Genomic DNA, 115,343 nt, shown 5'->3' with positions numbered 1-115,343 from the left:
AATAATTTTTTCACCTATGCAAAATTTACTAAAGGGAGTGACCCTGAGGAAGTGGAAAATAAAATGACCGATTTTGCTGCAAAGTATGTCGGTCCTGAATTGGTGAAGTTTACTGGGCATGCTAATTACGAAGAGTATTTAGCAGAAGGAGGTCGGGCGCGTGGGTTTTCTGTAAGGGCCATGACGGACCTGCACTTATATTACCCTAGTCTCTCCTTAAGATCGGGCGGAAGTATAGATAATGTCTATATCTTTTCGGCAGTAGCTCTTTTCATTCTTGTTATCGCCTGCATAAACTTTATGAACCTCTCTACTGCCCGTTCAGCAATGAGATCGAAGGAAGTGGGTATGCGTAAAGTATTAGGCTCCTTGAAAGGGCAATTGATCAACCAGTTCTTAGTAGAATCAATGATGGTGAGTGTTCTGTCAATGATTCTAGCAATTGGTCTTGCTTCATTAACTCTGAATGGGTTTAACAGTCTGGCAAATAGGACTTTTGATTATCAGGATTTATTTGGCGGATCTGTGATGCTACAGTTGTTTGGCCTAGTGCTATTTGTTGGGCTCTTGGCTGGCTCATACCCGGCATTTGTACTCTCAAGCTTCAAGCCTATTAAGGCCCTCAAGGGAGAAGTTCAAAAAGGAGGAAAGGGAAGTGCTTTTCTAAGGCAAGGTCTAGTGGCATTTCAGTTTGCAATCTCCATATTCTTAATTATCAGTACAGTGGTTGTTTTTAAGCAATTGAACTTTCTAACAGATCAGAAGTTAGGCTTTGATGCAGAACAAGTACTAATTGTTAAGAATGCCGATGTCCTTGAGGACAAAGCTGAGGTGTTTAAGACTAACCTTTCGCAGATCCCGTCTATAGAGAACATGGCAATGTCCAGGGATTTTATTTCCGAGAGAGTATCTGACTGGTCCTATGAAACGGTAGAAGAGAACTCCCGGAATCACAGTTTCATCAATATGTTCGCAACCGATGATTTCTTGAATACCATGGGGTTAAACCTCATAGAAGGAAGAAACTTTACTAACACTCTTGTATCGGATACTGCTACGGTTTTGATCAATGAGGCTGCCAAAAAGTGGTTAGGATGGGATGAGGTGCTTGGGCGAAAAATTTCTAGGGGTGATGGTGAAGACTACACTATTGTCGGTGTTGTGAATGACTTCAATTTCACAAGCCTAAAAAATAAGATTGAGCCAATGGTCATTAGGGTAATGGGCGAAGATGGTAGGGTCGAATCGGACTGGTATGCAGGAAATTACGTTTACCTACGCGTGAATGGGAATTTTAGAGAAACTGTAAGTACTGTTGAAAGTCTATGGAAGTCCATTATCACTGATGAACCATTTGAATATGCCTATTTAGATGAAGCCTTTGCTGCTCTTTATGATGAAGAAGAGCGATTTGGAAAGCTGTTTACGACATCATCAGGTTTAGCGATAATAATTGCTTGTTTAGGTCTATTTGCTTTAGCTGCGTTTACCCTCGAAAGACGATTTAAAGAGATTGCAGTAAGAAAAGTACTTGGAGCGTCTATAAGTAGTATCACATTGATGATCCTTAAGGGCTTTACTATTTTGGTAGGTGCAGGGGCTTTAATAGCCATTCCTGTGGGTTATATAGTAATGGGAGATTGGTTGCAAGACTTTGCCTATCAGATAAGCCTGAATAATCCTTTAATCTGGATTTTACCGGCATTAATGGTGGCGACCATTGCCTGGCTAACAGTTGGTTTTTTGTCAGCTAAAACTGCTATGGCTAATCCGATAAAGGCGCTTAGAAGCGAGTAGTAGACTTTCCCTCAATCACAATTTATTCCCCTTGCCCCAATATGGTGTAAGGGGATTTTTTTTGTCTTTAGATTGAGTCATGATGAAAAAGACAGCCTATACAATTGTCCTAATGATGTGCTTAAGCATTGTTTATGCTCAGGATGTATTGACAAATACACGTTTCGAACAGCTCAAGCTGACAAATGGTAAAACTCTAAGGTATGCCATTCACTTGCCCGAGGACTATGATCCTTCAAAGTCATACCCCACTATTCTTGGTCCTGGAGATGGTGTAAAGGAAGACTCACCAAGCTATTACTGGCATGGTACTCCTTCAAAATATGGATGGATTATAGTAGAGAGTTTGGCTCATTTTGGGTCAAATGGGGTTAGTCAGACCAGGCAGCTCATGGATCATATTAATGCTAACTACAATGTGGAAGGTGATAAATTCCATATGGTGGGCTTTAGTGCCAATAGTGCCAGTTCTTTTAGTGTTGGTATTGCCTTGGCCGATCGCTTTCACAGTTTGGTTGGCGTTGCTGGCTTTCCTAGGAAGAATCCCTCTGGTGCCGATTTAGAAAGAGTAAAGGGTACTAAGTTTTATTTCATAGTAGGCGATAAGGATAGGTACTGGATGAATGCTTCCCAAAAGGTGCATAACTACCTCATGGAAAAAGGCATTGATTCAACAATTGAGATTATCAAGAATGGGCCTCATGTATTAAAACAAATAGATGGGCAACCTTTTATTGATTTGATGGAGCGGATGAGGGAATAGAAAATTGTAGTACATAGTTTCATGAGTTTTTGTAATTTCCAACTTAACCAAACCACACTTGACCATGGGAAGAGCAGAAAGGCGAGCAAATCGTCAAGCAAGAAAAGCGCAGAAGGCTAGATTGATTGCAGCAGTTAAGAATGCAATAGAAAATCATACCATCACTTTTAAGCCAGATGATGATGGCGCAGAACCACCTTTTGCGGATGTATTCAATCAAATATGGCCAATCCTCGATCCGGCTCTAAAGTTCACTGAAACCTACACCAATGATGTAACAGATGCAGTACTTGAGGAAGTATGGGCTGCTGGTAATGCAATTGCAACCGGAGGTGGTGATGCAGATACATCAGCTTTTCAAGCGAAATTTAACCAGGTATGGGATAAGATTAGCTTCTATCTAGAACTAGCACAAACTTTCACTAATGATCAAACCGATAAGGTCATTGATGAAGTCTTAGATATTGGCGATTGGATTGCTGGAGACGGTCAGTAATGCTTTTTAGAACTGTCTTGGAAACAAACTATACGTCACCCTGAGCCTGTCTAGGATAGACAGGCTCGTTTCAGGGTATGTAAGATATTTGCAAATCAATCATAAGCTGAAATACCCAGAAGTTTCGGGGCAGAATGACGAGCACTTTTCAAGACAGTTCTTTTATCTATTTTCCAGACTTCTTTGAAGAAGAGATCTCAAATGTTCTGTGCTTGAACCCCTGTTGATAAGAGGCCCAATAATGCGATCGCGATTATCTTTCCTGTTTTCATCATCATTGATTTTTAGTTTTAATTCGTTTCAATCAGTTTGAAGAGTTGGCATCCAGCATCTGGTACCTTATCATAAATCTGTAGTTTGGTACCGTTATCAGCACTGCAGCCACTCAGATCAAGGTACCTTCGGCTGAACCTGCCTTGAATGTAGTAGTACTCATCGTTGTATTTTTCTAGCCTGAACATCTTGTTCCAATCGTTGTAACCCACGTCATCTGTCTGAGCGATTACTCCACCATTCTCTTTGACAAAGCCTTGCACATCAATGTACATTCCCGTGTTTTTGCTTCGGATATAGTACCAAGCAGTGGTACCTTCCATTTCAGCGAACTGAAAGACAAATTGCTGATTAGCACCACCATGTTGATCCCAGAGATGTACTCTGTTACCTGCCTGATTAGATGGACCTTCAACGTCTAAGACCTTGCTTGAATGTTTTGGCTTAATGAAAAAGGTCTTGCCGGCTGGTGAAGCGGGGATGAGTTTAAACATTTGACTTCCAGCAACCTTGTTTTGCTCCCATTGAATGGCACTCGCCCCAAGTGCATGAGAGTCACCATTTATTCCAATGACTTTACCACTGTGTTTTGATTTCAGATAATAATACCCGTTACCTGCCTCTTCGAGCAGAAACTTTTGGTTTTCCCAACCAGACCGACTCCACTGTCCTAGATTGGCTCCATTGTCAGTAGATGGACCGAATACATCTAAATACAGGTCGCTCCATTCATTTCGGATGAAGTAAGAGCCATCTCCATCACCAGTATCTTCAAATATGAATTTATGGGTGCCATGAGCAGGGTTATCTGCTTGTACAATATCACCACCTGGCTCTTTAGAATTGTTCAAGACAGCAAAGTAGTGTCCACTATTTTTGATTTGAATATTGAAAGTATGGCCATGGTAATAGGCCGAAGTATTGGTGAAATTGATTTGGTCTTTGTCATCGACCGCACTGGAAACTAATATGAAACGCTGCGCTTCTCCACCATTCCAGTTCGTTTGAGTGATATTGCCGTCTTCATTGACAGTGAGATGAATGCTACTATGTTTAGACTTAAGATAAACAGTACCATCACCCACTTGCTCAACAATCCATCGTTGATTGTTATTACCATTGAATTGCCATTGATGAATATTTGCTCCGCTATTGGTAGAGGACCCTTCAATATCGAGATACTTTCTGCTTTGAACACCCTGAATAAAATAGGTGCCATCTCCGGCATCTTTGAAGATGAATTTTTGGTTATCGGCTCCTGTGAATTCCCATTGATGTAGATTTCCCCCATTGTCCTTCGAATAACCACTAATATCTAAAACACCTCCTGAGCCAACAGATTGAATGTAAAAAGCAACTCCATCATATGGCATACTTGAGTTGGTCCCCACGAGCCCAATTACATCTTTGACTGATATTGCTCGGTCGATAATGGCAGTTTTTCCTGCAGGGATATAGGCAGTCTGATAGGGAAGTGGAACTTGTTGCTGCGACCAGTTTCTGTAATCTACCCACAAGCCATTTCCAGTTGCATTCACAAATACATTTTCTCCGTTGCCGATTGTAAAAAGTTTATTGGCCTCAGGAACTTTGCTCTCTAGTGAGGTGGGCATCATTGCTGCCAATTGATCTATCTTACTATTAATGTCAGCCACTTGGGCTAACCGATCGTGACCTGTTAGAATTTTCGCCAGCACCTTGTATCTGCGTTTGACCTTCTCTTTGGCCGTTTCCTTATCCACAATGTCCTGCAACCTGCCAATCATTGCATCAAAGGCCTCGTCTCCATAGGCTGCACAGGCTGTTGCAGAATATAGTCTGGTAGGGTCGATACTCAAACCTACATTGCCGCCTATTGACTCAATGTTTTCAGCAGCTTCTATATAGAAGAAGAATTCATCTGAAAAGCCCGTGACGGTATTCATCATAATTGCTGCAATTGGTCGTAAGCTGGCATCTATATTCTGCAATCGTGGGTCATTTACAGCACTTTGCATTTTGTCCATAAAGGCTAGGCTTCCTTGTATGGTTTCTGGGATTCTACAGGCCATTTTGGAAAGTGCGACCTGAAAGCACTCAGCGCACTTTTCTGCTGCAGCTCCGGCATACTTTCCAGCCACTCCAGCCTCCGCAAAGGAGCCATTGGGAATCATTGCATCCAAACCTTCCTTCAAAGCCTGTTGCGTAGAAGCATTGCAGTTGAAATTTCGCGTGCTATTCAGAAGACCTGAGGAGAACCTATTGATATCGTTCACAAATTGAAGTGTGGCCGCTTCAATTTGACTATTGATTGCTCCATATGTGTTTTCAACCTGCATTGTGGCATTTTCAATGTCCTTGATCGCTTGGTTGAACCAGGCTTCTATTCCGGTTTGGGCCAGAACGTTTTGGCACAATAGGCAAACTAAAAGTGCGACAAGAGAAAAGGTTCTTCTAAGTTTCATTTTGATAGATTTTGATTGTGAAATTTTTCTAGTGTAATCGCCTGATCGAGGCTATTCTTTGGGATAGGGATTTCATATGTTCTGATCCCTCTGCTTCTTGAATATTGGTTGACTTCAAGTTGGAACATAATGACCTTTGGCTTTCTGTCGTGGTCAATTTGGACTGCCCTAAGTTGGTGCCATCTATTCCAATTCAGGTAGAGGGTGCCAAAAAGGAACCAATTGTTGCCAAACTGGGCTTCCGCTGCTTTTCTCAACCGTACTCTTTTTCTTTTATGCACAAGTGAAGCGATGATGAAGAATGGTGGAAACCAGGCGGCAGGGAACAGGAAGGTTAACTTGAAATAATCAAAGAATGCTTTAAAAGAGGCAAAATCATCTCCTCTGGTCTGTACAACTAATATGATGAAAAATAAGACTGGGAGAATTAGTGCAGACTGAATGGCCTGCTTCTTATCGGATTTGACCTGTTCTCTCAGGTAACTCTTGATATCTTCCGAGTCGAGCTTCCAGCTAGTGATTAGCTCAAGTTCTCCGCTGGCAATTTTTCGTTTTATTCTTTTGACGCTCATAATTGATAAGAGGAACTCTCCAAATATGATGCGAATCACTGCCTCAGCGGGCAATTGTGTACGTGAATAGATGAGAATGCTTCATGAATCAAAGTAATTTGTTCATGAATGAGAACTGACTACACTTCCTCCAATACGGTAGTTGAGGGTTTCGGCTCGTGAGCTTCTTCCATTGGAAGTGAAAAGCTTATAGAAGTACCATTGCCAGGTTTACTAGTAATGTTGATCGTACCTCCATGTGCTTCAATGAATTCTTTACAGAGCATCAGTCCCAGACCCGTACCTTTTTCTCCTTGGGTCCCAAGGGTGCTCTTGTTTTCGGAGAGGTCGAAGATTTTATCGAGTTTTTCTTCAGGAATACCGATTCCCGAATCGCAAACCTCAATAGTTAAATGGTTGTTTTCTACTCTATGGACTACTGTGATACATCCATCATGAGGAGTGAATTTGAGTGCATTTCCGATTAAATTTCTCAGCACGGTACTAAGCATATTTCGATCACCATAAACCCAAAGGTCCTTGTCGATCAGAATATTTAGTTCAACTCCTTTTGATTGGCTTGTTGAGGCATAGATATCAGCAATGTCCGAAATTAGCTGTGTCAAGTTGAGGGAATCTCCTTTGAATGCCAAGGTGCCTGTCTGCGATAAAGACCATTTGAGTAAGTTGTCAAGTAACGTGCTGACACCCTGTGCAGAATTATCGATAGAGGTTATAAGTTCTTGAAGTTTATCTTCACCGCCCTTTTGCAGAGTATATTCAATTAATTTCCCAATACCCTGAAAAGATGTAATTGGACCGCGTAAATCATGTGCTATTACTGCGAAGAACTGATCTTTGGTCTTATTTAAGGCGAGTAACTCGTCTTGAGAGTCGCTCAATTTTTTATTAATGCTGGTGACAAGTGCATTCCTTTCATCTGCTTCTCTTTTCCTTTTCCGGATCTGAAAAAATAGGAGAAAGCCTGAAATGGTGGCTATCAAGAAGAGAAGTGAGGTAATGACTAATATTGTATTTCGGTTTTTAGCGAGCTGTTCTCTTATCTGCAACTCTTGTATAGCAGCTTCTTTTTGATCTGTTTCATATTTTTCCCTCATTTCTACCATTTGTGCATTTCTTTCTGCGTTGAGGAGGCTATCGTAGAGTTTGTTATATAGTACAGCATAGCCAAAGGCCTTTTCATATTCCCCTCTCTGGCTATAGACCTCGCCTTGAGCTTCATATAGATTTAAAAGTTTGTTAGGCGCGTTTACTTGGATGGCAAGATCATAGGATTGCTGGAAGTGATAGTCAGCCTTCTGATGGTCACCAAGCACACTGTAACACCTGGCCAACACGCCATGAGAATCAATCATTCCCAAGAAGTCTTCAATTTTGGCCTCCAGAGCTATCCCCTCCAGTTGATATTTTAGTGCTTTCTTGAATTCATTTTGTTCAAAGTAAATGCTGGCAAGATTGCCAAGAGCATATGCTTCCAATAAGGTTTCATCTAGCTCCCGAGCCAACATCAACGCTTTGTTTAAGTACACAATCGCACTATCATATTCATCAATGAATGTGAGAGGTACTGCAACATTTTGAATCCCTTTTAGCAGCAGGAATTGATCGTTGTTGGCCCTTGCAAAATCTTGAGTTAGTTTGTAGTACTCAATTGCTTTTTCATAGTCTTCAGACATTAAATATATGCCAGCAATATTATTGATGGTGTTTCCATAGGCCTTTGGGTCCAACTTTGGATCAATGATGTCAAGGGCAAGAAATAGATGTTCCAGTCCTACTTCTAGATTGCCTAAATCACCCTGAGCGAGCCCTTTGATTAAGTTTGCACGTCCTAGAAGTTTCTGGTCATTTAATTTTTCAGCTAGAGAGTAAAGTACATCGCCCATGATGTCACAAGCCTCAAGTGAAATATTCAGAAAGTCGCTCGAGGTATTGAAGATCTTTTCAGTCAAAGAATCTTGCGGCTCGGCATTCATAAGTAATTCTCCTGCTATTTGAGGGAGATTATCTTTATTAGAAATTATGAATTCAGCATCCTTTATCCCTACATTCTCCTTTTCGAGGGCCTCAAGAAGTTCTTCTTGGAGGTCTACACTTGTACCTTGCCCGTAAGATAGTGAGGCGACAATTGAGATTGCCATAATTAATACAGAACGTAAGAGTTTGGACTGCACTAAGGGGAGGGGTAAGTTTTGAACTGAGGATTTCACCACTCTTAAAAGTTAATGCAACATTTGTAACCTTTTAATCAAATGTGTTTTGTATGTCTTACCCATTGATAATGTATGTTCACCAACTTCTATAGTCAAATCAGATTCGTCAATGCTATCAATTTTTGATGCATTGACGATATACCTTCTGTGAATTCTTACAAATGCTGAAGGAGCCAATTTTTCGGCCAAACTCGCAATGGAAGTCCTTAAATGATAATTACGACTAGAGGTAACGATGTCGCAGTAGCGTTCTTGTGCTACTTCTATCCATAACACATCTGCATAGTGCACTTTTTCCAATTTGCTTCCTGCTTTTACAAAAAATCCATCCGTAACTAACAGATCTTCCTTCCAACCACCAAACGGCTCATTCAATTCATCTTTTTCTTGGTCCTTGGCGAATTTGTAGACCGCCAATTCAATGGAAGCTTGAAGTGAGCCTTTTTCTACTGGTTTTACGAGATACGCATAAGGATTAGTGACTTGAGCTCTTTCGAGAGTTTTCTTGTCCTCCAGGGCAGAAGTGAAAATCACCGGAACGGGTGATGACGCAGTAATTTTTGCGGCAATTTCCACACCATCTTTGTTACCTTCTAACTCAATGTCGAGAAGAACAAGGTCTGGTTTGACGGCATGAAAGGTTCGTAGAAATTCGTCCGATTTGGCATAAATACCAACGTTTTCGTAGCCCATCTCATCGAGTAACATGTCCATTCGAGTCGCATGAATTGGATTGTCTTCAGCAACAAGGATTCTAATTTTAGTCATGCAAAATTGTGATGTATGACCAAAAATAACCTATAAGAAAGGGTTTTACAAGAGGTGTGTTTTGTGGTGCTTATGCTCTGGTATACTTACTTTCCTGCAGGTGGAGTTATCATAATGTGTGCCCTGTAAAGCCCTGGAAACATCACCCATGGGTGTCCGCCACCATTTGGTTTTTCTGGCAAACCTGTGGTTAGAGCAGTGGCCAGGGGTGTATAGATAACATACCTAAACGAACCGCCTTCCACTTTGCCTGTTTCAGTGTTATACTTAGCATCTTTTCCATAGTAAATCTGAAGCGTGGAACCATATCCTGGTTTTTGAAGTGTGCCGTCCATCATTTCTTTCTCACGGATGGCAAAGATTTCTCCTCTGTTTTTGCCTTCAGCTTTCAATGCTCTTCCACGTGCCATAAATGGCTCTACATCCTTGGGGTAGCATACAATCTCAAAGCCATCCTTATTGGGATCATCTGCTCGAACGACAAAGTTATTAGTCCCTTCGCGGAGCGTAATAAAGTTTCCATCATCATCGAAGCCATAAACATGCGCTCCATCTCGCGCTTCTACAGGTGCGGCTTGAACGGCCATTTTGATTTGGTCGGCCTTATTCTTTTGAGCGATGGATGGGGCAGAACAAAGTAGGGCAAGAGTTAGAATGTATAGCTTTTTCATAGGTTGATTTTTTGTAAATAAACGAATTAGTTGAAATAAGTTTTCATAGCTAGCGTCTATAGCTGTACCAAAGGTGTTTACGAAGGAATCCGAAGAGTGATGATCGACTACTTCTTTTTTCGTTTTGGGCTCAATAAATCTTTTGAGAATCGAGCAAAGTCTTTGAAGCCATCTTTTGTAAATACCGATTTGATAACCTGTCCTCTAGAAGTCGGGGAGGAAGTCTCCTGAGTACTATTAGGAACTGTTGAAACATCATCAGAAACAGTTTTTGACTCGGGTCGATAACCAACCAATTCATTGGACTTATCAAAACTGTCCTTGGCCTTATCTTTATAACCCAGTTTTTCCTCTACTAACCCTTTGTTATTTAAAGCAACGGCATCCTCAGGGTCTAGGGCTATGGCCTTCTCATAATCTTGTATCGCACCTTCCAAGTCACCAATCCTATCCTTGAAGAAAGCGCGTGAGGAGTAGCGGTAGGGGTTTTCAGGCTCCAATGTGAGAGCTTTCTCAAAAGCTTCTTTCGCAAGATTATTCTTATCATTTAAATGAAGTGAAACAGCATAATCTCCTATATATGAGGCATTTGAATCATCAATTTCTGTAAGTTTTTTAAAGTCCTTTAAGGAATCTTCAAGCCTTCCAAGCTTCGATAAGGCCCTTGCTCTATTGTAAAGGGCTTCTGCCTGATTTGAGTCTTTGGCGAGTGCCTCATTGAAAAAAGACACGCCCATTTCGAAGGCACCATTCCGACAAGATTCAATTCCTTTTTTGATTAATTCCGATGACATCAATATCCGTTTAATGCAAATATAAACAGCTTGTAAAAGTCTTAGTTCAATCACTCGAAAAATAGAAACGAGTGACTATATTTGATTCCAAGTCTATGAGTCTGCATCCCGATCAGGTATTAAGTGATTTGAAGGCCGGAAAGTACGCTCCGGTATATTTTCTACAGGGCGATGAATCGTTCTATATCGACCAAATTTCCGACTTTATTGAACAAAACTGTCTGCAAGAAGCCGAAAAAGGGTTCAACCAGACCATTATGTATGGTAAGGATGTAGTCATGAGTCAGGTCATTACCAATGCAAGACGTTTTCCTATGATGGCTGAACGTCAAGTGGTGATGGTAAAAGAGGCCAAGGATATTCAAGACATCGGCAAGGAGGAAGGCCAAAAACTGTTGATGGATTATCTTGACAATCCAGTGCCATCTACAGTTTTAGTTTTTGCCCATAAGCATAAGAAGGTAGATGGAAGGAAGCCGTTATCCAAGGCACTAGCCAAGAAGGCACTTCTTGTAAATACTGCTAAGCTTCGCGACTACGAATTGCCTAAGTGGATCGAGGCTTATGTTGCTGGTAAAGGATTAAGGATCAATTACCAGTCTGTACAGCTCTTGGCCGAATATATCGGCACCAACCTAGAGCGGTTGAGTAATGAAATCAGTAAGGTGGCGATCAACCTCAAGGATGGGGAAGAGATCAATGAAGCGCTAATTCAAAAGTATGTTGGCATTAACAAAGATTACAATGTCTTTGAGCTTCAAAAAGCGATATCCGAAAGAAATGTTCTCAAGGCAGGGAAGATTGTAAATTACTTTTCAGCCAACATTAGAGCACATTCTATAATCCCGATGATTGCACTGCTCTATGGTTACTATACCAAATTATTGAAAGTACATAGCGCCAAAGATAAGTCGGATAGTGGTTTGGCAAGGGCGATTGGAGTACCTCCTTTTGTTGTTAAAGAGTATAAAATGGCTGCATCTCATTATGCCATGACAAAAGTTATTCAGAACATTAAACATTTACACCAAGCCGATTTAAGATCAAAAGGAGTGAATGCGGGGGCAATGAAGGAAGAGGAGATATTAAAGGAATTAGTATTTAAATTAATGCATTGATGGACTTGGTCGACAAGCTGACAATAATCATTGCCAAAAGGAGTTTAGAGTTTAAGCGAGCAAATAAATATTGATGAGAAAGATAACTTTTTTACTCACTATCTCACTTTTTGCTCTCGGGTCATTAAATGCTCAAAATACGCTACATCAAAACAACGAAAACCGATATTATCGATTTGGTTTAGAGTTGCTTGATAAGCATAAATTTAGTGCTGCTCGAGAACAATTTGAGAGATACCTGAACGAAGGGAATGACGAAATCAAAAAGGCCGATGCAGAATACTATGTAGCCTACTGCGCCTTAAACTTAGAAAACCCTGATGGTACACAGCTCATTGCCGATTTTGTGGCAAAGCGGCCAAACCACCCCAAAGCAGCCAAAGCCTATTATAATTTAGGCGTCAATGCTTTCGAAGCTAGAGATTGGCAAACCGCCAATAAGTATCTGAAGCTGGCCAATGTCAATGTCCTTAATAATGAAGAAAGGTCTGAGACGAACTTCAAAATTGGCTATTCTGCTTTTAGCCTTAATAAAAAGGAGGAATCCATAGAATATTTTGACTTGGCAAAGGTCCAGAATAGTCCTTATTACGCTGATGCCAATTATTATTCAGGCTTCTTGGCTTACCTCGATAAAAACTATGACAAGGTTTTAGTCGATTTAAAGAGGGCAGAGGAAAGTGATAAATACAAGTTTCGGGTACCGATTATGATTACCAGTGCTTACTTCCAGCAAAGTCGATATGGTGAAGTGCTGGCTTATGCTGGTAATTTCAAAGACATCGCTACTGAGAGCCGGAGGATGGATTATCTGTATCAGATTTACCAATTGGCTGCAGAGTCGGCTTACAATCAAGAGCGTTTTGAAGAGTCCATCGAATTTTATGATTTGTATCGCCAAATAGCGGGGCAAAGCATTACTGATGAAACACTTTACAGAATTGCATACTCAAACTTTGTGTTGGGCAATGGTGACAAGGCTATTGAAGATTTCAAAAGAGTAGCCTTGAAAGAAGATACTGTGGCACAGTTAGCTTCCTACTATCTAGGCCAACTATATGTTGAGAATGAAAACTATCTCTTTGCTTCGTCTGCATTTGATAAAGCAAGTAAGCTTTCGTTTAACACGACTATTCAAGAAGAATCAGCTTTCAATTTTGCTAAAGTGAACTTCGAGGCTAAAAAATATTCTCAGGCCATCGTGTCATTGGATAGGTTTATCAAACAGTTTCCAGCCTCTTCGTACATTCCTGAGGCGAATAATCTCTTATCGGAAGCTTTCCTCAATACGAATGACTTTCAGCGAGCTATTGCTTTCATAGAAAGAATTGAGAACAAGACTGATCGTATAAAAGAGGCTTATCAGAAGGTTACTTTTTACAAAGGGACGGAGTATTACAATACAGGCAAGTACAAAACTGCCATCCAACTCTTCGATAAATCATTAACGTATCGATCGGACAAAGACCTAGAGACAGGAGCCTTGTTTTGGAAAGCAGAAGCTCAAGCCACTTCTCGATCTTATGCAGAAGCTATTAGGAGTTACCAGAAGGTGTTTGAGACAAGAAATAGAAATTCAGAGTACTACTTAAAAGCAAACTATGGCGTAGGGTATGTCTATTATAATACGCAAGACTATTCCAGAGCTCGTGTCTATCTAAAAAGGTATGTCGATGCACTCCAAAATGAACCGAACAGACTGAACTATGATGATGCTATTCTCAGGTTGGCAGACTGCTATTATGTAGATAAAGAATATGCCACAGCCATCTCATATTATCAAAGGGCTATCGACAACAACAATCCGAATGTAGACTATGCTTACTTCCAAAAAGGGGTGGTCAGAGATTTTCAGAATAAGAGTACAGAAGCAATTCAGGCACTTGATGTTGTGATCAACCGACACAGTCGTTCGAGGTATTATGATGATGCCATCTATAAGAAGGCACAAATTCAATTGGAAGCGAACTCGTATAGAGAATCGATCATAGGATTTACTCGGGTAATTGAAAAATTACAGCAAAGTCCTTTTATACCATATGCCTATGAAAGTAGAGCTTTGGCCTATTTCAATTTGAATGAATTGGATAAAGCTGAAGAAGACTACAAAACGATTCTAAATAACTATGTGACCAGTAAGGTGGCGAATAGTGCATTGCTTGGTTTGCAAAACACACTGAAGCTAAATAATAAAGTACTTGAGTTTGATCAGTACCTGGCTAAGTATCGAGGGGCCAATCCGGATAACCAGTCTTTGGAAACAATAGAACTGGAAGCAGCCAAGAACAAGTATTATGGTCAAGAGTATAGTGCGGCAATAGGGGCATTTGAAGATTATGAAAAGAACTATTCTGAAAGCCCGCTTCGTCATCAAGCCAAATTCTTTAGAGCAGAGAGCTATTTCAGATTAGAAGACGCTGACCGAGCATTGGAGCTCTATTATGAACTAGATCGAGAAGCTCAGATTAACGATATGGATGTGGTATTCCAACGAATAGGTCAATTGCAGCTTCAAGCTGGTGACTTTCAGGAGGCAGCGAATTACTTTTCTAAGTTAGAGTCTATAGCAAGGAGCAAACGTCAGGAAAACGATGCCTGGATAGGCCTTCTGGATGCGAATTTCAAGCTTGGCAATTATGCTCAAATGAGAACATATGCTAACAACATTCTAACCAAGGGCAATATTTCTCAAGACGCAACCAATCGAGCGCAGCTATACCTAGCAAAGGCAGCTTATAGTGAAGGCAATTTTGATGAAGCGATTGATCAATTGCTCACTACCATCAATGCTTCAAAAGATAAATATGGAGCAGAGGCACAGTACTTACTCGGTCAAATATTCTTCCAACAAAAGAGATATCAAGAATCTCTAAATACACTGTTTGAGTTTAGTGAGAGCTTTGCTGACTATGAAGACTGGTTAGGAAAGGCATTCCTCCTTGTGGCTGACAACTATATAGCCTTAGAAGAGCTATTTCAAGCAAAAGCTACAGTCAATTCAATCATTGAGAATTCACCAATCAAAGAGGTGGTAGATGAGGCCAGGGTCAAACTGACCCAAATCGAGAAGTTAGAAAAGGATCTTGAACAAGTAGCAGCTCAAGACACAACACAAAACAAGGGAGGGAACCAGTAATGAAAAGGTTTTTAGTCATTATCGCAGTATTCTCTCTTGTAGCCATGGATATGGTGGCTCAAGTTGGTACAACTGGTAGGTTGGAAGAAGAGGCCGAAATTGTCATTCGTAAGGACAGAAAAATTGTATTGCCGCCAGCAACAAGGAATTTTGAAAAAATACCTCAGTTGCCAGTGTCAGGTGCTGTGACCAAACAGCAATATCAGTTTAGAAGATTTCAATACAATTTGAGTCCATTGGAGCCTTCGTTTAGAACGGCTAATTATCGTTCAAGCCAACCGTCAATGGATTTCACGTCTAACTATGTAAGAGCGGGTTATGGAAACTATGGCACACCTTACTTCGAAGGATATATAGGGTCTCCAAAGAGCCAGGATTATATAGTCAACCTTTATGTCAGGCACTTGTCCTCTCAGAGAGGTCCAGTCTTTGACGAAAATTCGGCTAGCGGCAAAACAGAGGCAGCCGTTGGAGGTAAGTTTTTCAATGGTACCAATACGGTCTCTGGTAGTTTAAACTATACAGGTCAGAAGGTTCACTTCTTCGGATATAATCCTGTATTAGACTTGACCAGTGATGCTATTGAGCAAAAGTTCACCAGGTTTTCTGCCAATGTAGGTGTTCAGAAAACTGAGAGAGATGAACAAATGAATTATAGTTTTGAAACAGACTGGGTGTTTTTCAGAGATGCCTTGGAAGCCAAAGAGAACAAGTTCGACTTTGACGCTATGGCCGACTATCAGTTCTCAGAGCAGTTGAATTTTTCTATCGAAGGAATTGCAGTCCTTTCTAAGCGAACAGAGGGGACTGTTGAAGCAAATAGGAACTACCTTAGTTTACAGCCAAGGGTCAACTATGCAGGTGACAAGTTTGCACTAAAGGCTGGGATAAACTTTGCTGGGGACAATGATTCTGGTAATGGAATGTCGCTTTATCCAGTGGTGGAAGGGTCGGTTAATGTTGATGCCGGTTTAAGAGTTTACGCTGGTTATGAGGGTTTCTTGACCATGAATACTTTGGAATCATCCATAGAACAGAATCCGTTTTTAAGACCAGGTTTTGATCTACGAAATACAGAAACTGAGAGTAGCATCTATGGTGGAGTGGAGATTGACTTGTCTAAAGGTTTGAGGTTGAATGCCGGAGGTTCTTTAGCTTCTATGAATAACATTCAACTGTTTACTAATGCGGTTTCCGATTCATCAAGGTTTGATATTTTGTATGATCCTGGGACAGTCGATCGATTGAATATTTTCTCAGAAGTAAACTTTGAGCAATCAGGTCAGGTGAGGTCATCGTTAAGGTTTGACTTTTTCGATTATAAAATGAGCACTGCTGCTCCAAACCTAGAAGAAGCATGGCATTTGCCGACTTTCAAAGCCGCGTTTAATAACACGTTTTTCCCAATTGAAAACTTGACTGTCACAGCCGACCTATATTATATGGGAGGCCTTAATGCTTGGAATGGCGAAACAGCGCAGAAATTTGAACTAGATGATATTGTGGATTTAAATTTGGGTGGGAAATATGAGCTAAATCAACAATTTGGTGTATTTTTACAACTGAACAATCTATTCGGCAGCGAATACCAGAGATATCTTAACTATCCATCGCGAGGTATTCAATTTTTAGGCGGAATCTCAGTTTCATTCTAATTTACTGGTTACAGTACACCTCGTGTAGTTCATATATATTGTACATTATATATTCTAACGATCAACACTTAGCTTATGGCAGCAAAACAGACTAACGACTCTTCCGAAGAGAACGAAAAGCCCAAAAGGCCGGCTCGTAAGACGCCTGCAAAGAAGACTGCAGCTAAGAAGTCGACCACAACGACTAAAAAACCAGCAGCAAAAAAAGCCACTACTACAAAGACTACAGCCAAGAAAACAACTGCTAAAAGAGCAGCTTCTAAGAAACCTGTAGGACGAAAAACAACACCTAAGGCAAAGGAACCAATTGTCTCAGATGATGATCTTGGCTTAGATGATATCAGCCTAGAGGCAACAGAAGATAGTGTTGTCCCTGTGGTTGAAGAGCAAAAGAAGCAAGAAAAGCCAAAACCAAAGCCTCAGGCGAAGCCTAAAGCGGCACCAAAACCAAAGCCTGTAGCCGAAAGCCCAGCTCCAGTTAAAAAGGAGCCAGAAGTAGTGGCCAAGAAAGAAGAACCTAAGGTGGCTGATGAGCCTAAAAGAAAGAATAGTTCAGGGCCAATTTTAATTGTAGTTATCGTTTTAGCCCTGGCAGCCGCAGCCTACTATTTCTTGATATTCAAACCACAAGAAGAGCAAGAAATCCAAACGCCTGTTCAGGAAGAAACAGAACAACCAGTAGTAGAAGAGGAGACAGTAGAGCCGGAGCCACAGGTAGTAGAACAAACTCCCGATCCTGAACCTGAACCAACTGTATCCTTAACCACAATTTCAGAGCGTGGTGGTCGTTTTTACATTATTGTTGGAAGCTTCTATGATGAGGATTTGGCCATTGATAAAGGCAATGAAATAGTAGCCGCAGGAACTAATGCATACCTACTGAAACCGACAGGAGATAAAACCCTCCATAGAGTAGGAATAAATGTAGTTGATCAATTATCTGATGCCGCGAGTGCGATGGAGGATTTGAAATCAGAATACGGTGATAATATCTGGGTATTGAAATATTAAAATGACGTTGATTCAAAATTTAAGTGCTGCCGATACCACGAATGTTGGTGCAGGTGAAGATCAAGTATTGTTCTTTTTTGAGCTGATTTTAAAAGGAGGGTTCTGGCTAATACCCATTGCGGGTTTATCGATAGTGGCAATTTATATCTTCTTTGAGAGGTTAAGAAGCTTGAATAGGGCATCGAAAACTCCCTTTGAGTTTATGGAGAAGATTAAGGATTTGGTCGCCAATGGGGATGTAAATGGTGCTAAACTCCTATGTTCTCAGACTGATTCACCAATCGCTAAGATGATAGAAAAAGGAATCCATAGAATTGGTAGTCCTTTAAAGTCCATTGAAGCATCCATTGAGAATGTGGGAAAAATTGAAGTCTACAAGCTGGAAAAGAATCTCTCGCTATTGGCTACAACCGCTGGTGCTGCCCCAATGATTGGGTTCTTAGGGACCGTTTCGGGTATGATACAGGCATTTATTTCAATAGCGCAGGAGGAAGGGTCGGTAAGTCCTAAACTTCTATCTACAGGTATTTATGAGGCTATGATTACTACTGCAGCCGGATTGGTTGTTGGTATCATAGCTTATTTAGGATACAATTACTTGGTTTCTAAGGTGCAGAAGGCGATCCACTACATGGAATACACTTCGATTGATTTCATTGACTTACTTCAAGAACCTCAATAATGGATATTAAATCAAAACATAAGGTTGATTCAGCTTTTAGCATGTCGTCTATGACAGATATTGTATTTCTGTTATTGATATTCTTTATGCTGACTTCCTCCTTTATTACCCCATCTGGTTTACCCGTGGATTTGCCATCAGCAGCTGCTACTAGTATTTCTTTACAGAAGAATAGTGTTACGGTAGGCGAAGGCAATATCTTTTACGTAAATGATAAGGAAGTATCGCTAGGGAACTTGGAAAATGAGCTTTCGAAAGTCATTTCTGAGCCAGGTGGAACGGTTAGTCTTCACTTAGACAAAACCATAACGGCCGAAATTTTCGTAAAGGTAACTGGTATCATTGCCAAACTAGAGCAAAAGACAAACTTGGTGGCTAAAGCAGAGTAGTATGTCAGATCAGGAAAAGAAAGATAAAAAGTTCAGCATTATCATGACCAGCACGGTCCATGGGCTGATCATATTGCTTTTGGTTTTCCTTGTCGCATGGCGAGCACCAGATCCGCCAATCGAAGAATACGGCATTGAATTGAATTTTGGTTTCCAAGAGCAAGGCGGAGGTGATGTTGAAAGAGATACAGATGCACAGTTAGAAGAAACAGTGGAGGACACACCTCCTGATTCAGAGGTTGATACTGAACAAACTGAGACACAAACCGAAGAAGTTGATCCGGTTGAGGAAGTCGTTGAAGAGGTCGTTGAAGCTGAGCCTGAAGTGAAGGAAGAAGTTGTTCCTGCCAAGGTTGAAACAGAAGAGACTGTAGAAGAACCTCCAACCAAAGAGGTAATCGAAGACCCTATTACTACCAAAGAAGAATCTGAGGTGAAGGTTGAAGAAGCTACTCCTGTGAAGAAAGAAGAAGAGGTAGTCGAAAAACCACCAGTAGAAGAGAAAAAGGAAGAAGTCCAGCCTAAGCCTAAACCAAAACCTGTTGTGGATCAAAGAGCACTAATGGGAGGCAAGAAGAAGGAATCCGATTCTAAGGAGGCTGCTTCAAACAATCAAGGAACATACCCGGACAAGAAGGGTAATCAAGGAGACCCTGAAGGGAATAAGAAAACCGATGGAATTAATCCTGATGGGTCTGATATAGGTTCTGTAAGTTATAGTCTCGATGGCTGGAAGTGGGAGAGACCTCCTACCGAAAAAGACGATTCACAGATAGATGGTGTCATCCGTTTTGGAATTGATGTTGATGATCGCGGAAAGGTTTTGACAGTTTCTGTATTACCTGGAACTACAATCAGTGATAATACCATCGTGGAGTTCTATAAGAAACAGGTGCTCAAACTCAGCTTTATACAAACCGATGGTTCTAAAGCACCTGCTCCGATATCAAAAGGTGAAGTGACCTTTGTGATTAAGACGAATTAATTCGCCTTTCTAATCACACCAGCACCACTGATTCTACTTGTGATCTGAGGGTCACCCATGTATTTCACTACCCCAGCACCGGAAATGTCCACATTCAGTGATTCAGTGACGTTCGTTTGAACTTCACCCGATCCTGAAACGCTGACCGTTGTTGTAAGCGTTTCCAAGCCATAGGCTTCAATTTTGCCAGCACCAGAAATTCGAGTGCTCAATTCATTGGCTGTACCACATACAGTGATCACACCGGCTCCAGTTATTTCTAGTGTTAATTGCTCTACATTGAGACACCCCTCTGTGCTAATGGAACCAGCACCAGTGATGCTTAGCTTTTCATAATCAAGTGCTGAGACATATATTTCAAGTGTTCTGACATTTCTCAAATTATGATTGGTACTTATTCTCAAAGTAGAACCAATGACCTCTGTATCAATTACACTCAATAGATTTTCGTGAGTTTTGATCCTCAAGGATTCGCCTGGCGCATCAATGATATAGACCTTAGCAGGAACATTAACTGCGATTGATGAATAACCTGTAAACTCACGTTCCTCGTTTATGATCGAGCCATGAGCATCAATTGCATCATTATCGCAGGCTGTAATAAAAAGTACTGCAAACATTAAGCTTAAAAAAGTGATTTTCGTTTTCATGATTTTTTGTTTTTGACGTTGTTCAATACTATGACGCCTTACAATTCAAAGACACGTAAGCCCATCTAAAATTTGAAGTGCTAGATGTCAATAAATGCGTACTAACATTATCTTCGCAGCATGAACTACCAAGAGACGCTTGACTATCTCTTTCAAGCACTCCCAATGTATCAACGTGTAGGTAAGGCCGCTTTTAAGAAGGATCTGTCTAATACCATAGCGCTATGCGAACATCTAGGTAATCCGCAAAATGGTTTTAAGAGCATTCATGTCGCTGGAACCAACGGTAAGGGTAGTTCTTCCCATATGCTTGCATCAATACTTCAGGCTTCAGGCCTGAAAGTTGGGCTTTATACATCTCCACACCTGAAGAATTTTACGGAACGGATTAAGATCAATGGTCAGGAAATCTCACGCCTCTCGGTGATTGAGTTCGTAGAAAGTAATAAAGCAGTCATTGAGACAATCCAACCCTCGTTTTTTGAAATGACTGTGGCCATGGCCTTTGACCACTTTGCAAGAGAAAAAGTAGATATAGCGGTTATAGAAGTAGGATTAGGGGGGCGGTTAGACTCTACCAATATTATCACACCTGAAATCTGTCTGATTACCAATATTGGCTTCGACCATATGGAGATGCTTGGTGACACCTTGCCAGAAATAGCTCGGGAGAAGGCCGGGGTTATCAAGGAAGGCGTCCCTGTTGTAGTGAGTGAACTCAATACAGAGACTAAACCTGTTTTTGATTCAGTGGCAGCTTCTCGAAAAGCTCAAATATCTTATGCCGATAAAGATACTTCCTTAGAAACTGACTTGAAGGGCGGCTATCAGCAAATGAATGTCTCAGGAGTGCTTAAAGTGATTGAAGTACTTGGTGATTTGGGTTGGGATATTGAAGAACCAGCCATTAAGAAAGGCCTCTTGAATGTGGTCAGAAGTACAGGGCTGAAAGGTCGCTGGCAGACTATAGGAATAAATCCTTTAACTATCTGTGATACAGGTCATAATAAAGATGCATTTCAATACATAGTTGATCAATTGAATGATCAAAAATTTCGAGAGCTCCACATGGTTCTGGGCTTTGTCAATGACAAGAATATTGATGATTTGATCCACATGATTCCGAAGAATGCTCATTTGACTTTTTGCCAATCATCCGTTCCTCGTGCCATGCCATTGGAGGTTCTAAAATCAAAAGTGAATGCCTTAAACATCGAGGCCGAATTCATCAGAGATGTCAATGAAGCAATGACTCATGCTAGAAATAGAGCGGAAGAGAATGACTTGATATTTGTGGGAGGTAGTACATTTGTGGTGGCCGAAATAGATAATCTTTAATATGCCAAGAGCTAAGCTAAAACGCTTTGACGAGAATAAATTACTCCCGAATCTTTTGCAAGAGGGGAAGGAAGGCTTCAATGACCTTAAGGGAAACTGGAATGGGCTTCATTTCAAGAATGAGCTGCCTATTACAGTGGAAATGGGTTGTGGCAAGGGAGAGTACACGATCGGCCTGGCCAGAGTATTTGAAGATCGGAACTTCATTGGTGTCGATATAAAAGGAGACAGGCTTTGGACTGGAAGCAAGCAGGCAATCGATGAGAAGCTTGAGAATGTGGCGTTTCTTAGAACTTTAATCCACAATATTGAAGGCTTTTTCGCCCCTGGAGAAATTGATTCATTATGGATCACCTTTCCCGACCCAAGGCCAAAAGATCGTGATATAAAAAGGCGGCTTACGTCTCCACGCTTCTTGGATATGTATAAGAACCTGCTGAGTGATACCGGGTCCGTTTACTTCAAAACTGACAACACTGACCTTTTTGAGTATACAATTGAGACCTTAAATGAGCGTAAGGACATTCTTGACCTTAAGTATACATTTGATCTATATGCTTCCGAGTATGTAGATGACCACTACGGGATCAAAACCAATTTCGAGCAGAAGTACTTGGACTTGGGTGAGAAAATAAAATACCTGAAATTCAGGTTCGATAAATGAGCAATCAAGAACTTTTTGGAAAACAAGTAAACTGGCTAACGGCACTTTACTTCTTAGTATTTGGTGTCATACTAGTGCTTACGGCTCATGGTGATGTCGTACTTTGGTTAAATGAGCGCCATACACCTTTCTTCGATGCCTTTTTTAAATACTGGACCTATTTGGGTGACGGAGTCTTACTTGGAGTTCTTGGTCTTGGCCTTTTGCTTTCTAACTACTATCGTTTTTTGACATTCATGATAGCAGTAGCTCTACAGACCGTATTTGTGCATGTATTTAAGCAATGGCTTTCGGCAGGAGAGCCGCGTCCTAAGACATTCTTTGCGGATCAAATTGATACACTCAACTTTGTCGAGGGAGTGACGGTTCGAGGTTATGATAGCTTTCCTTCAGGTCATACGGCTTCTGGATTTGTACTGTTTTTCTTTTTGATACTACTTGTAAAGAACAAAGCATTGAAAACCCTATGCTTTGTGACGGCTGTACTGGTGGGGCTATCGCGAATCTACTTAATCCAGCATTTCGCTAGAGATGTCTATGTAGGAAGTCTTTTCGGTGTAATAGCGGTGGTGATCTCTGTATACTTGATGCGCAATCAGTCAGAAAAGACGAAGCTACAACGTGGTCTTCTAAAGCGATAAGCTATTGCCTTGATCGATCCCACATCATAAGAAGCGAAGTAGGGTTTTCGAACAGATCGCGTGCCTCAGACACATACTTGACGCCAGGGATCTGCTCAAGTTCTGTGCGATACTCAGTACGGGATATTATGTATCCCTTCTCATATTGGAGCATAGTCTTCTGGATATCGACTAAATCATTATATCGCGTAATCTCTCTCTCAAGCTCAAACACGAAAGCAGCATTAAGTCGCTTAAAGGAAATGACTTTGGCACTGGTATCCATTTGTGGTACTAGCTTTCTCACTGGATTTTCGGCATCTACTTTCGGGAAAATCAAGTAGAAAAAGAGTATGATCACGACAATCCAAGCGGAAACATTGACTCTTAATGCAGCCTCGATATTCTTTTTACCAAAGGCATAAAACAGAATGAGAATGCCTGCAATAGTTAGTACGATAAAGTAGTAGCTCAAATCAGTCAGGTGAGCTATCGTTTTGTCTCCCTTTAGACCGAAATATATACCAATAGGAAAGCCAATGAGAAGTACAGCATAGGCAATAAGACCAATTCTGTTCCCCAGCTTATCTAACCATGATGACTTAATTTGACTCACATAAACTCCTAAAATCACAGCCAGAACAGGATATGCCGGTACTGTATAGTTCGGAAGCTTAGTGCTAGACGTAGCGAAGAAGACTAAGATAATGGCCACAGCGAGGCCACAATAGAGTAAGGCATCATTCTTTCTTTGTTGAAAGGTGTGCTTCAGTGACTGAAATACAAAGGGAAGGAAAGTCAGCATCCCTAAAGCAAAGACAAAGGCAAAAGTCAATAAGAATAAACCCTCATGACCTTCCATAGCATCTGAATAGCGAGAGAAGTTATGCTTGAAAAAGAAATCATCCGTCCATGCACCATTGGTAGCTTTGTGCACCTGCCAATACCAAGGAAAGGCAACTAGCAACGAGACAATGATTCCTCCGAAAGGCTGAAGTCTCCAGATAGTCTTCCATTTAAAATCCCGATTAAAAATCAGGAAGGCTAAAGCGGTCAAACCCGGTAGGGCCAAAGCAATAGGGCCTTTTGTAAGTAGTCCACAGCCAATGGCAAAATAATAAGAAAGCAACTGCCATTTACTGTTGGTCTTATACGCCTCATAAAATGAGAAGAATGCCCATGTGGTAAAGAAGACCAGATATGGATCTGGCACAGACATATGAAATTGTAAGTTGAAGTGAATGGAGGCGATCAGCACCAATGCGCTATTTATGGCCGCCTTTTCGCTAAAGTTCTTCCTGACAAAGAGGAAGGTGATTAGTATGGTCAATACACCCATTATCGAAGAAAAGAATCGTGCTCCGAAGGCGTTGACTCCAAAGAGTTGATAACCTGCTGCCATAAAATAGTAATGCAGAGAAGGCTTATCGGTTCTTAATTCCCCATTGTAATAGGGTACCACATAATCTCCCGATTCGAACATGGCTCTGGCTGCTTCCGCGTTTTTTGCTTCGTCTAGGGCATAGACATCGAGCCCTCCAATATTGGCGAACGATACTGCAAATGCGAGTGCAAGAATTATAGCAAGGGGGAGATGCTTATTCATGAAAGGGCAAAGCTACACGAAATGCGCTTTATTAGGTATTTGAGGTAGAACTCTTTTACTTTGCAACTTCAAATTTTTGCTATGAAGCTATCCGTTGTTGTTACCGTTTACAACGAAGAAGATAATGTGATTCCACTCTGTGAAAAAGAGTACGAGGCCCTCGAAGGAATTGACTACGAATTGATTTTAGTTGATGATGGATCTACTGATAAAACAGTGGAAAACATTAAGTCCATTGCCAACGACCGCACCAAGCTCTTGATATTCAATAAGAATTATGGGCAAAGCACGGCTATGTCTGCCGGTATTGACGCTGCTCAAGGTGACTATATCGTCACGATGGATGGTGACTTACAGAACGATCCTGCCGACATTCCAAAGATGATGCAAAAGCTCGAAGAATCTGGAATGGATGTAGTAGCTGGTGTAAGGGCGAACAGAAAAGATGGCTTCGTCTTGCGAAAGTTCCCTAGTAAAATCGCCAACTGGATTATCAGAAATACTACAGATGTCCGCTTGAGTGACTACGGATGCTCATTAAGAATCTATAAGCAGGACATTGCTAAGAATTTGGGTTTATATGGTGAATTGCACCGTTTTATTCCCGTTTTGGCTAAGCTTCAAGGAGCGAAGATGACAGAGGTGGATGTTAACCACCATGCAAGGATTCATGGGGAATCAAAGTACGGAATCAACAGAACCTTCAAGGTGATGGCCGATTTGATTTTGATGATCTTCTTTCAGAAGTATTTAAGAAGACCAATGCACCTTTTCGGAGGCTTGGGAATCATCACTTTTGGTATTGGCTTTATGATCGACCTGTATCTTGTCATCTATAAGTTTGCTACGGGTGCCGATATCTGGGGAAGACCCTTGCTACTCTTGGGAAGCATTATGATTCTTGCAGGGATACAATTTGTGACCGTGGGAATTATTGTTGAGATCATGATGAGGACCTATTATGAGTCTCAAAACAAGACAGTCTATCGTTTGAAAGAAACCTACATTGGACAAGCAAAGGCTTAAACGTTGGGGTAAGCTTTTTAGCCAAGTTGTAATTGCAGCAATCGCAATCTACTTTGTACTGAACGAAATAGATGTAGATGAATTGAAGCGCAGTCTTTTAGGTGCTAAGATTGGTCCTTTGATCATAGCCTTTATGGCCTTCAATGCTTCTAAGCTGCTCAGTGCCTTCAGACTGAACTATTTCTTTAGAGCTCTAGGACTCAAACTCTCTGAAAACTTTAATCTCAAGCTCTACTATCTAGGAATGCTCTATAATCAATTCCTTCCCGGTGGTATTGGTGGCGATGGCTATAAGGTCTATCTGCTTAATAAGACTTATAAGTCACCCTTAAAAGGATTAATTGCAGCAACGCTCTTAGATAGGATCAGCGGTGTCGTTGCTTTGGGCTTCTTGGCTTTTGGCCTAGGTCTGCTGGGCTCGGCTAAAGATGCGATGGAAGGTTATGGGTTTTTGCTTTGGATAGGATTAGTCTTAGCATACCCTGCATACTATGTCTTGGTAAATGTTTTCTTCAAAACCTTTAAGAAAGTCAATCACATTACGAATCTGCAGGCCCTTGGTGTGCAGTCTTTGCAGCTTGTCTGCGCATTCTTTATTCTGAAAGCATTGCATATTGATAGTGGTTTTATTGACTACTTCACGCTCTTTTTAGTGTCTTCAGTATTGGCAGCATTACCGTTCTCTTTACCAGGAGGACTAGGTGTAAGAGAGTTGACATTTACTGTAGGACACGAACTCTTTGGTTTAAACGAAACAGCTGCTGTGGCACTAGCCTCGCTCTTTTTTCTAATCACGCTGTTAAGCTCTCTGTTGGGGGTTCTTTACCTGAAGATAGGTAAACACGCACCTAAGCCCGATGCCACAACGCCCATAGTATCAGAAACTCCTGAATGACTTATAGTCTTAACGCATTACTGAAACAGTAATACAGAGTAACTCATTAGTACAAGCTCTCAGATCAGTAAGTAAGAATAGTAGCGGTTCCCTTTCCCAGTTCGGTTACACTCACCATGTATATCTTGCTGTAGTCATCTTCCGACAGCTGTTTGAATTGGTCCGAACCTGTGAGAAGATTGGCTACAAGAGGGGTGGTATTGGAGTGACCTGAAATCACCACTGTCTTCCCCTTATATTTTTCCATTATGTCTTTAAGGAAATCAGCACTTCTTGGATCGTAAATCGTGATCTCAAGTCCTTTGGCATCTGCGATCGGTTGTACTGTGCTCTTCGTTCTTTTATACGGGGTAGAGTAAAGGGCCGCAATGTCAGCTTGTGTCAAGATTTCATTCAAAGCCTTCGCTCTCTTAATTCCTTCCTCTGACAAACTAGGATCACGGGGATCATCCTTGGATTTTTCGGCATGACGAACCAGAATAAAGGTGGTGACATCAGTTTGAGCATTTACATTAATGGATAATGCAGAGATAAAAAGTATAAGAGCAATTCGTTTCATATCAATAGTTTATGAAATCAAGGTAATCAGTAGTGACCGATTTTCGTATCGTGGGAGGGATATTTTATAGGAATGGCAAGAATGAACAGCTAGGCCATGTCATCAATCTCTAATAACTCCAGGATGTCGGCAAGCTCATCAAAGTCCTTGTATCCAGGCCTTATTTCGCTTCCGCCTTCCAGAACAATCCCTTTTGCAGTCGAAGATTTAAGTATGGAGTCGAGATTGTTGATATCAAACCCTTCAGTCAATAAAACGGGGAACTGATAATCTGAGGTTTGATCAGTCGATAGAAGAATGTGTGATAGGCTCTCATTTGAAAGTGTCCAAGCTTCGATCGCTTCATCAAGGCTTTTAGCTACAAAACTTACTTTCAAACCAGTCGATAGAGCTGATTCAATTTGACTCAGATTTTCAATTTGCAAGGCATCTAATGCATAGCCTTCAATTGCCTGCTTAATATCAGTTGATTCATTTGTGATTTCTCCTACAAACTCAACACCGGAAAGCCAGTCGGACATTTCCTTAAACTTTTCTGCATCAGTGTAATTGGAGTGATCGGCTTCGATATTAAAACCAAGTTCATTTACCTCCATACCAGCGCAATAGCGCGCATCACTGAGGTTGTTAATTCCATTTACACGTACAAAAGTTCTTAGAGCCATAATGATCAAATCGCTAATCGAACGCAAATTAAGGCAATAAAATCTATAATTGACAAGCGATATGAACGTGTTAGAAGAGATTCTCTGCCATGCCGTTAGGGTCTTTCATTAAATACATGTATTCATTACGTGACTGCCGACTGACGACATGCTAAGATTAGTGGAACAACGTTAACTATACATCACCTAAACCTGTTAATTTTACAGTAATGCGCTTTAGACTTGAATATCTTCTTTTATCCTTACTCGTGATCATCTCTTCATGCGGTAATACGAATGTTGAAGATGCCGAGCCACCTTTAGATCCGGACTTAGGAAAGTCTTTCTTTTTTCTAGCCCCCAATAAGTATCGCGAATACGATGTATACGAAATCCGATACCTGGCGGTAGACATTAGCGATACCCTTGAGTACCAACTTAGGGAAGAGGTGAGGGATGAGTTTACTGTCAATGGCATCGAATCAAGGCTGGTTCATAGATTAACACGAGACAATAGCAGTCAGCCTTGGCAGCTTGATTCAGTATGGTCGGCCAGAGTTGAGAGAGAGTGGGCTGTATCTGTAGAAAACAATCTCCCTTTACAAAAAATGGTCTTTCCTGTTGATACTACCCGTAGGTGGGATAGAAACCTTTTTAATAGCAGTGAGCCTGTAGTTCAAAAGTATCTGACATTCAATGAGCCATTCACTCAAGGCTTTAATACTTTCCTGAAAGCGACAGTTGTTGAGGTTAGTAATGAGCGAAGTCAAAACCCTGATGGTATTGATGTAACATTTAGAGATCTCAGAACTGAGGTTTATGCAGATAGTATCGGTTTGGTGAGAAAAGAGTATGAACAATTGAGGTTTTGTACAGTTGGACCGTGTGCTTTACAAGAAATTGTTCAATCGGGACGTTATTACAGAGAAGAACTCACGGCCCATGGCTTTTTAGATGACGCGGGTAACTAGCACCATATTCCTTTTACTATTTATATCCGCGACTAGCCTCGCTCAGGATCGATATATGGTCTTTTTTAAAGACAAAGCCAATAGTCCTTATTCAGTTACTAATCCTCAAGCATTTCTATCGCAAAGGTCACTCGCCAGAAGATTAAAAAACAATGTTCTGGTAAGCGAAGAAGACTTACCTGTCAATCAGTCCTACATTGATCAGGTGGCTGGCTTGGGAATCGAAACTTACTTCTCTACCAAATGGATGAATGGAGTGCTGGTTCAAATGCAGTCAAGTCAAGTGGGTGAAGTCGAATCACTTGACATAGTTGAGAGCGTGGAATATGTGGCACCCGGAGATATACTCACGCCAATTCCTTTTGGCAGAGCAAAGTTTACTGACAGCCCAATCGAACCATCTCGAATTGTTGAAAGGCAGTTTCAAATGCTCGAACTTGATTTAATGCACGAAGCTAATTTTATGGGAAATGGCGTAATGGTTGCTATTCTAGATGATGGCTTTCAAAACTACACCTCATTGCCTGCTTTTCAGCATGCTGTTCTAAGCAATAGGATATCGTATACGTTTGATTTTACGAGGAATCGGCCCGATGTCGATAACAGTTTCAACCATGGTTTGAGAGTGATGTCCTTGATTGCTGCTAACACTTTTGACATAATAGGTGGTGTACCGAACGCTGAGTACTTTTTGGCAGTAACAGAAGCACCAGGTGAATATAGAGTTGAAGAATACAACTGGCTCTTTGCGGCAGAAAAGGCGGATAGTGCTGGGGTAGACGTAATTAATACCTCTTTAGGTTATAATGATTCGTTTCAGGATGACAGTATGGATTATTCCGTAGCTGATATGGATGGCAATACTGCCGTTATTACCAGGGCTTCGAACATAGCGGCTTCTAAGGGTATTGTGCTGGTGACAAGTTCCGGTAATTCTGGCGATGATGCATGGAGGATTATCACTGCCCCTGCCGATAGTGAACATGTTTTAACGGTTGGTGCAGTAGATGCAGGAGGGACTCTGTCTGGCTTTAGTAGTGTCGGGCCAAGCGCTGATGCAAGGATAAAGCCTGATGTTGTAGCGCAAGGCGTAGGCACAAGACTGTTGACAAGTTCAGGAGCAATTGGTTTTCAAAATGGTACGTCCTTTTCGGCACCCTTAGTCACATGTTTGGCGGCAGGTCTTATAGAAGCATTTCCTGAAATGGCTGCTAGTGAGATTAGAGATATAATCAAACGGTCAGGTAATATGGCCGATGAGCCAAACAATCTCTTTGGCTACGGAATCCCCGGATTTATGAGAGCCTCAAGAATTGCTAATGAAGCCTTGATTCCAATAGAGAACGGTATCATAACCTATCCAAACCCAACGGATTTACCTTATTTCACCGTAGCCTTTGAGGAAGATCTTGTAGGTACCTCTATTAATGCTCAACTACTCACTAGTGAAGGCTCGGTGGTACGAGACTACAACTTTAGACCAAACTTGTTCTATAATAGGTTTCAAATTGATCTTACCGGTGTTACCAGTGGCTTACTGATTCTAAAGTTAGTAACACCTTCCGGTGTAGTCACCAAAAAGATCATCAAAGCACAATAGTTCATAAATCAATATTGGATTATATTTGAGCATGAATTCCCCAATTATTGCCCCATCTATACTTGCTGCTGATTTCGCTAATCTTCAACGTGACGTTGAAATGCTAAATGAAAGTCAGGCAGACTGGATTCATATAGATATTATGGACGGAGTTTTTGTGCCTAATATATCTTTTGGATTACCCGTATGTGATGCGATCAATGAACATGCAAAGAAGCCTTTGGATGTTCATCTAATGATTGAGAAGCCAGAAAAGTACCTGAAGGCTTTTAGAGACGCTGGTGCGGCCAATATCTCAGTGCATTATGAAGCTTGCGACCATTTACACAGAACGTTGCAAGAGATCAGGTCGATGGACTGTAGGGCAGGGGTTGCCATTAACCCTCATACGAATGTTCAGTTGTTAGAAGATACCATTTGTGATATCGATCTGGTCTGTATCATGTCTGTAAACCCTGGCTTTGGCGGGCAAAAGTTCATCGAAAACACTTACAAGAAAGTAAGGCAACTGAAGGAGATCATTGCTGAGAACAATGCACATACTCAAATAGAGATTGATGGTGGTGTTAACATCCATAATGCCCCAAAACTATTGGAGGCAGGTGCTGATATTCTTGTGGCAGGTAGCTTTGTCTTTAAGTCTGTAGACCCGATAGACACAATTCAAGAGTTAAAATCTATTTGATCTATACCTACTCCTTCTTGTCATCTCGGCAATAGAAGAGAACTAAGCATAAACAAAATCGGCATATACGCTGTCCTTTTCATCCTGAGTACATACTTGTGCTCAAGCCTTTTTATCCCGAATTTACTGAGAGGTCTCTATCGATACACATGTTCTTGTATGAATGGTCAAGATTCCTCGTGCCTCGGAATGACGTTCTAAATGGCTTTTCGTATATCCCTATCGTTTAGTCATCCTGACGATAGGAAGGATCTTAGCCGTCCCAAAAATGACTACATCTAGTTTTAGAAGTTCTTCGCTTCACCTTTCTGTCGATAGACAGACTCAGAGTGAAAAGAGGAGTACATACTTGTGCTCAAGCCTTCTTATCCCGAGTTTACCGAGGGACCTTTGGCGCTATGACGCACTTGTGTTAATAGTAAAGATTCCTCGTGCTTCGGAATGACGTCCTAAAATGATTTTTCGTATATCTCAATCGCTTAGTCATCCCGACATAGGAGGGATCTTAGCCATATAGAAAGTCCTGTTCAGTGTTAATGGTAAAGATTCTTCGTTACACCTGTCTGCCGCCAGGCAGGCTCAGAATGACGATCTAAAATGACTTGCCCCTTAACTGTATCTTCTAGTCATCCCGACATAAGAGGGGTCTTAACCACAATTTATGTTTTTGTGTTAATAGTAAAGATTCCTCGTGCTTCGGAATGACGTCCTAAAATGATTTTTCGTATATCTCAATCGCTTAGTCATCCCGACAAAGGAGGGATCTTATCCATATAGAAAGTTCTCTTCAGTGTTAATAGTAAAGATTCCTCGTGCTTCGGAATGAAGTTCTAAATGGCTTTTCGTATATCTCTATCGTTTAGTCATCCTGACGATAGGAAGGATCTAAGCATTCAATAATTCAGACAGTGCGGCTACTGTTTTCTTACTGTTACCAATAAAAATTTGACCATCAACAAGGAAAACTGGTCGTTTTAGAAATGTGTATTCCTCCAGTATATAGTCTCTAATTTCCTTCTCGGACAGGTCTCTTTCATTCAATCCAAGTGCTCTGTACTTTCTAGCCACTTTGCTAAACAAGCTTTCATAGTTTCCAGCAAGTCCGTGCATTTCGGATAGCTGATCATCGCTTATAGATTCTGTTTTAATGTCCTGTTTAATGAAGCCCTCTAGGTTGAGGCTGTTCATAATTCGCTTGCAAGTATCGCAGGTTGAGAGGTAGTAAACTTTACGCATGAATGAAGAATATTCGTCAAATTTTAATAATGTGTCCAAAAATATGAGCTTTATGTCAGAAATGGGGCGTTTTCATTTGTATGTTTTAGACAAATCCCTTTTTTTGTATCGCTGTTAAAAGCAACCAAACTACTAACTATATAAGAAGAGAGTTTAACTAGCTCTCTTATAAACTAAAAATTTAATTGAGATGATGAGATTAACGAAGGCCGTATTGGCAACACTGATGTTTGTGTTTGTGGGGGTAAATGCTGCAAGTGCACAAGACTTTACTGATGAGGATGTAAAGGATTATGCAGTAATACTAATGGCACAAAAATCGATTACTGATAAAATCAGCCCTTATGTAAATAGCTTGATTGAAAAGCAAGAGGGGATTGATGGTAATCGTTACGTGGAGTTGGACAAAGCAGCAAAAGGCAAGGCAGCGAACCTTCCTGCAGATGCAACTGACTTTGAAAAGCAATTCTACACTACTGTTCAAGGACAAGTAGACAAGAGAAAGAAAGCTGCTGGTACAGTGGTTAACAACCTTGCTAGATATAGCTTGGGTGTGAAAAAGTACAATGCAATTAAAAAAGCTTATAAAAGCGATAGCTCGATAAAAGCAAAAGTTGACGGGCTTATGGCCGGAATGTCAGCAGAATAGAACCTTAATCAACCTTAATATACTAATACGAAAGAGGCTGCTTTTAGCAGTCTTTTTTTTATGCCTTCCATAATAATTGGTTTAGTTTGCCTTTATAAAGAAAACATCTGCGCCTGTTGAAAAATAAGTCCTTTCTACTTCTGATCTTCCTCACCTTTACGTTGAGCCATCAAGCAGAAGCCCAACTGTTTAAAAGAAAGAAGAAAAAGACCAATGTTTCAGGCTTTGTTATTGAAGAAGCTCCTGACCTCGAGAAGCAGGAAAAACAACTTCAAAGACGACTTGTCAACCCTATCAGAAAAACGATCAACCGCTTTAATTTCAGTATCGAAAAGGGAGTCGGTTATTTCTCTTATCGCAACCCACTCACTGATGTTTCGGTCATTAGAGACCCTAGAGGTGATTTGCTATACATTGTTCCCCTGGACGAAGAACAGGGGCTTACAACGCCAATAAATGCCTTTGACAACTGGTTTACAGACCTTACACCAATAGGAATAGAAAGAATTGATGACGATAGTCATATCGTCAGGACTGATACATCGAGTTTCACTTATAATAACAATGGTCGAATCAATCCATTGACATTTCGTTTTTCATTGAGCCTGAAGAAGCTTGATAAAGGGCATTATGAACGTACTAAGGAGAAGATCTACCTCGATGACGATATGATCCGCATAGGAGGAGGGATTGGCTTTGGTTCTCTTAAATTTAGGAACCCTGCATCTACTCAAGATGTAAGCGACTTGCTTCGAGGGTATACACTGCCAGAGACTAAACTGTCTACCACCAAGCTGTTCGGCTCGTTGAGTTACAACCTTTATACACTGGGAGATTATTCTATTCATGCAGATGTACTCGGAGGGGTTTGGAAAGTAAAGGCTAAGCAAGTCAATAAGGAGGTTGTCAATTACGACCCCTTCTTTAATATAGGCGTGATGTTTCAGATGAAATTCTCTAAATATTTCAAAGGATATATCCGGCCATCATTTGAAATGAGGAGCTACACCGTCTCCAATGATTTGGTCAATATTCAACACAAATTTTCGGTCTTCAGCATTGACCTTGGTTTACTCTTTAAATACCCTATCTATCCGCGCAATAAATACAAGGCTGATCAAGTGCAAATGGAGCATATTTTCAACAACAAGATTTACCGCGGAAGACCCTTTTATCGCAAGCAAAACCCACGTTTTGGCCAAAATAGAATTAGACGAAAGCCAAACGGCTAAGCTTTCTCAGAGCCCAGAAAAAATAAGTCTTGAAATGATAATTAAAGGCGTCATTTCCGGCTCGTAAAACAGAATAATTTGGTATCTTGCTGCCTTATTAAAACCATACTTTTTGAAGTAGTTTATGGCAGAAGGAGATAAGGAAACAATCATCCCGATTAACATAGAAGATGAGATGCGAGGAGCATACATCGACTATTCAATGTCGGTGATCATTTCAAGAGCACTACCAGACGTTAGAGATGGCCTAAAGCCCGTGCACAGACGGGTATTATATGGCATGCTAGACCTCGGTGTTAACTGGAATAAGTCTTATAAAAAATCAGCAAGAATTGTAGGAGAAGTACTCGGTAAGTATCACCCACACGGTGACTCATCCGTGTACGACACCATGGTGCGTATGGCGCAGGAATGGTCCTTGAGATATCCTCTCGTGGACGGCCAGGGTAACTTTGGTTCTGTAGATGGTGACTCACCAGCTGCAATGCGTTATACAGAGGCGCGTCTACGTAGAATTGCAGAAGAATTACTTACGGATATCAACAAAGACACAGTTGACTTCCAATTCAACTTTGATGATTCCCTAAAAGAGCCTACCGTATTACCCGGCAAGTTGCCAAACTTGCTTTTAAATGGTAGTTCGGGTATTGCAGTTGGTATGGCCACGAACATGGCGCCACACAACCTTACTGAGGTTGTAAACGGTATTGTGGCTTATATCGACAATAATGAGATTGAAGTAGCTGAATTGATGCAGCACGTTACTGCACCGGATTTCCCTACTGGTGGAACCATCTACGGTTATACAGGCGTAAAAGCAGCGCTAGAGACGGGTAGAGGTAGAGTAGTACTCCGTGCAAAAGCGGATATAGAGACTACCAAGACTGGCCGTGAGCAAATCATTGTGACCGAAATACCTTATCAGGTAAATAAGGCCAGTATGATTGAAAAGACTGCTGGTTTAGTCAATGAAAAGAGAATTGAAGGTATTTCTGACATAAGAGATGAGTCAGATAGAACCGGAATGCGTATTGTCTATGAGCTCAAGAAAGACGCGATTGGCAATGTTGTATTGAATAATTTATTCAAGTATACGCAGCTGCAATCTTCTTTTAGTGTTAATAATGTAGCACTTGTAAAGGGAAGGCCTTATACACTGAACCTCAAGGATTTAATTAAGCACTTTGTTGAGCACAGACATGAGGTTGTTGTCAGGCGTACGGAGTACGAATTAAAAGAAGCTGAGAAGCGAGCTCATATTCTAGAAGGATACCTGATCGCCCTGGATAACCTGGATGCTGTTATTGATTTGATCAGAAGCTCAAGAGACCCTGAGATTGCGAAAGCAGGACTGATTGAGAAATTCAAGCTAAGCGAGATTCAGGCAAAAGCCATTTTGGAAATGCGTCTCCAGAGACTAACAGGTCTTGAAAGAGAGAAAATCCAAAAGGAATACGATGAGATCATGGAGTTGATCACCCGTTTGAAAGAAATTCTTGAGAAAGAAGAACTGAGAATGGAGATCATCAAAAACGAATTGATCGAAATCCAAGATCGTTATGGTGATGAGCGTAGAACGGATATTATCCATTCTGCCGAAGACTTCACCACTGAGGACATGATTCCTAATGAAGAGATGCTAATCACCATTTCTCATCAAGGATACGTCAAAAGAACATTACTCTCTGAGTACAGAACACAAGGTAGAGGTGGAGTAGGTTCAAAAGGAGCCGGCTCTAAGGATGATGACTTCACAGAGCACTTATTTGTGGGTATGACCCATAACTACCTATTGATCTTCACCGAATTTGGTAAGGTATACTGGAAGAAAGTGTGGGAACTGCCTGAAGGTGGAAAGACTTCCAAAGGACGTCCAGTTCAAAACTTGATTAACATTGAGCCAGGAGATAAAATCAGGGCGGTAATCAACGTAGCAGACCTTAAGGACGAAGATTACATCAATAACAACTATGTAGTGATGTGTACTGAAAGAGGTACTATCAAGAAGACTACATTAGAAGCATATTCTCGTCCTAGAACGAACGGAATCAATGCTATTACCATCAACGAAGGCGATCGTTTACTAGAAATTAAGCTTACAAATGGAGATAATCACATCATCATTGGTAAGCGATCTGGTAAGGTTGTACACTTCCACGAGACTCAGACGAGGGCCATGGGCCGAACGGCTGCAGGAGTGAGAGGAGTGACCCTTGAAGGCGAAGACGATCGGGTTGTTGGCATGGTATGTGTAGCTAGGGAAGATGCTAACCTGTTGGTCGTATCAGAAAAAGGATACGGCAAACGCTCTCCAATAGATGATTACCGAATTACCAAAAGAGGCGGTAAGGGTGTTAAAACCATTAACATTACCGAGAAAACTGGTAACTTAGTTGCAATTAAAGAGGTAATCGATACCGATGACTTAATGATTATTAACAAATCTGGAATCACAATCCGTATTTCGGTGGATGGTTTAAGAGTCATGGGACGAGCTACGCAGGGCGTTCGCGTCATTCGATTAAACGATGGAGATGCAATTTCTTCTGTCGAGAAAATTGAACAGATAGAGGGCGAGGAAGAAGAGGTTGTGACCTCTGAAAATGAGAATACTACAACTGAAGACTCTGCTGAGCCTTCGGATGAGAATAATAAAGAGGAATAATTAAGACTTAACTAGAATTACAATACTCATGAAAAAGTTATTTTTCACAGCGGCACTTTCACTTTTAGTGATGGGCGTATTTGCCCAGAAAAAAGTTATGAAAAGTGCAGAAAAGGCCTTTAAGAAAGGCTCTTACGAAGAAGCAGAGACGCTGGCTAAACAAGCTTCAGAAAATGCCGAAACAAGTGGCAACTCAAGTGTTTATTCATTACTTGGTAAAATTAGCCTTCAAAGATTTATTGATGGTGGTCTTGAAGACCTGGACCAAGCGCGTGAAAGTTTGAATAGGTTTAACAAAGCACTCGAAATTGCTGAGCCAAAGGCAAAAGAAGATATTTTGGAGCCTGCGCTTACTAACCCACTAGATGAGACTCAAGCGGTTGGTGGTCAACAAATAGGGTTACTAGAGTATTGGTTGGTGAGTGTAGCTAACAAAGCCTTAGGAGAGGAAGATTATGCTAAAGCATATCCATACCTGGATTTGGCTTACCAGATTACACCAAGTGTAGATCGTGCTTTCTTTACTGGTTATTCAGCTGATAATGTGGATAACGTAGAAAAGGCTGCAGAGTATTTCAAAATAGTAATCGCAGCAGAAGAAGCATATTCAAACAAGTCGTATGCTTATCAGAAGCTAATCCAGAATAGCATTGACGGTGAAAAGTATGACGATGCCCTTGAAGTAATCAGAAGTGCTCAAGACTCTTTTCCTGATGAAAAGCTTTACGGCAACTGGGAAGTAGAAGTACTGATCAAAGCTGAGAAGATGGGCGAGGCCATCACTAACCTTAAGAAGATTGTAGCCGATGGTGGAGCTGATAAAGTAACGTACTACACATTAGGTTTCCTTCAGTGGAACAACGAAGAGTTAGCTGATGCTGAAGTAAGTGCAATGAAAGCGCTAGAGTTAGATCCAGAATACCTAGATGCATTCTACGTAGGTGGTTCAGTAATTTTTAACCAAGGTGTAGAAATCATGAAAGAGGCGAGTATGAGCGTTGATGATGATGCCACATACGATGCGAAAAAGAAGGAAGCTCATGATAAGTTCAATAAAGCACTACCAATGTTCGAGAAGTTATTAGCGGCAGATCCGAATGACGTATATGCACTAAGACCTTTGAGTACTATCTATGACCAGCTAGGCATGGATGAAAAAAGAGATGCAACGTTAGACAAACTAGAGAAGCTGGAAGAAGGCGGTAACTAGTCAAAAGTATTAAGGGAGGAGAGATCTTCCCTTTCTTTATGATTACTCTATTTTACATAATATAAATTATGTAACTAATATAGTGAATTCCGCGCAATACGAAGCTTGCGGAGTATTTTACATAAAACCGTTATCTACACTTCAGTGAGATAACTGTTGGTTTTATGTCAAGCGGAATGAACGGTCTCCATTACTACATTCTAATTTCCGAAGCATCTAACTCATAATCAGTTCTAGCATCTTTAGTGCTATAACCACAGATTATATGTTAATGGAATTCAAGCTTACACACAGGTCATGTTATATAATGATGTTATGTCTGCGCTCGTGCCTGACTTGCCGACAAACAGCTCAAGCAGATTTCTCAGCACCCCTTAGCAACTCATATCTTCTCCAAATTCCTAGTCTCTATTTTCTTGTGTACGTCCTGTAGTACTGATTAAATCCGTACAGACGATTGTCAGGCGTTAGCATCGAAGCTTCGGGGTGCCTGTCACAACCTGTCTGCCGACAGGCAGGCACATGTGAGCCTGCGCTTTATTAGGCTGTGTGCTGAGCTGAGGCTCATTTCCAGGACGTCATTGTGAGCGTAGCGTGGCAATCTCCATATAGCTTTGTGGATCTGTCTTAATGATGCTCGCCCTGCAGGCCGGCCTTTCACTAAATTCATTCACTGGATGAAATCTTAACGTTCAATCCCACTCAAGCCACACGCTGCTGCTGAAGCTTTAGCGTAAGCGTCTAGGCTTCCCGATGAATCGGGACAAAGAGTTCAAGAAGACAAATCGACCTTAGGAGATTCGTGAGAGGTTGTGCGGCATGCCTTGTGGGTATGAACAATAATCGGCCAGCGCATCCCGAAGCCTCGGGACGGGCGCATCCCCGCGATTCCTTCATCCTACCCGCCTTACTAAACAGAACTTCTGTTTAACATAATATCAGGATGCCTGTGATTTAATATCACTGTACTCTGTCCAATCTATAAGTTCGATATTACCATCAGCTAAGACAATGAAACCTGGCGCACCTGCAAGCATTGGCGGGTTTTCAGGATCTTTGAATTCAAAGGTATAATCAAAATAATATCCCTTTTTGAGTTTTAATGATCCTTTTACGACCCAAGTTACACCCTCGATATCGGTATTTTTAGCATTCATTTCATCGACATGTTTCTGGGCAAATTCTTTAGCTTCTAATTCTTGCATACTATACTTCTTCCATGCTCTACTGATTTGTTTAGCCTTATTTTCTCATTTCCTTTTTTGACATGTCAGAATCGTAATGTTTTCCATCCTTATGAAAGCCCCAAACATTTGAAAGTTCTCTAATCTCTGAGATCGTTTCATCACCCAAATTGACTTGCTGCTTAGTTTTTCTACGGAATTTGCGGTTTGCATCTCTCTTGTCTTGTTTTTCAGAGATGGCAGTTGTAATACCCGTGATTGGAGTTTTCTTACTTGAGCGACTCATTTTATAATTTCTTTACTCGGCTCTCAATTGCTCCATTAAGCGACCCTCTGTAGTAATCAATCTCATAGCTATTAGCAATACACTCAAATGTTGTATCATGGAATACCATTATAAAATGTCTTTTATCCCTTAAAAAAGCTGTTTTACTATGGTGTGGATGAACTGAGTTCATCTCTTCATGTTTTGCGATCCAGGAGGAGTTATGCACTTCATGAACAGCATATGGACCAACTCCCCCACTGTATAATGGATGTCCCTCAATCGCTTCGTCATTTGGTGACCCGAAGTAATGAGCATAGCAGTGTTTGAACTCTACAATTCCTATTGGCTGGTCTTCTGAAGACATTGTCTGAATTCTTACAGAAGAACCATCCCACCCCTCGGGTGTATTTTGGAGATAATATATGACATACAATCCATTCTCTGATGCTAGTACCGTTGGCAACGGTGCACCAATATCTGATTGAGGAAAATTCTTCAACTCTTCTACCCTATCATTTCCTTTTAGTTCATACATATCATATTCAATTAATGCCAATCATGCCCGCAGAACCTACACTGCTTTGCTTGAGGTGTGCGAGCCAATTTCCTACATTTAGGGCAATTATTGATAAAAACTTTATCCCTCTCCTCTCTCAGAACTCTGTTCGATACTTGTTTCTTAAACTTGTCATACCCACCCTCTAACAGCTGCAAAGCTTCACTGTCTTTAGTCCCCCATTTTCGAAGCATCATTTCACCAAACTGCTCACTGGAATTTTCAGCTTTCAGAGTTGTAATGTGATGCTTATAAGCAGCATGCTCTTTGAGCGACAAAAGATGGTTATAATGAACGATGATATATTGATCTAGATCAGTCTCGGGAATATTATTCTTTAGTTCTCCTTCCATTGCTCGTTCTTTCCATTGATAACAATTCTTCCAACCATCTCTGGCATATTCCTTATCTCAGTCCAATATTCCTCTTGAACATCTTTATCTAAGTAAATGGGAGTTCTCTCGCCATACAGCCTATCGCTTCCATCTTTATGATACCCAGATATCCAATACTCTTCATTCGATTCTAAATCGAAGTAGTTGGATTTAGACCCCATTCCTCGGAGTGTCTGGAAAGTCTGACCCTTATAATGTATGGACTTACCTGTCTTTGAGAAATTAACCCGTCCAATCCTTGCTTCACCAGTTAGCCCCAGGCCTTTATACTCAATATACATTATGCGCGTCTTCATAGCTTTAGCTTTTGGGGCTCTTGTAAATTAGTAAATACCACTCATTGACAACGAAAATCTTCATTTTCCCTTACTCCCCCTTTATCAATGGCTGGTTCTGGGCTGTTAAGCACTATCGCTATTCACTGGGCGTAAATTATTCCCGCTATAAGGGCACCTATGATTTCAGTATCTATTTCTTTAAATATGAATTTGGCATTTCAAAGCTCCCTTATGTATAGGAGCTTTTTCTTGATTAAAATTAACTTTAACTAAATTCCATCTTACGGTTATCGATTTCTTGAAGTATTTCGCTAACAGTTTCTGCAAGTTCATTTCCCATTTTTAAGTATTCATTCGGTAAATCATCTTTCATCAGGGTCATTAAGGCATAGTATATGGGTTTCATCAAGTCCTTCAACTGATATTCTTCGTTATCAAGCAATTTCAAGACTGGGTAATGGAGTTCAAGTGAAATGAAATCAATAATCAAATCAGTGATATCTTCGATTTCATCCTCTAAATAATCTTTACTACTAACTAGATTCTCTAAATCTTTTAAAGCAGCTTCAAAATCATCATTCCACAAATTAATTCTAGAAGAGAATTCATAAATGAACATTTCATTAGGAAGTTCTTTTTTTCCCGTACTTATCAATTGAAGGGCAACATTCTTTTTGTCTTGTCTTTCTTCAACGAAGTAAAACATCGCTAGACAAGGACCTGCATAACTATCCCCTATTTCGATGGCTTTTTCGTAAAGTTTTTCTGCTTGTTTTTTCTTTGACTTTAACTTGGCGTATAGATGGGCCAGAGGGTGATAAGCTCTAGTATCATTAACTTCAATCGCCTTTTCATAAAAGTGTCTGGCTTTAGGTGGTTTCCTCAAGTGGTTTTTGTAAATTTTTCCGAGCTCGTAATAAGCATCATTGACACCTGACTCTAAGGCTGTCTCAAAGTATGATATGGCCTTCTCATAATCATTTTTTGAATAGGCAAATAGTACACCTAAATTAAAATATGGTTCACTTCCAGATTCAATTGATTTTAAATAATGGTCTTCGGCCTTATCTGGAAGATCAACTTGGTAGTGGTAAAAAGCACCAAGACAAAAGTTGGAATTGAGACGCCCATTATCAATCGAAAGTTTAAAAGATTCTTCTGCTTCTTTTAAATGTTTTTGCCCAACCTGGATATGGGCTAATTCATGGTAATACTCCCCCTTTTTTGAAGGAGCTAACTTTAAAAAATCATTTAAGCAGCTTTCTGCTTTTTTATAATCTTTATAATACCTGTGCAAGAGGTTTGCCTTTCTTATGTATGGTTCTTCAATAGAGGCGTCCAATTCGATGGCTTTTTGATAGTAATTAAATGCCACTTCCTTCGTCTCTGGATCATGATATATTCCACCTAAGAGAAGAAAATCAAATGCTGTAGCATTTTGTGCACTATCAATCGTCTGAATTATTTTTTCAACCGTATTGTAATCTTCGATTTCTAGATAAAAACTAACAAATGACTTATAATTTTCTCCATTAATCTCTACGTTTTTCAGCTTTTTTAAAGCCTGTGATTTTTCTCCAGACTTCAAAAGATTGATTGCCTCTTTTAATTTTTCAGCAGACAAATTGTATCGAGTTTTATCAAATTCTGTTGGGTACTGTAGCGAAATTGTCTCAATTAGTCTTTCCTTAACCTCAGAATTAACCTTACATGCCAAATAAGCCTCACCTATTAACAACGCTGAGTTTTTGTCATATCTAGTATCGGCTGAATTTAAGTCGTTGATGTGATCTCGTACCCGAGTTTCTAGTTCATCTTGATCACACCAAGATTCTAGAAACCTAACTAACCAAATGACTCTTTTTTGGTCATACTTCCTTCCGTACCTCATCAAGTACCATATGTTAAAAAACCTTTCTTTAAGCTGGTAAAGATGGTTTTTAGACCCCGTGCTTTTCTTTTGCACCACCTGATTTTTCTCCAATTGCCTGAGTTGTGATGATATTGTTTTACTCGGTAGTCTGGTTTTTTTCGTTAGCTCTTTGACAGCTATGCCGTCCCAATTCTTAGCCACGGCATCAACTATTTTTTGTTGTTGGGTAGGTAGGTCGTCCATTCGATGTTTGTAAAGAGGAGTAACAGAATCTAATACCATTTGCAGGTCTCTCAATGAGCTGCCATCCGTATTTTCCATGAAAACCTTGAACAAAAGAACCATTGTCCTAATAACTCCTCCAGTTAATCTTCGAAGAATTTCGATTCTTTCAGGTTTTTCCTCAATAATCTTTTCAATTAGCTTTTTTTCTCCATGAGATTCTCCCAATTTGATTAGTAGTCTTTTGGTCTCACTTTCATTTAAGCCTTTTAATTCTAAAATCTTAAAAAACTCAAAAAATGGTTCGGAATAGTTAAAAATACTCTCGAGAGTTACAGGAGTTCCAGCAATTAGTCGAATGTGCTTTTCAGTCATGAGGATTTCCCTCAATCGGCTCATCTCATGTTCATTAAACTTATTTAGTAAATCGCCAAAGTTGTCAATGAAAAGAACAATGCTTTGTTTCTTGTTGTCAAGACTTTTTGCTAATAGGTTATACATTCTCGGCTCTACCTCCGATTTATCTTCACCATGTCTTATCGAATAAACCTCTTTAGCCAGACTTTTGAAATCGAAATAGTCGTCCAAGATTTCTGATAGGCACTCCCACAGATCACTTAACTCACTGATAGAGTATTGCTCTTCACCTAAATTAATAGGGAGAAGCCGTATAGATAATTCAGGACTGTCTTCAATTTCATATTTTAGACGATATAACAGAGTCGTTTTACCAGCTCCTCTTTGGCCAACTAAAAGATAATGTTGTTCCGGGTGAAGGTTCTCTGATGAGCGAATATCTTTAATAATACGATTGAAGATATTTACTCTAACCACAAATTCGTCTACCAGAGTTTGTTTATCTTTTTCTGCAGGGTTGTATAAAGTAACTTGATTTCTAAACATATTTTTTCCACCACATTTTTAATATCGGAGAATTAAAACTGTAATCATTAGTATCACTTTGAAATAGATATCCATCGTAAATCAGATTATGGATTATCCTTCTACTTTCGTCTTCAACTTCATGTTTTGATGCAAGGTTGAAAACTTGCGATCTGATTATGCTGTCATTTTTTGATGCTAAATGCAGGATTTCTATCGCATAATTGTACTGATTGCCTTTGTATAGTTTCTTAAGTCGGCTTAGATAATGTTCGAAATAGTTATTATTTCTAAAATCTACTATTTCTAAGAAAGCCTTATCTATTATTTCTCTTGTGACCACATTAATATTTTGTTCATCACTGATGTCAAAAAGTTCTTTGACTAGTAATTGAATATGAAACGGTATAAGCCATACTACTTTCTGAAGTATGTAGTCCAACTCATCATCTCCAATAACTAGAGAGTCGGTTTCAATAAGTTTGTTGATTAACTCCTTGGCTTCTTTATCTATGAGAGGTGAAACTGTAATTGAATCAATGTCATTTACAAGTTCTGAAGCGCTTATGTTTTCAACCGTGGTATTTAAGGAAATTGAACCAGTATATACAAACTGAACTTTGGTTAGGAGAACTGGATCCTGTCGAAGTTCTCTTTTTGATTTCAATAAATTAAGTGCTTTCTCATTGCTTTCGTCTTCAATTAAATTGTTGATTGCATATGGAAATTCATCTATTAAAAGAACAAGTCTTTTATCTCCAAAATTCAGGCCTTTTAATAATAATTTCAATTCATTGTAGAAGTCTAGATCTACTCCTGAGTTAAGTTCTATTGATCCGTCTATAAGGCTGATGGCCTTTATTCTCTTCAAAAACGTATTTCCGCCATCTTTTATCTGTTTAAACATTTTGCCCGTTTTGGTGAGGGCTTCACTCTTGATGACGCTTTCATAGAGCTTTTTATAGAAATTGTTCTCAGAGGTTGTTGCCTCTACATCTACATAAACGAAAAAATGATCACTAGTCTGTTTAGTGTCTAATAGGTGCATTAGAATGGATGTCTTCCCCACTCTTCTAGGGGCAGCTAACTGCAGATGATTATCCGCGCCCAAGCTTCTTAATATTTTTTTGACTACCCTTTCTCTGGGGTAGAAGTCCGTGCCTCTAGCTGGGTGACCAATTACATTCTTCATTTAACAAAAATATTATAGCGAAAGTTAATGACAATAAATTATTTGTCAAAGTGTTTGACTATAAAAATTTTGTTATATATTTGTAAGCATAAAAAAGGCCAGAAGAGTCTCCTGGCCTGAATCGTACTGCAAGCAGCACTTAGTATTGAGAATCCTAAAGTACTTATTGCAGTTTACAATTCAAAGTTGAGGCCATAGGGGTGTCTTCACTCTAATATTCTGAAGACATTAAATTTTGAAAATTATGGCCATAGGCAGAACTGCAAGGACCGGTGAAAACTGTCCTGAAAGTGGTGTTTGGAAGGTTGTGGGTACTCCCACAACTACTGCTCCAATAGCAAGAGGAAATAGAATGCCTCCTTATGCTAACAGAGCGGTAACATGGAAGTTGATTCAACTTGCTTAAACACCTATGGAGATTGAGGGGAAGGGAGTTTCTCCTCAATCTCTTTTACTAATCACCCTCCCCCATATACCACACACATGTGCCAGCAAAGCATGTCACATAACCTGCCCGTCCGATCAGGCGGGGTGTGCCATCCAGCCCTACAAACTGGCTACTTTCTAAATTGATCTGCTAGATCAATTCTTAACGCTCGTCCCTCCTCCTGTTTGGCTAATTGGCCGGACGCTGCTTAGATTCCATGCCGTGAAGAAGATTGCCTTTGGCCACAACCAGCGAAACTTTAATATTTTTTTATACTGATACCTGATAAAGCAAGGCGGTAATAAAGAAGCTAAAAAGTGTCCACCCTATCAGCCCTTGGACTATACAGAGCCACTTTAACCTAAGACTCGCACCTTTGCTGGCTCTCAAGGTTATTTGTGCCATAACACTCATCATTAAAGCAGTTGAAAATCGAGCTATTATTGTCTTAAGTCTAGTGCTTTGAGAGTCGTTATTGAAGATTGAATAAACAACTGTAAAGAAGAGAATCGTTAAAAAACTCATCCAAACCACCTTGCCTGCACTTGTACCATAATTACTTACCAGGCCACTAAGCCTATTCACTTGATAATCTAAAAAGTCGGTAATTGAAAATTGCTCATTGAGTAATTGTCGGTCTTTTATCGAATACAATTTTTTAAGTTTTAGAAAAACTTCTTGTTTGGATTCTTTGTCACCACCCCGTTCGTAGTTGTCCAAGAGAAACTTGTAACTACTTATAAGAAAACTGAAAGCTTGATCATCTTTGACTTCGTCAAGATCACCAGTAATAAGCAGTTTGTCTTTGGCAATTTTCCAAGGACGAAGCATATCAATTACTCCTAAACCCGCTTCGAACTGACGATATGGAAGAATCAATCCATTCTTTTCAAATTCTACCTTGCTGAGGTCAACTGGTTTTAGAAACCTGTTTTGCGGCCATACCACTTTTTTAACTGCAGAAGCTCCAAATGAAGCTTCGTTTTCAAAAATACAGTTCTCGATAAACAAGTTGTCATTGAAAAACCTAAGGGCTGTAATGGTTGTTCCATTGCCTTTACTCTTCCTAAAAACAGTATTGCGGATGGTCACATCATTCAAGGGGGCATCTGGGCCGCCAAAAGACCCTGACAATTCATACTCAAAGCTTGATCTATATCGGGTATTAATTTCCAGGTCACTATCTGAGATATAGAATTTAATGATGTTTCTCAAACTATATTCTGCGACATGATATGCCTTAATAGAAAAGAATCTGACGTATGTCTGGCCATTCAAGTTAAAAGAAAATGACCCTAGGTCGAGATTGGTCAGCTGTACTACTTCCATGCTAGAAGGGCTTCTAGTTTTATTGACCGAAAGGTCATTTGAATTCCGAATTTCCAGAGATTTTAAAGCCAATCCATTGAGATGTATAGGGCCTCTACTGTTCTTAATGATAAGCGACTTACTACGAAAATCAATGTGTCCTTCCGGAGTCTTATTGACACGCTCATCGTTCACCTGCAGGATCAGATCTTCTATAGCACTCCTATCGTCATACCAAGGCTGAATATCACTGACAAATCTTTTATTATCGAAAATGACAACATTTCGATCAATCAGGGCACGAACCATGTCCACCATCGAAATGATTGAATCAGCCTGAAATGCACGCTCTTGTGCGATTAACTTTCTATACCCATCAGATCGTCTGACTGTCCTGAGGTCATTACTTTTCTCTGCTGCATCCAAATCGATGAATCCGTAATTAAAAGCCAATCTCAGGTAATCAAATGCTTTGTTGGAATCATTGGCCTTTGCCCACATGCGAGCAGCATTGAAAAAATCTAGCCCTTGTACCTGTTCTTCTCTGACCACTTGGTCAAAAATATTTGCTGCTTTATTGTACTCTTCATCAGCATATAGCGCCAACCCAACATTGACCAGAGAATCCTTTTTGTTCTGAGCTATGCTAAGGGAAGAAACAGTGAAAAGAATGCTCAAAAGCCATATAGTCCTCCATTTATTCATCAATATCAATTTATTCACCTTTTAATCAATGTATGAATTTTTTCAATGAGGGCCTCAGGCTTATAGGGTTTGGGTATGTAATCATCCATTCCCGCTTTATAACACCTGTCAACTTGATCTTTTAGCAGACTGGCGGTCATGGCAACGATAGGAATCTTAGCCCACTCATGGCTTGCTGAGCGTATGGTTCTTGTCGCCTCATAACCGTTCATTTCAGGCATTTGAACATCCATTAAAACAATATCGAAAGGCTGGCTTTCTATCGCTTCAACAGCCTCCTTTCCTGTATTTACAACTGTGTATTGCACTTTTGGGATAAACCATTCCAAATCATCACAAACTACCATCACATTGAATTCAACATCTTCGGCTATCAACACTCGAAGACCTGTAAGCGCTGCTCCCCTTTGCATGGCTTCGTCATAGACTAAAGGCATTTCAGACGCATTGGCTTCTGATTCACATGACAGATACGGCAGCTCAACATAGAAACTACTCCCCTCACCTTCCTTACTTTCAAACCACAGTTTACCATGTTGTAACTCAATAATTTGTTTACAAATACTGAGCCCCAAACCTGTCCCGCCATGTTTTCCCTTTTCAATATTGCTGCCTTGTGTAAAGGCGCCAAGCACATTGTCCGACTCGGTTGGGGGAATCCCTATACCCGTGTCTTTAACCGAAATAAGAAGCTTGTCATCTGACAGTGCTGCTTTCAATAAAACATAGCCTTGATTGGTGAATTTCAGCGCATTGCTTACAAGGTTGATTAACACTTGACTGAGTCTGGATGCATCGCCAAGAGCGCATTCAGGGAAATCTTGGCTAAGCTCAGCTGTTAGGAGTAGGTTTTTTTCTTGAGCCTTAGATTGGAAAAGCTCCAATACTTGATTAATTATATCTCCTGGCCTGATGTTATCTTGATCAATTTCAAGCTGACCTGCTTCAACTTTTGACATGTCTAAGACATCATTCAAGAGTACCAATAAATTGTCCGCACTGATCTTCATGGCATTAAGAAAAACCTGCTGATCTTCTCTAGGTACCTTTCGCAAAAGTGCATTGAGCATACCTGAAATAGCGTGCATTGGGGTGCGTATTTCATGGCTCATATTGGCCAAAAACTGCTCCTTATATTGTTCTGAAATTTCTGCCCGCTGTTTCTCTAGCGCTATTTGATGGTTTTGCCTTCGGATTTGCTTCAATTGCTTTAAGATCCAAATCAATAATATTACCAAAACCACGACTGCACATGCTGTGATAAGAATTACACGATTTCTGCCTGACAGCTTTTCATTGGCAAGTTCTTTTTGAAGCATCGCCTCTTCCCTTTCCTTTTCGATATTAATCCTACCAATTCTCAAGGCATCAGAATAACGGTTCTGTGCTTCCTGCAAGGCGTAGAATCTCTTTAAATGAAAATTAGTGCTCGCAGCATTTCCCAATGCTTCATAATTCTTAAGAAGGACATTATTCGCATTGAGCTCTTGCCTAGGCGCCATCACTTCTAATGCATAATTCAGTGCCAGTTTCCCATGATAAAGGCTTGAATCATAGTTTTTGCTTACATAAAAATGACTTGTAGCCAAAAGCCAATGTCGGTCTGACATAAGCAATGGCTCGGCTTTGTAAGCAATACTTCGATGCGCGAAGTAAAGCGTGGAATCCAATTGGTTATTTCTTAAGTAATGTCTGGCTAGAAAAGCTTGGGACAGGGTGCTGTGCCCTAATGAATTGTTTGTAATCAGTTTTTTGAAAAGTACCATAGCCTCTTCTTCCCTACCCAAAATTGAGTAGGTCTGCGCCTCATAATTACTGGCAAGGATGAGTGTAGAAGTGTCTTGACTAGCAAGGGCTGAACCCTTAGCCTTAAGAAAGTAACTGAGTGACTGTGAATATTCTTCTTGATCGCCATTCAACTTACCTAGTAGCAGATATAGTCTTGCAGACACCTCTGGGATCGCTTTGGCATTGGGCTGCTCATTAATAAGATCTTCTAAGCGGAGAGACAGATCATAGGCCTTAGCTTGATTACCAATAAGTGAGTAGTACTGTTCCGATAGACTTAACAAGATCCTCATCTGTTCGGAAGTATTTGACTGGTCACTAGCCACTCCAAGCCAATATTCCCAACGTTCAATTTGCTTCAATTGAGCCTCTTTCAATTGCAATTGCTCAAAGGTATATGCAGCTTCTTGGCCATACATACTCCATGTAGATAGCATCATAAAAGCGAAGAGCAGAAATGCTTTCATTAGACTTCGTCCTTATTAAACCATGCAATAAAATCTGACTTTCTTCGCCTTGAGATCGCTATTTCCTCACCGGTGGATAGCACAATGAATTCATTCTTTACTTTTGATATGTGTAGGCGATTGATAACGGTCGACTTGTGTATTCTAAAGAAGTCCTTATCTTCTAACAATTCTTCAAAATAGCTAAGTGTTTTCGCCACAAGTTCAGCTGAACCACCTACTAATTTGATTCTTGAATAATTGCGATCCCCTTCAATACAGATAATGTCTTTCAAAGGTTTGCAAAACTCTCCTTCTTGCACCTTTAGTATCAATAGCTGATCTTCCGCCTTGCGCTTGAGGTTGTTCACTAAATGACGTGCCTTATTAGAGGGCTCTTTTTCACCTTGTTCTTTAAACCGCCTGATGGCATTTCTGAGTTCTTCTAGGTCAATAGGTTTTAAAAGGTAGTCTAGTGCATTAAAGCGAATGGCTTTAATTGCATAATGGCCATAAGAGGTAATAAAAATAGTTTTAAAGTGGATATCATGAATGCTCGATAGCAGCTCAAAGCCTGTCATGTCAGTCATCTCCACATCGAGAAAAACCAAATCTGGTCGTTTATCTTCAATCTGCTTCAGACCATCACGACCATTCAGTGCTTGACCTATTACTTCGATTTCGTTAAAGAAACTGAGTTTATCACTCAACAGGTCTTGGATAAAAGGATCATCATCAATTATTAAACAGCTAATCTTAAAACTCATATACTAAACATGTTTGGCAATGACTTTATCAATCTCGAGATAAGACTGGTCTATTTTATCCAAAAGTTGCTCCAGCATAGCCTCCATTTCTTCTTGAGGGAAGCTGTCATACTCTAGCTCCAATCTATGTTTAAGGACAACGGCATCATTAACACCAAAAAATTCAAGTTGAGGACTCATTTTATGCAAGCACTGTCTAATCCCTTTTCGATCCTTTTCCTTTATCATTTGTCTCAGCTGACTCACCCTTTCAGGGATTAGCTCTTTAAACTGCCTTAGGTACTTCAATAGGGATGATTGATTACCTCGAGTTATCCTTTCTAAGTTGGTTAGATCAAGATTGAGCATATTTCTGGACACATCTTAATGATTACTTGTCGAAATATAATTGAATTTGACCGATTGCCCTGAACAGTCTATCCAACGGTAATTTCCTGATTACCTACCGTTTGATCATCCATTTGATCATCAATACTTCATACGATAATCAAGCTTAGCCTCTCATTTTCAGATACCTGATAATTGTGAAGGTATTGAACCAAAACATGTAATAACCAAATCTCAATAAAGATGAAAAAGACCAACCTGTATTATTTATTAGTTTTTTGCTTTATAATTTTTTCATGCGGATCTGAAGATGAAGACCCAACTCCACAGCCACAAACAAAATGTAGTGTCGAAAGTATTGTTTTTCCTGCAGAAGGTGCCTTTGGCCTCAACATACTAGGTACTGAAGGCCAAAACATTACTATTGATGCCGGAACTTCATTAAGCCTTTCTGCAACTCTGGCAGAGAGTTGCCAAAGGTTAAAAGTGACCATTGAGACACAGGGTAGCAGCATTACAGGCCTAGATTGGGACTTTGATGTATCTAGTGTCTCTAATTGGTTTTGGGATTTGGATCAAACGACAGGTATTCAAGAATGGACAAGTAGAGGAAATAACCTTGATGCCCATTTTAAGGCTTTCTTACCCGGCACTTATGATATCAAGGTTTATATCAATGGAAGCAGCACTCCTTCTAGCGAATTTACAGTAACAACAGAATACGAGAACGTAGACTTTTTGAATACTTTTTCCAGTGCGACATCCATGTTTAGAGAGGGGAATGACCTCTATGTATCAACAGATGAAGAGGTTCTGAAATTAGACATAAATGACCCATCGGAGGCTACAACTATCGTTTCAGGATTAAGCAACATATGGAAAGTGGTAAAACATGGAGACTATATTTACATAACTGAGCGCACGCAAATACCAGGTATTGATACAAAACTTTCAAGAGTAAATGTTACCGATGCCTCACCTTCTGTAGAATTCATGCTGGATGGTCTTACCATAGGCGGAATGGCCGCCCGCAATAACGTTTTATATTTAACCGATTTACGTAAAACTGATGTAGTCAGTATTGATCTTACTGCAAACTCATTTTCTATAGTGGACCTAGGTGTCTCAGGACTTGAAAGCCCGATAAATATGACTTTAGGTGGAGATGTATTGTATATATCAGAAGAGAGTTCAACAGCGAAAATTACCCAAATTGATCTAAGTCAAGGAACACCTCAGGTAAGCACATTAAAATCTGATTTATTCTTCCCGGATGAAATGCATGTAGCTGGGACTACTCTATATTATAGTACTGCAGGATCAATCTATAAACTCGACATATCTCAAGCCAATCCTCCAGCTGAACTAGTAAGAAAGTTAAGTACTATGACTTTCACTCAGGGCATTGACATTTACAACAACGAGTTATACTTTTTAGAAAGTCCATTGAATAGACTGGCGAAATTTGATCTTGATTAAAAACGAACAAGTGATCTTAATCTAATAGCCCCTAACGGGGCTTTTTTTTGTGTCGTTAGATTATTCTTCTCTCACCTCATTGCCTACGAATACCACACACATTTGCCATTCCCACTAGCTCACGCACAAGCCAAAAATGTCACACATATACGCCAGTAAAGCCATGCCTACATTTGATTTCCAGCTACACAATGTTTCGCTGGATTCAATCGGCAGACAGGCGTGTCACATAACCTGCCCGTCCGATCAGGCGGTGTGCGCCCCTAGCCCTACAGGCTGGCTACTTAATTCGGATATTCATCTGGACAGACCATCAAACTGAGGATATTAGATAACGGATATAGCGAATTCAATCCTACCTTTTTCTTCTCATAATTAGTGTTGTCTTTTCATCACAAAACTACCACCGACTTCAGCCGTATCTTTAGACGTTCCAACGATGTTATGACTATTAAGAAGTTTGCCTTCCCATTTATCCAATTTATAATCATCTATTTCTCCTTGAAGCAACTCATAATCCGTGCCTTCCAGTGAGACATTTATACCTGCCACTTTTCCTGTAAACTCTTCCTTAACTACGAATTTATTGACTTCCCCACCTGGAATATCCATCCAATCACTGATTTCTATATTACCAGACAACTCGTCACCTCTTTGATTCATTGTCACTTGCCCAGTGGTTCTTCCTCCTTCATATTCCTCTATTATTTGCCATTGCCCGTTTAAATCGAATGACGTTGAGCTTTCCTCTTTAATAAGTGTTTCTTTAATATTCTTCCATTCTAGACTCATATGATTTTGTAGTCTGTTAACTGCAAGAAAGTAAAAGAAAAGCCTTTTCGTTTCTATTAGCCAAAAGGTAAAGAGTAAGAAAATGCATTTGAAAAGTAGTGCTGCATAAATAATTATCAGCATCAAGTAGCCACTACTATCAGTATGAAAGTCTCTAATAAACATTTGCAAACCGGCATACCCATAAAGACAAATCAGCATCCACTGAGGTGCACTAATTAACTTGCTGTCGAAGCGTCCGATTAACTGAGCAATTGCCACAGCAGCTATCATCCCGCTTAAGATTGCAAAGGATAAATTTAGAATGGAGTGAGCTCCATTATTATTAAAATAATCTTGGACATATTGTTGATTTGTACTGACTGCAGGAGAATACATGAACCTGACAACAACTTCTATAACTGTTAGTATAATCAAACCATAGAGCCACCTATCTAAATTGTCATATTCCAGTTTCTTATCCCCTCCTATTCTAGCTTGTTTAGATAGCACAATAAAACAGTAGATTATCATCAAGGAGGCAGAGTTGTTGAATAAGTTTTCGAGTACGCCAAAGAAGTATTGTGTAAATTCAACTACTTTAGGGTTCGCTGATTTAAGCAGCAGGTGACTAATTAGAACGATAAAATATAGACCTAACCAAGACAACCAGATTTTGCGCCAATGTTTGAAATAGATAAATACATTGCTGTTCGCCCTAGAAAATTTTTCATCCAATTCTTTGCTGCTATCAGTTTTCAAAAACGATAGAGTCTTCGACTTATTAAATTGGTTAATCTCGATTACACTGTGAGTGATTCTTCTAGGTTTTCCCCAAAGTAGAACCACGCTAATAATTAAGAGATGGAGCACAAAATTCACAATGACGAATACATCATCATTCCAGGCTTTTGGTATATCCTCAGTTGCCTTAGAAATCTTCAGAATGGCTGTGATAAGTGTAGCAACTAAGGAAACAGCTCCTACCAAAAGAATAAGGAGTTTGTTGGTTCTACTGGTTTTTGTATTGAACCAATCCTTAAATGAATCCTTTTCCATGTTGATAAAATTGGGTGGTTATTGTTTTTAATTAAGTGTTTTAATAATAATTATCAGGCAAAAAGATTTGTATGGTTTTTATGATATATACTATATCTAATTGATGAATATAATATATATACTACTGATTATCAAGTGCTTGTGTTAGACATAACAATTTATCCAGTTGACGTTTGGAGCAACACCTTTCAAACCAACACCCTAAGCCTCCCAAGAATAACCTTAAACCTTAAACCTTGTGCTTTATTTCTTCAGGTCGATAGAAGCACAAACAAGACCACCGTACCTAAAATGACAGAAAACAAATGAATGCTATCAAGCATAGAAAATGGCTAAAATCAATTGCTTAAGCACCAAGGATAGAAAGAGGTATGGAAGAGACCCAAGAATGTATTACAATCCCGCTCTTAAGACTCACTTAATCCGAACGCCCTTCTTTCTATTTTCCTCTATTCTGTCTAGATTTTATCTCAAGTTCTGAGTAGATGCCCAAACTGTTCTGATATTCTTGATTCCAGTCTTTCACATCTGCGCAGAAGGCTCAAACGCCTCATCTGCTTGCAGGATGAAATTGCACGGCATATTGTTTTATGAGATTCTCTGGCTTTTAACTCAGTTTGTTTAGTGTTACCTATGCGGCTATAAAATCTTGCTTCGGACAGCTCAAGGAGCGACTCTGTGTGCAGGTATTCAGGGTATTTTGCCCATTCTGTTTTTGGAATTTTGACTTTAAGGTCAAGCAAGTATTTTCTACCTTTTTCATTAAGTTCTAATGCCTCTTCATCATATTGACTTTTTCCCTTAAATGCATATAAGTATGCCAAGGAATTTTCCAGGGATTCTATACAGTGGTCAATCTCAGTATAACCTTTAAGTCTTTTATACTTCGTATAAGCATTTCTAGCCAATGCTAAAACTTCTTCCCATTCATAAATGGGACCTTTATAACCCTTGGGTCTCTTTTTTTCTTTTCGATACTCATACCAAACAGAATAGGCGCTCAAAAACGCGCCATGATAAAAACGAGGGTCCTTAGGTCTATTGACCATATACTTAGATGCTATTTCTATGCTTTGCTTGTAATTTTCAAACCTTCTATAAGCCCAACAAGCAACATAATCGATTTCAATTTCATATGAATCCATCCTTTTCATATATTCCCTAGGTAGGTCAGCAAGGATGTTTTTTTGCTGTTTTACGTATCGCAATGTGTCATCCATAAGTGCTTGAGATTCAGTAGGATCAGCCTCAAGTATCAATGCTAAGATTGAATATATTAAAAGAGGCTCATGATAAACAGTTCTCCCTTTGCTGTCTGTTTTTCGAGCTTCCTTGACGTACGAAATGACCTCATCTTTTATATCCTTCCAATTTTTTCCCTCATCAAGAATCACCTTGACTATTGCATTTAAAAGGTCTTGAAATGGTTGCTTACTAAGATCATCTGGAAAACAAATTGGCAGAATTTGATTTTTTCCTTCTACAGGATCTAGTCCACCTTCTTGATACATCTCTGCTTTAGAAAAAAATTCAAGAATTTCTTGATAGCGGCTTAAAAAATGCATGATCTCGCCCTGATCGTGTTGTGCCCTTTTCTTGATTTGCTTTGTTTTTGCTCCTTTAAAAAACTCAATTAGCCTGGACGTCAGCGCTTTAGTGTCATTTCCAAAAAACCTCAAGCCCAGCATTTGATTATAAGCTGCCTGAAATTCATTTAAATCGTCTCCTGCTAGAACCCCCCAGTTCTCATAGTCTACTAGATATTTGTCAATTATGGCTCTGATATCTTTTGGCAAAAAATAATCGTTATAAGCATAACCATTCTCCGAAAGTGTCCTTTTGAGTGACTCAAGGCTATCTATAGTTTGATCAATTGCTATTTTCTTTCCTAGCTGCTTTATACTTAAGGTCAAGGCAAAAAGATGATTGGCGGATCTGTAATTGCAGCTTTTGCTCAAAACATAACTTTTGTTAAACAGACGCTCTGATTTTCTTTGAGTGGACAAATAGCAGAATCTTAGTTTCTCAAAACCAAGGTTGTTCAAAGCTTGGGTAATAACAATGGCATTAGAGTCGCGGATTGTGGCAAATCGTTTTTCTTTTGACTTTGCGACTTTATCAAATTGCTTATAAACATCTAATACAAGTTTATCTAAGTTCTTGACCCAGTCTTTATCTGTCCTTAATCGCTTGATGCTTTCTGTTACATCTGTCGAATCCATTTGTTCAAATTGAATATTGGATTGTGTAGCTAACCTGTAAAGAGCATTGTAGCCTTTATTCATTAGACCAATTTTAAATGATGCCAACCTGGGGTAATCATCATTTATCAATTGTTGAATATCTGTTTTCACATTGATCCCTGAAGTAATCTCTTCGATGTAGTTTAATATCTCTTGTTTTTTATCTAGACGCGATACGATTTCCTTCTTCAATTCCCATAACTCACTGTAGTATTCATCTATAATTACAGGGATAAAACAGTCGGGCCACCTAAAAAACAAATCATTAAGTGCGATTTGCTGGTACATCAAAGACTGGTGGGCCTTCTTGTCTGTAGAATTCAGGGAGTCTAGTCCCAAAGGATAACAAAAGTCTGTTATGTCAGCAGCATCCACCACAAAAATGACCTTGCCTCCTTTTTCAGTGAACCTTAAGTCTGCTATAATTTCATCTATATCTTGTGGTTCAAGACGCCCAAGCGAAACTCCCTTTATAGTATCAATCATTTCTCAGTATCATTAATGGGGTCAAACAGTAAATCCAAGTTGACTCTAGCCATCTCTTTTATTCTCGGTAAATACGTTTTTTGCAAAGCAGAAGCAGATACATTAAGCTCTTCTCGGGTCTTAACCCGATCATTTAAGGCAACGAGTTCGTAGTTTAACTCAAAGAGCGATATGTTAAAATTCTCCACGAGGGCTTCTACCTTAATGTCATCTTCGTAGTATTTCCAAAACAAACGCATTGTTTTAATCAAATCATCTTTTCCAATAGCTTGAACCAATTCGAGGTTAGTAAAAAAACCATAGTCAGTTTTCCATTCTGTATCTGGTTTAAGGCGAGCAACCTGATAGTTGAAATCAATTATTTCTGCTTCTTCAAATCCCAAGATCTCAGAAGCCAATGGGCTTACCACCTCTCTTTGTTTGTCGTAGAAAAGTTCATTAAGGATATCGATAAAAATACTTAAGGGGAGGTTGAGGAAGTAGGATATTATTTGTTCAGCCAAGTCATGTGGATGTCCAAATATTAGACTGTCAAAATTGTTAGAGTTACTTATAATGAACAGGTTTGAAAGAAAAGATTGAATATTTTTTTCAACCTCCTCTATACTCCTAACATTGGACAACTCCTTTTGTGGAAGTTTCTTTGAAATCTTTATGTTAGCATCAAAGTCAAAATATCTTCTTTTAAAGACTCCCACTCCAATTGAAGCAGGACTAATCAATGAAATATCTCTTAAAAAACGCCAACTAGCACTAAACTCAAAACCAATTGGATGTATCTCCTTTAGTAAAGGGGGGATTTGGCCGACTTTAGCTACCTTATATAGCCATAAAAGAAATATCTTGTAATCAATACTCTCTTTGACTCTTTTTGAGATGCTATTGAGTTTTTCCCAAAGTATATCCTCAGACAACAAACCTTTTTGCGACTTTACGAGTGAGAGAATAAGGCGGAATAGATTATGGTCATTGTTAAGCGTATCCAGATATATTTTCTGGGAAAACTTTTTCACATCTAATGAAGCAGCCGTTACTTCAATAGACTCTAAAATATCCACGATTTGAAGGCTCGAATCATTCTTGCAAATGGTCTGATGATACTCATATGAAAGATCTTGCTGATCAAGATCAATGTAAACAATACGTGTTTCACCATTCTTTATCCCTATGGGATAGTAGCTGTTCTCATTTATAATGTTGAGTTTGTAGTCTCCCGATTTGATATTAAGATCAATAACTTGACTTTGATCCAGTGGGAACTCTAGGCTTACATTGTCCTCTGAAGCTAATTCCAGGCTGATTTCTTTAGACCCAGAACTCTGATCGACTTGTGCCTGAAGCATTAATCGGAGAGAGCACTCGTTCTCAATTTCATTCGAAAAACTATTCAGCAGAAAAGCATTTTTTGAATATAGTTTTTCCTCTAGCGTTTCTGTCTGAGCGTACCGAAGGGCTCCTTCCCAATCCGATAGGTCTAGATCTTTTGAGAATGTATGTTTCCCCATTGTAAACGACACACAGTAAGCTCCTGGTTCTATGTCGGCTACTCCCTGCCCTCTTTGAGAATAAACTAGCTTGTCTGTTAAATCAAATATTGAAACAAGAATATTCTTATTGGATAATGGAAATTCTAGATTTATCATTCTTTTTAATTCTCGTAGAAATATCTTTTCAGCCTACTGCAGAACTTAACCCCTGTATGATCAATTCGAAAAACACCTGATTCCCACCTTCTATTCTTTAGGAATTTGAGTTTATAAATTAATCCCATAAGTTCTACTGTTTCTTCAGAATCAAGTATATCTATCTCTATATCTGCCTGTAGATTTAAATCGCCATTAACTATAACAACCTTGTCTACCTCCGTTTGGTATTCAGGCTTGATAGAAACTTTAAAAGGATAGGTCCTGTATTGGTGGTCTCTTGAAAAAAGAATACTGCCCTTGTCAATGAATTTTGGTGTTTGTGCTTCACCATAAAGAATTCTCATTTTTTCATCTACACCCACGTATAAGACTTCAGTTGACAATTCTTGAGAATGATCGAATTCGTCTAAGAACATCTCTAAAGCACGAGTGAAGCGGCCACGATGTCTTTTTAAGCTCTCATCGTAAAATTCAAGCGAAGCGGTGTTCTGACGAGTTCCTTTGGCTAAAAGCTTTTTCTTTAAATCAGCAATGTCCTCGTCTTCAAGAAATCGATTGGTTTTTAACGGAAAGTCTGAATGTCGGAAGTTGCCTAGCCGGTTGATTAGCCTACAGCAATCGACAATTACTACAATCTCTAAGAACCCCTTTGAATACTCGAAAAAATCAACAACCTCTTTAATTTTAATACTGGCAAAATTCTCATAGAAAAGATTAGCATCGCTAAAGACAATGAAGTCTTCATGTCCTTGGGAATAGCCGTGCCCTGCAAAATACAGGTACATTCTGCGGTAATTGACCTTTCCCCAGGCCATCGCATGTAACTTTCTGATAACGCGCTTAAATGCAGACATATCAGTGTTGGACACATCTGTAATCAAACTATGAATATCTACAGGGACTGGTCCTTTCTTGAGCCAATTAGAAATAGAATCAGCATCATGCACTGATCCTTGAAGGTTATCAATTTTTCCATCTTCATAGTTGTTCAAGCCTATGATTAGTGCTGCATCCCGAATCAATTTTCTATATCGTTCTTCTTAAACTTTAGTTTAATTGTAGTTCCAATGCCACCTTCAGCTGAGCCTATAAAAGAAATACCACCCTTTGCATTCATTGAAACCGACACCTCTACCTCACTCAAATCATATTGGTTAACTGATGATTTGACTTGAGACAGGACATCATTAAAAGATTCAGAAAATTTGGATAGGTTTTTTGAAACGACCTCTGCATCTATGATTTTTTGAACTCTCTTTTGGCTAGGGATGCTTGAGAATAAGCTTCTTTCTACTTGAACGGGTACTTCATCAAGTTCATCTGAAATGATCTCAATGGTGAAATGATCTCTCATGTAAGTTCTGATTTTTTGTAATCCATCATCTCCTTATTCAGTCATGTGACATAAGTATAAGGTTAATCATCCCGCCAATTTATTTAAAACTATAATTAACATAAATACCTACTTTTGGGTATTTTTCTATTTCTTGTTAATAGCAGGAAATTTGGTCTATCAGATTGATCTGCATGATTATTTGAACCAAAAACAATGAAATTCAGTGTCATATGGAGCCTTAGGCAAAGTGAGGTTATATACTGTAAGCACTAGCATTGGTTCCTTTATTTCCTATCAAGAAGTTTTGACTTTCCATTACTTTTCAAGCGAAGAGCCAATCAACCCTTCGGTACAAAGATGTAACAACCAATCATCTCCCCTTTAATGACCTACAACGACTGTCTATGGATGCAGGAGTTGCAGATTTAGATCAGGATGGCGATATGGATATCATAATCGCCAATGAGCACAGGCCTAATATCCTACTGATTAATGATGGCAACGGAAAATTCACCAACGAGAGCAAGCGTATTCCCCAGGTAAACCATGATAGTGAGGACATTGGCATTGCGGACTTTGATTTAGAAGGTGATCCTGACACCATCATCGTCAGTTAAGACGATCAGGTCAATGAACTGTATCTCAACAATGGTGATGGTACTTTCACAGATGCAGGCAGTCGAATTCCAGTTACTGGCACTTCTAACTCAGTCGTAATATTCGATATCAATCTTGACGGTGCACCTGATGTATTTATTGGCAACAATGTGCAGAACAATGTCCTCATCAATGATGGAAAGGTACAATTCAAGGATGAGACGATCGAGCGATTCGGAGAATATAATGATGTTACACAAGACCTCACTTTGGCCGATGTTGACAATGATGGAGATCAGGGCTTCTTGATAGGAAATAAAGGAACCAATCGAGTGCTGATCAATGATGGTAAAGGCTTTTTCAAGGACGAATCTGCCAAACGTCTATCTTATAGAAACAGTCCGAAAGAAACCCGAGAGGTAGATGTGGCTGATATTGATGGAGATGGTGATATGGATGTCCTTTATGGCAATGTTCAGGCTTTGTACGAGGAGCTGTTCGGCAGAACCGATTGCTCTTGAACGATGGAAAAGGCTTTTTCACCGATATCACTGAGACTCATCTACCCAATGATGATAACCGTTGCTTTCGTGTGGCCTTCCTGGATATTGACGATGACGGTAATGCAGATATCATGACCGGCAATACGAATGGTTCAAGATTTGGTGGCGAAACGCCATTTAATATATACCTCAATGACGGCAAGGGGAAGTTTAGTGATGCGACAGGGCCCTCCTTCCAGAAAGCATTAAAGGAAGAGGTTTCGATATTGATTTTGTAGACTTCAATGGCGATAGAATCAAGGATCTCTTCCTAAGCAACCGAGGTTCGCAAGACTTCTTGCTTTTTGGCCTTAAATAAGCTAACATCATCTAAGGTCAAATAAAACTGAACTCAAGAAGAGAACATTCTGCCACTCATAGAACCTACGTTCGCTGAGTTCAGGGTTTTTCCTAAATTCAGGTTCAACCTAAAACTAGTCTGATGAAGCAATTGACCTTCCTCCTTTCCTTTCTATTGATTTTCACAGTTAATTATGAGCTAAGGGCTCAAAGTCATAATCCAGTAGACCCTTCATTTTACCAAAGCTATCAATGGCGAAACATCGGTCCACAAAGAGGTGGTCGTTCGCTGGGAGCTTCAGGAAGCCCAGGTAGACCTGATGAATACTACTTTGGCGCTACAGGCGGGGGCTTATGGAAAACTACCGATGGTGGAAACAACTGGTTTCCAGTAACAGATGGTCAAATTACATCTTCGAGTATTGGTGCTGTAGCTGTTGCAGAAACCAACCCAGACATTGTCTATATCGGTGGTGGAGAAACTCAATTAAGAGGCAGTATCACTCAAGGTGACGGGGTTTATAAAACCACAGATGGCGGTAAAACCTGGAGACATCTGGGGCTCAAAGAAACGCAAGCTATTTCAAGAATCAGGGTCCATCCTACCAACCCTAACATCGTCTATGTAGCGGCTTTAGGGCACGTTTATGGCGACAATGAAGAAAGAGGTGTATTCCGCTCAAAGGATGGCGGAAATACCTGGCAAAAAGTATTGTATGTGGATGATAAAACTGGTGCTGCTGATCTTATCATCGATCGTAATAATCCAGAGGTTATATATGCTACTACCTGGCAGGTATATCGTAAAGCCTGGAAAATGTGGGGCGGTGGCCCCGGTTGTGGATTATGGAAGTCATTGGATGGTGGTGATACCTGGGTCGAGTTAACAGCAAACCCTGGTATGCCCGAAGGACCCATTGGTAAAATTGGTGTAACCGTATCTCCTGTTGATCCAAACCGTGTTTGGGCAGTAGTAGAAGCGAATGAAGGTGGTATTTTTCGCTCGGATGATGCTGGTTGGACTTGGGAGCGTGTCAATTCGGAACGCAAACTGAGACAAAGAGCCTTTTACTATTCTCGACTGGTAGCTGATCCTTTTGACAAAGATGTGGTCTATGGCTTGAACGTAGGCTTCTGGAAATCTACTGACGGTGGAAAGACATTTGATATAAGAATCAGACCTCCCCATGGTGACCATCACGACCTGTGGATTGACCCCAATGACCCTATGCGTATGATTTCGGCCAATGATGGTGGTGGAACTGTCAGTATCAATGGTGGCCAATCTTGGACCGATCAAAATTATATAACAACGCAATTTTACCATGTGATGACTACTAGTGATGTGCCGTATCATGTCGCTGGAGCGCAGCAGGATAATAGCACATTGGCTATGCCGAGTGAAGGCTGGGGGCATATGATGGCCCGTGGTATGGGAGCCTCTTGGGCATATGCTGTTGGTGGTGGAGAAAGTGGTTGGATTACACAAAGTCCAACAAATCCTGATGTATTCTATGCTGGTAGTCAGGGAGCACTTTTGACTAGGTATAATAGAAAGACAGGTCAGCGCAGGGATATACAGGTGTATCCACGCTTCTTTTCCGGGGAACCGTCAAGCGCATTACCAGAAAGATGGCAATGGACCTTCCCTATTATGTTCTCTCCTCTTGATGCCAATACAATGTATACCGTATCTCAGCATGTCTGGAAAACCACAAATGATGGCCAGAGCTGGGAAAAGATCAGTCCAGACCTCACATACGCAGACCCTGAGACTTTAGGACCTACTGGTGGTATCATAACAAAAGATATGAATGGGCCGGAGATCTACGCTACCGTATTTGCCTTAGCTCCCTCCAATCATGATGCGAATACGATTTGGGCAGGTTCTGATGATGGAAAGATTCATATCACCAGAAATGGAGGCAAAAGATGGACAGACATCACACCCAAAGACTTGCCTAAATATTCACGAATCAGCATCATTGATGAAAGCAAATTCAATCCTGGTACGTTATACCTTGCTGCTAACCGATATCAGGTAGACGATCGTGAACCTTATGTATTCAAAACCACGGATTACGGTAAAACCTGGGCAAAGATCATTGATGGCATTGAACCGGGACATTTTGCAAGAGCCATTCGTGAAGATTTACAAAAGCCAGGTCTATTGTATTTGGCAACAGAACATGGAGTCTATGTGTCTTTCAATGATGGGGCTAAATGGCAAAGTCTTCAGTTAAACTTACCTGACACACCCATTCGAGACCTAGTATTAAGGAATGATGATGTGGTCTTAGGTTCTCATGGGCGTGGCTTCTGGATTTTAGATGACATCCGCCCTTTTAGAGAGGCTGTCGAAATCAATCAAACCAACGAGGTAACACTGTTCAAGCCAGCTAACCCGATTCGTGGTATTTATAATGCTGCCATACAGTATTACCTGCCAGAGCAGACTGATTCCGTAACTATTGAGATACTTGATGATCAAGGTAATCTAATTCAATCCTATACCGGAAGAGAAGCACGAAGTAGAGGAAATGTCCCTACCACGTCCAAAGGTTTGAATTCTTTCAACTGGAATTTAAGGTACCCTGGCGCCACTACTTTTGAAGGCATGATTATTTGGAGTGCCCGACCACAAAGAGGTCCTATGGCTCCTATTGGTGAATATCAGGTGAGATTAAAGGCTAATGGAAAAACTCATAACTCAGAGTTTAGCATCGAAATGAATCCAAATTTGGAGGGCATAACCCCTGCAGATATTCAAGAGCAATTTGATCTCAGTAAACAGATTATGGCGAAAACTTCTGAAGCCAATGAGGCCGTTATTTTAATACGTAAGATCAGATCGCAAGCAGATAAATTATCGAGTCTGGATGATGCTCAATTGCAAAACGATCTGATGGCACTCATGGACAAGCTCAGCGTAATTGAATTGGATTTGTATCAGGTTCAAAACCAAAGCCCACAAGATCCTTTGAACTTCCCGATTAAACTGAATAATAGATTGGCTTCTTTAAGGAGAAGTGTGGAAAATGGCCAAGCCAAGCCTACTGATGGAGCTTATGTAGTTTTCGAGGAGTTATCAAAAGAACTGAAAGGTCATCTGGAAAAACTTGACGAGATACTGTCAAGCGATCTCGCAGCCATTAACACTAAACTAAAGACCAAGAATGTCAGAGAGATTAAAACTAAATAAGTGAGTTGATCATCATAAAAAAGCCCTTCTGAGATAGAAGGGCTTTTTTATTGATAATGGTTAATCCTGGTGCTGGCTTTCTGCTTGCTTTAATTCTTTATGATATTTCTTCATTCGAGACAGCGCAAGACTGTCAATACTTATCATACACAAGAGCATAGCAATTAATGTCATGCTGATCGCCCGCCAAATGGGTTTGTCAATAAAGACAATTAACAGTGCAGCAACGACTACAATCAGCGGTAAAACTTTCATGGCAATATTTTTGTACTCCCACATTGTCTTTTCTGTTCGTGCAATCTCTGCTTTTATGAAGGCCGAGGGGTTTACATTGTATTCAGTTTCAAAGTCGGAAAGCCTCTTCTTATTAGACATAGTAAAACTGATTCCGGCCATCAAGAGTAAACTTCCAGCGACTAGCGTAGGGTAAATAAACGCTCTGGCTACCTCGGTTTTTCCTAATTGCCAAAATCCAATGGTTGCAAGAATAAAGAGCACTCCAAAAAGAATAAAGAAGACAGATGAAAAAACCTCATCTTTCGCCCATTGCGTGGATGTTTTCAATATTTCCATGACATTCTTTTAGCGTACTTTTCCTTCGAGACCAAGACTCATTCATCCATCATTTTCTGAAGAGCGATTAATCGCTTCCTTACCATTATAAACAAGTCTTGTAGACCAAGGAATTGGGTTTCTTAAAGCAAAATGTGCCATACAGCCATTCTCTGCTTCGTTAAGAAGGTCTTTGATGTTTTCCTCTGGCTCAGGGCTATCAATGATTACGTGGGTTTCGACCATATCACATCGACCATTAGTCATATAGCCATGCTCCCGCATATGACCAAGGTTAGTAGCGAAAACGATACGTTGCTCCAACTTAAGGCTATCTACTTGAATCTTTCTAGCTGTAAGGATATCCGTTAGATGAGTCATTAGGCAGAACCCAATACCTGCAGAAAAGAAGGCCAATGGTGGTGGAGCTGTATCCTCTCCTACAGGTGGCTGCTCATCACAATACAGTTTCACAGGACTAAAGCCTGGAATATTGACAGAAACAACACCAGTTTTGCTTTGCATGTTACCAGCTTCTGCGCTCAAATTAACTTCAAAACGATAGGGTTCTGGATGACGCGCCTTAGCGAATTTGGTGGATTCATATTGTGTTTTAGCAGGCTGTTCTGAACTCAACTCACCTACATGATAAAATTTCTTCTCTGACATGTTGCTACTGTTTTATGCTCGCAAATATCCATGCTCCATTCTTCTAATCCAAGACAAGAATTAAAGAGTGTGATTGTTCAAAATCCATATGGATTGCCTCTCACACAGAGCTTCATGATTTATCACTATATTCATTAGTAGATTAAATAACACACCAAACCAGAACACACATGAAACAGTCAATACCATTCTATATGGTCTTTGCCCTTATAGCTAGTTTGCTTATAGCATGCTCAGGAAAATCAGATGTATCATATAAGACCGAAGAGACCGGTGCCAATCGAAACTTCCTGAGTCTTTCAGACATTCATTTCAATCCTTACTATGATACCACCCTACTTAAGCAATTGATAGCCAATCCAGCAAACAAATGGGAATCTATATTCGAAACATCCAAAGTGACAGGTTTTGGATACTATGGATGGCAAACGGATTGGACAAAGATAGATACCAACTGGAACCTATTTAAGAGCTCTCTAGATGAAATTGTAGCAGTGAATCCGAACCCAGACTTTATCACGATTAATGGAGATTTTCTTGGGCATGAGTTTGAACAAGTATTTGTTAAATATTATAAAAGTGATGAGGTGGCCATGCGTGATTTTATCACCAAGACAATTGATTTTGTCAGTAGCCAGATAGAAAAAAGGTTTCCTGGCACCCCAATATTTCCTACGCTGGGTAATAATGATGCATTTTGTGGAGACTATGAGATAAGAGATTCTGGGTCGTTTTTATCGCGCACAGCACCTATTTTCGCTCGTAACCTAAAAGGGCTCATTGATACTCAGGAATTCAATGAGAGTTACAAGAAAGGCGGCTATTACATTGCTGAAAATCCAAACAACCCGCGTCATAAGGTCATCTCACTTAATACGGTTATGATGTCAGGTAAATACCTTGATGCAAAAAACAATGTTTGCCAGTCTTTGCCTTCAAAGTCAGTGATTGATGGGTATGTGCAGGATATGTTCGCTTGGTTGGATAAGAACCTTTCGGAAGCTAAATCCAATGGTGATAAGGTTTGGCTCATGTATCACATTCCACCGGGAATTAATGCCTATAGCAGTATTGATGCAACACCAGCCTATTACTATCAAGAGCAGTACAACCAACAGTATTTAGCGATGGTAGACAAGTATTCAGATGTGATCATAGCCCAACTCGGGGGTCATACCCATATGGACAATTTTATTGTAATCAATGGCAGCACAACTCCTAATTCCTTTGTCCACATCTCTCCCGCTATAACACCAGTTTATGAAAATAATCCTGGCTTTCTGGAATATACGTACACCCCTTCCTCAGGAGAACTAATCGACTACAATGTGCATGGTTTTGATGATGTACAAGCTTCGACTAAACCTAACTGGAGTAAGGAATACACCTTTTCGACTACTTATAATCAAGACAAACTCAGCCCAGCCAACTTGAAGTCCGTTTATACGAGCTTCACTACGGATGCTGCAGCCAAAAAGCACTATATCGACTATTACGTGGTTGAAGACACTGCTCAGACCATCAAAGAGGCTGATTGGAATTACTACTACTGCGCTTTTGGTAATCAAACAGCAGAGACCTACAGTAGCTGCTTGGCTAGATTAGGGCAATAACCATGAATTGACCTTAAGCTGATATTGGTGGGCTTTATTGAATGAAGGCTCTTGTGATCGCCATCACAAATACATTCATATGACTTGTATTGTTTTATTCTAAATATGCGGTTGCATCGTAACTAGGCTCCCTAAATCAGCGGCTCGATTTAGACGCTGTCTTTTTAGCATATTTGGCCTGATCTATCATCATCTTTTTTAACAAAGTTGATCAGTCGGGTTTCTATGGTCATAAATATTTGATAGTCGACATACGGGGATTATATTAGACGAGCTATATGTTAATATGCTTTTCAACTCATTTATCTTCCTCATATTTTTGGGAGTAGTTCTGCCAGTATTCTATAGTCTCCCAACTAAGACTGCAAAGAATACTTTTCTCGTTATTTGTAGCTATTGTTTTTATGGGTACTGGGATTGGCGTTTTTGCATATTACTCTTTGCCTCTACCCTAGTCGATTTTTATTTAGGTGACCAAATCTATAGGTCAAAGAATAAGTTGAATAGAAAACGTCTGCTGTCCCTAAGTTTAGTCTTCAACTTAGGACTCCTCTTTGTCTTTAAGTACTTTGATTTCTTTGTCACCAGCTTCACCGAGATGTGGTCAATGGAAGGGGCAGACTTTCTTCACGTCAATATATTACTGCCTGTTGGCATCTCATTCTATACTTTTCAGACAATGTCTTACTCTATTGATATTTATAGAAATCAACAAGCGCCAGCCAAGAATTTCATTGATTTCACATTATTTATTTCCTTCTTCCCTCAATTAGTAGCAGGGCCTATTGAAAGAGCAAAGACTATGCTACCACAATTAAGTCGCAAACTTAGCCCCACCAAACAACAACTCAAAGAAGGTGTGAGTCTTATAGTTTTAGGGCTATTCAGGAAGGTAATAATCGGAGATTCTGCCGGAAGATATGTAGATCATATATATCATGACCCTGAACTCTATATGTCAATCGAAATATTGACTGCTGTTTTGCTTTATACAGTACAAATCTATGCTGATTTTTCAGGTTATAGCAGAATTGCAAGGGGTGCTGCAAAAATGCTGGGGGTAGATTTATCTATCAACTTCAATCAGCCCTTCTTTTCGAAAAACATTAGTGAGTTCTGGAGAAGGTGGCACATTACGCTATCCACATGGCTGAGAGATTATCTCTATGTGCCTCTTGGTGGAAATCGATTGGGAAGGAATCGGAAAAGTTTGAATTTGATGATCGTAATGATACTGGGGGGGGCTTGGCATGGCGCAGGCTGGAATTTTGCTATTTGGGGTGCTTTTCACGGATTCTTATTGTTGATTTACAACCTTTTTTTTAAAGATTGTAAATGGGTCACCACTCAGTATCGAGTTTTTGATTGGCTCAAATCTCTTTCAATTTTTGTATTGGTTTCTATCTCTTTCCTGTTTTTTAGAACAGAAAGTCTAGATCAAGCGCTATTCATATCTCAAAAGTTGATCTATTGGGAAATCAGTTCCCATACTTGGTTGTTTACCAAAGTGATTTTGGCATTCTTGAGTCTCACTTTTATACTGGATCTTGTTGAAAGTTATTATGGACATACTTTCCTACTAAGAATCCGCTCAACCCCATTGAGATTAGGCATTACTTCATCTTTATTGGTATTTACATTGATTTATATGCTTCAGACCACTCCTGCACCTTTTATCTATTTTCAATTTTGAAACTGAACTGGATAAAAAATAGCTTCCTGTTCCTAATTGGAGTCCTTCTAGTACTTGTAGTTCTTGAGGTATTCCTACGTTTTTCAAAAATCAGCCCTCCTTCATTTAGTGAGTACTATGAAGATATTGGCAATGGCTTGGCTAAATCTGAGAAACTACTTTTTTTCAATGAGGGATTAGGAATAAAAGAAACAAATGAATATCGATTTTATGGAGAAGTTCCACTTCAAGAGGACAGTGCTACCATCAAGATTGCACTAATAGGCGATTCATTCATTGAGTCAAAGCAAGTTTTTACTAGGCATTATTTTGGAGTACTTCTCAGACAGGAGCTCGAGAAACGGTTACCCAAGAAGAAGTTTGAAGTATTCAACTTTGGTAGAAATGGTTTTGGCCTTAAAGATATGTATGCTTACGATAAGGTCTTTGTAGACTCGTTTGAAGTAGATTACAAACTATACTTTTTGGCTCAACTTGATTTTGAAACTGATAAAACGGAAAGCATACAGTTTATGCCAAAAACCTCCAGACTGAATCCATGGACTTCTCCTGTTAGCATTGAACATGACATCCCGCTTTCGGAGCTCCGACCCAATCGGACCGTACAATTAATCCGGGACTATTCCATCACCGCAGTAATGCTGAATAATGGAATTGAGAGAGTTAAAAGACTTGGGTTGATGAATGTGACCCTTAGACCATTCAACTTTGTCGAATTAGAAGCTCCCCTTGAAAGAGAACGCAAATTCAATTTGCCTTTAGATCCACTAGTTTTTAAAATTATCTCGAGTCTAGATTCTAATACCATTTTGGTTAAGCGAGACACAGTTGCGATCCCCAATACGCTAAAAGCTGCATATGAAGAGTATCAGGTTACTCACTGGGATTTAGGGGCACTTATCCAATCTATGCATGTGGCAGGCAATCCACCAAATTGGTGGGAAGTCACTGGAAAAGTCGGTCACTGGAATCATGAAGCGCATCAAGAGCTTTCCTTGTATTTGGCCGATTTACTAGCCCAGAAGTTCGAATCCGACAATATTTACGACTAGCTTTTGTCTAAGACATCTAACTTACTGCAAAAAGGTTTTCAAACTCTCTTTGTTGATATACTTTCTGTATTTAAACAAAAGAGCCATAGTCAGACATGCCCCCAAAAAACCTCTATAAAACAAGTCTGGCTTTAGAAAAATTACTGTGGCAGCAGTAAGGCATGCTAGAAAGAAAAAGCCTATAAATGCCGTCAATGGGTATCCGATTGGATAAAGTCTTTCAGAAACTATCCATGCAGCGGTAAATCTGAATAAATAAGTGGCTGCGATACTGAGGCCTACCCCAATGAGCCCCATGGAAGGAGTCAAAATATAAAGAAACGAGATATTAATAACCAAACTACCAATGCCTAAAAGTGAGTTATAAAAGGTTTTTTTGCTAATCCCTGGACCAATCGCCACTATCTGTTGCATCGATCTTACCCCGTATACCACAACTAGAATAATTGCAAGATCAATAGTTCCTTGATATTCTTCTGGAGCCAATAGACCAATAATTTCCGGCAATAACAATGTCAATAAAATCACCAAGCTAAAACTGATTCTCGTCAAATGTTGAAAGGCATTAATATACATCTGACGATGTCCCTCTTTATTGAGGTTTTTAAAAACAAAGGGGCTCCAAGTCATTTTTACAGCTTCCTCAAGGAGTGTCACAATCATGGCCACCTTCATTCCAAAAGAAAGAATACCAACTTCACTCAACGACAACAATCCTAGTACAACAAATCGATTGTAAAAACGGTTGGCCCAATTGGCAAGCACTCCTGGTATTAGTGGCAGACTATATTTGAGATTATTTTTTAAATATTGAGTATTCCAATGGGTTGATAAAAGGCCCCACTTGTTCAAATTATACAACAGAAATGTCAAACCTACGGATAGGCCAATGATCTGTCCTAGAAAGACACCCTGTATACCATATCTGGAAAACACAACGAGCAAGATGGAGAAGGTGAGCGTAAAAGATATTTGAACAAGATGTATCTGACCATACTGTATTGGCTTCTGGACAAACCTCATAATGGCCATTAGATAATAAAATCCATTTCCGATTATTATTATCAAGCATGCTAAACGAATTATCCCAGTATACTCATTGCTTTCAAAGAGTAAAATGCCAAAACCCTCGGCCCAAATAAAAAGCGGTGTTACTAACAAAAATGTCCAGCCAAGTAGGGCAAGTAAAGATGTGAAAATGAGTCTTGATCGATTTTCTTCACCTACTTCGAAATAATACCTACCTGTTGATGCTTCCATTTGTAGCATTCCAACCGCGGCAAAAAAAACAATAGTAGTGGTGACCAAGTCTACAACTCCATATTCTTCTGGTGAAAAAACGTTTGTATAAACAGGAACCAGAATTAACATCAGGAACTTCCCTAGTCCTCCCACAACTCCATAAAGGACAATATCTTTAGTTAACTTCTTTGTCACCTTTTTAGACTTTCCAATAACATGGGTGCGTAAGAACCAAAAGATTCTCTCCCGGCTTTAGAAAAGAAGGGAGCTTTTGAAAGTCAGAGTAAATGAATCTTTTTTGAGTTTTTGAGTTTTTGTGACAATCTTCCATTACGTAATCATAACTTCGAAACTTTGAGATACAATCGCTAAAACTATATCCTGTAGACTTGAAATTCCTATCCAAAACAGAGTAGAATTGACCTCTAACATCATTTCTATAGCCTAGGCCATGAACAGTGAAGCTTTGAGGTCGAAAACCCAATACCTTCTCAAATCGATCGGTTTCTCGTTTAAATTCCTTCATGTAGTCATCAAAGCGATAACACTCCGTATGTAGGCCAATCTCTAATCCGTCTTCACGATAAGCGAGAATCTTATCTCGATAATCAGATAGGTTATATGTTCTGTCATTCACAAGAAAGAATAAGCCAGACTGAATTTTGTATTCTTTATTGAGTGCCACCATATCCTCAAGATTATCTATACATTCTTGCCTATCAATGTCGTGTCTCACAAAAACATTGATTCGTTCCTTTGAGCTTTCGATTTGCATAAATGGTTGAAAAAAAACATTCTCATTAGTCAGCATTTCAAGCAGGTCTCTATAATACTCAATTGGGTATGGTGATTCCGTATACTTATTCCGTAGTAACTTATATAAGTACTTATTTGGATTCAATATGAGCTTTCTAAGCTTACTGAACATGTTTAGAAATATAGATATGACAAAAGTCGCAAGGAGTCTTTGAAAAGAATTCCACTACTCTAAAAAAATAATAATAGTGTGGCCAACCAGGCACTGAAGGTATAAACCCTTTTCTTAAAAATCCTATAAACTGATGCCAAGCGATAAAATTTCCTGTTGCAGAACTCAGACTCTGCTCAACTTTCGTTTCACCAAACCCATTCTGGGCCAAAATATATTTGAGCTCATTTGGTTGAGGAAATTTGCTTTTAGTGTTCCCAAAATTATTATTCAAAACCCTTTCGAAATCTGCATAGTTATGAGGGAATTTTTTGATATATACTTTTCGCAGAAACTTAAAAAACCAAGGTTGGTTCTTATAAGCCATTGCGATGGGGGGCCTTCCCGAGGTATTAACGATAACTAACTTGCCTTCCGGCTTCAAAACTCTACGCCATTCGCTCAAGAACTCTTCGGTATTTTCTATTGTGCCCAATACCGCACTGGCAAGAACTTTGTCAAACGTATCATCTTTAAAAGGGAGTGAAACTCCTTTTACTTGAACGAATTTCATTTGATCTGATATTGTTTCTGGGATCTTAATTAAATCTATTCCCTCCGCTATATCTACACCGATAGTTGTTTGACTCTTTTTTGCTATCTCAACTGTGAAATGGCCTTGTCCACAACCAATATCTAGAATTTTTTCATTTTGGCGGGGATCTATTGCATTAATTATATCTCTCGCCTGAAGCCTTTTAATGAGGTTCCTGTGGCCAAATAACCATCCATAAAGGTCTCTTAAAAAGTACCCTGAGGGGATAAAGCCAAAGTTTCTAAATCGAATATCCGAACTTATCTTAAACTTAAACATTATAAGAGTTCGACTTGAAACAACTTAATCCCAGGAAGCTCGTGTCTTAGCTTCAACTTATAAACGCTATTGTGAGTAATCCATTGATAATCAGATATTAACTCTAAATCCAAAATCAAGAAATTTATTTTAAACTCCTTGACAAGATATGGAATCAGTTGTTCATTGAGGTAAGGATAAGTAAAAATTTCTTGGTATGAATAATTGCCAATTTCATTGGATATAGCAGGTCCCCAAAACACTTTACGTTTCCCGTTAAGAAGGAGTTTTACCAAATGCGAGTCATTGCTAAGTAGTCTTTGGTTTTGTTGGTCTATATTCTGCTTGCTGCATAACTCGTCAATCAAACTGTCAAATACTCTGACATTCACGAACTTCCTTGCGCCCGAAGTCACCTCCTTAAACTTCCAGAAAACAACAACTTGAATTAATGAGAAACCTACACCTAATGAAATAGATGCCCACAACAAATATGGGTAGTCAGAGAATAGCAAAACCCCTAAAACCGCTATCAGAGGGGATAAAAATTCAATATACCTCTGAGGTTCACCGAGGAATCGAGTTTTTTTGAAAGAGGTAGCAACGAATATTATAAGAATAACACATACAAAAAGGCCTGTACTTTGTAATAACTGATCAGAGATGAAATGTATCTGTGATGATGTGCTGATATGAATCAGAATTAATACTAATACTGGGAAGCCAAGAATTACAACTATAATGGGGTTCGACAAAACTGATTTCATTAACTTCATTAACTCTGCATTTCCACGGCAAACGGAAATCAGATCTAGCCAAAAATCTCTGTACAATTGTCTCCATATACTTGTCTTAAATTTCAGTATAGGACTTTCAGAAAGAACATTGAAATACATTTTTTTGTGAGCAATCTGTAGTTTGATGTATAAGTTGGCATACTTATGAAATATTATCACAAAAAGAAGAACTGACAATACCGGAACAAGAGTTATGTGCCAGTCAAAAAAAAACAATGACAAAAGAAGCGAGTCAAAAATCAAAAACTGAATAGCAAACTGACTACTTAAGAAAATAAACAATCCCACAATCACAGCTGTCAATAAATAATAGCCATTCCCACTCACTACGTAGATCAACAAAGTGTATGTAAATAATTCTCCAAGAAAAAGACCCAGGCCTCTCCCACTTAACCCACCATTTTTGGCATTTCTTGTGTTAAAAGTGAAAGGCAAAAAAGCATACAAGAGGCTTGAATAAATCATGAATTGCTCATAATCAAAAGAAACATAGCGATATAAAAAGGACAGAAATACGACAAAGCCCAAGCAGGACAGTATTCGAAAAACGAGTGTGCTATAAACAGAGTATTTTGTCACGAGTTGAAAAGGGAGAAGAGATAGCATCCAAAGTAGTAACTGTGGATAAACCATTCCTTTATTGAAGAGTGAATCTTGCCTTTCTCTGATGAATCGACTGCCATTCTTCTTTATTTGATAAACGCAACTGAGATTAACTTGATGATCGGAGTTAATCGGAGCCAGCCTAAGGAGAATAAAGGTTGTTAACCATGAGATAAAAAAAATAGCAGAAATAATTCCCCACATATCCTTAGAAACCTTTTGAATGAATTTTTAAAAAGCCATTAGCTTCGAGCGGGGCATGATATAGTTCCTTAAAACGGTGGTACAATTCAATTTCTACTCTATTACTGATTTTAGTAGCTACTCCATTGCCCAGTACAATTCCCATATTCAGATCACTGGCTAATTGAGAAGCTGTAAGTAGTTCTAGGATTCCTCCTTGTTTAAATAACTTTAGTTTGACAAAAGGAACCCCGATTTTATGTGCTCTTACTATTTCGGAAGTGGTCACAATAGATTCATCTAACATGATAGGAATATCGGCATAGTTTTTTAGCAATTGTTCATGGCCTTCCCAGTCCTCAGCTCCAAGAGGTTGTTCGACATAATCTACATATCTGAGTAATTTACTATCTCTTAAAAAAGAGAAAAACTCATAAGCACTATCTAGCTCATAAGCTTGGTTAGCATCTAGCCTGTAGCGGTGTAGAGAGTGATTAGGGACTCTACTCAAGACATTAAGAGCATTGACGTCCAAGTCATAATCACCTGAGAGTTTTATTTTTATGGTGTCATTGTTTTTCAAGTTGGTTACAATGGAACTCATTTCATGAATTTCTTTAGAAGAGGTGGGGATGCAAAATGGCAAACCATGCTGCAGTTCTAACGAATCAAAAAAAAATGAATCAATTGCTGTAAGGAGAGCGGTAGTAGAAAACGGGGTCTTTTGAATATCAGGGATAATAGAATATCTAGCTTTCAACAAGGTTTGTCCTTGTAGTTTGATAGCCATTTTTTCTAGATAGTTCTTTATGTCATCCGGACTTTCACTGGAATATCCAAGGAGTGGTACTACCTCGGCTGTTCGTTTGCTTCCATCTGATAAACCTATTTCAAGTTCGATGACAAAAAACTTTTCTAAGGTCACAAAAGAGAGCTCATACACCTTTTTTAAGGGGTAACTATTTTCTCTTATGCTGATGTGATAAATTAACCTTGAGTCATGGCATATGTCATTATTGAGCTTGTCAATTGTAGCTGATATTGTCATAAGAACTTCTTACTTGACTTTGCTTTATTATCAATGAATTCCAAACGACCTTCTGCCATAGCCTTATTCTTGTCAATTCTATCTTCAATCATCTTTGAACGCTTGGCTAACCTTTCATCCTCATCCTCTTTAACTACACTCAATACATAACCGATGGGTTTGTATTTAAAATGCTCCTTACGTGATAAATATGTCTTCAGTTTTCGGGTAGTAAAGTCCTTTAGAAGAATGATGAATTCAGACATTTGCTTGAAGAATGCCTCACTGTTGATAATAGCACCTTCATTATAGTACAATACTAATGGTTTTGACACAACAGTATGATGTCTAAGCATAGAGCTCATCATTCTCATTGCCATGCTCTGATTAGCACCAATTTCCTCGCAAACCATGGGGCTAATAAGTAAATTATTAAGAGCATAATCTCCTCTCCTGATATATCGTGTTCGTTCAATAAATTTCTGATAGTTGCTGATTGTAGTTGTTGTATCATGACTTGAATATACAACCGGGATGATCGCATCGGATTCTAATAACTGTGGATGTAGCTCAGAGAAATCATCCTTAGGGCTATTTATGATACATCGATATTTTTCATCAATATCAATGTGGGTTGGACAAATGTCACATCCAATACACCTCTGTACCTTCTTTTTATGAACAGGGATGATAACTGATTTGTAATCATCCTTAAAACGTTCATTCAGCTTCTTCACAAAGTTCAAGGCTTTATCATCCTTGTCCTGCAAAATCCAAAACGCAATCTTACATTCACCTTTGAGTTGGACGGATTGAGGCTTGCGTGTCAACTTTGCCACTTCAGTTACTCTCCTTCCCGTGCCCATAGCTGTTTCAAGCCCATAGTGATCCTCTGACATAGTTCCTATGTCTCCGGCCAGTCCAGTGCCTCCATACTGTGAAGTAGTTTCAGAATCGTTTCCTACTCCAAGAAAGCCAATATTAACTAAATCCCAGAGCTGGTAAATCAATGTGGTCTCTTGCCCTCCATTTCTCTTTGCACCAACAGCAATACCTCCATAAACCTTTCCTTTTAACTTTTCTTTTAATACAGGATCTTGGGAGATATAGCGGATCAGTGATTGGGCTAAAGAACTTCGGTCTCCAAAATAAACTGGTGTCGAAATTAAAACAGCATCAGCTTCCAACAACTTTATTCTGAGTCTTTCCATTGAAGACTCATTGCGGCTTGTTTCAAAAAGCTCACTTAAAGAGATACAATCTATAGCGGCACCGACTTGTTTAGCCGCCCAAAGTGCTGCTGCGAGTGCCACCTCAGAATTACTCAGACCCTTATTACCTTTTAGTTTGAGGAGATTTTTGTAAATGTGGTCAAACGTCAATTGTTCCAATCGGCCAGACTTCTCGAAATTCTCTAAGTGATATTTTGCCTCTTGTTTGAGGTAGTCAAAAAGATCTTCTTTTCTGCTACCTACTCCTTTCAAGTCATCAATAAGTGCATCAGTTCCAGGCCCTCTTCTTGCACTTCTGAGACTTGCAGATATACCCAGAACATTTACTTTCACATCAATTAGTTTAATGTTTTTTACCTAAAAATGACTCACAATGAGTCTCTCTAAAAGAAAGGACAAAATTTTTGCGCTGCTCGATAGTGTCAGAAGACAAAAATTCTGTATTTCCATTTGTAAGTAATTCTATGATTGCTTTAGGAAAATTTAGCCCATTCATGGATGTAAGATAACTATAGCCATTGAGCCTGCAATTGACTTCCATCAAATAAAATACTCCAGTATCTGCATGTTTTTTAAACTCAAGATTCACTGGGCCCTGCCACCCTCCGCATGCTGCAATTATTTCTTTGGCCATTTCTAGAAGCTCTGGTTCGTCAACAATTTCACCAGATACTCCTCCTCCTCCCCAACTCATAAATGTGCTTGTCGACCGACTTGTAACCTCTCCTCTCAATCCTCCTTTTTGATCAAATAAGAGTAAAGCCAAATAAATACTGCCCGCTCCCCCTGGTATGTATTCTTGCAAAACTACATCCTCACCGTAAACTCTGGTCACTTCCTGATATTTCTTTATGAGTCTGTCCTGATCGTTTAGTATCCATACTCCCTTACTTCCTCCTTCTCTCGGAGGTTTCAAAACAATAGGGAAATGAACTTCATCCAAAGAATTGTAGAGTTTTGGCAACTTCATTTCCAACTTATTAAGGGATCTAATTAAGTCGCCCTTATGAGTTAATTTATGGTAGGCATCGAAATCAGGCTTAAACATTGAAACCGGAGGATCCCAGCCATTCTTTAGCAATTGCATTACCCCTTCCATATCATGGTCTGATGTAGGAATTAAAACATCAATGGAGTGCTTTCTGATGATAAAATCTAAGGCTTTACGATACTCATCAATATTCCTAGCAAGGGGCACTACAAAGGGGGTCACATCAGGCTCATACAATACTGCTGCATAACTACTTGAGTCTGTAACAAACAGAGTCACATCTGTGATAGAGCCAAGGGCTCTCTTATAGTTGACGGCAGAGGCTGTTCCCGAGAGTATAAGTATTTTTGTCAAATCGGTGTTTTATGTTCGGATAAAGTCCCAACCGGGTTAAATATACTCGCTATAACAAATATGAACAATCATTTTAATGCCAGATTTAGCAAGTTCATTAGTCTTTGTTTCATCCAGTAAGCTCACTCCTGCCCTTCTTAAAGAGTATATTAAGCTGCGAGCATAGGGCCTGAAAGAGGTAATTAGGTAAGTCTCTGAGGATTTAATGATGTTAAATGTAAAATACCCTGAATACCCCAGTCTTTCTAGCAAGCTTATAACAATGCTGGACAGTTCCTGATCATCTATCGTCTCTGCCGCTAGTATTTGGCCTTGCTTACCGAATGCTTCAGAATGTATTCGAAAAAGCCCCATCTTGTAGTGGCCGTAATCATCAGTTCTTCCAGTTATCAAATAATTCTCACAAGCACCCTTCCATTCTTGACACTTTATATTTTCATCCAAGGTTGGAACGTAGCTGGATTCCTCCCAGAACTCCAGAGCGTTACTTTTATGATCCATGTTTCCCTTGAGAATCCATTTTGAGGCGTGAGAAAAATCTGGTACATATCTTATTGGAAGCACCCCTCCTGGAAATATTTGCTCAATTTTTACCAAGGTAGCGCTAAGATCGAGGTAGGGTGACGGAATATCTAAGTAGTCGCAATATCTCTTATACCAAAAGCTTGTCAGAGGAATAAAACCTGAGCATGGTTCCCCGAAAATGTACTCATAAGCTAATTCAGTGACTTCCAAACACTCGACATTCTCCAAGTCCTGCCCGGAAATAATTCGTTCTTCCGACACGAAAAAAAAATATATTTCAGGGTATGCCTGGGCAAATGAAATAGCTGAAGGACTTTCAGCACCCAGTAAGTAGTATATGACAGATTTCATCAATGCAATAGTTTACCTAAAAGGCTGGTCCAATGGCTATTCGGGAATCTTGATAGTCCTGATTATTTCATCTTTTACAACATCAATTTCGCCACGAAAATAGAACATCTGACCGTATCTAACATGCACATTGATGATTCGTTGGTCGAATTTAAAAAAAACATGGTCTCTACTGAAAAATTTCGTGTAGATATGGTTTGGAGCGGAAAAGGATCTCGGAGACCACTGCTCCATTATTTGACCATTCAAATTCTGAAAAGATTGTTGAATGAATTGATCAAATTCACTTGCAGTATCGTGGTCAAAACGACTAAATCCCTTTTTCGTTATCTCCTTAAAACCTTCTAAATCAACTGCCCTCAAGGCTTGATATAGCTCATAGTCCTGAGTCACGTGTGCGTTCTGAAAAAGGACCTTATGTGGATTTAAAAATGAGAACCTAGCAAAGGTAAACATCATGTCATAAGGTGCCATATCGTTCATTCTGAGCGGCATGGTAGTGCCGTCTTCCAATTCAACTTCGATGGAATATGACTCATTGGCCCTTGTGTCCCACCAGCCCAATGTGACCGGTTTGAAGTACATAAATGCACAACATATAATGATGAGGGACATAGCGTAAAATTTCTTACTAAACAATTGACTTGCTTGCTGGCCTGGAAGCCCCTTTATTAAAAAGATTATAAAGAAGTTAAGAATGATCCACTTCCAAAAAAAGATTCCAGATTCAAAGAAAATACCGATATGAAGCAAATCAAATGATAGTAGGCATATTATAGCCCAACGCCTATTAAAAAGCAGTAAAGTCAGCGGCATTAACTCTATGAATAATGAAACTCCAAGGAATAACTTATTCCAATCTATCATTATTTTTAACAGGTCATTGGCAATGTTAGGGCTTAAAAATGCCAACCACCCTTTACTCTGAGAATATACGGCATGCATCCATAAATCGTTCTGAATTGCCCATTCATAAAACCAAGGCCCTATTGAAAGTTTCGTTAAACCCGGAAAGAAGTAGTTTGAACCATGTAGACAAAGGATTAAGAGAACAAGGTGAGTAAACTTCAACTTGAGCCTAGGAAACAAAAGTATATAGGCCCAAATCAACGTCAGCATATTGAAGAGCAGTTTTTTATCCAAAATTGAAACACTGAATGGGTAAGAAAACTGTGAAAGGACCAACAGAGCCAAAGCAATAAAGAAAGGAATGAACGAAGGCTTCCATGCAACAAGAAAACCTAGAACGACAATTAGGACTCTATCTAGTAGATGCCATTGATTCAGATAGTAATTGAAATCATAAAACGCGTAGCTCCACGTAAGCACAAAACAAACGCCAATAACGAAAGGTCTTAATAATTCCCCGAACTCAATATCACGCCAGTTTTGAGTCTTCCATCCCTTAATAGTACTATGCACAAGAAAAACCGTTACCAGCAGTACAACTGGATTTTTTAGTGAATTAAGAAAAATTGAATTGCCATAATAAGGCACATTAGAAACCCATTTGGAGCTTATTTGCAGTCGCTCGAGGATATTGTCAAAGCCCCCGATAAAACCATCATGAAAAGTAAAGAAAAGTACATTGTCAATAAAAAAATAAACCAGAATCACCAACCCTATTTCAGTCATTTCTGGCATTCTACGGTATATATATTGCGTGATATAACGGATTAGGTTCACTTATGTGCTAAGATATCGAATATGTAAATCATGTTATATAAATTGAGTTTCGATTAATGGTTACAATTTAATGGAGTCTGCAATTATGCTAGCTGAAAATAACACTAGGTAGACATTTAACCTCATAACCTTAACTTACTAAAAGTAATGTATGACTAAGGAAGAAAAAATACTGAAAGATGTTCAACAAACCGCCAATACTTTTTCTTTTAAATGGGGAGAAAAGAGGAACACTTATTCAGGGAATAAGGTCAATGACTTCCATATTAAATGGTCTATTGAACGTTTTTTCAGTACACGTCATAAAATGGATGAGTTCCTTAATTGGACAAGGGGAAAAAGCTTAATGGATGCTGGCTGTGGTAATGGCTTTACAGCTTCAGTATTATGGGGAGAGATGTTGAACGAGCTTCAGTACCTAGGGGTAGACAATGCTAACGGTGCACTCGAGGAAGGCAGGAAACGATTTGAAGAAGAGGGGTTCAATGGAGAATTTAGAAATGCTGACATCTCGAATATGTCGTTGAAGGATAGATTCGATATAATCCTCAGCTCAGGAGTCATTCATCATACAGAAGACCCAAAGAAGACATTCTTTAATTTGATAAATCATCTTAAGCCAGGAGGACGCATTATTTTTTATATCTATAAAAAGAAGGCTCCTGTGAGAGAGTTTGTTGATGATTTTGTTCGTGATCGTTTAGAGGGCTTATCACAGGAGGATGCCTGGAATAAAATGATACCACTCACTGAATTAGGGATAGAGCTTGGAAAAATAAAACGACTTGTCAAAGTTGAGAACGAGATAGAGCTTTTGGGTATTCCCAAAGGGGAGTACAAAGTACAAGAGTTGCTATATTGGTATTTTTTTAAGGCCTTTTATAGAGAAGAATATACACTTGATCAAATGAATAATATTAACTTCGATTGGTATTGTCCAAAGTACTGCTTTAGATTTGAACCCGAAGAGATTGATATTTGGCTGACTGAGGCAGGTCTTTTAGTTGAACAATTCAACGTGTTGCCTTCTGGTATTGGCGTCATAGCGAAGTCAATAATGGCGCATTCGTAAAATTTATATTGAACTATAGCTTTAGGAGTCTATCTGAACACTGCTCAAAGGCAATGCCACCGATTCAATAATCAACCATGGAGTCTTGGTATCTTCATCAGGTGAATAGATAGACAAGGTGAATATGAACTCTTGTTTATCTCCTAGTGATATACCCTGTTCTTTGAGCCAGTTCAATAATTGTGTGCTTAAAACTGCCGTATAAGCTTCTATATCGTCAACTATAGCCAAAGGCATAAAGCACACAGGAACTTCCGTGGGTAAGACACCTTGCAAGGTATGCTTATATCTAACCTCACAGCCTAGCCCGACCTTCTTCAGGGGTATTGGTAGGACACGTGCTATTACTGCACCACAGGCCCCATCCATTGAAGAGAATTGCTTATTGTCACTGAGGGGTTCAAAATCCCCAATGTATCTTGGTTCTGGGTGTTGTAACTCTGTAAAGCGAACGTCTCCCATGGAACAATGGGCCACGGTACTAGCAGCGTGAACATATGGTAAGCAAAGACCAGATACTTCAATGTAAAATGTCACAAACGTATGGGTGCTACTTACAGGAATTTGCCTCATTGCATGAATACTACCCTTCTGTAATGTCCACCACTTCTTGGGTGTAGTATTGGGTTCTTCGGAAATCCCGATTCTAGCAATGGGTTCGCTAGTGCCAATTGATTTAGTGCTGTTAAGAACTGACTGAAATTGAAAAGCATTCCCACCGAGGTCATTGAACGAGATGGTCATGTTAGCGAGCTCTAGATCAATGCCCTTGTCATTGTCTCTAGCAAAGACCTCTGTTTCCAACACTTCAGAAATACCCTGAAACAAATCAATTCGCATTTCAGCTTGATAGGTCCAACTAGGAAACTCATTCTGTATAGCACTTTGCTCCATTAATGTGAGGCTCATGGGACTCCTACTTTCTTTGTCTTTGCCCATAGATAAGATGTCTTGCGTTAAGTCTATTTACCTGATCAATATAGGCCTTAATAATTCCAACTCTTCTTAAAAGAGCAATATCTCTCCGCGAAGGGGTCTCGTGGCAGTGGATTTTGGGTGCTGTCAAATAGTTTTATCTTTAGTAGCATAATCACAACGCAATGTCCAAAAGTAAAGCAGCTCGATACCTCGGAAACTTATTTGTTTCCATTGATCAATTAGGAAATGCCTTTGCGGGTGGTGATGCAGACAATACCATTTCGGCTCGAGTAGGCTTCTTTGCCAATCACGGCAGCAAGCGGTATCAATGGTATTGGAAAATACTAGAACGCATTGTCAATTTTACGTTTTGGCCTGTAGACGGACCGGGACATTGTCACATGGCCTATCATAGTGATGCTGGTGAAGACTTTAATCCTGGTAATAATGTTCTAGTGCACCTACTGCTATGGATTTTTGTACTTCTTATTTGCATACCACTAATTGTAGTGCTTTATCTTTTCTATGCATTGCAGATAGTGAAACCAAGAATGATAGATCATCAACAAGCTATCTCTGGGCGTTTGAGAAGTGTGAAGAAAAAGCTTGATGGGATTATTGTCGAAATAAAAGAAGAAAGTGTTGTTTCAGACCAACAAATGCTTGGTTCAAGCAGGCAAATGCTGAATAAAGCAAAAGACGCAGATGATATAATAAATTCAAGTAAAAAGCCTGAATAGGAAAGCCTATCAACCTTAATTGCCCATGGCCTTTGGTTGTGAAAGACTACTCTCTTCCGTATCCTGCGGTGCTTTATCGACCCTTATCTGAATGCTCTTGACAAAGACCAGCATGTAAATTACGAGTACCAATAGCGCCACTGCTACCATCTTTGTATTGATTCTAATCGTCCCCAAGTTTAGGCGTTTAGGTTTGTACTCGTGTCTATTCAACAGATATCCCTTTTTGGGTATGGTCCTAATGGAGATATGCTTACTCTTAGAGAAGACCTCTCGAAGTCGCGATATGGCCTGTGTAAGTCCTTGGTTGTTAGAGTATTTGTCGCCCCATACTTCTACTAACAGTTTCGACCTATTTACGGTAGTACCATTGTGTTCATCGAGCAATATAAGCACACCCATTTCCTTTGGTGTAAGCTTAGTTTTTTGCCCATCAATATGGACTTCATTCGTATGCTTGTCTATATAAAACGCTTTGTGTCTACTCTTCGAAATCATGGACTAGAATGTAATAAAAATACCAGTTTCAAAAGGCTAGTCTTAACACATATTAACACAACAGAATAAAAAAAGAAGGTTTTTGATAGCGAGTAAAGCCCTGACAAGATGGTTCTTCACCACCAAAACTATTGTCTATGAAAAGGATTTCAGTGTTGAGCATGGTACTCCTCATCAATTCATTCTTGTGTTTTGGCCAGGTAATGGAGCTCAAACAGAAAAAACAGATTGTGAGAGAACTCTCCAAGGTGATACAAAAGAATTATGTGCTTCAAGACTCCGTGAGTCTAATAGCTAAAGGGCTTAAGGAGATTGAGAAGTCCAAAGGGTTTAAGGAAGGTCACACTCCTAGCCAGTTTTCTACATACCTGACAACAGTGTTGAGAAGCATTACGAAGGATGCACATTTTGCTGTATTGCAGGATGCTGATATGTTTAGAATGGCATTAGCCTTACAACAAGGTCCATCTGATGGTAATACTCCAAGTATGTCCTTTGGAGGCAGAAACTTGAATGATCATCGTAAAAATTTCTTTTTCACCAAGTTGGAGGTCCTCAATGGCAATGTAGGTTACCTGAAAATTGAGCAAATCCCCTCGCTTGAGTCGGGCAAACCTACTGTAGATGCGGCCATGGCCTTTCTACAAAATACAGATGCCTTAATTATTGACCTTCGGTCGAACCCAGGAGGCGTTGGTGGCTTTATTCCTTATCTAATGAGTTATTTTTTTCCTGAAGAAAAAGAGCTGCTCTACTCTCGTGAGTACATGGCTTGGGATTCTATCTCTCATCATCATACCCATGAAAGCCTTGGCAGTAAGCGATATCTAGGAAAACCGGTTCATCTTTTAATCAATCGATATACAGGCTCAGCAGCAACTAATATGGCCTATACTATGAAGTCTTTTGACAAGGCAACATTGGTAGGTCAAAATACTGGGGCTGGCTATAGAGGAGCACATAGTGCAAGCATATATCCGCTTGCAGATGACTTTGTAGGACTAGTTCCGATCGGCCGTGTGGTTAATGCTAAAACAAAAACCAATTGGCGAGCCAATGGAGTAGATCCCGATATCGAGACTCCGGCAGAAGATGCCTTAAACGTTGCCTACGAAAATCTCCTGCAGAGCTTGCTCGGCAGTATTGATGATACCAAAGCATTGGATGAAATTAAAAAAGCTATTGAAGAGCTTGAAAGTGATTCAAATAAGGAAGAAAACATGGCTTCAGTAGACCTATCTGAATACGCTGGGTCATATGAGGGCACTACTATTACGTGGGAAAACGGAAAACTCTTTACTAAGCGATCCACAACCCCTATTAAGTTGGAAATCGTAAGAAAAGAAGGAGAATTGTTTAAGATTATCCTTCCTCCAAATACCCGAGGTAATGTTCCAGACCTCCGCTTTGATAGACTTAATGGCGTGATTGTCTCCTTAACCACAATACGCAATGGCCAAGAGGAAAGAACGGAAAAAAGAGAACGTTAGTCGGTTCAAGCAGTTGCTAGTAACTGAAAAAGAACCATTAAATTATATGGCCAAAGAAGATGAATATGATTCAGATAAAATATCGACTATTTGCTTGCCTACTCCTGTGTGCTATGGCCTTCAGTACCCAAGCTCAGACGGATACGGGTAAAGCTTTTTTCAAAGCTTTGAAAGAGGAGGTGCTGATTCTAACTGAGAATGGACTTTTGCGAAACAGAAAGGATACAAAGCAATTTGTTAAAGCTTTCATGAAGCAAAATACCAAAAGCTCTTATGAAAGTAGTTTCAGTGTAGCTGTCAATTCCTCTTTAGCCTATGAAATTGGTGTTATTCGGTCCGGTGGCAATGTTTTCTCAGTTATGCTCATAAAGCAGCAGGGCATCGCTTCTACACAACAGGTTGAGTTTTTGGTTATATATGAGAAAGACAGTATTCAGGATGTCTCTGCCGCCATTGACAAAAGAAGAGCGAAGTGGATGGAATTGTGCAATGCCCATCAAGCCAGTACTTTGGTCACGGAGTTGTATACTCAGGAAGCATACTATTACAACCGCGGTAGAGTACTGCAGGGCCCTGCAGCTCTAAGTGCCGAGTATAGCTATATGAATGATTCCAATTACTCATTAAAACTGACCCCAAGGCATGTTGCGTTTGTATCCGAGAATATCGCTTATGAAATAGGGAAATGCAGCGGGTCCTACCCGCTGCCTTATATGTTGTTATGGGAAAAACAAGCCGATGGTAATTGGCAAATCAAAATGGATTCAAATTATTAATCCATCTTAATAGAGCCTTCACTCAACCATTCCCTATTCACTCCTCAACTTCTGCGCAGGGTTTGCAACAGCAGCTTTACGGGCATGATAACCCGTGGTAAGCACTGTTACCAAAATAGTACCTACCAGTACAGTAGCAAATATGGTAAAGCCAGGTGTTATATGGAATTGAAAGGTCTCCAACCATCCCATCATGGAGAAGTAGCCAACCACAGATGCAGGTATTGCCGCTATGACTATAAGAATGACAAAGTCTTTAATGAGCAGATTAATCAATCCTTGTGTATTGGCACCCAACACTTTTCGAATGCTAATTTCCTTAGAACGCTGCTCTGCAGTGTATGAAGCCAAGCCTAACAAGCCTAGGCAGGCAATCAAAATCGTCATACCAGAAAAACCTAAGAACAACTGACCACGGATCTGGTCTGCCTCGTAGTTTTCCATAAATTGCTCGTCAAGAAATACATACTCAAATGCGGTAGTCGGATAGGTTCTCTCCCATGCTGCTTGGATAAAATCAATAGTGGAGTTAACATCTCCGGAAATTTTAACAATTGCTGAGCCATTGATACGACTTGGCATAAACATTAGCGCAGAAATTGGATCATATAATGATTGTTGGTGAAAGTCTTTCACCACTCCAACTACTCTGGCTGAAGGTAAGGAATCATTACCTGTGAGATTGATCCTTTTACCAATTGGATCTGTCCAATTCATTCTGCGTACCATGGCCTCATTCACCATTACCGCTTGAGATGAATCAGAAGGATACTCCAAAGAGAAATTTCTTCCCTGAATAACTTCGACTCCTAAAGTGGGGAAGAAATCATAGTCAACTCTATAGTTATCTAAACCTAAATCATCCATCGGACCTTCTTCGGTTTCAATAGAGAAGATGTTTTTACTGTACCCATTGCCAGGGGTAGTGCTAGAAGATGCGGTACCGCCAATATTCGGGTTCTGTACCAATTCATTTTTAAGGACATTCCATTTTTCCACGTCTGCCCTACTCCTAAAGTCAATTTGCATCATCTGCTCTTTATCAAAGCCTAAGTCTTTGTTTCTAACAAACTGCATTTGTGAATAAATCACTAAGGTGCCAATCAACATAAAGATGGAAATAGCAAATTGAAGGGTTACCAATGACTTTCTTAATAGTTTACTACCTGATTTGCCAGCCCCACCTTTAAGCACTGCCGCTGGTTGAAAGGATGACAAGAAAAATGCGGGGTAACAACCGCCCAAAAATCCGGTAATAAATACAATCCCAATGACCGTCAAAATCACATTGGTGTCAAGCAAAGCTTCTACCACAAGGTCAGTACCTACAATACTGTTTATGGTAGGCACAACGGCTATTATAACCAGAATACTCAGGACCAGAGATATCAGTGTTATAATGATAGATTCTGTCAGGAATTGCCCTATTAGACCACCTCTTTGGGCACCCATTACTTTTCTTAAACCAACCTCCATAGCACGTTTGGTGGATCGTGCAGTGGCGAGGTTCATATAGTTGATACTAGCAATGATGATCAAGAAAATGGCGATTGCCGTGAAAATCCGGACATATTGAATATCTCCTGCCGGTACAGGTTCTCCTTCGAAATCTGAAGTCAAATGGATATCTCTCAGCAGTACGGGAATCATCTTCACCTGAATTCCTATAGGAGCAAATATTGGATCTATATATTTTGAAACTGTGGAGTCAAGTTTTACTTGCAGAGCTTCTTTGGCTACACCTTCATTTACCAGGACATAGGATTGTACACCCCAGCTTCCCCAACCGGGACCTTCCCCCTGGAAAATCGTCTTCCAGGAGATTAAAGCCTCTGCAATAAGATGCGAGCTCCTCGGCATGTCTTTATATACCCCGGTGACCTGTAGAGAAGTTTCCCTGTTACCTCCAGTTTGAATCGTTTGACCAATCGGGTTTTCGTTTTTGAAAATCTTTGTAGCCATTGATTCATTCATTACGATCGAATTCGGAGCCTCCAGTGCTGTTTCAGGATCACCAGCTATAAATTCATAATCAAAGAGATCGAAAAGCGTTGAGTCTGCAGCATAAACATTCTCTTGGAAGTAGTCAACCTGGTTCAAGGTAAACCTTCTACCTCCCTGGCCACTAATACCTTGTAATCTCGCAGCCTGAACCACCTCTGGGTTTTCGCTCTTGATAGTGAATGCAGCCCTCCATGTCATACTAGACCATTTAAATGAATTGTCTGGCTCAGTTATTTCTGTTGAAAGACGATAAATACGATCTGCCTTAGAGTGCTGCTTATCGAAACTCGTTTCATGAAAAATATAGAGCAGAATGATTAAACTGGAGGCAATACCAACCGTAAGTCCAATGATATTGAGGGCGGTATAGCCAGGCTGTCTTAGGAGACTTCGGAAAGCAACCTTAATGTAGTTTTTGAGCATTTGAGATGTTGTTTAACGTTTTGACGTCTTGAAACCTTTATTAGTTACAGTAACTGCGAAGTTAGAAATACGTTACCGATTACGAAACCTAGAGTCACTAGTTTAATAATAATTAACATCTAATCTCACTTTCATCCCCTTTCCAAAAGACTGATATTACTTCTTACTCACTCCTCAGTTTCTGTGCTGGATTAGCCGTTGCAGCTTTACGGGCATGATAACCAGTAGTAAGGATCGTCACTAGAGTAGTACCTACAAGTACGGTTGCAAATATTGTGAACCCAGGGGTTATATGGAACTGGAAATTTTCCAGCCATCCCATCATAGAGAAATACCCCAATACAGTTGCAGGAATAGCAGCTATAAAGATTAGGATCACAAACTCCTTGATGAGAAGATTGATCAAACCTTGTGTATTAGCACCAAGTACTTTTCTAATGCTAATTTCCTTAGAACGCTGCTCTGCTGTGTAGGAAGCCAAGCCCAATAATCCTAAGCAGGCAATCAAAATGGTCATCCCTGAAAACCCTAAAAACAACTGCCCACGGAGCTGATCGGCCTCATAAAATTCCATGAATTGCTGGTCAATGAATCCAAAATCGAATGCTGTGGTTGGAAATGTGTTTTCCCAAGTTGCTTCAATAAAGTCAATAGTAGCCGCCACATCTCCTGTTATTTTAACAATGGCATAATTATTAACGTGTCTTGGGCGGAACATCAATGGGGTGATGGGTTCGTAAAGTGACTGCTGATGAAAGTCTTTTACCACACCCACGACCAATGCAGGAGGTATGGAATCATTTCGAGAGAGTCGAACCTTTTTACCAATTGGGCTGGTCCAATTCATTCTTCGCACCATAGCCTCATTTACCAATACAGCTTGGGAAGAATCTGTGGCATAATCTAATGAGAAATTTCTTCCTTCTACTATTTCAACACCAAGGGTAGAAAAGTAATCATAATCAACCCTGTAGCTGAAGATACTACGGTTTTCCATTGTTCCTTCCTCAGTTTCGATCGGCATTGAGTTGGTAGGATAACCGTCTCCTGGAGTTGAACTCGATGAGGCTGCACCAGCGATCTGAGCATTTTGAATTAATTTGTTTCTAAGGACTCCCCATTTTTCCCGATCCTCTTCACTTCTAAAATTGATGAGCATCATCTGGTCCTTGTCAAAACCTAGGTCTTTGTTCCTGATAAATTGCATTTGGGAATAAATAACCAAAGTGCCAATAAGCATGAAAATGGAAATGGAGAACTGTAGCGTGACTAAAACCTTCCTTAATATCTTACTACCAGACTTACCTCGTACACCTTTCATCGCGGCAGCGGGCTGAAAAGAAGACAAAAAGAATGCTGGATAACATCCGCCCAAAAATCCTGTCACAAATACGATACCGATAACCGCGAGTATCACATTGGTGTGAAGCAATCCACCAATTGCCAAATGAGTACCGACAAGGTTGTTTATTCCGGGAACAGCAACTATGATTATAAGAATGCTTAAAATTAGTGAGATAAGTGTAACAAGAATCGATTCAGTTAAAAACTGTCCTATTAAACCACTTCTTTGGGCGCCCATTACTTTTCTTAAACCGACTTCCATTGACCGTTTGACGGAACGTGCTGTTGCCAGGTTCATATAGTTGATACTGGCAATCACGATGAGGAAAATGGCTATGACTGTGAAAATCTGCACATATTGCATGCTACCCAAAGGCTCTGGTTCATTTTCAAAATCTGATTCCAAATGGATGCTGGTCAATGGAACAGAAACCATTTTGACTTGCAAGTTAATTGGGTCGAATATGGGAGCTATATATTTAGCAACGGTTGAATCAAGCTTGATTTGTAAAGCTTCTTGCGAAACCCCTTCTTGGACTAAAACATAGGAAAATACGCCCCATGCCCCCCAACTATCTTCATTAGGGTAGATAGTTTTCCAAGAAATTAAGGCATCAGCGATCAGGTGGGATGCCTTAGGTACATCTTTATAGACGCCTGTGACCTGCAGAGACATTCCCTGATTGCGATCACTTATAATTGTTTGACCCATTGGATTTTCATCTTTGAAAATTTTTGTGGCCATAGATTGGTTGATGACAATTGAATTTGGTGTCTCCAAGGCAGTCTTGGGATCACCCATTATAAAGTCATAGTCAAATACTTCGAAAACCGTGGAGTCAGCTGCATAAACATTATCCTGATAGTATACGACTTGATTGAACTCGAACCGAGTTGGGCGCTGAAAGTCAATGCCTTGCAATCTCGTGGCCTGCACTACTTCTGGGTTTTCACTTTTCACAGTAAAGGCAGCTCTCATGGTCATATTTGACCATTTGGTCACACCTTCGGTCTCAATAAATTCAGAGGAAAGCCTATATATTCTGTCGCTCTTTGAATGATGCTTGTCAAAGCTCGTTTCATGAAAGATGTACAGTAGAATTATTAAACTTGATGCAATACCAACGGTGAGGCCAATGATATTGAGCGCTGTGTAACCAGGTTGCCTCAACAAGTTTCTGAAGGCTATCTTGATGTAATTTTTGAGCATATGAGTAGTTGTTTGTCTTTTGACTTTTGATTTAGCAGCTATCTTTTGGGCCTGAGATTTTTGATAACCTTTGCGTCCACCCAATATGACTTACCTACCCAATTCCTACTTCCATCTTCTTTAATCTCCCATTGCCCTCTGGTAAAAAACAGATATTTACCATCATCTGTCACTCTTGCACCACTTTCACTTAATGGGGTGTTTATTTGAGGCCCCATGTTAATTGCTGGTACCCAGGAACCATCTTTCGTTCGAAAACTTATGTAGATATCAGATCCACCGTGGCCATCTTCTCTTCTGACATCCCATATCAAATAAGATTCATCTGGTGAAATGTAAGGGTGGGCAAGCCATGTTCCGGTGTTAATCTCCTTGCCTAACTTTTGGCGAGGTTCATATTTTCCGTTTATAAGGCCAGAATAACTGATAGCGCCAACTGTATCAGGTTTTCCTGATTCATCAAACTCAATTTCATCAAAGTAAGAAGTCCCATTGTCTGAAAACGATATTCCCATGATTAGCTTATCTGAAAAAGGTGTCCCAAGGCTTTTATATTCTGACCAACCTGTGTAGGTTCGAATTCTATACTTATTTCCAGCGTATAAAGTATCTCCTCCCTTAGAGAATTTGGACCATCTTAGCTTGGTCTCAGACTCGTTGCCCCAGCTCCCGTTTTCATATCGAATAACGAAAGATGTGCGTTCTTTATATTTTCCATTTTTCCTGGTAAAGTAGTATTCCTTCCCATCCGGTGTCAATTTACCTCCTTCAAAAAGTCCTTCTGGGGAGACAATGGCGGGATCAAACAGTTTAGGGATTAGGCCCGGTGGCTCTTCTCCAAAATACAGTTCTTTCGTAGTTGGGTGGCTGGTATTGTTTTTAACTTTCTCTTGTGCAGAGACAATGTTGAACGATGGAACACAAGCCAATATTAAAAGTACAGCAGTTTTCATTCTCTTATTTTTTAGGTCTAAGATTTTCAATAACCTGAGCATCTACCCAGAAGATGTCTGAATCATCATATCTGTCAGTGGGTTTTAACTTCCCCATGTTACGGCCGAAGAAAAGATATTTTCCGTCAGGTGTAACACGTGCACCCCCTTCCGACCTTTCGGTGTTGACCTTGCCTCCTAGGTTAATTGACTCCCCCCATGAACCGTCTTCTTGTCTGAAACTGACATAGATATCGGCATCACCATACCCACTATCTCTTCTGCTATCCCACAGTATGTAAGACTCATCTGGTGCAATAAAAGGATGAGCATTTGCTGTGCCCGAGTTGATTTCTTCATTAAATAGCTTCGGTTCTTCACGTTTCCCATCTGTTAATTGAGAATATCGAAGAACTCCCTCTCCCATTGCATCAAAAACGTAAGTTCCCTTAGTAGAAGCCGTGAGACGCATGATTGGGATCTCCATAAAGGGAGTACTTAGGTTTTTTATTTCTGACCAGTTACCGGTCTCTGTACGCTCTTTATATCTTCTGCCTAAGTGCATAACACGTCCATCAGGTGATATAAAAGGTTGGCCTACTCTAGGGGATATTACTGACTCCTGCCACTGGTTATTCTTCTTCTGAAGAACCACAAATTCCATTTTCTTATCTTCTTCAGTTTCTCCAACCTCTCTGATGTAATAGAATTCTGTTAAGTCTGGGGTGAAAACACCACTAACTTGCCAGTTCTCCCTAGCAATCATATCAGGAGCGAAAGGTTCAGGGATCAAACTCGGGGGTTTTTGATCAAGATAAGGGCTTGCTATACTGGCCAAATCATTATCAGTGCGATATAGCTTTTCAGTATTACAGGCACATAAGAATAGTGCCCATGCAAGTACTTGAATGAAGTAGACCTTTTTCATTAATTGACCTATTTACTATGAAGAGTACCTTAATCTGGAGTAAGGTACTTAGCTAAACCTAGTAAATAGAGCCAATGCAAAAGTGTAAAGTAGACAAACCAGATTTAATGAAGGCCATAAAATGTGTATCACCAGAGAATGTGATAGCTCTGTTGCATATTCGATTTGGGCCAGAGATAATGAGGGTTCGTCTTTTTTCAAGGAATATCTACTGCAGGTTTTATATATTCATGCTTAATGGTCAAAAGAAAGCACCTAATCGATTGGGTCATTCAGAATAGAGTGGTTTCACACTTTATATTCTGGTTTTCACTATTTATAATTTTGCCTATACTGGCTGTATTAAATGATGGAAGCGTTGAAAAGACTCTGGTCAGCGGTTTGGGGTATTTACCGGCTCAATTATTAGCCAGTTATTTCTTAGTATACTATCAGGTTCCAAAACTTCTATTCAAAAAGAAGTACTTTCTGTTTGGAGTATCCTTTCTCATTTCAGTGTATGTGTTTTTAGTGATTTCAAGGCTGTCAAGCCTGTATTTGTCCAAAGCCCTACTTCCTCAATACTATAATCCCAAAAGTTTAATATCAATCTTAGAAGACCCTTTTCATCTAGCCGTAGTACACTTTCCTTCTGTCTACGTCTTCGTTTTTTTAATGTTTATGACGAAAGCCTTTAAGGATCGTTTTGAAGAGCGCCATCAACTGGAAGTTTTGCAAAAGGAAAAGGCCAATACCGAGCTTAAATTCTTAAAGGCACAAACCAACCCTCATTTCCTGTTTAATACATTAAACAATTTGTATTCTTTGACATTAGAGCGATCAGAGAAAGCACCTGAAGTTGTTTTAAAACTATCGGGCATGTTAGACTATATGCTCTATCAGTGTAAAGACGATGAAGTACCAGTAAAAAAAGAGATTGCCTTTATACAGGATTATATAGACCTAGAGTCTCTTCGTTATGGGGATAAGTTGTCGTTGAGCTTTACACATCAGCTTCATGCTCCCAACGTAATGATCGCACCTTTGATACTCATATCGTTTGTTGAAAATGCTTTTAAACATGGTCCTAGCAAGAACCTCAAAGACTCGACAATTCGAATTGAATTGACCACCAATGAAGAGCAACTTCACTTTAAAGTTCTCAATACACTTCCGACAAACAAGCAAGCTGATACGGAAGATGAGACACGTGCTGGCATTGGGTTTTCCAATTCACAGAGACAACTAGAACTGAATTATAAAAACAACTATGACCTGAAAAGCACCAAAACTGACAAAGATTTTCAGGTATCATTAACCATTAATTTAAAATAGTATGGGTATAAAGTGTATGGTTATAGATGACGAACCATTGGCCATTAAGGTAATTGAAAAGCATATCAGCCAAGTGCCTGGCCTTGAACTTGCAGCTACATTTGATAACCCAATTACTGCCGGAGATTTCCTTCAAAATGATACTGTAGATCTGTTATTTTTAGATATCCAAATGCCTGTGGTTACGGGCATAGATTTTATTAAGAACACAAGTTTACAACCTAAAGTTATACTGACAACAGCTCACAGAGAATATGCTCTGGAAGGTTATGAATTAGATATCATTGATTACTTACTTAAACCAATATCTTTTATTCGTTTCTATAAAGCCATTAACAAATATAGGGCATTAAACACGTCTACTCAGCTCAATTCACAAACCGCATCAGAACTCGAAAAAGTATCAGATCACATCTATGTTAACTCAAACAAGAAGATGGTAAGAATAGAGTTTGATAACATATTATATATTGACAGTATTAAAGACTATGTGAGGATACATACAGCAAAAGACAACATTATCACAAAAGATAAGATCAGTTCTTTCTTTCAAAAGCTCCCCGCCTCATTCATGAGGGTTCATCGCTCCTATATTATCAATACTGAAAAAATCTCTTACCTCACCACAAAGGATGCTGTACTACTTGGTGATATTGAAATTCCAATTGGTGCCTCTTATAGGGAAGTGATTGAGTCAATTAAAAATTGATACTCATCTATTAGACTGATTTACTATGGACTGTCCTATTTGGGTCTGATATTTTCAATAACTTCTACGTTAACCTATGGGATGAACCTTTTAGTTAATGTGCTCCTTATTGACTCCTGAGTTTCTGCGCTGGGTTGGCAATAGCAGCTTTACGTGCATGATAACCCGTGGTAAGTACTGTCACTATCATTGTACCGGCCAATACAGTAGAGAATATGGTAAAGCCCGGAGTGATATGAAATTGGAAACTCTCCAGCCATCCCATCATAGAGAAATAGCCCAATATAGATGCTGGTATTGCGGCTATTACAATAAGGATTACAAAGTCCTTAACAAGAAGGTTTATAAGCCCCTGTGTATTCGCTCCTAATACTTTCCTAATGCTTATTTCCTTGGCGCGTTGTTCGGCAGTATATGATGCCAGTCCCAATAACCCCAAACAAGCAATAAGGACTGTCATACCGGAAAAGCCTAAGAACAATCGACCACGGGTTTGGTCTGCTTCATAATGCTCCATAAATTCTTCATCAAGAAATGAATATTCAAAAGTCGTAGTGGGATAGGTTCTTTCCCATGCAGCCTGAATAAAGTCAACACTAGATGTGATGTCTCCTGAGATTTTGACAATGGCAGATCTATTGTTTTGGCTTGGGGAAAATACAAGCGAAGCGATGGGGTCATATAGCGATTCTTGATGAAAGTCCTTGACCACTCCTATTATGCGCGCTGGAGGTACTGAATCATTTCTATTTATCCTGATCTTTTTGCCGATTGGGTCTGTCCAGTTCATTCTTCTAACAGTAGCCTGATTGACCATGATTGCTTGAGAAGAGTCGGAAGCATAATCTAAAGAGAAATTTCTCCCTTGAATTACCTCAATTCCAAGTGTCGAAAAGTAATCATAGTCGACTAGGTAGTTATTGAAAGCAAGTGGTGTCATTCCACCTTCTTCAGTTTCTATTGAGTATATGCGATTAAAAAAACCGTTGCCTGGTGTGGAACTAGCAGTGGCAGCACCGCCTATGTTGGTATTTTGTACCAGCTCATTTCTCAGGAGATCCCATTTCTCAGCATTTGCATTGCTCCTAAAGTTGATTTTCATCATTTGTTCCTTGTCAAAGCCTAAATCTTTGTCCCTAACAAACTGCATTTGTGCATAGATGACCAAGGTGCCGATCAGCATGAAAATGGAAATAGAAAACTGAAGTGTCACGAGTGCCTTTCTTAACAATTTACCGCCTGACTTTCCTGCTGTTCCTTTAAGCACAGCAGCAGGTTGAAAGGATGATAAAAAGAAAGCAGGATAACATCCGCCCATAAATCCGGTGACAAACGCGATACTGATGATTACCAATACCACATTGGTGTGCAACAGACCCTTGACAGCCAGTGTAGTACCTACAACACCATTGATGCCTGGCACAACGACTATGACCACAAGAATACTTAAGACTAGGGATATGAACGTAATCAAAATAGACTCAGTCAAAAATTGACCAATCAAGCTACTTCTTTGAGCACCCATTACTTTTCTTAGCCCCACCTCCATCGATCGTTTAGTAGATCGTGCAGTAGCTAAGTTCATATAGTTGATGCTAGCGATAACAATGAGAAAAATGGCTATAGCGGCAAAGATTTGGACATATTGAATATTGCCAACTGGCACAGGTTCATTTTCAAAATCTGAAGTTAAATGGATACTCGTTAATGGAACCGGAACCATTTTAACCTTGATATTGATAGGGTCAAAAATTGGCGCTATATAGCTAGCAACAGTAGAATCAAGTTTAATTTGTAAGGCTTCTGGCGTGACTCCTTCTCTGACCAAAACATAAGAAAACACACCCCACATACCCCAACCTAAATCCCCATCAGGGTAGATGGTTTCCCAGGAGATCAATGCCTCAGCGATCAGGTGAGAAGAAATGGGCATATCTTTAAATACACCGGTAACTTGCAAAGTCAGATCCCTATTTTCGCCACTTTTAATAATTTGACCAATAGGATTTTCATCCCTGAATATTCTCTTTGCCATCGATTCATTGATGACAATCGAATTAGGTGCTTCGAGAGCGGTTTCTGGGTTCCCCCCTATAAACTCATAATCAAAGATATCGAACACGGTAGAATCAGCAGTGTATACATTATCTTGATAGTAGTCTACTTGGTTGAATTCAAAATGCATTTCACCTTGAGCGTTTAGACCTCGCATTCGAGTAGCTTGTACGACCTCAGGGTTCTCATTTTTTACGGTAAAGGCAGCCCGCATCGTCATTTGTGCCCACTTAAATGAGCCGTCAGGCTCCGTAAATGCCGTTGAAAGGCGATAGATCCGATCTCCTTTGGAATGGTGTTTATCGAAGCTTGTTTCGTGAAAGATGTATAGCAATATGATCAAGCTCGAGGCAATGCCCACCGTGAGTCCAATGATGTTAAGGGCTGTGTAGCCAGGTTGCCTCAACAGGTTTCTGAAGGCTATCTTGATGTAGTTTTTGAGCATGACTTTCTTGCTTTGAGGGTTTAATTGTTTTCAGGCCTGAGTTCTTGGATGATTTTGGCATCCACCCAGAAGATGTCTGTGTTTTCGGGACTTACGGCTCGGTTAAAGAAAAGGTACTTGCCGTCTGGTGTGACGGATGCACCACCTTCCCAGACGCTCGTGTTGATTTGATCTCCTAGGTTGATGGCTTCGCCCCATGTGTCATCTGGTTGCCGAAAACTAATGTATAAGTCCGAATCTCCATGGCCCTCTTCTCTTTCGCTATCCCAAATCAAATAACTTTCATCTGGTGCAATGAAGGGGTGGGCTGTCCATTTGCCAGTGTTAATGACTTTGCCGAGTAACCGAGGTTTTTCACGTTTGCCATCTTTTAGCCTCGAAATACGGATTATATCTTTGTTTTTATAATCGTCAAAAACATAGGTGCCCTTCGCAGAAGCGGACAGGCGCATAATACCCCAATCGTCTCGGTCAATCATAGGGCCATGACTTTTTACCTCAGACCAACCATTCCTAGTGCGTTCCATATATTTGCCACCCAAATGCATGGTCTGACCATCTGGGGATAAAAAGGGCCTACCTACTCTAGGACCAAACACAGATTCTTGCCATTGATCATTCTCATACTTAAAAATCATCAAAGACCATTTCTTGGTTTTAATATCCATTCGGGTAAAATAAAATGTCTTCATGTCAGGTGAAAAGAAAGCGCTATTGTCCCTATGTTCAGTGGAAACCACACCGGGTGCAAATGCTTCAGGAATTAAATCGGGTGGTTTTTGGCCAAAGAAGGTTGTTTCTATGGTTGCTGAATCATGGCTTTTTGCATCCTGTTTATCGGCATTACAGGCATTAAGAAGCAGTGTCGCCATTAGTATCAGAATGGAATGTGGTTTTTTCATAATCTTCAATTTGACTTATCTATTGCTTTGACCTGAGATCCTCGATAACCTTAGCATCCACCCAAAATATATCCGTGTTATCAGGAGAATTTACCGATCTATTAAAGAAAAGGTATTTGCCATCTGGTGTTACCCTTGCTCCGAATTCTGAAACCTCAGTATTTATCTTGTCACCCATTTTGATCGCCTCACCCCATGAACCATCTCCCTGTTTAAAGCTGATAAAGAGGTCAGCATTACGAACCGGGCTATTTCTTTGTCCATCCCAGATGATGTAGGATTCATCTGGTGCTATAAAGGGGTGAGCATTGTGTTGTCCGGTGTTAATTTCTTTACTAAGGGGTTTTGGTTTTTCACGTTTACCGTTAATCAAGCGTGAGTATCGAAGAACGCTATTACCATGTTCAACTGCTTCATCAAAAACATAGGTGCCTTTAGCAGATGAGGTAAGGCGCATGATGTAAACATCTTTGAGAGGTTCTTCTTCGAAATGGCCGCCAAGGCTTTTTAGTTCTGACCAGCCATCACCGATGCGCTCCATATATTTCCGGCCTAAATGCAAGGTTTTGCCATCAGGGGAGATAAAAGGCTCACCTACTCTAGGCGATATAATTGTTTCAATCCACCGGTTGTTTTGAGATTTAAAAACAACAAATTCCTGTCTAGGTTTTGTCTCTATATCAACTTCCCTGATAAAGTAGAACTCCTTCATATCCGGGGTAAAGACACCGCTCATTTCCCAACCTTTGGTTGAAATGATACCAGGTGCAAAGACTTCTGGGGTTAACCCCGGTGGCTTTTGCCCAAGATAGGGCCCCTCTAAGAGTGAGGAGCTAGAATTGTTTTCATTTTTTTCTTGAACAAATGATTTGGGTCTGAGATTCTCAATGACCTGAGTATCTACCCAATACTTTTTTCCTACATAATTAGTATTTCCATCTTCTTTAACCTTCCACTCTCCCCTAGTAAAAAATAGATATTTCCCATCATGTGTCACATGTGGAGCGCTTTCCTGCAGTTCAGTATTTATTATTGAGCCCATATTTATTGCGGGTAACCAAGAGCCATCCTTCTGTTTAAAACTGATATAGAGATCCGCTTGCCCATGGCCGTCTTCTCGTACTACATCCCATATTAAATAGGATTCATCTGGAGCAATGTATGGATGAGCAATATCATTTCCTGTATTGATCTCTCGGCCCATTTTTACTGGATTTTCATGTTTGCCATCTATGAGGCGTGAATAATACATGGAACCCTTTCCCTTGTCTTCTTTTTTATAAACAGTAAAATAATAGGTTCCATTAGATGAAACTGACCTACCATGTGCCATGTCTTTTAAGAACTCTCCAGGGCTTTTGAGTTCCGACCAGCCAGTGTCGGTTCGTTCCATATATTCCTTTCCTATATACATGATTTTGCCATCCTCAGAGAATTCTGGCCATCTTATATCTGTCTCAGATTCGTGCCCCCAACGGTTGTTTTCATACCGAATAACAAAAAATGCACGTCTTTTATATTTTCCATTATTCCTAGTGAAATAGAACTCCTTCATATCTGGCGTGAATGAACCTCCTTCGAAAAATCCTTCTGGGGAGACAATAGCAGGGTCAAATAGCTTAGGCGTTAAACCGGGTGGTTTTTCCCCAAAATAGGCTGTTGCTATTGTTGCTGAATCACTGCTTTTTGTGACCTGTTTACCGGCATTGCAAGCGTTCAGAAAAGCTACTGTTCCAAGCATAAGAATGAGATGTGACCTTTTCATAATTTTCAGCTTTTCTTATGACTTATTGCTTTGACCTGAGATCCTCGATAATCTGTGCATCGACCCACTTTCTGTCATAAGGGGGTTTACAACGGGGGCAGTAGGACAGGTATTTTCCATCTGGGGTTACATATCCACCACCATCTTCACCATCCGTATTTATCTCATCTCCGAAGTTGATGGCAGGACCCCATGAACCATCCGACTGTTTGAAGCTGATATACATATCACTATCACCATATCCGTCTTCTCTTTCACCATCCCAAATAATGTAGGACTCGTCTAGCGCAATAAATGGATGTGCGTTCCATTTACCAGTGTTTATGGCTGCACTGAGAGGTTTCGGTGCTTCACGCTTGCCGTTTATCAGCCGTGAATATCGAAGGACACCATTTCCACTTCTTGTGAATTCATCAAACACCAGTGTGCCATTTGATGAAGCCATAAGGCGCATAATGGGAATAGTATCAAAAGGTGCACCTAGGCTCTTTATCTCCGACCACCCAGACTCGGTTCGTTCTATGTATTTGTCTTTTGTGTACAGCGTATCGCCACCCGAATTATAAAATTCGTATTTCCTCAAGACACGGTTTTCCTCCCTAAAGCTGACTACGAGGGGACGAAAAGGAGCATCTGTTGTGGAGGTCAGATAGAACGCTTTCATTTTTGGGGCGTGAACCCCTCCAAGTTCCCAGCCTTCCTTGTATACAATGTCCTGATCTAAGGATTTTGATACCATTCCTGGAGGTTCTTGCCCATGATAAAGGCCCTCTACGGTTAGTGAATCATTGTCAAAGGCATCCTGCTTTTTAGTAGTGCAGGCAGTTAAAAACAGGGTCCCTGCTAGCATCAGAATAATGTGAGGCTTTTTCATAGTTGGTTTATGGATTATTGTTTTTTGGGCCTAAGTGTCTCAATAATCTGAGCATCGACCCAATAGATATTTGATAAGCCTGGCTCTATGTCTCTTTCGTCTCTGCCAAAGAATAAATATTTACCATCAGGCGTGATACTCGGACTTTTTTCATTCCAGTTAGTATTGATTGTGTTCCCCAGGTTAATGGGCTTCGTCCATGTTCCGTCTTGGTTTTTGAAGTAGACATAAACATCGTTGTCCTTTCTGCCTTCATCTTCTTTATTTCGATCAGTCACTAACAAGTAATCCTGCGATGGGGAAATGAAACCGTGGTGACCAAATTCAATTCCCATTTCTACTGTTTCGGGAAACGCTCCGTTTCTGTTGGGAGCAGAATACATCTTGAATTGTGACAAATTGAAATAATAAAGGTCACCGTTTCTTGCCTGATTAGGATAAAACACCATGTCGTCATTTATAGGTGAGTCAAGTAGAATGGCCTCACTCCAGGAATCCTCCAGACGATTTACAGACCAAATTTTTTCATCCGAAAAAGCAGAATCCAAGGCTGTAAAATAAATCGTCTCACCATTAGGGCTAACAAATGGATGTAATTCCTCCTTTTTGTTTCCCTTTGTGAAATTCACTCTTTTTATAGGAGTCCATTCATTGCCTTGGAGCTTTGAGAAATAGATATGTGTTTCATCATCTTCATTGCCAGCTCCGAAGTACATTTCTTTTAAATCGGGAGAAAATGAAATTGCACCCTCAAACCTTCCATTGATTGAAACAATGCCGGGCGCAAAAACTTCTGGGGTTAAACCTGGTGGTTTTTGACCCAAATAGAGATTTTCTTCAGGTGTGGGATGATGGTCTTTTGATGCCTGATTTTCAGAGAATGAAAACTGGGCCCAAGTGGAATTATCATCACTTTTTGCATACTGAGGATAGTTAAGTGGTCCTTCCCCCTCATGTCTTACTGCACTCAAGCCAATCATCATATTCCAAGTATTGCCAGCGAATTTTTTGCGTGATATCTGCATTTGACGATGGGTCCCCTTTTGGAATATTGGACCCTTCCTATTCTCAACATCCTCAAGTCCGGAATAAGGCACCCAGAAACCAGCATAATCTTGGAGCTCCCATTTTCCAGATGCAGATTCCCATTCTTTACCGGTGAGTATGCTTTCCCCCATTTGGGCAGAGAGATGAAACTTATGCAGGCGATCAGTTTCTGAATTTTCTATGTAGAGGTCTAGAACGGTGTAGTCTTCAGCTTTGCCTGAAGCGCAAAAGTAGAGATAGTCTTTATCGTGCATAAGAAAAATAGCCGCCTGCCCTGGAAGTTCCACCTTTGTTGCTGCATCCCATTCATCATTACCACAACTCCCATCTAACAGCCCAGCTTTGTCAGTTGTATTAATGGCAATGGTTTCGGCTGTCTTGGATACTTGTGCATTGCTTTGTCGAACAAAAGCACTATTTGTCAGTATAAGCATCACTGAAAGGAGCATGCACGTTCTGTTTTTCATTGTCTAATGGTTGATGAATCTTGGTTTTCTTTGATCTAAAAGCTTGCTGAGTTATTGTTCGGACTTTAGCGTTTCAATAATCTTCGCATCCACCCAATAAGGATTTCCTAATAAATACCTCTTTCCATCTTCTCTGGTCTCAAAGTATCCTCTCCAAAAGGTTATATACTTTCCATCGGGTGTTACTTTAGGGCGTTGTTCAAATACTGGGGTATTTATTTTATCTCCCATATTGATTGCTTCACCCCAAGAACCATCTTGCTTCCTGAAGCTGATATAGACATCGGGCCTATCTTCACCTTCTTTTTCGGCATCCCACATCAGGTAGGACTCATCTGGTGCTATGAATGGGTGTGCGATGTATTTACCTCTGTTAATGGCGCTGCTCATTTTCTGTGGGGGTTCATATTGACCGTTGATAAGACGGGAATAACTCATGTAGCCAGTACCATCAGATAAATCTAAAACGTAGAAATAATAAGTTCCTTTAGCCGAGAGCGCACCTCCTCTAATGGGAATGTCTTTGAAAGGTTCAAGACCATTTAGTGCTGTAAAACTAGGACTGAACTGTTCTCTGTAATTATCCATATCAGACAAGGCAATTGGTTTCCTAGCCCAATCATGGTCTTTGTATTCCATCATAATTAGGGTAGGATCTCCATTTTCTCCATCACCCCTATTGAAAGAAAGTGCTGTCATATCTGGTAGGAACAAGACTTCAGTTTCAAGTTGATCCTGAGTGGAAACAATCCCGGGAGCAAACAACTCGGGAGTTTCTCCTGGTGGTTTTTGACCTAGGTAACGATCTTCAAGGGGTGGGAATTCATCTGGAGCATCATTAATTCTATCCTTTGTTGAGATAGCATTTTCAATAAAAGCCGGGATTACATTTTCCGCAGTTACTGCTACAGAACTATCAACCGGACGATGAGTAGTGGTTACAACAACCAGGTCCAACTCTTCAATCACATAGATATTCTGTCCACTGCCACCTCTAGCAGATTTAGCGAGATAGCTTTTATCTCCTATGGAAAAATCGGCCTGCCACCAGAAATAGCCATATGCCGTACCAGAGACTCCCCTTGTGGTGTCATCATATTCTTCACTTTGATCTACTATTTTACTGGTTGATGTGGCTATGAAAGCTTCCGGAACCAACTGCTCACCATTCCACTTACCCTTATTAAGAGCCAAGGTCCCCCACTTGATCATATCTCGGGGTAACATTCTCGTTCCATTTCCTGATTTGGGCAAACCACTAACATCAGTTTCCCAGCTATAATTGATGATGCCCATTTTATTGAGCAGCTCATTTTTGATAAAGTCTCTTGCAGAGCCTGGAACAACTGCCTCAATGACTTGCATAACCAGTATTGGATCGCCTTTATAGTCGAAAACCTGAGTTGCCTCGGTAATAGGTTCAGAATGCTCTAGAAAGGCTTGGACTTGCCCCTGCCCTTTTAACATCCTGGGGCTCTTCTCCAATTCTTCGTGCTGTTCTTCGCTGAGTTGGATCCCTGAACGCATAGTAAGTGCCTTATGCAGCGTGATTTTGTCAGCACCAGCTACGAGCTTTGACGGATCTAAGTCTTTCAAAAAACTGATCACTGGCTTGTGTAAATCCTCCATGGAGAGATAGCCTAATTGGATAGCCCGACCGAGTGCTAGACTTGTATAGCTCTTGGTTGCTGAGGCTTGCGGATGAGGCAGATTAACACGTCCACGGGAGTAATAGGACTCAAAGACGAGCTTTCCATTATGGGCAATCAGAAAGCTGTCGAAGTTGCCATGCTTACCATCCACAATGGCTTTTGCCAGCTTAAGAATCAATGCCTTGTCGCCACCATCAACACCCAATCTACCTACAGGAATACCATCATTTCTTTTATTTGGTGAAGTGGAGATATATGCTTTCTCAAGTTCTGGAATGTCCCCAAACGAGAGTTGGGCCTCATTGCCTTTGGTCTCTGGTGCTTGGGTTGTGATTTGTTGAGCAAAGGCACTACTGACAGCCACAAGAAAGGCTATAAGAAGTACCCGAGTTTTGTTTTTCATTTATTCAATTGTTTAGGGTTGTTTGCTCTTACTAATTCTTCTTAGGTTACTTTCTCAACTCTAACCAGAAGCTAAGTTGACTAAGGTGTTTCGTTTCAAATCCTGGTATTTACTGACAATGTATTTTGGGGTTTACAGCTGAAACGTGATTAGAGTTGCTGCCCGCAGGCCTTTAATTTGTGAACTGCTCTGGGCTTGAGTGAACTGCTCTAGGAATTATAAAGAGAGATGGAGATTATGACTATTGATCCTCGATTCTTTGTAACCACCTTTTAGCAAGTGAAAAATCTGGATCAATTATCAGTGCTTTTTCGATCATAACCTTAGCACTTTCAAACTGACCTTGAGCCCTGCGTACAAGACCCATTCCGAGATAAGATTCCTTCCCTTCAGGATACACTTCGATGGAATATTGAAAGATTTCTTCAGCGGCAATTAAATCCTTACTTAGTATCGTATGAAAACCATGGTTAAATAGGACCGCTATGGGTGTCTTGATTTCATACCCGTATCGTTTTGATAACCTATCGAAATGTTGTGTCACTTTATCTAAAGATTCCAGGTTTTCACCGGGATTGAAGGGATTAAAGTCGGGATATAAGGTCAGAAGAAACTGTATAAAATCCACCGCTGGTACATGACCTTGGTTCTCCAGTTCATCCACTTTATATGTAAAACTCTCTGGTTTATGGTCCGCTAAAACACGAGAGAATTCAGAAACGTGATTTGTTAATCCCTCATCATCGCTGTAAATGATGTGTAGAAATCTGTTTTCCCTAAGCGTTTTTAACGGACCTGATTTTATTTTTTGTTGAAGCACTTCCGGTATAACCATCAGGGATGGGCTACTTGCTAGGTAGGCATTAAACAGAACGGGGTTGTTGAGTAGTGTATAAACAGTGAAAAAACCACTGTTAGAACCACCATAAAGCACATTATAGGGAGCCGTCCGGTAGTTATTATCAACGTGCGGCATCAGCTCGGTCTCGAAAAACTTAATATAATTATCAGGAATTGTTGTGTCTTGATTCTCCCTTGTTGGCAACAAAATGCGATTTCCTTCGGGCAAATCCATTCCAATAAGTATCATCTCAGGAATTTGTCCCTCGCCCATGTAGTCTAGCGTAGAAGCCAACATGGCGAACCGAGCTCGGTAATCTGAACCTAACATATACAGCACGGGATAGGTTTTTTTGGAATTATCGTAGTTAGCAGGTAAATGGATGGATAATGGAACGGTTTTGTCTAACACTTTTGACTGAAGTGAAGATATTTCACCTAGGGTAACTGCAGGTTCACCCTGCTCTGTTGAATTGGTGTTATGTTGAATATTATCCTGTGCAAAGGCAGTGCTTAACGTAATTAGGTTGGCTATAAATAGCGTTACCACGAGCTTAAGGCTCCTGATGTTTTTGCTAGTTCCTTTCCTGAATTGACCTATATAAATGTTCATAGTATGTTGGAGTTTTTTTGATGTCTTTACTCACAACCTGTATGGTCGGTTGTAATTCATCACCATTTAATTTGTCAACTGCTCTATGCGTGAACGAACTGCTCTGAATACTCACCTGAGTGTAATCCAAGTGTCTTTTCAGGAAAAAAAGGATACGTTTTTGATAAGGGCTTATAGCTTTATCAATAGCTGATAAGCAAGTCACACCTCGTACCGTAGTCTATGGCTTCTTATTTAGGTCTGAGTGCCTCAATAAACCCAGTATCTACCCACATGGTATTTTTCTTACCATTGCTAAGAGTCCGTCTAAAGAAAAAGTATTTTCCATCTGATGTCACACTCCCATAGACATCCGAAAGCTCTGTATTTATCTGATTGCCTAACTTAATGGCAGCGCCCCATGAACCATCTTTCTGGCGAAAACTAATATATATATCAGCATTGCCGTTTTCTGGTTTACTATCAAATATGAGGTAGGACTCATCTGGAGCGATGAATGGGTGGAATTTCAAACTTGTTCCTGTATCAATGTCCAAGGTTATTGGTTCTTCACGTATGCCGTCTATTAATCGTGAATAACGAATATGTACTACAGGCGGCTTATCACCAAAGGATGATACATCATCAAAATAGTAAGCCCCTTGCGATGATGCCGTGAGACGCATAATGGGAATAGAATCAAACGGTGCACCAAGGCTTTTTGTCTCTGACCACCCAGAAGGGGTTTGATCTCTGTATTCATTTCCTACGTACAGAATCTTACCGTCAGGCGAAATCTCACCTCTGGGTATCACAAAAGTTTCAGCCCATAGATTATCATTGTATTGAATAGCAATCATTGCCTGATCTTTTAAGCCCTCATCTATTTTACGGAAATAGAACTCTTCTATATTGGGTGAAAACGCAGAGGCTAGCATACTTTCTTTTGTGTAAACAATACGGGGGGCAAAAACTTCAGGGGTTGATCCTGGTGGTTTTTGTGCGAAAATGGGACCCTCAAAACGTGGAAAACTAGGGTCTTGTTCTGTCTTTTTATGAGTACAGGCGGTGTTGAGCAATAACATACAGATGGACATCAATAGTATGATGGTTTTCATATGTTTGAATTGATCATTAGTGATTGACAAGGAATCGGTTTTATCCTTAGGATTGATCATAAGTCATCCGGCCTCAACCTGTGAATAACTTCTGTGCTTACCCAATAAATATCTGCTGCCGAATTTTCCGTATATCTGCTGAAGAATAAATATTTACCATCTGGAGTGACTCGCGGGGATGTGTCTGGGAATTCAGAGTTTACCTCACTTCCAAGGTTAATTGGACTTGTCCAGGTTCCGTCTTTCTTCTTGAAATAGACATAAATATCGTTGTCTTTTCTTGTCTTGTCCTCATGATGATCTCGATCATCAACTAGTAAAAAGTCTTGAGATGGAGAAATAAAATTATGAACCCCAAACTCAACGTCAACTTCCTTTACTTCGGGAAATTCACCGTTTTGGTTGGGTGCATAATACATTTTGAATGTTGACAGGTTGAAATAATAGAGATCTCCATTTTCAGCTTCATTCGGGCTGAAAATCACATCCTTGTCATTTATCGGCAAATCAACTTGTATTGGGTCACTCCAGGAATCGTCAGAACGGTTTACGTACTGAATTTTGTCAGTATCATCTAAAAAATAAATTCTTTTACCACTAGGGCTTACAAACGGACTCCCTTCAGCGTTACTCCCGCCTTTTGTGAAATTTGCTTTTTTAAGATCAGTCCATTTATTGCCTTCTAGTCTTGAAAAATACACAGTCCCTACCCAGTTCTCGCTTTTTTTCTTAGCCGAAAAATACATTTCGTCTAAATCAGGAGAAAAAGAAACAGACCCTTGAACTCTTCCTTTTAATGAAACAATACCAGGCGCAAAAACTTCAGGAACTAAGCCGGGCGGCTTTTGTCCAAAATATGAGTTTGCCTTACTCTGGTAACTATCGGGAGCTGAATCACTGTTGTTTGTAGTCTTTACTTTTGACCATGCGGGTTGTGTACCATTAGAGACAATTTTTTTTAGTGAAGAACCATCCTTATTCATCATATGGATATTTCTTTCTCCATCTGAGCTTGTTGATGAAAAAATTATTTTAGAGCCATCAGGCGACCAAGATGGATACCATTTGGCAGTCTCACTAAACGTCAGTTGCTTTTGGTTAGAGCCATCTATGTCCATCACATAAATTTCCTTGCTTCCATCCCTATCAGACATAAAGGCGATTTGCTTGCCGTCAGGTGAAACCTCAGGATGCTGTTCTTCAGCTTCATTATATGTTAACCGAGTTATGTTGTTACCATCAATATCAGCTATGCTTATCTGAGTTCTTCCGTTTTCGGATTCCGAGTGATAGACTATTCTACCATCTGGTGTAAAGTAAGGGCCACCACCTTTGATTGGTTTTATTTGAGTCTGCTGGCTTCCATCTGAATTCATAATCCAAACTTCTTGCGTCCAATTTCCTTCCGAATCCTCGTATTCCCTTGAGAATGCAATTCTTGTTCCATCAGGTGACCATGCTGGTGAATTATCCCATTTGTTTTTTTCATGAGTTAATCTCTTCCTATTCGTACCATCACTATTCATTGTATGGATAGACCATGTCGCTCTTTCATCATATTTTGCATAGTAAGCGAAACGTTGTCCGTCAGGCGACCAAGCTGCATATCCTCCACGAGTTATTATTTTGTTTTTCGATTTGCCTTCATTATCAGTCAGGTTAATTCCATTCCATGAATATGCGATCGTATAGACGGCTGATTTAGGTTTGTCTTGAGTATTGTCCTGTGCAAAGGCAGTGCTTAACGTTATTAGGTTGGCTATAAATAGCGTTAACACCAGCTTAACGCACCTAGTATTTTTGATAGTTCTTTTCCTGAATTGGCCTATAGAAATGTTCATGGTATGTTTGGGTTTTGAAGATTTTACTCCAAACCTCTTGATTCGTTGTAAATAGTCATTGTTTAATTTGTCAACTGCTCTGGGTATCAGTGAACTGCTCTATGCTTCTTAGAAAAGACAGATTTATCAAGTTACTTTACATAATAAAGTCACCTCAAAATGATCCAGAAACTCTGGCCTTGTCTTCTTTTAATATCCCTTGTGCTATTGGCATCTTCATGCTCTCAGGATCCGCCTATATTCAAGGAACATCAAACGGTGTTCAAGATAGGTGACCATCCGGCTTGGGCCGAGAAGGACTGGAATGACAACACTTGGGAAAGGAGAATTAAATACGTTCCGGATGGTCAGATTTTCTGGTCCCGAACCAAGATTGATATTCTCACCGCTCCTGAGGAATTTAGACCTTACGGCCTTCAAATAGACCCTTACGCAGAGTATGAAATCTTTTGGGATGGAGTGCTGATTGGGGAAAACGGAAACCCTGGGCAAGAGGCAGAACTTCCTCCTGAAGGTGAGTTGTGGATTACCTACGGTATTCCCAGGCATCTGGCGACCGAAGGAGAACATGTACTGGCTTTAAGGTTAAGTAACTATTATTTTCCGGATCATGTTGGGCGATACGAACTAGAGATAGCAGATTATGATGATTTGCTCACCGACCTACTGATTAAAACTTCCTACATGCACGTCTTTGCAGGAGCATTTCTTATCATATCCATCTATTTCCTTTTTCTATTCTTAAACAATAGAAAAGAATATCCCACACTTATTTTTAGTATTTGCTGCTTTCTCATTTTTGCTCTTGTTCTAACCGTATTTAGTAAGGATTACGTGCCCGTACACTACAGTTTGCATGTCATAAGATTACAAATCATTAACTCATTTTTGCTGGGTATTTCGTTTTTGATTCCCTATTACTTCTCCATCCAATTCCCCTATCCAAGACGTGGATTGTCATTAATTCTGTATGCAGCGTTACTCATATTCTTTTGGCTCAAAGATGGTCATGCTTTTGATTTCAAAACAGTCTCTATGGTACTGAGTATGTGGTGCTTTTCCTTTGGAATGGTTGCCTATGGAGCCTATAAAAATGTAAGAGGAGCACGCCTTGTTCTTGGAACCTTACTTTTGTCGATTGCGGTATTTCTTGCCTCCGGATTTGTTGTTAGCATGTACACTGGGATGGGCCTTATTCTGTTAGGTATGCTATACCTATTAACACTTAATATCAAGGCGCAGCGATTGGCTTATGAGAATTCATTGGTTCAATCCACACGCTTACGTTTGGAATTGTTGAAGAAGAACATCCAACCGCATTTTCTAATGAACACCCTAACTTCATTATTGGACTGGGTAGAAGAATCGCCCAAGAAGGGTGTCTTGTTTATTGAAGCCTTGGCTAAGGAATTTGATCTTTTCAACCAGATAGAAGACCAAACCCTGATACCTATTGCTCAAGAAATAGCACTTTGTAAGACGCATCTTGAGATCATGGAGTATAGGAAGGAGATCAATTACACTTGGGAAGAAGAAGGAATAGAACTTGAACAAAAGGTTCCACCAGCTATACTCCATACCCTTTTAGAAAATGGAATTACGCACAGCTTGCCACTGGAAGAAAACAACATCAAGTTTAAACTCATTTTTGAATCCGCTGATGATCATAAAAGTTATACCTTTTTAACCTTCGCCAATGTGGCTAGTCAAACGACTATCAAGGAAGAAGGTACCGGCCTGAAATATATTAAGGCAAGGTTGACGGAGAGTTATGGTGCGAAATGGGAATTAGACGCTGAACGGGTGAATCATGGATGGAAGAACGTCATAAAAATATACCACTGAGGAAATGAAGGTGTTGATTGTTGAAGATGAATCAAGAATAGCTAAGAGAATCGAGCGGATGACTCAAGATATCTTTGGCAATGACTTGCAGTCATTAACTCTTGCTAACACACTTCAGCAAGCCTTGAAGTTTCTAGAAAACAATCCATTAGACCTAGTGCTTCTTGACCTGAATCTCAATGGAGAAAATGGTTTCGACCTGCTAAAAACGGCTGTGTCTGGGTCATTTGATACAATAGTTATTTCAGCTTATAAAGATCAGGCCATTACTGCTTTTGAATATGGGGTTTTAGACTTCGTACCTAAACCTTTCAACCAAGCTCGGCTGGAGCAAGCTTTTAAGCGAAGCACATACAAAGAAAGTACTGAGTCGATTAAGACTAAATTCTTGGCGATTAGGAAGAGACAGAGGATACAGTTACTACCTATCGAAGATTTACTGTACATCAAAGGGGCAGGTGTTTATGCGGAACTCTTTCTGACCGATGGCTCCAAAGAGTTACACGACAAGTCATTAGAAAAACTGGAACATCTGCTCTCGCACTCCTTTGAACGCATTCATAAATCATATTTGGTAAGAATGTCCGCGATTAAGGAAATCCGGGTGGAATCAGGGAGTAAGTACATTGCGAAACTTGATAATGGCGAACAGCTCCCTATAGGTAGAACCAAGTATAAAGACCTGAAAGCCAAGTGGCTGTAAAGCCTTTAGAGTTACTTAAAGCGTTTTCTAGACGAGATAATTGGCCTCATTCTTGCTTTTAAAGGAGCTATGAAGCCAAGACTCACACTCACTCTTATCCTCATAACTATTGTCATCGGTTGTGCTCCCAGTAGGCTTGTCCCCTATGATTACAGCATTGAGCAAAACAACCTTCAAACCTATATTGAACTGGATGATGCTACCATTTCGATTGAAAATCTAGAGGTAAAAAATGATCACTATGTATTCGGTGTTGGCATCCGAAACAACAGTAAAACGCGCATGCTGATTGACGCGGATAGAATCCTGAAATTTGCCAGCTATGTCTCCCATCAGGAAGATAATGGGCAAAGAAAGTCTCAAGAAATAGAACCCATATTATCACCACAGCAGGCACTCGAATTATTTGAAACAAAACGTAAGGATGGAAGATCAGCCGGCTTTCTACTTTTCTTAATGGGGGCAGCTATAGGTACATTGGATGCTGTGCTAGACGCTAGAGATAATTCTAAAGAATCTTGGACAAGATCTGATCAAAGAAGGTCTGTGACTCGCGATATTGTTTCGGGAGTCGGTATACTGACTACTGAGGTTTTGTCTGAAGCGGCCCATCAGGATGCCGATAGAGCGGAAATAGAATTGAATTATCTGCCTGAAGAACTCTTTGACAGAAAGGTGATTGACCCAGGGGAAGAATACTATGGTAAGATATTCTTTAAAAAATCTGAAGAGCTTCATGGGTACCACAGAATTTCATGGCCATTACAAGAGGTAAGCCTCTTTTTCGATTTTAGACTAGCCACCCGAAAAGAGCGGAAATTCTTAAAAGAGGCTGGACTCTAAAAAGCAAAGACCAAGTGTTTATGACTTAAGTCGAGGTGTCCTGAATAAAAAATAAGCCCCTAGCAGGATCATAGGAATACTCAACAACTGCCCCATGTTTAGGGGCATGTGACTTTCAAAAGCCACCTGATTTTCTTTTAAAAACTCTATTACAAACCTCATAAGAAAAACCAGCCCCAGCCCTGCTCCAAATAGTGCTCCTTCCCTATTACTGATCCGGCTTGACTTCTGCAAACGAACAAGCACAAAGAAAATTAGAAGGTAAAAGAACGCTTCATAAAGTTGAGAAGGATGTCTTGGTGTATTGTCAACATGAGTAAATACAACAGCCCAAGGTACATCACTTGGAGCCCCAAGGATCTCCGAATTCATAAAATTACCTATGCGGATAAATACGGCTAGAATGCTTCCTGGAATTACTAGCCTATCAATGACATACAAGAACCTATGGCCTGTCTTTCTACAGAATAAGTACAGTGCTATGGCTGTTCCAATTACACCGCCATGGCTTGCTAGCCCTTGTATTCCTGTATATTCAAATGGATTAAGCCGAAAAGGCAAAAGTGCTTCTGGGTTTTCCCAATAGAATTGTGGTTCATAAAACAGGATGTGGCCAAGTCTTGCCCCGATCATGATGCCTACGATCATATAGATGGTAAGCTTTTCTATATCGATGCTCGCCTCTTCTCGCTCAATCCGATTCCTTAATAGACGAATGCCTAACAATAATCCTATAACCCAGCAGAGGCCATACCAGCGCAAAAACTCGAACCCCGGAAAAATCTCGGGAGCTACATTCCAAATAAGATAAGCGTTCATGTTAGCCCCCTTGACAGAACAACAAGATCAAGGCGAGCATCACACCGGCTCCTATGATTCTCTGTGAAGCTGATTTTGGTTCGCTTGCATCCAGCAACTGCAATATCGATTGTGCATCATACATTTGCGCTCCCATAATGCTGCTTTGAACTTTAAAGTGTTCCCATGCTGGTTTCAGATCTTTAATCTCCATGTTCAATTTTTTTTAGCTTTCCTCTTAACACGACTTTGGCCCTATTGATACGCGTGCTAATGTTGGTTTGACTTGTAGACAGCGTAGCAGCGATTTCCTTGTTAGAATAACCTTCAAGATGCATGACGAGGATGGCTTTGTCTTTATCGTTGAGGATTGAAATAAACCTCATTAATAGTTGACAATCATCATCACTACCCCAGTGTTGATCGCTCGGCAGAACCAATGCTTGATCGAGTGAAGTAAGATCAATTGACTTTCTCTTTTCGCTCTTCCTTTTTGTCAAAAGGGTATTTAGGCTTACTCGGTAAATCCATGTACTGACTTTAGCTTCGCCCCGAAAGCTTTTGAAAGACTTCCATAGCTGCAAAGCAATATCTTGAAAGGCATCTTGTTGATCTGCTGGTGTATGATAATAGACAGAGCATAGGTTTATGAGAATACCTTGATGCTTATCAAGCAAACTCATAAATCGCTCCTTATCCGAAATCATAGTTAAGCTGTCTTTGATAGGTTAGTATCACATTTCTAAAAAATGTCACACGGAGACCTAAATTAATTTAAAAGCCATAAAGTCATAGCCTAAAATATCAAGTGAGTACTCGCTCAGTATTTTCACCGCTAGTCTTATCAATCAGGTGATGTTCTGATAAATAACAATTAATCATAATTCAGGCACTGCCTTATTCTTGAGCCTATTGGAAGAAGTCAATTGGATACCTCCTACTATACCTGAAGCGTTTCACCCTGCAGGTATAGTATCAAGGGGCAAAGAACATTTGTGACCTCAAGCTTTATTTTTCCTTAAGGATGAGGGCGTTATACCTTCAAACTTTTTAAAGGCACTATTGAAAGAGGATATACTGCTAAAGCCTGTATCAAAGGCAATTGAGGAGATAGTAAATTTTTCATTCTCTATATCGGAAAGCATTTTTTTAGCGTCCTGAACTCTATGATAGTTAATGAAATCATTGAAATTTCGTTTGGCATATTGGTTGATTACTGAAGATGTCTTTTGAGCGCTTTTACCAACTAATTTACTCACTCCGGCAAGTGATAAATCAGATTCTAAATATCTTCTTTCATCAACGATTAGTCTGGAAATTCTATCAAACAGTTCAGTGTTATCATCTTCAACTTTAAAAACTCCCCCACCTATGTCCGTAATCTTCAATTGAAAAGCTTTAAAACTGAGAAAGTATATAGCCATTGAATAGACTATCGGGCCAATGATATAAGGCACTTCTTCATCAACAATATTTAGCACATAGGAGATCCAGATCAATACAAACCCTATAACCAACAATTTTAACCAATCCAATATGGCTTTTTGTGATTTGGTTTGAACTGACTTTTTGTAATTCTTACCAGTGCTTCTGGCAATCCTCCAGGCCATAAATATGTACAAGGCTAGATGGAGGTAAATGAAGAGAATGGCACTCCCAAATATGATGATGGCCCATTTTTCATTTTGTAACGACTCTTGTGTTACAAGGAAGCCTAAAGAAAGAGTGAAAATAAATGGAATGAGCTCTAGTCCATGATTTTTGGATAGCTTAAAACTGGAGCGCGTTAAGCCCATTACATACCACTTGAGCAGAGGTCCTATCAGTAACAAAGTGGCTAAGCCTGCATAAATGAATATAGGTTCTAATCCATCCCCAAAGTTCATCATGACAGACTTTCCTATCCTAAAGGCCATCAAAACCAAGATCAACCCTAACAACTGATTGGGTAGTGTCTTTTTCTTTTTAAAAAAGCACAAATAGACCGCAAATAAAACCCCATGAAGGAGGCCTGCGCTACTTACTATGACCAGAAGTATGTCTAGAGAATTCAAGGCTTAAATTTTACTCAACTTAGAAATATTTACACGAAAAGAGCGCATAGACCATAAACGGTCTATGCGCTCTAAACAAACCCAACTGATGGGTTATTAGAATATTATTGTCTCT

97 protein-coding genes and 1 pseudogene (1 of these 98 running past the window's edge) are annotated in these 115,343 nt (G+C 39.9%); 41 read left to right on the top strand and 57 right to left on the bottom strand.

Annotated elements, in window-relative coordinates; genetic code table 11:
• The 3 genes from J4E76_RS02710 to J4E76_RS02700 all read left to right on the top strand — a co-directional run.
• On the top strand, positions 1 to 1,797 hold the 3' portion of the coding sequence (locus tag J4E76_RS02710; protein WP_208501068.1) for an ABC transporter permease. 831 nt of this gene lie to the left of the window's left edge; 1,797 of the gene's 2,628 nt are visible here — the last part of the coding sequence; its start codon lies beyond the left edge, outside the window; its stop codon occupies positions 1,795 to 1,797.
• An 82-nt stretch (positions 1,798 to 1,879) separates the two neighbouring features.
• Complete coding sequence (locus J4E76_RS02705; protein ID WP_208501067.1) at positions 1,880 to 2,560, top strand: hypothetical protein; 681 nt, start codon at positions 1,880 to 1,882, stop codon at positions 2,558 to 2,560.
• A gap of 64 nt (positions 2,561 to 2,624) precedes the next feature.
• On the top strand, positions 2,625 to 3,056 hold the full coding sequence (locus J4E76_RS02700; protein WP_208501066.1) for a hypothetical protein: 432 nt from the start codon (positions 2,625 to 2,627) through the stop codon (positions 3,054 to 3,056).
• A gap of 290 nt (positions 3,057 to 3,346) precedes the next feature.
• Here the strand turns inward: J4E76_RS02700 and J4E76_RS02695 are convergent, their stop codons facing one another.
• The 6 genes from J4E76_RS02695 to J4E76_RS02670 all read right to left on the bottom strand — a co-directional run bounded on the left by J4E76_RS02695 (position 3,347) and on the right by J4E76_RS02670 (position 10,791).
• On the bottom strand, positions 3,347 to 5,773 hold the full coding sequence (locus J4E76_RS02695; protein WP_208501065.1) for an RICIN domain-containing protein: 2,427 nt from the start codon (positions 5,771 to 5,773) through the stop codon (positions 3,347 to 3,349).
• On the bottom strand, positions 5,770 to 6,345 hold the full coding sequence (locus J4E76_RS02690; RefSeq protein WP_208501064.1) for a hypothetical protein: 576 nt from the start codon (positions 6,343 to 6,345) through the stop codon (positions 5,770 to 5,772). Before J4E76_RS02690 ends, J4E76_RS02695 begins: the two co-directional genes overlap by 4 nt.
• A gap of 119 nt (positions 6,346 to 6,464) precedes the next feature.
• A complete protein-coding gene (locus J4E76_RS02685) occupies positions 6,465 to 8,486 on the bottom strand; it encodes an ATP-binding protein (RefSeq protein WP_208501063.1) in 2,022 nt (673 codons plus the stop codon).
• 81 nt (positions 8,487 to 8,567) lie between these two features.
• Positions 8,568 to 9,326, bottom strand: a complete 759-nt coding sequence (locus J4E76_RS02680) for a LytTR family DNA-binding domain-containing protein (RefSeq protein WP_208501061.1) — start codon at positions 9,324 to 9,326, stop codon at positions 8,568 to 8,570.
• 86 nt (positions 9,327 to 9,412) lie between these two features.
• Positions 9,413 to 9,997: a hypothetical protein gene (locus J4E76_RS02675; RefSeq protein ID WP_208501059.1), complete on the bottom strand. Its 585-nt coding sequence runs from the start codon at positions 9,995 to 9,997 to the stop codon at positions 9,413 to 9,415.
• 107 nt (positions 9,998 to 10,104) lie between these two features.
• Positions 10,105 to 10,791: a tetratricopeptide repeat protein gene (locus J4E76_RS02670; protein WP_236017261.1), complete on the bottom strand. Its 687-nt coding sequence runs from the start codon at positions 10,789 to 10,791 to the stop codon at positions 10,105 to 10,107.
• A 95-nt stretch (positions 10,792 to 10,886) separates the two neighbouring features.
• Here J4E76_RS02670 and holA point away from each other — a divergent pair, with 95 nt between their 5' ends.
• The 7 genes from holA (at position 10,887) to J4E76_RS02635 (ending at position 19,767) form a co-directional block, all read left to right on the top strand.
• On the top strand, positions 10,887 to 11,909 hold the full coding sequence (gene holA, locus J4E76_RS02665) for a DNA polymerase III subunit delta (RefSeq protein WP_208501058.1): 1,023 nt from the start codon (positions 10,887 to 10,889) through the stop codon (positions 11,907 to 11,909).
• A gap of 73 nt (positions 11,910 to 11,982) precedes the next feature.
• Positions 11,983 to 15,045 (top strand): tetratricopeptide repeat protein, encoded by a 3,063-nt coding sequence (locus tag J4E76_RS02660; RefSeq protein WP_208501057.1) that lies wholly within the window; start codon positions 11,983 to 11,985, stop codon positions 15,043 to 15,045.
• A complete protein-coding gene (locus J4E76_RS02655) occupies positions 15,045 to 16,700 on the top strand; it encodes a hypothetical protein (RefSeq protein ID WP_208501056.1) in 1,656 nt (551 codons plus the stop codon). The genes J4E76_RS02660 and J4E76_RS02655 overlap by 1 nt, the downstream gene beginning before the upstream one ends.
• A 75-nt stretch (positions 16,701 to 16,775) precedes the next feature.
• On the top strand, positions 16,776 to 17,711 hold the full coding sequence (locus tag J4E76_RS02650; protein WP_208501055.1) for an SPOR domain-containing protein: 936 nt from the start codon (positions 16,776 to 16,778) through the stop codon (positions 17,709 to 17,711).
• A gap of 1 nt (position 17,712) precedes the next feature.
• A complete protein-coding gene (locus J4E76_RS02645) occupies positions 17,713 to 18,393 on the top strand; it encodes a MotA/TolQ/ExbB proton channel family protein (protein WP_208501054.1) in 681 nt (226 codons plus the stop codon).
• Positions 18,393 to 18,782: a biopolymer transporter ExbD gene (locus J4E76_RS02640; RefSeq protein ID WP_208501053.1), complete on the top strand. Its 390-nt coding sequence runs from the start codon at positions 18,393 to 18,395 to the stop codon at positions 18,780 to 18,782. The genes J4E76_RS02645 and J4E76_RS02640 overlap by 1 nt, the downstream gene beginning before the upstream one ends.
• 1 nt (position 18,783) lies before the next feature.
• Positions 18,784 to 19,767: a hypothetical protein gene (locus J4E76_RS02635; protein WP_208501052.1), complete on the top strand. Its 984-nt coding sequence runs from the start codon at positions 18,784 to 18,786 to the stop codon at positions 19,765 to 19,767.
• On the opposite strand, the gene J4E76_RS02630 is transcribed toward J4E76_RS02635, so the two are convergent.
• The gene (locus J4E76_RS02630; protein ID WP_208501050.1) at positions 19,764 to 20,417 is read right to left on the bottom strand and encodes a head GIN domain-containing protein; all 654 of its coding nucleotides are present in this window, start codon (positions 20,415 to 20,417) and stop codon (positions 19,764 to 19,766) included. The genes J4E76_RS02635 and J4E76_RS02630 overlap by 4 nt on opposite strands.
• A gap of 120 nt (positions 20,418 to 20,537) precedes the next feature.
• On the opposite strand from J4E76_RS02630, the gene J4E76_RS02625 reads away from it, so the two are divergent.
• The 3 genes from J4E76_RS02625 to J4E76_RS02615 are packed head-to-tail and all read left to right on the top strand — an operon-like array spanning position 20,538 to position 23,060.
• A complete protein-coding gene (locus J4E76_RS02625) occupies positions 20,538 to 21,755 on the top strand; it encodes a folylpolyglutamate synthase/dihydrofolate synthase family protein (RefSeq protein ID WP_208501048.1) in 1,218 nt (405 codons plus the stop codon).
• 1 nt (position 21,756) lies between these two features.
• Entirely contained in the window at positions 21,757 to 22,419 is a 663-nt protein-coding gene (gene trmB / locus J4E76_RS02620; RefSeq protein ID WP_208501046.1) for a tRNA (guanosine(46)-N7)-methyltransferase TrmB, read from the top strand.
• A complete protein-coding gene (locus tag J4E76_RS02615) occupies positions 22,416 to 23,060 on the top strand; it encodes a phosphatase PAP2 family protein (RefSeq protein ID WP_208501044.1) in 645 nt (214 codons plus the stop codon). Before trmB ends, J4E76_RS02615 begins: the two co-directional genes overlap by 4 nt.
• A 1-nt stretch (position 23,061) precedes the next feature.
• On the opposite strand, the gene J4E76_RS02610 is transcribed toward J4E76_RS02615, so the two are convergent.
• Positions 23,062 to 24,645, bottom strand: a complete 1,584-nt coding sequence (locus J4E76_RS02610; RefSeq protein ID WP_208501043.1) for a glycosyltransferase family 39 protein — start codon at positions 24,643 to 24,645, stop codon at positions 23,062 to 23,064.
• Positions 24,646 to 24,726: 81 nt separating this feature from the next.
• Here J4E76_RS02610 and J4E76_RS02605 point away from each other — a divergent pair, with 81 nt between their 5' ends.
• Together J4E76_RS02605 and J4E76_RS02600 are read left to right on the top strand one after the other, a co-directional pair.
• A complete protein-coding gene (locus J4E76_RS02605) occupies positions 24,727 to 25,671 on the top strand; it encodes a glycosyltransferase family 2 protein (protein WP_208501042.1) in 945 nt (314 codons plus the stop codon).
• Positions 25,652 to 26,566, top strand: a complete 915-nt coding sequence (locus J4E76_RS02600; protein ID WP_208501041.1) for a lysylphosphatidylglycerol synthase transmembrane domain-containing protein — start codon at positions 25,652 to 25,654, stop codon at positions 26,564 to 26,566. Before J4E76_RS02605 ends, J4E76_RS02600 begins: the two co-directional genes overlap by 20 nt.
• A 64-nt stretch (positions 26,567 to 26,630) precedes the next feature.
• Here J4E76_RS02600 and J4E76_RS02595 read toward each other — a convergent pair whose 3' ends face one another.
• Together J4E76_RS02595 and J4E76_RS02590 are read right to left on the bottom strand one after the other, a co-directional pair.
• Positions 26,631 to 27,125, bottom strand: coding sequence for a histidine phosphatase family protein (locus J4E76_RS02595; RefSeq protein WP_208501040.1), 495 nt, complete (start codon positions 27,123 to 27,125; stop codon positions 26,631 to 26,633).
• An 89-nt stretch (positions 27,126 to 27,214) separates the two neighbouring features.
• Positions 27,215 to 27,790, bottom strand: coding sequence for a phosphoribosylanthranilate isomerase (locus tag J4E76_RS02590; RefSeq protein ID WP_208501039.1), 576 nt, complete (start codon positions 27,788 to 27,790; stop codon positions 27,215 to 27,217).
• A 209-nt stretch (positions 27,791 to 27,999) separates the two neighbouring features.
• On the opposite strand from J4E76_RS02590, the gene J4E76_RS02585 reads away from it, so the two are divergent.
• The 3 genes from J4E76_RS02585 to rpe are packed head-to-tail and all read left to right on the top strand — an operon-like array spanning position 28,000 to position 31,025.
• Positions 28,000 to 28,740, top strand: coding sequence for a hypothetical protein (locus J4E76_RS02585; RefSeq protein ID WP_208501038.1), 741 nt, complete (start codon positions 28,000 to 28,002; stop codon positions 28,738 to 28,740).
• The gene (locus tag J4E76_RS02580; RefSeq protein ID WP_208501037.1) at positions 28,724 to 30,340 is read left to right on the top strand and encodes a S8 family serine peptidase; all 1,617 of its coding nucleotides are present in this window, start codon (positions 28,724 to 28,726) and stop codon (positions 30,338 to 30,340) included. Before J4E76_RS02585 ends, J4E76_RS02580 begins: the two co-directional genes overlap by 17 nt.
• Positions 30,341 to 30,371: 31 nt before the next feature.
• A complete protein-coding gene (rpe, locus tag J4E76_RS02575; RefSeq protein WP_208501035.1) occupies positions 30,372 to 31,025 on the top strand; it encodes a ribulose-phosphate 3-epimerase in 654 nt (217 codons plus the stop codon).
• Positions 31,026 to 31,910: 885 nt separating this feature from the next.
• On the opposite strand, the gene J4E76_RS02570 is transcribed toward rpe, so the two are convergent.
• Positions 31,911 to 32,300, bottom strand: coding sequence for an arsenate reductase family protein (locus J4E76_RS02570; protein ID WP_236017260.1), 390 nt, complete (start codon positions 32,298 to 32,300; stop codon positions 31,911 to 31,913).
• Between the two features lie 154 nt (positions 32,301 to 32,454).
• Between J4E76_RS02570 and J4E76_RS02565 the strand changes: the two genes are divergently transcribed.
• The 4 genes from J4E76_RS02565 to J4E76_RS02550 all read left to right on the top strand — a co-directional run bounded on the left by J4E76_RS02565 (position 32,455) and on the right by J4E76_RS02550 (position 38,017).
• The gene (locus J4E76_RS02565; protein WP_208501034.1) at positions 32,455 to 32,910 is read left to right on the top strand and encodes a hypothetical protein; all 456 of its coding nucleotides are present in this window, start codon (positions 32,455 to 32,457) and stop codon (positions 32,908 to 32,910) included.
• Between the two features lie 116 nt (positions 32,911 to 33,026).
• Entirely contained in the window at positions 33,027 to 34,142 is a 1,116-nt protein-coding gene (locus J4E76_RS02560; RefSeq protein WP_208501033.1) for a hypothetical protein, read from the top strand.
• 124 nt (positions 34,143 to 34,266) lie between these two features.
• Positions 34,267 to 36,807, top strand: coding sequence for a DNA gyrase subunit A (gene gyrA, locus J4E76_RS02555; RefSeq protein ID WP_208501032.1), 2,541 nt, complete (start codon positions 34,267 to 34,269; stop codon positions 36,805 to 36,807).
• A gap of 28 nt (positions 36,808 to 36,835) precedes the next feature.
• A complete protein-coding gene (locus J4E76_RS02550) occupies positions 36,836 to 38,017 on the top strand; it encodes a lipopolysaccharide assembly protein LapB (protein WP_208501031.1) in 1,182 nt (393 codons plus the stop codon).
• Positions 38,018 to 38,955: 938 nt separating this feature from the next.
• On the opposite strand, the gene J4E76_RS02545 is transcribed toward J4E76_RS02550, so the two are convergent.
• The 7 genes from J4E76_RS02545 to J4E76_RS02515 form a co-directional block, all read right to left on the bottom strand.
• Complete coding sequence (locus J4E76_RS02545) at positions 38,956 to 39,222, bottom strand: hypothetical protein (RefSeq protein WP_208501030.1); 267 nt, start codon at positions 39,220 to 39,222, stop codon at positions 38,956 to 38,958.
• Positions 39,223 to 39,259: 37 nt separating this feature from the next.
• Positions 39,260 to 39,487: a hypothetical protein gene (locus J4E76_RS02540; protein WP_208501029.1), complete on the bottom strand. Its 228-nt coding sequence runs from the start codon at positions 39,485 to 39,487 to the stop codon at positions 39,260 to 39,262.
• A gap of 1 nt (position 39,488) precedes the next feature.
• Complete coding sequence (locus J4E76_RS02535) at positions 39,489 to 40,004, bottom strand: hypothetical protein (RefSeq protein ID WP_208501028.1); 516 nt, start codon at positions 40,002 to 40,004, stop codon at positions 39,489 to 39,491.
• 11 nt (positions 40,005 to 40,015) lie between these two features.
• Positions 40,016 to 40,378, bottom strand: a complete 363-nt coding sequence (locus J4E76_RS02530) for a hypothetical protein (RefSeq protein ID WP_208501027.1) — start codon at positions 40,376 to 40,378, stop codon at positions 40,016 to 40,018.
• Positions 40,363 to 40,716, bottom strand: a complete 354-nt coding sequence (locus J4E76_RS02525) for a hypothetical protein (protein ID WP_208501025.1) — start codon at positions 40,714 to 40,716, stop codon at positions 40,363 to 40,365. Before J4E76_RS02525 ends, J4E76_RS02530 begins: the two co-directional genes overlap by 16 nt.
• Positions 40,717 to 40,963: 247 nt before the next feature.
• Positions 40,964 to 43,696: a tetratricopeptide repeat protein gene (locus tag J4E76_RS02520; protein WP_208501024.1), complete on the bottom strand. Its 2,733-nt coding sequence runs from the start codon at positions 43,694 to 43,696 to the stop codon at positions 40,964 to 40,966.
• On the bottom strand, positions 43,689 to 44,867 hold the full coding sequence (locus J4E76_RS02515) for an ATP-binding protein (protein WP_208501022.1): 1,179 nt from the start codon (positions 44,865 to 44,867) through the stop codon (positions 43,689 to 43,691). Before J4E76_RS02515 ends, J4E76_RS02520 begins: the two co-directional genes overlap by 8 nt.
• A 244-nt stretch (positions 44,868 to 45,111) precedes the next feature.
• Between J4E76_RS02515 and J4E76_RS02510 the strand changes: the two genes are divergently transcribed.
• A complete protein-coding gene (locus tag J4E76_RS02510) occupies positions 45,112 to 45,273 on the top strand; it encodes a hypothetical protein (RefSeq protein WP_208501021.1) in 162 nt (53 codons plus the stop codon).
• Between the two features lie 291 nt (positions 45,274 to 45,564).
• Here J4E76_RS02510 and J4E76_RS02505 read toward each other — a convergent pair whose 3' ends face one another.
• From J4E76_RS02505 to J4E76_RS20820, 4 genes are read right to left on the bottom strand one after another with little or no spacing between them, the layout of a single operon-like run.
• Positions 45,565 to 47,307 carry a hypothetical protein gene (locus tag J4E76_RS02505; protein WP_208501020.1) on the bottom strand — a complete coding sequence of 581 codons (1,743 nt, stop codon included), beginning with the start codon at positions 47,305 to 47,307 and terminating at the stop codon, positions 45,565 to 45,567.
• Between the two features lie 14 nt (positions 47,308 to 47,321).
• Positions 47,322 to 49,562 (bottom strand): ATP-binding protein, encoded by a 2,241-nt coding sequence (locus J4E76_RS02500; protein WP_208501019.1) that lies wholly within the window; start codon positions 49,560 to 49,562, stop codon positions 47,322 to 47,324.
• Positions 49,562 to 50,308, bottom strand: coding sequence for a LytTR family DNA-binding domain-containing protein (locus J4E76_RS02495; protein WP_208501018.1), 747 nt, complete (start codon positions 50,306 to 50,308; stop codon positions 49,562 to 49,564). The genes J4E76_RS02500 and J4E76_RS02495 overlap by 1 nt, the downstream gene beginning before the upstream one ends.
• A gap of 3 nt (positions 50,309 to 50,311) precedes the next feature.
• Entirely contained in the window at positions 50,312 to 50,668 is a 357-nt protein-coding gene (locus J4E76_RS20820) for an Hpt domain-containing protein (RefSeq protein ID WP_208501017.1), read from the bottom strand.
• Positions 50,669 to 50,878: 210 nt separating this feature from the next.
• Between J4E76_RS20820 and J4E76_RS02485 the strand changes: the two genes are divergently transcribed.
• Positions 50,879 to 52,114 (top strand): hypothetical protein, encoded by a 1,236-nt coding sequence (locus J4E76_RS02485; RefSeq protein WP_208501015.1) that lies wholly within the window; start codon positions 50,879 to 50,881, stop codon positions 52,112 to 52,114.
• Between the two features lie 375 nt (positions 52,115 to 52,489).
• On the opposite strand, the gene J4E76_RS02480 is transcribed toward J4E76_RS02485, so the two are convergent.
• From J4E76_RS02480 to J4E76_RS02460, 5 genes are all read right to left on the bottom strand, one after another.
• Positions 52,490 to 53,944, bottom strand: a complete 1,455-nt coding sequence (locus tag J4E76_RS02480; RefSeq protein ID WP_208501014.1) for a hypothetical protein — start codon at positions 53,942 to 53,944, stop codon at positions 52,490 to 52,492.
• Positions 53,945 to 54,414: 470 nt separating this feature from the next.
• Positions 54,415 to 56,379: a hypothetical protein gene (locus J4E76_RS02475; protein ID WP_208501013.1), complete on the bottom strand. Its 1,965-nt coding sequence runs from the start codon at positions 56,377 to 56,379 to the stop codon at positions 54,415 to 54,417.
• A gap of 290 nt (positions 56,380 to 56,669) precedes the next feature.
• Positions 56,670 to 58,316 (bottom strand): hypothetical protein, encoded by a 1,647-nt coding sequence (locus J4E76_RS02470; RefSeq protein ID WP_208501012.1) that lies wholly within the window; start codon positions 58,314 to 58,316, stop codon positions 56,670 to 56,672.
• A 5-nt stretch (positions 58,317 to 58,321) separates the two neighbouring features.
• Entirely contained in the window at positions 58,322 to 59,341 is a 1,020-nt protein-coding gene (locus J4E76_RS02465; RefSeq protein WP_255552010.1) for a caspase family protein, read from the bottom strand.
• Positions 59,338 to 59,673: a hypothetical protein gene (locus J4E76_RS02460; RefSeq protein ID WP_208501010.1), complete on the bottom strand. Its 336-nt coding sequence runs from the start codon at positions 59,671 to 59,673 to the stop codon at positions 59,338 to 59,340. The genes J4E76_RS02465 and J4E76_RS02460 overlap by 4 nt, the downstream gene beginning before the upstream one ends.
• Positions 59,674 to 60,059: 386 nt before the next feature.
• On the opposite strand from J4E76_RS02460, the gene J4E76_RS02455 reads away from it, so the two are divergent.
• The 5 genes and pseudogenes from J4E76_RS02455 (at position 60,060) to J4E76_RS02440 (ending at position 64,296) form a co-directional block, all read left to right on the top strand.
• A complete protein-coding gene (locus tag J4E76_RS02455) occupies positions 60,060 to 60,272 on the top strand; it encodes a VCBS repeat-containing protein (protein WP_208501008.1) in 213 nt (70 codons plus the stop codon).
• 15 nt (positions 60,273 to 60,287) lie between these two features.
• Positions 60,288 to 60,536: pseudogene (locus J4E76_RS21080) on the top strand (FG-GAP repeat domain-containing protein); the annotation flags it as partial.
• Positions 60,522 to 60,773 (top strand): VCBS repeat-containing protein, encoded by a 252-nt coding sequence (locus J4E76_RS21075; protein ID WP_304621692.1) that lies wholly within the window; start codon positions 60,522 to 60,524, stop codon positions 60,771 to 60,773. The pseudogene J4E76_RS21080 and the gene J4E76_RS21075, both read left to right, overlap by 15 nt.
• Positions 60,770 to 61,033: a VCBS repeat-containing protein gene (locus J4E76_RS02445; protein ID WP_208501004.1), complete on the top strand. Its 264-nt coding sequence runs from the start codon at positions 60,770 to 60,772 to the stop codon at positions 61,031 to 61,033. Before J4E76_RS21075 ends, J4E76_RS02445 begins: the two co-directional genes overlap by 4 nt.
• A 203-nt stretch (positions 61,034 to 61,236) precedes the next feature.
• On the top strand, positions 61,237 to 64,296 hold the full coding sequence (locus J4E76_RS02440; protein WP_208501002.1) for a glycosyl hydrolase: 3,060 nt from the start codon (positions 61,237 to 61,239) through the stop codon (positions 64,294 to 64,296).
• Between the two features lie 60 nt (positions 64,297 to 64,356).
• On the opposite strand, the gene J4E76_RS02435 is transcribed toward J4E76_RS02440, so the two are convergent.
• Both J4E76_RS02435 and J4E76_RS02430 read right to left on the bottom strand, forming a co-directional pair.
• The gene (locus J4E76_RS02435) at positions 64,357 to 64,869 is read right to left on the bottom strand and encodes a hypothetical protein (protein ID WP_208501001.1); all 513 of its coding nucleotides are present in this window, start codon (positions 64,867 to 64,869) and stop codon (positions 64,357 to 64,359) included.
• A gap of 42 nt (positions 64,870 to 64,911) precedes the next feature.
• On the bottom strand, positions 64,912 to 65,517 hold the full coding sequence (locus J4E76_RS02430) for an OsmC family protein (protein WP_208500999.1): 606 nt from the start codon (positions 65,515 to 65,517) through the stop codon (positions 64,912 to 64,914).
• 170 nt (positions 65,518 to 65,687) lie between these two features.
• Here J4E76_RS02430 and J4E76_RS02425 point away from each other — a divergent pair, with 170 nt between their 5' ends.
• The 3 genes from J4E76_RS02425 (at position 65,688) to J4E76_RS02415 (ending at position 69,875) form a co-directional block, all read left to right on the top strand.
• Entirely contained in the window at positions 65,688 to 67,130 is a 1,443-nt protein-coding gene (locus tag J4E76_RS02425; protein ID WP_208500997.1) for a metallophosphoesterase, read from the top strand.
• Positions 67,131 to 67,629: 499 nt separating this feature from the next.
• Complete coding sequence (locus tag J4E76_RS02420; protein WP_208500994.1) at positions 67,630 to 68,823, top strand: MBOAT family protein; 1,194 nt, start codon at positions 67,630 to 67,632, stop codon at positions 68,821 to 68,823.
• A complete protein-coding gene (locus J4E76_RS02415) occupies positions 68,820 to 69,875 on the top strand; it encodes a hypothetical protein (protein WP_208500992.1) in 1,056 nt (351 codons plus the stop codon). Before J4E76_RS02420 ends, J4E76_RS02415 begins: the two co-directional genes overlap by 4 nt.
• Before the next feature lie 21 nt (positions 69,876 to 69,896).
• Here the strand turns inward: J4E76_RS02415 and J4E76_RS02410 are convergent, their stop codons facing one another.
• From J4E76_RS02410 to J4E76_RS02370, 9 genes are all read right to left on the bottom strand, one after another.
• Positions 69,897 to 71,312: a lipopolysaccharide biosynthesis protein gene (locus tag J4E76_RS02410; RefSeq protein ID WP_208500991.1), complete on the bottom strand. Its 1,416-nt coding sequence runs from the start codon at positions 71,310 to 71,312 to the stop codon at positions 69,897 to 69,899.
• Between the two features lie 4 nt (positions 71,313 to 71,316).
• Entirely contained in the window at positions 71,317 to 72,045 is a 729-nt protein-coding gene (locus J4E76_RS02405) for a hypothetical protein (RefSeq protein WP_208500990.1), read from the bottom strand.
• A complete protein-coding gene (locus J4E76_RS02400; protein ID WP_208500989.1) occupies positions 72,035 to 72,898 on the bottom strand; it encodes a class I SAM-dependent methyltransferase in 864 nt (287 codons plus the stop codon). The genes J4E76_RS02405 and J4E76_RS02400 overlap by 11 nt, the downstream gene beginning before the upstream one ends.
• Positions 72,898 to 73,644, bottom strand: a complete 747-nt coding sequence (locus tag J4E76_RS02395) for a hypothetical protein (RefSeq protein ID WP_208500988.1) — start codon at positions 73,642 to 73,644, stop codon at positions 72,898 to 72,900. The genes J4E76_RS02400 and J4E76_RS02395 overlap by 1 nt, the downstream gene beginning before the upstream one ends.
• Positions 73,645 to 74,485: 841 nt before the next feature.
• The gene (locus J4E76_RS21105; protein WP_208500987.1) at positions 74,486 to 75,385 is read right to left on the bottom strand and encodes an enolase C-terminal domain-like protein; all 900 of its coding nucleotides are present in this window, start codon (positions 75,383 to 75,385) and stop codon (positions 74,486 to 74,488) included.
• 119 nt (positions 75,386 to 75,504) lie between these two features.
• Complete coding sequence (locus J4E76_RS02385; RefSeq protein WP_208500986.1) at positions 75,505 to 77,052, bottom strand: NAD(P)H-dependent oxidoreductase; 1,548 nt, start codon at positions 77,050 to 77,052, stop codon at positions 75,505 to 75,507.
• Between the two features lie 10 nt (positions 77,053 to 77,062).
• Positions 77,063 to 78,064 (bottom strand): ATP-grasp domain-containing protein, encoded by a 1,002-nt coding sequence (locus tag J4E76_RS02380; protein WP_208500984.1) that lies wholly within the window; start codon positions 78,062 to 78,064, stop codon positions 77,063 to 77,065.
• A gap of 36 nt (positions 78,065 to 78,100) precedes the next feature.
• Entirely contained in the window at positions 78,101 to 78,940 is an 840-nt protein-coding gene (locus tag J4E76_RS02375; RefSeq protein ID WP_208500983.1) for a hypothetical protein, read from the bottom strand.
• Positions 78,941 to 78,976: 36 nt separating this feature from the next.
• Positions 78,977 to 80,575, bottom strand: coding sequence for a hypothetical protein (locus tag J4E76_RS02370; RefSeq protein WP_208500981.1), 1,599 nt, complete (start codon positions 80,573 to 80,575; stop codon positions 78,977 to 78,979).
• Between the two features lie 202 nt (positions 80,576 to 80,777).
• On the opposite strand from J4E76_RS02370, the gene J4E76_RS02365 reads away from it, so the two are divergent.
• Positions 80,778 to 81,698 (top strand): class I SAM-dependent methyltransferase, encoded by a 921-nt coding sequence (locus J4E76_RS02365; protein WP_208500979.1) that lies wholly within the window; start codon positions 80,778 to 80,780, stop codon positions 81,696 to 81,698.
• Positions 81,699 to 81,719: 21 nt separating this feature from the next.
• On the opposite strand, the gene J4E76_RS02360 is transcribed toward J4E76_RS02365, so the two are convergent.
• Complete coding sequence (locus tag J4E76_RS02360) at positions 81,720 to 82,607, bottom strand: hypothetical protein (protein ID WP_208500977.1); 888 nt, start codon at positions 82,605 to 82,607, stop codon at positions 81,720 to 81,722.
• 191 nt (positions 82,608 to 82,798) lie between these two features.
• On the opposite strand from J4E76_RS02360, the gene J4E76_RS02355 reads away from it, so the two are divergent.
• On the top strand, positions 82,799 to 83,356 hold the full coding sequence (locus J4E76_RS02355; protein ID WP_208500975.1) for a hypothetical protein: 558 nt from the start codon (positions 82,799 to 82,801) through the stop codon (positions 83,354 to 83,356).
• A gap of 15 nt (positions 83,357 to 83,371) precedes the next feature.
• Here J4E76_RS02355 and J4E76_RS02350 read toward each other — a convergent pair whose 3' ends face one another.
• Positions 83,372 to 83,854, bottom strand: coding sequence for a winged helix-turn-helix domain-containing protein (locus tag J4E76_RS02350; RefSeq protein ID WP_208500974.1), 483 nt, complete (start codon positions 83,852 to 83,854; stop codon positions 83,372 to 83,374).
• 137 nt (positions 83,855 to 83,991) lie between these two features.
• Between J4E76_RS02350 and J4E76_RS02345 the strand changes: the two genes are divergently transcribed.
• Positions 83,992 to 85,344, top strand: coding sequence for a S41 family peptidase (locus tag J4E76_RS02345; protein WP_208500973.1), 1,353 nt, complete (start codon positions 83,992 to 83,994; stop codon positions 85,342 to 85,344).
• Positions 85,345 to 85,409: 65 nt separating this feature from the next.
• Positions 85,410 to 86,120, top strand: a complete 711-nt coding sequence (locus J4E76_RS02340) for a hypothetical protein (RefSeq protein ID WP_208500970.1) — start codon at positions 85,410 to 85,412, stop codon at positions 86,118 to 86,120.
• Between the two features lie 33 nt (positions 86,121 to 86,153).
• Here J4E76_RS02340 and J4E76_RS02335 read toward each other — a convergent pair whose 3' ends face one another.
• From J4E76_RS02335 to J4E76_RS02320, 4 genes are all read right to left on the bottom strand, one after another.
• Positions 86,154 to 88,547: an ABC transporter permease gene (locus tag J4E76_RS02335; RefSeq protein ID WP_208500969.1), complete on the bottom strand. Its 2,394-nt coding sequence runs from the start codon at positions 88,545 to 88,547 to the stop codon at positions 86,154 to 86,156.
• A gap of 163 nt (positions 88,548 to 88,710) precedes the next feature.
• Entirely contained in the window at positions 88,711 to 91,101 is a 2,391-nt protein-coding gene (locus J4E76_RS02330) for an ABC transporter permease (RefSeq protein WP_208500968.1), read from the bottom strand.
• A gap of 38 nt (positions 91,102 to 91,139) precedes the next feature.
• A complete protein-coding gene (locus tag J4E76_RS02325) occupies positions 91,140 to 92,054 on the bottom strand; it encodes a hypothetical protein (protein WP_208500966.1) in 915 nt (304 codons plus the stop codon).
• A gap of 4 nt (positions 92,055 to 92,058) precedes the next feature.
• On the bottom strand, positions 92,059 to 92,961 hold the full coding sequence (locus J4E76_RS02320; protein WP_208500965.1) for a PD40 domain-containing protein: 903 nt from the start codon (positions 92,959 to 92,961) through the stop codon (positions 92,059 to 92,061).
• Between the two features lie 237 nt (positions 92,962 to 93,198).
• Between J4E76_RS02320 and J4E76_RS02315 the strand changes: the two genes are divergently transcribed.
• Together J4E76_RS02315 and J4E76_RS02310 are read left to right on the top strand one after the other, a co-directional pair.
• Entirely contained in the window at positions 93,199 to 94,275 is a 1,077-nt protein-coding gene (locus tag J4E76_RS02315; RefSeq protein ID WP_208500964.1) for a sensor histidine kinase, read from the top strand.
• A 1-nt stretch (position 94,276) separates the two neighbouring features.
• Positions 94,277 to 94,984, top strand: coding sequence for a LytTR family DNA-binding domain-containing protein (locus tag J4E76_RS02310; protein ID WP_208500963.1), 708 nt, complete (start codon positions 94,277 to 94,279; stop codon positions 94,982 to 94,984).
• Positions 94,985 to 95,090: 106 nt separating this feature from the next.
• Here J4E76_RS02310 and J4E76_RS02305 read toward each other — a convergent pair whose 3' ends face one another.
• The 9 genes from J4E76_RS02305 to J4E76_RS02265 form a co-directional block, all read right to left on the bottom strand.
• The gene (locus J4E76_RS02305) at positions 95,091 to 97,484 is read right to left on the bottom strand and encodes an ABC transporter permease (protein WP_208500962.1); all 2,394 of its coding nucleotides are present in this window, start codon (positions 97,482 to 97,484) and stop codon (positions 95,091 to 95,093) included.
• 20 nt (positions 97,485 to 97,504) lie between these two features.
• Positions 97,505 to 98,386, bottom strand: a complete 882-nt coding sequence (locus J4E76_RS02300; RefSeq protein ID WP_208500960.1) for a PD40 domain-containing protein — start codon at positions 98,384 to 98,386, stop codon at positions 97,505 to 97,507.
• A gap of 19 nt (positions 98,387 to 98,405) precedes the next feature.
• The gene (locus tag J4E76_RS02295) at positions 98,406 to 100,151 is read right to left on the bottom strand and encodes a PD40 domain-containing protein (protein WP_208500959.1); all 1,746 of its coding nucleotides are present in this window, start codon (positions 100,149 to 100,151) and stop codon (positions 98,406 to 98,408) included.
• Between the two features lie 22 nt (positions 100,152 to 100,173).
• On the bottom strand, positions 100,174 to 101,025 hold the full coding sequence (locus J4E76_RS02290) for a hypothetical protein (RefSeq protein ID WP_208500957.1): 852 nt from the start codon (positions 101,023 to 101,025) through the stop codon (positions 100,174 to 100,176).
• 14 nt (positions 101,026 to 101,039) lie between these two features.
• Complete coding sequence (locus J4E76_RS02285; protein WP_208500955.1) at positions 101,040 to 102,539, bottom strand: PD40 domain-containing protein; 1,500 nt, start codon at positions 102,537 to 102,539, stop codon at positions 101,040 to 101,042.
• A gap of 51 nt (positions 102,540 to 102,590) precedes the next feature.
• The gene (locus J4E76_RS02280; RefSeq protein ID WP_208500953.1) at positions 102,591 to 104,594 is read right to left on the bottom strand and encodes a serine hydrolase; all 2,004 of its coding nucleotides are present in this window, start codon (positions 104,592 to 104,594) and stop codon (positions 102,591 to 102,593) included.
• A 241-nt stretch (positions 104,595 to 104,835) separates the two neighbouring features.
• Positions 104,836 to 106,047 carry an alpha/beta hydrolase-fold protein gene (locus tag J4E76_RS02275; RefSeq protein WP_208500951.1) on the bottom strand — a complete coding sequence of 404 codons (1,212 nt, stop codon included), beginning with the start codon at positions 106,045 to 106,047 and terminating at the stop codon, positions 104,836 to 104,838.
• A gap of 230 nt (positions 106,048 to 106,277) precedes the next feature.
• Positions 106,278 to 107,144 carry a hypothetical protein gene (locus J4E76_RS02270; protein ID WP_208500949.1) on the bottom strand — a complete coding sequence of 289 codons (867 nt, stop codon included), beginning with the start codon at positions 107,142 to 107,144 and terminating at the stop codon, positions 106,278 to 106,280.
• 56 nt (positions 107,145 to 107,200) lie between these two features.
• A complete protein-coding gene (locus J4E76_RS02265) occupies positions 107,201 to 108,985 on the bottom strand; it encodes a DUF5050 domain-containing protein (protein ID WP_208500947.1) in 1,785 nt (594 codons plus the stop codon).
• A gap of 258 nt (positions 108,986 to 109,243) precedes the next feature.
• Here J4E76_RS02265 and J4E76_RS21100 point away from each other — a divergent pair, with 258 nt between their 5' ends.
• The 3 genes from J4E76_RS21100 (at position 109,244) to J4E76_RS02250 (ending at position 112,376) form a co-directional block, all read left to right on the top strand.
• Positions 109,244 to 110,830: a sensor histidine kinase gene (locus tag J4E76_RS21100; RefSeq protein ID WP_208500945.1), complete on the top strand. Its 1,587-nt coding sequence runs from the start codon at positions 109,244 to 109,246 to the stop codon at positions 110,828 to 110,830.
• Between the two features lie 4 nt (positions 110,831 to 110,834).
• Positions 110,835 to 111,533, top strand: a complete 699-nt coding sequence (locus J4E76_RS02255) for a LytTR family DNA-binding domain-containing protein (RefSeq protein ID WP_208500943.1) — start codon at positions 110,835 to 110,837, stop codon at positions 111,531 to 111,533.
• Positions 111,534 to 111,602: 69 nt separating this feature from the next.
• Complete coding sequence (locus J4E76_RS02250) at positions 111,603 to 112,376, top strand: hypothetical protein (RefSeq protein WP_208500942.1); 774 nt, start codon at positions 111,603 to 111,605, stop codon at positions 112,374 to 112,376.
• Between the two features lie 18 nt (positions 112,377 to 112,394).
• On the opposite strand, the gene lgt is transcribed toward J4E76_RS02250, so the two are convergent.
• The 4 genes from lgt to J4E76_RS02230 all read right to left on the bottom strand — a co-directional run bounded on the left by lgt (position 112,395) and on the right by J4E76_RS02230 (position 115,228).
• The gene (gene lgt / locus J4E76_RS02245) at positions 112,395 to 113,195 is read right to left on the bottom strand and encodes a prolipoprotein diacylglyceryl transferase (protein ID WP_208500940.1); all 801 of its coding nucleotides are present in this window, start codon (positions 113,193 to 113,195) and stop codon (positions 112,395 to 112,397) included.
• A gap of 1 nt (position 113,196) precedes the next feature.
• The gene (locus J4E76_RS02240) at positions 113,197 to 113,388 is read right to left on the bottom strand and encodes a hypothetical protein (protein ID WP_208500938.1); all 192 of its coding nucleotides are present in this window, start codon (positions 113,386 to 113,388) and stop codon (positions 113,197 to 113,199) included.
• On the bottom strand, positions 113,378 to 113,881 hold the full coding sequence (locus J4E76_RS02235; RefSeq protein WP_208500936.1) for an RNA polymerase sigma factor: 504 nt from the start codon (positions 113,879 to 113,881) through the stop codon (positions 113,378 to 113,380). Before J4E76_RS02235 ends, J4E76_RS02240 begins: the two co-directional genes overlap by 11 nt.
• Before the next feature lie 294 nt (positions 113,882 to 114,175).
• Complete coding sequence (locus J4E76_RS02230) at positions 114,176 to 115,228, bottom strand: helix-turn-helix domain-containing protein (RefSeq protein ID WP_208500935.1); 1,053 nt, start codon at positions 115,226 to 115,228, stop codon at positions 114,176 to 114,178.
• Between the last annotated feature and the right edge of the window lie 115 nt (positions 115,229 to 115,343).

The organism is Roseivirga sp. E12, from assembly GCF_017592825.1.
Taxonomy (GTDB): domain Bacteria; phylum Bacteroidota; class Bacteroidia; order Cytophagales; family Cyclobacteriaceae; genus Roseivirga.
This window is presented reverse-complemented; position numbering and strand designations above follow the sequence as displayed.

Coding starts and splice junctions, on each gene's coding strand:
- J4E76_RS02520 (WP_208501024.1), bottom strand. CDS start 43,696: ATGTTTAGAAATCAAGTTACTTTATACAACCCTGCAGAAAAAGATAAA.
- J4E76_RS02610 (WP_208501043.1), bottom strand. CDS start 24,645: ATGAATAAGCATCTCCCCCTTGCTATAATTCTTGCACTCGCATTTGCA.
- J4E76_RS02405 (WP_208500990.1), bottom strand. CDS start 72,045: ATGTTCAGTAAGCTTAGAAAGCTCATATTGAATCCAAATAAGTACTTA.
- holA (WP_208501058.1), top strand. CDS start 10,887: ATGAGTCTGCATCCCGATCAGGTATTAAGTGATTTGAAGGCCGGAAAG.
- J4E76_RS02670 (WP_236017261.1), bottom strand. CDS start 10,791: ATGTCATCGGAATTAATCAAAAAAGGAATTGAATCTTGTCGGAATGGT.
- J4E76_RS02685 (WP_208501063.1), bottom strand. CDS start 8,486: ATGGCAATCTCAATTGTCGCCTCACTATCTTACGGGCAAGGTACAAGT.
- trmB (WP_208501046.1), top strand. CDS start 21,757: ATGCCAAGAGCTAAGCTAAAACGCTTTGACGAGAATAAATTACTCCCG.
- J4E76_RS02370 (WP_208500981.1), bottom strand. CDS start 80,575: ATGACTGAAATAGGGTTGGTGATTCTGGTTTATTTTTTTATTGACAAT.
- J4E76_RS02300 (WP_208500960.1), bottom strand. CDS start 98,386: ATGAAAAAACCACATTCCATTCTGATACTAATGGCGACACTGCTTCTT.
- J4E76_RS02255 (WP_208500943.1), top strand. CDS start 110,835: ATGAAGGTGTTGATTGTTGAAGATGAATCAAGAATAGCTAAGAGAATC.
- J4E76_RS02625 (WP_208501048.1), top strand. CDS start 20,538: ATGAACTACCAAGAGACGCTTGACTATCTCTTTCAAGCACTCCCAATG.
- J4E76_RS02480 (WP_208501014.1), bottom strand. CDS start 53,944: ATGGAAAAGGATTCATTTAAGGATTGGTTCAATACAAAAACCAGTAGA.
- J4E76_RS02310 (WP_208500963.1), top strand. CDS start 94,277: ATGGGTATAAAGTGTATGGTTATAGATGACGAACCATTGGCCATTAAG.
- J4E76_RS02330 (WP_208500968.1), bottom strand. CDS start 91,101: ATGCTCAAAAATTACATCAAGATAGCCTTCAGAAACTTGTTGAGGCAA.
- J4E76_RS02360 (WP_208500977.1), bottom strand. CDS start 82,607: ATGAGCCTCACATTAATGGAGCAAAGTGCTATACAGAATGAGTTTCCT.
- J4E76_RS02485 (WP_208501015.1), top strand. CDS start 50,879: ATGAAAAAGACCAACCTGTATTATTTATTAGTTTTTTGCTTTATAATT.
- J4E76_RS02550 (WP_208501031.1), top strand. CDS start 36,836: ATGAAAAAGTTATTTTTCACAGCGGCACTTTCACTTTTAGTGATGGGC.
- J4E76_RS02395 (WP_208500988.1), bottom strand. CDS start 73,644: ATGAAATCAGTTTTGTCGAACCCCATTATAGTTGTAATTCTTGGCTTC.
- J4E76_RS02375 (WP_208500983.1), bottom strand. CDS start 78,940: ATGAAATCTGTCATATACTACTTACTGGGTGCTGAAAGTCCTTCAGCT.
- J4E76_RS02250 (WP_208500942.1), top strand. CDS start 111,603: ATGAAGCCAAGACTCACACTCACTCTTATCCTCATAACTATTGTCATC.
- J4E76_RS02270 (WP_208500949.1), bottom strand. CDS start 107,144: ATGAAAACCATCATACTATTGATGTCCATCTGTATGTTATTGCTCAAC.
- J4E76_RS02505 (WP_208501020.1), bottom strand. CDS start 47,307: ATGAATAAATGGAGGACTATATGGCTTTTGAGCATTCTTTTCACTGTT.
- J4E76_RS02455 (WP_208501008.1), top strand. CDS start 60,060: ATGGATGCAGGAGTTGCAGATTTAGATCAGGATGGCGATATGGATATC.
- J4E76_RS02280 (WP_208500953.1), bottom strand. CDS start 104,594: ATGAAAAACAAAACTCGGGTACTTCTTATAGCCTTTCTTGTGGCTGTC.
- J4E76_RS02430 (WP_208500999.1), bottom strand. CDS start 65,517: ATGTCAGAGAAGAAATTTTATCATGTAGGTGAGTTGAGTTCAGAACAG.
- J4E76_RS02290 (WP_208500957.1), bottom strand. CDS start 101,025: ATGAAAAAGCCTCACATTATTCTGATGCTAGCAGGGACCCTGTTTTTA.
- J4E76_RS02295 (WP_208500959.1), bottom strand. CDS start 100,151: ATGAAAAGGTCACATCTCATTCTTATGCTTGGAACAGTAGCTTTTCTG.
- J4E76_RS02350 (WP_208500974.1), bottom strand. CDS start 83,854: ATGATTTCGAAGAGTAGACACAAAGCGTTTTATATAGACAAGCATACG.
- J4E76_RS02440 (WP_208501002.1), top strand. CDS start 61,237: ATGAAGCAATTGACCTTCCTCCTTTCCTTTCTATTGATTTTCACAGTT.
- J4E76_RS02335 (WP_208500969.1), bottom strand. CDS start 88,547: ATGCTCAAAAACTACATTAAGGTTGCTTTCCGAAGTCTCCTAAGACAG.
- J4E76_RS02275 (WP_208500951.1), bottom strand. CDS start 106,047: ATGAACATTTATATAGGTCAATTCAGGAAAGGAACTAGCAAAAACATC.
- J4E76_RS02495 (WP_208501018.1), bottom strand. CDS start 50,308: ATGAGTTTTAAGATTAGCTGTTTAATAATTGATGATGATCCTTTTATC.
- J4E76_RS02240 (WP_208500938.1), bottom strand. CDS start 113,388: ATGGAGATTAAAGATCTGAAACCAGCATGGGAACACTTTAAAGTTCAA.
- J4E76_RS02340 (WP_208500970.1), top strand. CDS start 85,410: ATGATTCAGATAAAATATCGACTATTTGCTTGCCTACTCCTGTGTGCT.
- J4E76_RS02605 (WP_208501042.1), top strand. CDS start 24,727: ATGAAGCTATCCGTTGTTGTTACCGTTTACAACGAAGAAGATAATGTG.
- J4E76_RS02470 (WP_208501012.1), bottom strand. CDS start 58,316: ATGATAAATCTAGAATTTCCATTATCCAATAAGAATATTCTTGTTTCA.
- J4E76_RS02365 (WP_208500979.1), top strand. CDS start 80,778: ATGACTAAGGAAGAAAAAATACTGAAAGATGTTCAACAAACCGCCAAT.
- J4E76_RS02345 (WP_208500973.1), top strand. CDS start 83,992: ATGAAAAGGATTTCAGTGTTGAGCATGGTACTCCTCATCAATTCATTC.
- J4E76_RS02585 (WP_208501038.1), top strand. CDS start 28,000: ATGCGCTTTAGACTTGAATATCTTCTTTTATCCTTACTCGTGATCATC.
- gyrA (WP_208501032.1), top strand. CDS start 34,267: ATGGCAGAAGGAGATAAGGAAACAATCATCCCGATTAACATAGAAGAT.
- J4E76_RS02500 (WP_208501019.1), bottom strand. CDS start 49,562: ATGAAAGCATTTCTGCTCTTCGCTTTTATGATGCTATCTACATGGAGT.
- J4E76_RS02400 (WP_208500989.1), bottom strand. CDS start 72,898: ATGTTTAAGTTTAAGATAAGTTCGGATATTCGATTTAGAAACTTTGGC.
- J4E76_RS02435 (WP_208501001.1), bottom strand. CDS start 64,869: ATGGAAATATTGAAAACATCCACGCAATGGGCGAAAGATGAGGTTTTT.
- J4E76_RS02285 (WP_208500955.1), bottom strand. CDS start 102,539: ATGAAAAACAGAACGTGCATGCTCCTTTCAGTGATGCTTATACTGACA.
- J4E76_RS02510 (WP_208501021.1), top strand. CDS start 45,112: ATGGCCATAGGCAGAACTGCAAGGACCGGTGAAAACTGTCCTGAAAGT.
- J4E76_RS02590 (WP_208501039.1), bottom strand. CDS start 27,790: ATGGCTCTAAGAACTTTTGTACGTGTAAATGGAATTAACAACCTCAGT.
- J4E76_RS02635 (WP_208501052.1), top strand. CDS start 18,784: ATGTCAGATCAGGAAAAGAAAGATAAAAAGTTCAGCATTATCATGACC.
- J4E76_RS02660 (WP_208501057.1), top strand. CDS start 11,983: ATGAGAAAGATAACTTTTTTACTCACTATCTCACTTTTTGCTCTCGGG.
- J4E76_RS02690 (WP_208501064.1), bottom strand. CDS start 6,345: ATGAGCGTCAAAAGAATAAAACGAAAAATTGCCAGCGGAGAACTTGAG.
- J4E76_RS02515 (WP_208501022.1), bottom strand. CDS start 44,867: ATGAAGAATGTAATTGGTCACCCAGCTAGAGGCACGGACTTCTACCCC.
- J4E76_RS02695 (WP_208501065.1), bottom strand. CDS start 5,773: ATGAAACTTAGAAGAACCTTTTCTCTTGTCGCACTTTTAGTTTGCCTA.
- J4E76_RS02700 (WP_208501066.1), top strand. CDS start 2,625: ATGGGAAGAGCAGAAAGGCGAGCAAATCGTCAAGCAAGAAAAGCGCAG.
- J4E76_RS02675 (WP_208501059.1), bottom strand. CDS start 9,997: ATGAAAAAGCTATACATTCTAACTCTTGCCCTACTTTGTTCTGCCCCA.
- J4E76_RS02320 (WP_208500965.1), bottom strand. CDS start 92,961: ATGAAAAAGGTCTACTTCATTCAAGTACTTGCATGGGCACTATTCTTA.
- J4E76_RS02235 (WP_208500936.1), bottom strand. CDS start 113,881: ATGATTTCGGATAAGGAGCGATTTATGAGTTTGCTTGATAAGCATCAA.
- J4E76_RS02535 (WP_208501028.1), bottom strand. CDS start 40,004: ATGTATGAACTAAAAGGAAATGATAGGGTAGAAGAGTTGAAGAATTTT.
- J4E76_RS02655 (WP_208501056.1), top strand. CDS start 15,045: ATGAAAAGGTTTTTAGTCATTATCGCAGTATTCTCTCTTGTAGCCATG.
- J4E76_RS02355 (WP_208500975.1), top strand. CDS start 82,799: ATGTCCAAAAGTAAAGCAGCTCGATACCTCGGAAACTTATTTGTTTCC.
- J4E76_RS02615 (WP_208501044.1), top strand. CDS start 22,416: ATGAGCAATCAAGAACTTTTTGGAAAACAAGTAAACTGGCTAACGGCA.
- J4E76_RS02630 (WP_208501050.1), bottom strand. CDS start 20,417: ATGAAAACGAAAATCACTTTTTTAAGCTTAATGTTTGCAGTACTTTTT.
- J4E76_RS02645 (WP_208501054.1), top strand. CDS start 17,713: ATGACGTTGATTCAAAATTTAAGTGCTGCCGATACCACGAATGTTGGT.
- J4E76_RS02460 (WP_208501010.1), bottom strand. CDS start 59,673: ATGAGAGATCATTTCACCATTGAGATCATTTCAGATGAACTTGATGAA.
- J4E76_RS02265 (WP_208500947.1), bottom strand. CDS start 108,985: ATGAACATTTCTATAGGCCAATTCAGGAAAAGAACTATCAAAAATACT.
- J4E76_RS02530 (WP_208501027.1), bottom strand. CDS start 40,378: ATGGAAGGAGAACTAAAGAATAATATTCCCGAGACTGATCTAGATCAA.
- J4E76_RS02425 (WP_208500997.1), top strand. CDS start 65,688: ATGAAACAGTCAATACCATTCTATATGGTCTTTGCCCTTATAGCTAGT.
- J4E76_RS02705 (WP_208501067.1), top strand. CDS start 1,880: ATGAAAAAGACAGCCTATACAATTGTCCTAATGATGTGCTTAAGCATT.
- J4E76_RS02680 (WP_208501061.1), bottom strand. CDS start 9,326: ATGACTAAAATTAGAATCCTTGTTGCTGAAGACAATCCAATTCATGCG.
- J4E76_RS02540 (WP_208501029.1), bottom strand. CDS start 39,487: ATGAGTCGCTCAAGTAAGAAAACTCCAATCACGGGTATTACAACTGCC.
- J4E76_RS02525 (WP_208501025.1), bottom strand. CDS start 40,716: ATGAAGACGCGCATAATGTATATTGAGTATAAAGGCCTGGGGCTAACT.
- J4E76_RS02595 (WP_208501040.1), bottom strand. CDS start 27,125: ATGAAACGAATTGCTCTTATACTTTTTATCTCTGCATTATCCATTAAT.
- J4E76_RS02580 (WP_208501037.1), top strand. CDS start 28,724: ATGACGCGGGTAACTAGCACCATATTCCTTTTACTATTTATATCCGCG.
- J4E76_RS02640 (WP_208501053.1), top strand. CDS start 18,393: ATGGATATTAAATCAAAACATAAGGTTGATTCAGCTTTTAGCATGTCG.
- J4E76_RS02650 (WP_208501055.1), top strand. CDS start 16,776: ATGGCAGCAAAACAGACTAACGACTCTTCCGAAGAGAACGAAAAGCCC.
- J4E76_RS02305 (WP_208500962.1), bottom strand. CDS start 97,484: ATGCTCAAAAACTACATCAAGATAGCCTTCAGAAACCTGTTGAGGCAA.
- rpe (WP_208501035.1), top strand. CDS start 30,372: ATGAATTCCCCAATTATTGCCCCATCTATACTTGCTGCTGATTTCGCT.
- lgt (WP_208500940.1), bottom strand. CDS start 113,195: ATGAACGCTTATCTTATTTGGAATGTAGCTCCCGAGATTTTTCCGGGG.
- J4E76_RS02565 (WP_208501034.1), top strand. CDS start 32,455: ATGAGATTAACGAAGGCCGTATTGGCAACACTGATGTTTGTGTTTGTG.
- J4E76_RS02545 (WP_208501030.1), bottom strand. CDS start 39,222: ATGCAAGAATTAGAAGCTAAAGAATTTGCCCAGAAACATGTCGATGAA.
- J4E76_RS02315 (WP_208500964.1), top strand. CDS start 93,199: ATGGTCAAAAGAAAGCACCTAATCGATTGGGTCATTCAGAATAGAGTG.
- J4E76_RS02325 (WP_208500966.1), bottom strand. CDS start 92,054: ATGAAAACTGCTGTACTTTTAATATTGGCTTGTGTTCCATCGTTCAAC.